General features: G+C 58.9%; 89 protein-coding genes, 2 tRNA genes, 2 pseudogenes and 1 CRISPR repeat array (1 of these 94 running past the window's edge). Of the genes and pseudogenes, 25 read left to right on the top strand and 68 right to left on the bottom strand.

Features of this window, described 5'->3' with window-relative positions:
• Positions 1-352, bottom strand: the beginning of a protein-coding gene (locus tag PLH32_06410) for a UDP-2,3-diacylglucosamine diphosphatase (GenBank protein HQJ64228.1). The gene continues 512 nt to the left of window position 1, outside the view; only the first 352 of its 864 coding nucleotides appear in the window; its start codon is at positions 350-352; the stop codon falls past the left edge of the window.
• A 113-nt stretch (positions 353-465) separates the two neighbouring features.
• Between PLH32_06410 and ispE the strand changes: the two genes are divergently transcribed.
• From ispE to PLH32_06360, 10 genes are all read left to right on the top strand, one after another.
• On the top strand, positions 466-1,335 hold the full coding sequence (gene ispE / locus PLH32_06405; GenBank protein ID HQJ64227.1) for a 4-(cytidine 5'-diphospho)-2-C-methyl-D-erythritol kinase: 870 nt from the start codon (positions 466-468) through the stop codon (positions 1,333-1,335).
• Between the two features lie 30 nt (positions 1,336-1,365).
• Positions 1,366-1,437 (top strand) — tRNA-Gln (locus PLH32_06400).
• Between the two features lie 94 nt (positions 1,438-1,531).
• Positions 1,532-2,494, top strand: coding sequence for a ribose-phosphate pyrophosphokinase (locus tag PLH32_06395; GenBank protein ID HQJ64226.1), 963 nt, complete (start codon positions 1,532-1,534; stop codon positions 2,492-2,494).
• 46 nt (positions 2,495-2,540) lie between these two features.
• Positions 2,541-3,179, top strand: a complete 639-nt coding sequence (locus PLH32_06390) for a 50S ribosomal protein L25 (protein ID HQJ64225.1) — start codon at positions 2,541-2,543, stop codon at positions 3,177-3,179.
• Positions 3,180-3,205: 26 nt separating this feature from the next.
• Positions 3,206-3,778 carry an aminoacyl-tRNA hydrolase gene (gene pth / locus PLH32_06385; protein HQJ64224.1) on the top strand — a complete coding sequence of 191 codons (573 nt, stop codon included), beginning with the start codon at positions 3,206-3,208 and terminating at the stop codon, positions 3,776-3,778.
• Positions 3,779-3,828: 50 nt separating this feature from the next.
• Entirely contained in the window at positions 3,829-4,290 is a 462-nt protein-coding gene (gene rpsF / locus PLH32_06380) for a 30S ribosomal protein S6 (protein ID HQJ64223.1), read from the top strand.
• A gap of 92 nt (positions 4,291-4,382) precedes the next feature.
• A complete protein-coding gene (gene ssb / locus PLH32_06375) occupies positions 4,383-4,889 on the top strand; it encodes a single-stranded DNA-binding protein (protein ID HQJ64222.1) in 507 nt (168 codons plus the stop codon).
• Between the two features lie 29 nt (positions 4,890-4,918).
• A complete protein-coding gene (gene rpsR, locus PLH32_06370; protein ID HQJ64221.1) occupies positions 4,919-5,140 on the top strand; it encodes a 30S ribosomal protein S18 in 222 nt (73 codons plus the stop codon).
• A 13-nt stretch (positions 5,141-5,153) separates the two neighbouring features.
• A complete protein-coding gene (gene rplI / locus PLH32_06365; GenBank protein ID HQJ64220.1) occupies positions 5,154-5,597 on the top strand; it encodes a 50S ribosomal protein L9 in 444 nt (147 codons plus the stop codon).
• 27 nt (positions 5,598-5,624) lie between these two features.
• A complete protein-coding gene (locus PLH32_06360) occupies positions 5,625-6,335 on the top strand; it encodes a DUF3307 domain-containing protein (protein ID HQJ64219.1) in 711 nt (236 codons plus the stop codon).
• 7 nt (positions 6,336-6,342) lie between these two features.
• On the opposite strand, the gene PLH32_06355 is transcribed toward PLH32_06360, so the two are convergent.
• The 30 genes from PLH32_06355 to amrB form a co-directional block, all read right to left on the bottom strand.
• Complete coding sequence (locus tag PLH32_06355) at positions 6,343-7,071, bottom strand: 16S rRNA (uracil(1498)-N(3))-methyltransferase (GenBank protein ID HQJ64218.1); 729 nt, start codon at positions 7,069-7,071, stop codon at positions 6,343-6,345.
• Positions 7,072-7,073: 2 nt separating this feature from the next.
• On the bottom strand, positions 7,074-8,354 hold the full coding sequence (locus tag PLH32_06350) for a BamA/TamA family outer membrane protein (GenBank protein ID HQJ64217.1): 1,281 nt from the start codon (positions 8,352-8,354) through the stop codon (positions 7,074-7,076).
• A complete protein-coding gene (locus tag PLH32_06345) occupies positions 8,341-8,778 on the bottom strand; it encodes an ATP-binding protein (GenBank protein HQJ64216.1) in 438 nt (145 codons plus the stop codon). The genes PLH32_06350 and PLH32_06345 overlap by 14 nt, the downstream gene beginning before the upstream one ends.
• Before the next feature lie 61 nt (positions 8,779-8,839).
• Positions 8,840-10,786, bottom strand: a complete 1,947-nt coding sequence (locus PLH32_06340) for a hypothetical protein (protein ID HQJ64215.1) — start codon at positions 10,784-10,786, stop codon at positions 8,840-8,842.
• Positions 10,761-11,081 carry a septum formation initiator family protein gene (locus PLH32_06335; protein HQJ64214.1) on the bottom strand — a complete coding sequence of 107 codons (321 nt, stop codon included), beginning with the start codon at positions 11,079-11,081 and terminating at the stop codon, positions 10,761-10,763. Before PLH32_06335 ends, PLH32_06340 begins: the two co-directional genes overlap by 26 nt.
• 62 nt (positions 11,082-11,143) lie before the next feature.
• Complete coding sequence (gene eno / locus PLH32_06330) at positions 11,144-12,430, bottom strand: phosphopyruvate hydratase (protein HQJ64213.1); 1,287 nt, start codon at positions 12,428-12,430, stop codon at positions 11,144-11,146.
• Positions 12,431-12,564: 134 nt separating this feature from the next.
• The gene (locus tag PLH32_06325; protein ID HQJ64212.1) at positions 12,565-14,040 is read right to left on the bottom strand and encodes a DUF92 domain-containing protein; all 1,476 of its coding nucleotides are present in this window, start codon (positions 14,038-14,040) and stop codon (positions 12,565-12,567) included.
• A gap of 567 nt (positions 14,041-14,607) precedes the next feature.
• Positions 14,608-15,582: a GDP-mannose 4,6-dehydratase gene (locus tag PLH32_06320; GenBank protein ID HQJ64211.1), complete on the bottom strand. Its 975-nt coding sequence runs from the start codon at positions 15,580-15,582 to the stop codon at positions 14,608-14,610.
• Positions 15,583-15,600: 18 nt separating this feature from the next.
• Positions 15,601-16,689: an MraY family glycosyltransferase gene (locus PLH32_06315; protein ID HQJ64210.1), complete on the bottom strand. Its 1,089-nt coding sequence runs from the start codon at positions 16,687-16,689 to the stop codon at positions 15,601-15,603.
• A gap of 133 nt (positions 16,690-16,822) precedes the next feature.
• Complete coding sequence (locus PLH32_06310; GenBank protein HQJ64209.1) at positions 16,823-22,375, bottom strand: C25 family cysteine peptidase; 5,553 nt, start codon at positions 22,373-22,375, stop codon at positions 16,823-16,825.
• A gap of 195 nt (positions 22,376-22,570) precedes the next feature.
• The gene (locus PLH32_06305; GenBank protein HQJ64208.1) at positions 22,571-23,545 is read right to left on the bottom strand and encodes an MraY family glycosyltransferase; all 975 of its coding nucleotides are present in this window, start codon (positions 23,543-23,545) and stop codon (positions 22,571-22,573) included.
• Positions 23,546-23,822: 277 nt separating this feature from the next.
• Positions 23,823-25,019: a glycosyltransferase gene (locus tag PLH32_06300; protein ID HQJ64207.1), complete on the bottom strand. Its 1,197-nt coding sequence runs from the start codon at positions 25,017-25,019 to the stop codon at positions 23,823-23,825.
• Positions 25,016-26,152: a glycosyltransferase family 1 protein gene (locus PLH32_06295; GenBank protein HQJ64206.1), complete on the bottom strand. Its 1,137-nt coding sequence runs from the start codon at positions 26,150-26,152 to the stop codon at positions 25,016-25,018. The genes PLH32_06300 and PLH32_06295 overlap by 4 nt, the downstream gene beginning before the upstream one ends.
• Entirely contained in the window at positions 26,149-27,066 is a 918-nt protein-coding gene (locus PLH32_06290; protein ID HQJ64205.1) for a glycosyltransferase family 2 protein, read from the bottom strand. The genes PLH32_06295 and PLH32_06290 overlap by 4 nt, the downstream gene beginning before the upstream one ends.
• A 2-nt stretch (positions 27,067-27,068) precedes the next feature.
• On the bottom strand, positions 27,069-28,241 hold the full coding sequence (locus PLH32_06285; protein ID HQJ64204.1) for a glycosyltransferase family 39 protein: 1,173 nt from the start codon (positions 28,239-28,241) through the stop codon (positions 27,069-27,071).
• A gap of 96 nt (positions 28,242-28,337) precedes the next feature.
• The gene (locus tag PLH32_06280) at positions 28,338-29,183 is read right to left on the bottom strand and encodes a class I SAM-dependent methyltransferase (GenBank protein ID HQJ64203.1); all 846 of its coding nucleotides are present in this window, start codon (positions 29,181-29,183) and stop codon (positions 28,338-28,340) included.
• An 84-nt stretch (positions 29,184-29,267) separates the two neighbouring features.
• Positions 29,268-29,900, bottom strand: coding sequence for a class I SAM-dependent methyltransferase (locus PLH32_06275; GenBank protein ID HQJ64202.1), 633 nt, complete (start codon positions 29,898-29,900; stop codon positions 29,268-29,270).
• Positions 29,897-31,432 (bottom strand): flippase, encoded by a 1,536-nt coding sequence (locus PLH32_06270; protein HQJ64201.1) that lies wholly within the window; start codon positions 31,430-31,432, stop codon positions 29,897-29,899. Before PLH32_06270 ends, PLH32_06275 begins: the two co-directional genes overlap by 4 nt.
• Positions 31,429-33,072, bottom strand: coding sequence for a capsule assembly Wzi family protein (locus PLH32_06265; GenBank protein ID HQJ64200.1), 1,644 nt, complete (start codon positions 33,070-33,072; stop codon positions 31,429-31,431). The genes PLH32_06270 and PLH32_06265 overlap by 4 nt, the downstream gene beginning before the upstream one ends.
• 34 nt (positions 33,073-33,106) lie before the next feature.
• On the bottom strand, positions 33,107-34,183 hold the full coding sequence (wecB, locus tag PLH32_06260; protein ID HQJ64199.1) for a UDP-N-acetylglucosamine 2-epimerase (non-hydrolyzing): 1,077 nt from the start codon (positions 34,181-34,183) through the stop codon (positions 33,107-33,109).
• 9 nt (positions 34,184-34,192) lie between these two features.
• Entirely contained in the window at positions 34,193-34,942 is a 750-nt protein-coding gene (locus PLH32_06255; GenBank protein ID HQJ64198.1) for a DapH/DapD/GlmU-related protein, read from the bottom strand.
• Between the two features lie 43 nt (positions 34,943-34,985).
• Positions 34,986-36,227 (bottom strand): Wzz/FepE/Etk N-terminal domain-containing protein, encoded by a 1,242-nt coding sequence (locus tag PLH32_06250; protein HQJ64197.1) that lies wholly within the window; start codon positions 36,225-36,227, stop codon positions 34,986-34,988.
• A gap of 3 nt (positions 36,228-36,230) precedes the next feature.
• Positions 36,231-38,222 (bottom strand): SLBB domain-containing protein, encoded by a 1,992-nt coding sequence (locus PLH32_06245; protein ID HQJ64196.1) that lies wholly within the window; start codon positions 38,220-38,222, stop codon positions 36,231-36,233.
• 265 nt (positions 38,223-38,487) lie between these two features.
• On the bottom strand, positions 38,488-42,294 hold the full coding sequence (locus tag PLH32_06240) for an Ig-like domain-containing protein (GenBank protein HQJ64195.1): 3,807 nt from the start codon (positions 42,292-42,294) through the stop codon (positions 38,488-38,490).
• A gap of 260 nt (positions 42,295-42,554) precedes the next feature.
• Positions 42,555-43,160: a FlgD immunoglobulin-like domain containing protein gene (locus PLH32_06235; protein ID HQJ64194.1), complete on the bottom strand. Its 606-nt coding sequence runs from the start codon at positions 43,158-43,160 to the stop codon at positions 42,555-42,557.
• An 87-nt stretch (positions 43,161-43,247) separates the two neighbouring features.
• Positions 43,248-44,324, bottom strand: a complete 1,077-nt coding sequence (locus PLH32_06230; GenBank protein ID HQJ64193.1) for a sigma-54 dependent transcriptional regulator — start codon at positions 44,322-44,324, stop codon at positions 43,248-43,250.
• A gap of 206 nt (positions 44,325-44,530) precedes the next feature.
• Entirely contained in the window at positions 44,531-45,406 is an 876-nt protein-coding gene (locus PLH32_06225; protein HQJ64192.1) for an ATP-binding cassette domain-containing protein, read from the bottom strand.
• The gene (gene dgt, locus PLH32_06220; protein HQJ64191.1) at positions 45,396-46,706 is read right to left on the bottom strand and encodes a dNTP triphosphohydrolase; all 1,311 of its coding nucleotides are present in this window, start codon (positions 46,704-46,706) and stop codon (positions 45,396-45,398) included. Before dgt ends, PLH32_06225 begins: the two co-directional genes overlap by 11 nt.
• 4 nt (positions 46,707-46,710) lie before the next feature.
• Positions 46,711-47,589 carry a DUF2520 domain-containing protein gene (locus PLH32_06215; protein HQJ64190.1) on the bottom strand — a complete coding sequence of 293 codons (879 nt, stop codon included), beginning with the start codon at positions 47,587-47,589 and terminating at the stop codon, positions 46,711-46,713.
• 36 nt (positions 47,590-47,625) lie between these two features.
• Positions 47,626-48,477 carry an AmmeMemoRadiSam system protein B gene (gene amrB, locus PLH32_06210; protein ID HQJ64189.1) on the bottom strand — a complete coding sequence of 284 codons (852 nt, stop codon included), beginning with the start codon at positions 48,475-48,477 and terminating at the stop codon, positions 47,626-47,628.
• Positions 48,478-48,788: 311 nt separating this feature from the next.
• On the opposite strand from amrB, the gene PLH32_06205 reads away from it, so the two are divergent.
• Positions 48,789-48,947: a hypothetical protein gene (locus tag PLH32_06205; protein ID HQJ64188.1), complete on the top strand. Its 159-nt coding sequence runs from the start codon at positions 48,789-48,791 to the stop codon at positions 48,945-48,947.
• Positions 48,948-49,053: 106 nt separating this feature from the next.
• Here the strand turns inward: PLH32_06205 and PLH32_06200 are convergent, their stop codons facing one another.
• From PLH32_06200 to PLH32_06190, 3 genes and pseudogenes are all read right to left on the bottom strand, one after another.
• Entirely contained in the window at positions 49,054-50,124 is a 1,071-nt protein-coding gene (locus PLH32_06200; protein HQJ64187.1) for a TerC family protein, read from the bottom strand.
• Positions 50,125-50,339: 215 nt separating this feature from the next.
• Positions 50,340-50,468, bottom strand: a pseudogene (locus PLH32_06195) ((2Fe-2S)-binding protein).
• A gap of 11 nt (positions 50,469-50,479) precedes the next feature.
• A complete protein-coding gene (locus PLH32_06190) occupies positions 50,480-52,567 on the bottom strand; it encodes a prolyl oligopeptidase family serine peptidase (protein ID HQJ64186.1) in 2,088 nt (695 codons plus the stop codon).
• A 199-nt stretch (positions 52,568-52,766) separates the two neighbouring features.
• Here PLH32_06190 and PLH32_06185 point away from each other — a divergent pair, with 199 nt between their 5' ends.
• Positions 52,767-52,910, top strand: a complete 144-nt coding sequence (locus PLH32_06185) for a hypothetical protein (GenBank protein ID HQJ64185.1) — start codon at positions 52,767-52,769, stop codon at positions 52,908-52,910.
• Here the strand turns inward: PLH32_06185 and PLH32_06180 are convergent.
• The 7 genes from PLH32_06180 to PLH32_06150 form a co-directional block, all read right to left on the bottom strand.
• The gene (locus PLH32_06180) at positions 52,876-54,099 is read right to left on the bottom strand and encodes a glycoside hydrolase family 5 protein (protein HQJ64184.1); all 1,224 of its coding nucleotides are present in this window, start codon (positions 54,097-54,099) and stop codon (positions 52,876-52,878) included. The genes PLH32_06185 and PLH32_06180 overlap by 35 nt on opposite strands.
• A 79-nt stretch (positions 54,100-54,178) precedes the next feature.
• Positions 54,179-58,228: a DUF4623 domain-containing protein gene (locus PLH32_06175; GenBank protein ID HQJ64183.1), complete on the bottom strand. Its 4,050-nt coding sequence runs from the start codon at positions 58,226-58,228 to the stop codon at positions 54,179-54,181.
• A gap of 142 nt (positions 58,229-58,370) precedes the next feature.
• The gene (locus tag PLH32_06170) at positions 58,371-58,595 is read right to left on the bottom strand and encodes a hypothetical protein (protein ID HQJ64182.1); all 225 of its coding nucleotides are present in this window, start codon (positions 58,593-58,595) and stop codon (positions 58,371-58,373) included.
• 239 nt (positions 58,596-58,834) lie between these two features.
• Positions 58,835-61,591 (bottom strand): pitrilysin family protein, encoded by a 2,757-nt coding sequence (locus PLH32_06165; GenBank protein ID HQJ64181.1) that lies wholly within the window; start codon positions 61,589-61,591, stop codon positions 58,835-58,837.
• 90 nt (positions 61,592-61,681) lie between these two features.
• The gene (locus PLH32_06160; protein HQJ64180.1) at positions 61,682-62,065 is read right to left on the bottom strand and encodes a hypothetical protein; all 384 of its coding nucleotides are present in this window, start codon (positions 62,063-62,065) and stop codon (positions 61,682-61,684) included.
• A gap of 42 nt (positions 62,066-62,107) precedes the next feature.
• Entirely contained in the window at positions 62,108-62,377 is a 270-nt protein-coding gene (locus PLH32_06155) for a hypothetical protein (GenBank protein HQJ64179.1), read from the bottom strand.
• 56 nt (positions 62,378-62,433) lie between these two features.
• A complete protein-coding gene (locus tag PLH32_06150) occupies positions 62,434-62,880 on the bottom strand; it encodes a hypothetical protein (GenBank protein ID HQJ64178.1) in 447 nt (148 codons plus the stop codon).
• 259 nt (positions 62,881-63,139) lie between these two features.
• Between PLH32_06150 and PLH32_06145 the strand changes: the two genes are divergently transcribed.
• Entirely contained in the window at positions 63,140-65,971 is a 2,832-nt protein-coding gene (locus tag PLH32_06145) for a T9SS type A sorting domain-containing protein (protein HQJ64177.1), read from the top strand.
• Between the two features lie 120 nt (positions 65,972-66,091).
• On the opposite strand, the gene PLH32_06140 is transcribed toward PLH32_06145, so the two are convergent.
• The 3 genes from PLH32_06140 to PLH32_06130 form a co-directional block, all read right to left on the bottom strand.
• The gene (locus tag PLH32_06140) at positions 66,092-67,921 is read right to left on the bottom strand and encodes a FlgD immunoglobulin-like domain containing protein (GenBank protein HQJ64176.1); all 1,830 of its coding nucleotides are present in this window, start codon (positions 67,919-67,921) and stop codon (positions 66,092-66,094) included.
• 69 nt (positions 67,922-67,990) lie between these two features.
• Positions 67,991-68,335, bottom strand: a complete 345-nt coding sequence (locus PLH32_06135; protein HQJ64175.1) for a TIGR04076 family protein — start codon at positions 68,333-68,335, stop codon at positions 67,991-67,993.
• Between the two features lie 48 nt (positions 68,336-68,383).
• Entirely contained in the window at positions 68,384-69,034 is a 651-nt protein-coding gene (locus PLH32_06130; protein HQJ64174.1) for a GNAT family N-acetyltransferase, read from the bottom strand.
• Positions 69,035-69,322: 288 nt separating this feature from the next.
• On the opposite strand from PLH32_06130, the gene PLH32_06125 reads away from it, so the two are divergent.
• Positions 69,323-71,266: a DUF4832 domain-containing protein gene (locus tag PLH32_06125; GenBank protein ID HQJ64173.1), complete on the top strand. Its 1,944-nt coding sequence runs from the start codon at positions 69,323-69,325 to the stop codon at positions 71,264-71,266.
• 123 nt (positions 71,267-71,389) lie between these two features.
• Positions 71,390-72,580 (top strand): glycosyl hydrolase family 18 protein, encoded by a 1,191-nt coding sequence (locus tag PLH32_06120; GenBank protein HQJ64172.1) that lies wholly within the window; start codon positions 71,390-71,392, stop codon positions 72,578-72,580.
• Positions 72,581-72,810: 230 nt separating this feature from the next.
• On the opposite strand, the gene PLH32_06115 is transcribed toward PLH32_06120, so the two are convergent.
• The 12 genes from PLH32_06115 to hisG form a co-directional block, all read right to left on the bottom strand.
• Positions 72,811-72,883 (bottom strand) — tRNA-Lys (locus PLH32_06115).
• Between the two features lie 125 nt (positions 72,884-73,008).
• Positions 73,009-75,189: a DPP IV N-terminal domain-containing protein gene (locus tag PLH32_06110; protein ID HQJ64171.1), complete on the bottom strand. Its 2,181-nt coding sequence runs from the start codon at positions 75,187-75,189 to the stop codon at positions 73,009-73,011.
• 23 nt (positions 75,190-75,212) lie between these two features.
• The gene (locus PLH32_06105) at positions 75,213-76,856 is read right to left on the bottom strand and encodes an amidase (protein ID HQJ64170.1); all 1,644 of its coding nucleotides are present in this window, start codon (positions 76,854-76,856) and stop codon (positions 75,213-75,215) included.
• Between the two features lie 8 nt (positions 76,857-76,864).
• Entirely contained in the window at positions 76,865-80,191 is a 3,327-nt protein-coding gene (locus tag PLH32_06100; GenBank protein HQJ64169.1) for a S41 family peptidase, read from the bottom strand.
• An 87-nt stretch (positions 80,192-80,278) separates the two neighbouring features.
• Entirely contained in the window at positions 80,279-80,878 is a 600-nt protein-coding gene (hisIE, locus tag PLH32_06095) for a bifunctional phosphoribosyl-AMP cyclohydrolase/phosphoribosyl-ATP diphosphatase HisIE (protein ID HQJ64168.1), read from the bottom strand.
• Positions 80,875-81,630 carry an imidazole glycerol phosphate synthase subunit HisF gene (gene hisF / locus PLH32_06090; GenBank protein ID HQJ64167.1) on the bottom strand — a complete coding sequence of 252 codons (756 nt, stop codon included), beginning with the start codon at positions 81,628-81,630 and terminating at the stop codon, positions 80,875-80,877. The genes hisIE and hisF overlap by 4 nt, the downstream gene beginning before the upstream one ends.
• A complete protein-coding gene (gene hisA / locus PLH32_06085) occupies positions 81,624-82,346 on the bottom strand; it encodes a 1-(5-phosphoribosyl)-5-[(5-phosphoribosylamino)methylideneamino]imidazole-4-carboxamide isomerase (protein HQJ64166.1) in 723 nt (240 codons plus the stop codon). Before hisA ends, hisF begins: the two co-directional genes overlap by 7 nt.
• Positions 82,343-82,924: an imidazole glycerol phosphate synthase subunit HisH gene (hisH, locus tag PLH32_06080; protein ID HQJ64165.1), complete on the bottom strand. Its 582-nt coding sequence runs from the start codon at positions 82,922-82,924 to the stop codon at positions 82,343-82,345. The genes hisA and hisH overlap by 4 nt, the downstream gene beginning before the upstream one ends.
• The gene (hisB, locus tag PLH32_06075; GenBank protein ID HQJ64164.1) at positions 82,921-84,012 is read right to left on the bottom strand and encodes a bifunctional histidinol-phosphatase/imidazoleglycerol-phosphate dehydratase HisB; all 1,092 of its coding nucleotides are present in this window, start codon (positions 84,010-84,012) and stop codon (positions 82,921-82,923) included. Before hisB ends, hisH begins: the two co-directional genes overlap by 4 nt.
• A 32-nt stretch (positions 84,013-84,044) precedes the next feature.
• Entirely contained in the window at positions 84,045-85,103 is a 1,059-nt protein-coding gene (hisC, locus tag PLH32_06070; protein ID HQJ64163.1) for a histidinol-phosphate transaminase, read from the bottom strand.
• On the bottom strand, positions 85,100-86,395 hold the full coding sequence (hisD, locus tag PLH32_06065) for a histidinol dehydrogenase (protein HQJ64162.1): 1,296 nt from the start codon (positions 86,393-86,395) through the stop codon (positions 85,100-85,102). The genes hisC and hisD overlap by 4 nt, the downstream gene beginning before the upstream one ends.
• Before the next feature lie 8 nt (positions 86,396-86,403).
• Positions 86,404-87,315, bottom strand: coding sequence for an ATP phosphoribosyltransferase (gene hisG, locus PLH32_06060; GenBank protein HQJ64161.1), 912 nt, complete (start codon positions 87,313-87,315; stop codon positions 86,404-86,406).
• Between the two features lie 153 nt (positions 87,316-87,468).
• Here hisG and PLH32_06055 point away from each other — a divergent pair, with 153 nt between their 5' ends.
• From PLH32_06055 to PLH32_06045, 3 genes are read left to right on the top strand one after another with little or no spacing between them, the layout of a single operon-like run.
• Complete coding sequence (locus tag PLH32_06055; GenBank protein HQJ64160.1) at positions 87,469-89,940, top strand: PIG-L family deacetylase; 2,472 nt, start codon at positions 87,469-87,471, stop codon at positions 89,938-89,940.
• A complete protein-coding gene (locus tag PLH32_06050) occupies positions 89,937-90,104 on the top strand; it encodes a hypothetical protein (GenBank protein HQJ64159.1) in 168 nt (55 codons plus the stop codon). The genes PLH32_06055 and PLH32_06050 overlap by 4 nt, the downstream gene beginning before the upstream one ends.
• Positions 90,104-91,879 (top strand): sodium:solute symporter, encoded by a 1,776-nt coding sequence (locus tag PLH32_06045; protein HQJ64158.1) that lies wholly within the window; start codon positions 90,104-90,106, stop codon positions 91,877-91,879. Before PLH32_06050 ends, PLH32_06045 begins: the two co-directional genes overlap by 1 nt.
• Here the strand turns inward: PLH32_06045 and PLH32_06040 are convergent.
• From PLH32_06040 to PLH32_05985, 12 genes and pseudogenes are all read right to left on the bottom strand, one after another.
• Positions 91,866-92,285 carry a secondary thiamine-phosphate synthase enzyme YjbQ gene (locus PLH32_06040; protein HQJ64157.1) on the bottom strand — a complete coding sequence of 140 codons (420 nt, stop codon included), beginning with the start codon at positions 92,283-92,285 and terminating at the stop codon, positions 91,866-91,868. The two genes, PLH32_06045 and PLH32_06040, sit on opposite strands and share 14 nt — an antisense overlap.
• Positions 92,286-92,325: 40 nt before the next feature.
• On the bottom strand, positions 92,326-93,558 hold the full coding sequence (locus tag PLH32_06035; protein HQJ64156.1) for an MFS transporter: 1,233 nt from the start codon (positions 93,556-93,558) through the stop codon (positions 92,326-92,328).
• Positions 93,555-95,237, bottom strand: a complete 1,683-nt coding sequence (ettA, locus tag PLH32_06030) for an energy-dependent translational throttle protein EttA (GenBank protein ID HQJ64155.1) — start codon at positions 95,235-95,237, stop codon at positions 93,555-93,557. Before ettA ends, PLH32_06035 begins: the two co-directional genes overlap by 4 nt.
• 357 nt (positions 95,238-95,594) lie before the next feature.
• Complete coding sequence (locus PLH32_06025; protein ID HQJ64154.1) at positions 95,595-95,855, bottom strand: hypothetical protein; 261 nt, start codon at positions 95,853-95,855, stop codon at positions 95,595-95,597.
• Between the two features lie 98 nt (positions 95,856-95,953).
• Positions 95,954-96,310: pseudogene (locus PLH32_06020) on the bottom strand (RbsD/FucU domain-containing protein).
• A gap of 204 nt (positions 96,311-96,514) precedes the next feature.
• The gene (locus tag PLH32_06015) at positions 96,515-96,925 is read right to left on the bottom strand and encodes a HEAT repeat domain-containing protein (protein ID HQJ64153.1); all 411 of its coding nucleotides are present in this window, start codon (positions 96,923-96,925) and stop codon (positions 96,515-96,517) included.
• Positions 96,926-97,266: 341 nt separating this feature from the next.
• Entirely contained in the window at positions 97,267-98,685 is a 1,419-nt protein-coding gene (locus PLH32_06010) for a sigma-54 dependent transcriptional regulator (GenBank protein ID HQJ64152.1), read from the bottom strand.
• A 23-nt stretch (positions 98,686-98,708) separates the two neighbouring features.
• On the bottom strand, positions 98,709-99,935 hold the full coding sequence (locus PLH32_06005) for an ATP-binding protein (protein HQJ64151.1): 1,227 nt from the start codon (positions 99,933-99,935) through the stop codon (positions 98,709-98,711).
• Positions 99,932-101,719, bottom strand: coding sequence for a hypothetical protein (locus PLH32_06000; protein HQJ64150.1), 1,788 nt, complete (start codon positions 101,717-101,719; stop codon positions 99,932-99,934). The genes PLH32_06005 and PLH32_06000 overlap by 4 nt, the downstream gene beginning before the upstream one ends.
• A gap of 8 nt (positions 101,720-101,727) precedes the next feature.
• On the bottom strand, positions 101,728-102,264 hold the full coding sequence (locus tag PLH32_05995; protein ID HQJ64149.1) for a flavin reductase family protein: 537 nt from the start codon (positions 102,262-102,264) through the stop codon (positions 101,728-101,730).
• Between the two features lie 87 nt (positions 102,265-102,351).
• Complete coding sequence (locus tag PLH32_05990) at positions 102,352-103,968, bottom strand: transglutaminase domain-containing protein (protein ID HQJ64148.1); 1,617 nt, start codon at positions 103,966-103,968, stop codon at positions 102,352-102,354.
• Positions 103,961-105,517 (bottom strand): sodium/proline symporter, encoded by a 1,557-nt coding sequence (locus PLH32_05985; GenBank protein ID HQJ64147.1) that lies wholly within the window; start codon positions 105,515-105,517, stop codon positions 103,961-103,963. The genes PLH32_05990 and PLH32_05985 overlap by 8 nt, the downstream gene beginning before the upstream one ends.
• Positions 105,518-106,854: 1,337 nt before the next feature.
• Between PLH32_05985 and cas3 the strand changes: the two genes are divergently transcribed.
• The 7 genes from cas3 to cas2 all read left to right on the top strand — a co-directional run bounded on the left by cas3 (position 106,855) and on the right by cas2 (position 114,886).
• Positions 106,855-109,233, top strand: a complete 2,379-nt coding sequence (cas3, locus tag PLH32_05980) for a CRISPR-associated helicase Cas3' (GenBank protein HQJ64146.1) — start codon at positions 106,855-106,857, stop codon at positions 109,231-109,233.
• Positions 109,234-109,331: 98 nt separating this feature from the next.
• Positions 109,332-110,093, top strand: a complete 762-nt coding sequence (cas5c, locus tag PLH32_05975; protein HQJ64145.1) for a type I-C CRISPR-associated protein Cas5c — start codon at positions 109,332-109,334, stop codon at positions 110,091-110,093.
• Entirely contained in the window at positions 110,090-111,820 is a 1,731-nt protein-coding gene (gene cas8c / locus PLH32_05970; protein ID HQJ64144.1) for a type I-C CRISPR-associated protein Cas8c/Csd1, read from the top strand. The genes cas5c and cas8c overlap by 4 nt, the downstream gene beginning before the upstream one ends.
• 47 nt (positions 111,821-111,867) lie before the next feature.
• Positions 111,868-112,791 (top strand): type I-C CRISPR-associated protein Cas7/Csd2, encoded by a 924-nt coding sequence (gene cas7c / locus PLH32_05965; GenBank protein HQJ64143.1) that lies wholly within the window; start codon positions 111,868-111,870, stop codon positions 112,789-112,791.
• Between the two features lie 93 nt (positions 112,792-112,884).
• Positions 112,885-113,556, top strand: a complete 672-nt coding sequence (gene cas4 / locus PLH32_05960) for a CRISPR-associated protein Cas4 (GenBank protein HQJ64142.1) — start codon at positions 112,885-112,887, stop codon at positions 113,554-113,556.
• Positions 113,553-114,578 (top strand): type I-C CRISPR-associated endonuclease Cas1c, encoded by a 1,026-nt coding sequence (cas1c, locus tag PLH32_05955; protein ID HQJ64141.1) that lies wholly within the window; start codon positions 113,553-113,555, stop codon positions 114,576-114,578. Before cas4 ends, cas1c begins: the two co-directional genes overlap by 4 nt.
• Positions 114,579-114,595: 17 nt before the next feature.
• On the top strand, positions 114,596-114,886 hold the full coding sequence (cas2, locus tag PLH32_05950; GenBank protein HQJ64140.1) for a CRISPR-associated endonuclease Cas2: 291 nt from the start codon (positions 114,596-114,598) through the stop codon (positions 114,884-114,886).
• 166 nt (positions 114,887-115,052) lie between these two features.
• Positions 115,053-115,343: a CRISPR direct-repeat array (repeat unit 28 nt; unit sequence GTCGCGCCCCGCGCGGGCGCGTGGATTG).

Raw genomic sequence — 115,343 nt, 5'->3', positions numbered from 1 at the left:
AATCATGGTTGCCGGCGAGATAATCGACCGGGACGCCCGAATCGATGAGGTCGGCAAGCCGCGCCAGGGTGCGGAAGTGGCTCCGGGCCACCACACGGCGGTATTCGAACCAGAAATCGAACAGGTCGCCGCAGAGGATGAGCTGGCTCTCCCTCTGGCCGCGCAGTGCGTCGATGAACGAGGTGAAGCGGCGCAATTTTTCCGCTTCGGCGCCGGGATTTTGGGCGCCCAGATGGGCATCGCCGAGCACATAGATCGTTTGGCATGCGGCGCGCGCCGGGGCAAGCGTCTCCAGAGTCAGCCTATCTCCTATAATAAAACAAAATTTAAGGATATGTGCGCATAAAAGCAAGCATGAACTTCCGCCCTCCGCGCAGGCGAAAAAAGTTGACATTGTGAAAAAAGTTATATAATATTAAAGTTTAATTTTACTGCGCACCTTTATAAAAATGGCGTGCCGATTCCATGCCCTTTCCCTTGCGTCATTATTCAGCTTATGCCAAGATCAACCTCGGCCTGCGCATACTCGGCCGGCGCGCCGATGGCTACCATGAGGTGGAGACGATCTATCAGCAGATCAGCGTCCGCGACGTCCTGTCCATCGCAGCGCAGCCGAGCGGCATCGTCGTCGGCTGCACCGATCCCACCTTGCCCGTGGACGGGGAAAATCTTGCCGGGCGTGCTGCGGCCCTGCTGCGCCAGCACGCCGGCGTGGCGCAGGGATGCAACATCCAGATCCAGAAGAACATTCCGGTCGGAGCGGGACTGGGCGGCGGCAGCAGCGATGCCGCGACCGCCCTGGTGGCCCTCAACCAGATCTGGGAGATCGGCTGGCCCCTGGAGCGGCTCGCCCCCCTGGCCGCTGAACTCGGCTCGGATGTCCCCTTTTTTCTCCGCGGCGGCTGCGCCCTCGGCCGAGGCCGCGGCGAAATCCTCGAACCCCTGCAGCTCCCGCAGGGATGGTGGGGCGTGCTGGTCTACCCCAACCTGGTGATTTCCACACATTGGGTCTATGAAAACGCTAATTTTAGCTTGACAAAATCGTTAAAAAACAGTAAATTTTACAGCTTGACCGGTTTTGCCGATCGACTTTCTGAGTGGGACCTCCACCTCGCTAACGACCTTGAACCTGTTGTTTTCAATAGATATCCACATCTAAAAGAACTGGTGGAAGGATTCAGGCGAGCGGGGGCATTTTATGCCCATATGTCGGGCAGCGGTTCGGCCATCTTCGGCCTGTTTCTCGACAAGAGCGACGCCTTGAGTGCCCTGGCGGGGACCACCCAAGGTTACACGACCTTCCTCTTTCATCCGATCGCCCCCCGGAAAGAGTAAGGCGCGCTGGAACGGACACCACCCTATGATTGGGGCGTCGTCAAGCGGTAAGACACGGGATTTTGGATCCCGCATGCGGAGGTTCGAATCCTCCCGCCCCAGCCCTTGAACAAGGGGACGGAAATGGCGAAAATCTGACCAGGTTTTCGTCCTTTTTTTATTTTCAGCCCCTGGCCGGCGCTCTGAAAGGAAGCCGATGGCGCAAGATCGCGAGATGAAAATATTCTCCGGCCGGGCGAATCCGCAACTCGCCCTTGAGATCGCCGGAGCCCTGAAAAAGAACCTCGGGCAGATCTCCCTGACCAACTTTTCGGACGGCGAGATCTGGGCCAAGTATGAGGAGAATATCCGCGGCACGGATGTCTTCCTCATCCAGCCCACCCCGGCACCGGCCGATAACCTGCTCGAGTTGCTGATTATGATCGACGCAGCCCGGCGCGCTTCGGCCAGACGCATCACCGCGGTGATCCCCTACTTCGGCTATGCCCGCCAGGACCGCAAGGACCAGCCGCGCGTCGCCATCTCGGCCAAACTGGTGGCCAACCTGATCACAACGGCCGGGGCCGACCGTATTTTGACGATGGACCTGCATGCACCCCAGATCCAGGGCTTTTTTGATATCCCCCTGGACCACCTGTATGCCGCCTCCGTCTTCATCGAGCACATCAAGAAAAAACGGCGGTCGCCCAATCTGGTCGTCGCCTCGCCGGATATCGGCGGCATTCACCTCGCCCGCGCCTACGCCCGCCGCCTCGGCACGGAACTGGTGCTGCTCGAAAAACGCCGCCCGCGGCATAACGTCGTCGAGGTCAGCCGCCTCATCGGCGATGTCAGCGGCAAAGATGTCCTCCTCGTCGACGACCTGGTCGATACCGCCGGCACCCTGGTCGCCGGCGTGGCCGTCCTCAAGAAACGCGGCGCACACCATATCTACGTCGCCTGCACCCACGGCATCCTCTCCGGAGAGGCCGTGCAAAGAATCGCGGATTCGGATATCGATACCTTTTTCGTCTCGGATTCGGTCGCCATCCCCGAGAACAAACGGATCGATAAAATAGTCATCCTCAGCGTCGCCGATCTCCTGGCCGACGCCATCCGCCGCATCCACGAGGACCGCTCCATCTCGGATCTCTTCCCGGAGAAGGGACCGATCGTATAGACAATTCGTTTGCTTCTGGTATAGCGTATTAGACTGGAGAATCCTGATGTCTGCTCAAGTTCTTGAATTGACCGTTCGCGAAAAGCACGGCACCCAGCAAGCCAAAAAGGTGCGGCGCGCCGGCGATGTGCCCGGCATATTTTACTTTCATGGCAAGGAATCGATCCCCTTCACGGTGAACGGCAAGTCCCTGCAGAGCACCCTCGCCAAAGAGGCCACCCTGCTCGATGTCCGTTTCAGCACCGGCGACCTCCGCAAATGCATCGTCCGCGACATCCAGTACCACCCCATCAACCACGCCATCATTCACATCGATCTGATGGGCATCAAACTGGATGAAAAGATCACCGTCTCCGTGCCCGTCCACTTCGTCGGCGTCTCCACCGGTGTCAAAAATGACGGCGGCATTCTGCAGCAGGTCCTGCGCGAGCTGGAAATCGAGTGTCTGCCGGCTGACATCCCCGAAGCGATTGAACTGGATGTCACCGCCCTCGCCATCGGCGATGCCCTGACCGTCAGCGATGTGGTGACCAAGAACTATGTCATCCTCGGCGAACCCGACCGCACCATCGTCACCGTCTCTGCCCCGCGCGCGGTTGAAGAAGCCCCCGTTGAGGTCGAGGAGGGCGCTGCCGAGCCTGAACTGGTCGGACGCAAGCCCGAGGGTGAGCCGGAAGAAAAGTAGAGCACCGCAGCGGATGGTCCCCGGAGATGCGCCGGAAATACCTCATCGCCGGACTGGGCAACCCCGGGGCCCGCTATGCCCGGACGCGGCATAACCTCGGCTTCATGACCGTTGATGCCCTCGCCGACGCCCTCGGCACCGGATTCCGTAAAAAGAACAGCGCCGCCCTGATCGCCGAAGCGGACTATGCCGGCTGCGACGTGATCATCGCCAAACCCCAGCTCTTCATGAACCGCAGCGGCGAATCAGTGGCACCGCTCGTCCGCTACCTCAACATCAGCCTGGAAGAGCTCCTGGTCGTGGTGGATGACGCCGACCTGCCGCTCGGCAAACTCCGGCTGCGCAAGCAGGGCAGTGCCGGCGGCCATAACGGCCTCAAATCGATCATCAGCCATCTGAATTCATCGGCCTTTCCCCGGCTGCGGCTGGGGATGGGAAGGCCCGACGCAACCGAGGGGATGATCGACCATGTGCTCTCCGATTTCAGCCGCGGCGAGCAGGAGATCATACAGACCAGCGTGCAGCGGGCGGTGGAGACGATCCGGGAGTATCTCGAATTCGGCATCGATCAGGCCATGAACCGCTGCAATGCCGATTGATTGTTAATTACCGTTAAATCATGCAGTTCTATGCCCAAAGGAGGACCGGTTTGCGTAAATACGAAACCATCATTGTCATCGATTCTCTGCTCAAACTCGAGGAGATCGAGGGCATCATCAATAAATACGAACGCTTCATCTCCGCCAACGGCGGCCGGGTGGAGACGATCGACCGCTGGGGCAAACGCCGGCTGGCCTACGAGATCAAGAAACGTCAGTACGGTTTTTATGTCCTGATCCGTTTCGACGCCCCCCCGGCGATGATCAAACAGCTCGATCGCGAATATCGCCTCAACGAGTTTCTGCTGCGCACCATGACTACCCTGATGGAAAAGCGCGCCCTGAAGGCCCTGGCTAAACAGTATGCCGCGGCCGCGGCTGCTGCGGTTCCACCCGCCCCCGCCGCCGAGCCGGTCCCAGCGGAAGCCCCTGCGGATACTGCCGCAGAACCCGCAGCCGAGACCGCTCCCTCCGCAGCGGAACCGGTTCAGGGTGAAGCCGCAGCCGAGTAAACACCGCGGATGTTTTGGGCCAGGGATCGATCCTCTGAGCCTGTGCGCCATCCACGTCAAACCCCTTCATCGCGGTTTGAGGAGTGTATGATATGCCCGATTTGAAGATGCCGGACATCAATAATGTCCTCATTGCCGGATATTTGACCAGCGACCCGGCCTTCCGCAAGACCTCGAATGGCACGCCGGTGATCAACTTTTACATCGCGTCCAATCGCAAGTACCGGGACAACTCAGGGATCTGGCGGGAGAATATCTGCTATGTCGGCGTCGTCGCGTGGCACCGCCTCGCAGAAGCCTGCGCCGAAATCCTGAAAAAGGGTTCCTCGATCCTCATCGACGGCGAGCTGCAGAGCCGCAATTGGCATAACGAGGACGGCACCGCCCGCAATGTCGTCGAACTCCGCGCCCGCCGCATCCAGTTCCTTGACCGTAAAAGCGGCAAGGATGTCGAGGAGATGGCTCAACAAAGCAGCGACGATACCCCCGGTAATCCTGAAGACGAACGCGTCAAGAGCAAACCTGCGCCGGAATCGCAGGAGTTCCAGAAAATTGAACCGACCGAATTCGATTTTGGATATCAGGATTTGGACCTGTAACCATGCTTTATCCCAATAAAGGAGTCGTTATGTTGAAAAAAAAGCGAATTTGCCGCTTTTGCGAAGAAAAAGTGGAGTATATCGATTACAAGGATGAAAAGCGGCTGATGCGGTTCACCACCGAACAGGGCAAAATCATCCCCCGCCGCACCTCGGGGACCTGCGCGAAACACCAGCGCCAGCTCGTCAATGCGATCAAAAAGGCCCGCGAGATCGCCTTAATTCCCTACATCTCTGAATTGACCAAATAATGCGGAAATCCTCATGAAGATTATTTTGAAGCAAGATATCGAGTCGCTGGGCGCCGCCGGTGAGACCGTCACCGTCAAGAATGGTTACGCCCGTAATTATCTGATCCCCCAGGGCTTGGCCGTTGCGGCCACTGCCGGCAACCTCCGCGCCTTCGAGGTGGAGAGCAAGGCGGCCGCCCTCCGGCTGCAGCGCGGCATGCGGGAAGCCCAGGAAGTCGCGACCCGGCTTGAAAAACTCTCTCTCACCGTCTCGGTTCAGGTGGGCGAAGAGGACAAACTCTTCGGATCGGTCACCAGTCAGAACATCGCCGATCTCCTGGCGGAGAATGGTTTTAAGATTGACAAGAAGAAGATCGTTCTCGACGACCCGATCAAGGCCCTGGGCGTCTATGAGGTGCCGGTCAAGCTGCATCCCGAGGTGACCGGCGTGGTAAAGGTGTGGGTGGTGCGCGAATAATCCGCTGTGACCGCTGCGGAGCTGGGGATGGATTATTTTCAACTGCTGCTGCTGGCCCATGTCATCGGTGATTTTGTCCTCCAGACTGACACCATCTTCAGGCTGAAGCAACAATCACCCTGGGGAGTCCCCCTGCACGTCCTGATCTGTTCCCTGGTCACGGCCGCGCTCCTCCACCCGCTGCTCGGCCGACCCGCTTTCTGGCTGGCCCTGCTCTTCATTGCCCTCGTCCACCTGGCACTCGACCGCACCAAACTCTTTCTGGCGGCCTTCCATGCCAAGGATGGGCTGGGCTATTTTTTTATCGACCAGGGACTGCATCTGCTTTCGCTGCTCGGCGCGGCTCGCTACCTGCAGTGGGCGCTGCCGCAGCAGGGTTTTTGGCTCGGTACCGGCCTGACGGTCACTCTCACCGCGTTGACGGCTGCTGGATTCGCCGTCCCCCCGATCCTCTTTTATATCCAGCGCGCGCTCTCCGTCCCGGGCGTACCGCGCTCCAACCCCGCTTTTCCTTCGTTCCGGCGACGCCTGCCCGGCATCCTCTCGCGCCTGCTTGCGACGCTCGGACTGCTCGTCGGCGGCTGGTATCTCCTGCTGACGCCGGTCTTGTTATCCGCCCTGGTCGAGCCGATGACCACGCCGGATCATAACAAACGGTATCTCACCGCCGAACTCATCACCAGCTCCACCTTCGTCCTCTTCTTCGCACTCCTGGCCTGGTACCTCCGAGCCGGCTGAGCCGCGCTCAGCCCAGATCCCCCGCCGCATCGAGCAGCCGCACGGCTGCGGTCAGAGCGGCCGTTTCACTGCGCAGCCGCCGGGTCCCCAGGCTGATGACGCGCGCGCCCGCCGCAACCGCAAGATCGACCTCGGCTTCCGTAAAGCCCGCCTCCGGCCCGATCAAGAGCGTCGCCGCGCGATGCCCCCACAGCGCCGCCGCCAGTTCCGTCCGGGTCACCTCCGCCTCTTCCCAGGCGATGAAGAGCGCCTGACCCCGGGCCGACGTGACCGCCGCAGCAAAGGGGCATATCGGCCGCACCTCGGGGGCAAGACTGCGGCCGCTCTGTTTCATCGCCGCCCGTGCCTTCTCGCCCCAGCGCGTCTCGCGGCCATGCGGCGCCGCCACCGTGCCGGCGGTGACCATCGGCTGAAACACCGAAATCCCGATCTCCGTCCCCTTCTCGATCACCCAATCGAAGAGGCCACCCCGGGGAACCCCCTGTGCCAGGGTCAGGCGTAGCCGCGGCTCGCCCGCTCCCTCCTCGATCCGTTCCACCCCCGCCCTCAGGCTCTTCGCGCCAATCGACAGGATCGGACCGCTATACCGGCGGCCAAGGCCGTCAACCGCGATGATCCGCTCCCCCACTTGCTTGCGCAACACCCGCACGGCATGCGCATACTCCGCCCCGTGCAGTTCGAACTCCTCCGGGCTGGCATCCTCCGGAGCCACGTAAAAGAAATGGATATGCGCCATGTTTAAAACCACACCTTCATATCAATGATATATTCACCACGGCCACCAAGATCCCAGGCGCGTTCGAACCGCATCAGCTCCACGTAGGGCAGCTGCACCGCCAAACCGACGCCAAAACCACCGCGCCGACGCTGCTCCGCCCGCTCCCAGCTCCGGCCGGCCATGATCCCGGCATCATAGAAGAGCGCCCCATGCAGCGCAAAGGGCAGATTGCGCAGGTATCCGAGCCGATCCTCGGGGACCAGATGGAAAAAGCGCTGCCGGAGGATCGGCCAGCGCAGTTCCGCACTGGCCAGAAGCCGTCCCCGCCCTTCGAGCACCTCCATGAAATGGCCGCGGATGCGCTCGGAGTAGCCGAGGTAGAGCAGATTGTGAACCGGAATCCGGCCGCGACTAACGTCAGCGCGCACGCGACCAGCCAGGAGCCCACCCCCGGGCAGGGGCTGATAACGCCGCACATCGCAGCCAACGAAACCATAATCGGAGGTGCCGGCCAGCAGCTTGAGGCTGAAGCCGGCATCCAGATACCAGCCCCGCTTTGGATAGGCGGAATAGTCGCGGTTATCCAGGTTGAAGCCGGCTGAAAAGTGGGTGATGCGGTCGACGCCGTCAGCAGCGCGGGTGAGCTTGAGCTCCGGCGGCAGCCGAACCTCCATATAGCCCATCCCGGCACTCACCCGGGTATAGTAACCGAAGCGCTTGCTCAAACCGCCTTGCAGGCCAGCGTGACGCTCGATGAAGCCGTTGTAGCGAGGGCTGAGATTCTCCGTCCGGCTCCAGGATGCTTGGGCCGTGAAGGCGAGACGGTGACGGCCATGGATCCAGGGATTGGTATAGGAGAGATTGACGCTGGGATTGTAACCCAGCCAGAAATTGCCGAGCAGGTAAATGTTGCGCCCGCGGAAATTCTCGTGCCGCAAGCCGGCGCCGTAAGAGAGCTTGCTCCAGTCGCGGTCGTGAATGAAAAGCAGCGGATAGGGAAAGAGGTACCAGCGTTCGCTGAGAAGATAAAGGACGATGACCCCGTTGGCGCTACGGAGGACCTGCAATTCGACGCGGGTGAAGAGGCGGAGGTTTTCGATGCGCTGGCGGTCGGCTTCGGCGATGCGCGGATCGAAGGGATCGCCAGCGCGCTGTTGCATCTCGCGGGTCAGGATCTCCTCGCGAGTGTGATCGTTGCCGACGAAAAGAATGGTTTCGATGAGGGAAGAATCGGCAGCCGGCGCGGGCCCAGACGGTAGCCATAGCGCCCCCGCGATGAGCAGCAGGTTAATCGCGGACATGATGCTGGCGGGTTTTGGTGAGGATGACCGTGGTACCACCGGGATCGAAGCGGTATTCGACGCTGTCCATCATCGAGCGGACGATGAAGATGCCGCGGCCATTGTCCTTGAGGAGATTCTCGGGCAGCAGGGGATCAGGGACCGCAGCGGGGTCAAAGCCATGCCCTTGATCGGTGATATGCACGGAAAGCCGGCCTGGCGAGAGATAGAAACGGATGTGCACTGTCTTCTTGGGATTGCTCTTGTTGCCATGATAGATCGCGTTGGCGACCATCTCGGTGACTGCAATGGCAAAGGTGTCCCGTTCATCCTCGCCAAAGCCCGCCAGACCGGCCAATTCCTCGCACTTTTGCTCGACGCGCTGGATCTGGTCCGGCAGACTCGGTATGATCATCTCATACAGTTGGTTGCTCTTTTCGCTCACTTCCGTTCCTTCCCTGCTTCAGGTCGCTCCCTTCTCACACCGACCGCCGGGCCGGTTATGGTCAGAAGAACCAGTCCAGGCGCAAATCCAGGGTGTTGATGGTGTAACGGCGCTGCTGCCAAGGGTAGACCCGGCGCCGCTGACCGTCCAGAACAAACCGGGCGCGGTGCGACGGGGTGTAATAAATGCTCAGAGCCGGTCCGTGGCTGCTGAACTTCTGCGAGGGCGTCACCAGCGCATTGCCGAGCGCGTCGATATCATGGCGCCACTCCCTGCGGCTGTAAAAGCCATATCCGGGTCCCAGCGACAGCGCGGGAGCCGCGGCAAAGAGCACTCGCAGCTGCAGCCAGTGGCTGGCGCGCGTCGTGAGCACACGCTCCTTCCAGTCCGCCCAGTAGAGCTGTCCGTTCTCCTCGAGCTGCAAACGGTAATCCAGTTTGAAGGTCGAGCGCCGGCTCGGCGCCCAGGAGAGCGAATCGTCCCAGGCGAACTTGCGAAAGACAAAACTTTTGGTCTGGACCGCCAGGTTGTCGAAATCATAGTCGACATAATTGGCCAGCACCTCAAAGGCGTTATGCCACTGCAGCCGCGACGAGGGGGTATAACCCAGAACCGGCCGCAACCGCAAGATCCGGTTCCAGTTGTTGTCGGCGCTGCGCTCGCCGAAAATATAGACCATATGATAGAGACTGGCGCTGGCCTGAACCTCGAAGTGCAGCGCCGGACTGAACTTCCGCCCGAAGGTGACCTGGGAATTGATGCGCAGCTCGTCCCGGTCATCAAAATTGTTGGTGTCGGGCGTATCATACTGAAAGCGGCTGATCGAGGCATAGAACGCCAGACTGTCACGCCGCCCGACCGGCGAATTGAATTCCGCCAGCAGTTGCAGCCGGTTGCTGTTGTTGTCCGGCGTGACAAAAGCCGTATACTGTGAAAAGGGCGACTGAACCGCGCCGGTAACCAGATCATAGCGCTGCTGCAGGGTATTGTAGTTCAGGGCGAGCCGTCCGTGCAGGCGCCGCCGCGCCATCACCACCTCCAGCGTGTGGTCGCCGAGCTGATCGTTGCGCTTGCGCTGCCGCTTCGCCGCCTCGGTGCCGAAGCTGAGCAGCTCGACATTGCGGAATTGCCAGGAGGTGCGCAGGAAGAGCTGCGCCCAGGGTCCCATGCCGTAGTTGAGGAGGTTTTCGAAGCCCTTGTTCGCCTCACGCAAACTCTCGACATCGCCGAGCAGGGAGGTATAGTTATCGCGCCGCCGGCTGGTTGTAAAGAGGCGCAGCGAGTCGCTACTGCCCGGGGTGAAGACCCGCGCGACCGCGTAGGCCAGGCTCGACTCGTGGTTCTTGCGCACCGCATAGCGATCGGTCTCGAGCATCCCCTGCAGATGGTGGGCATAACCGCCCCACTCCAGTCCTGAAAGCTCCTCCTCACCACTGAAAAAGAAGCCGCGGTCGTGAAATCGCATCCGGGAATCCCACTTCGGTCCAGCTGCTGCAGCCAACCGCACCCGCCGCGAGGGCGTGAAACGCAGGCCCAGGCCGGCGGCATGACTGCGGACATCGTTGTAAAGTCCGGTCTGGCGGTCGTAAAATGACAAAGAGCGCAGCAGGGTGTTCAGCTGCAGGGAGGGCCAGAGCTGGTACCCGAACCGGGTGAAGAAAGCATGCTCATCCTTCCATTTGTCCTCGTTACTGCTTAACCGCAGCATCGAGGTGCGGAACTGCTCGCTGAACTGCCCCTGGAGACGGGGCGTCAGAGCGAAGGTCCGGCCCGCATCGAGCTGCCAGAGATAGTTGTTCAACTCCTGGCGGTAGCGCAGGGTGGCGGGCCACTCGGTTCCGGAGCTCGGCGTGCTGCCGGAAAGCGGCTGACTCTTCAGGCCCATCGGCAGCAGCAGCCAGACCAAAACAAAAAATGCCATCGGCGCGGCGACACGATGGCATTTCAAGATCAACAAGGGGTAGGCGACTCCAGAAGCGGCATTACTGCACGTGAACGATGATTTCATCCGGTTCGCCGAGGCTGTGCTCTTTCTGCGCTTCGCGCTTGATGCGATTCCGGTCATTGGTCAGGCTGTCGGCCTCTTTTTTCATCCAGCTCTTTTTCTTCTGCTCCAGCTCGATCGCCTTTTGCAGCTGGCGGCCCTCCTGCCACAGGCGCATCTGGGCCAGAAATCCGGAGGAACCGGCAATATAGGCCAGGAAAAAGATCACAAAACCGATCAGATAAAACCGGCCCCGCGTCAGCTGGATCGCTCCCAGCCGACGCCGCAGCCTGTACAGCAAACCTCTTCGTGCATTCATCCTCAACCCCTCGGTCATACGCCCCTGCCGGCTGCGACGCCGGCAGGACATGGCTTCCGTGCTTACTTGCGTTTGATAACGCCGAGACCGGCATAGTGGCCCACTTCGCCGAGGTTTTCCTCGATGCGCAGGAGCTGGTTGTACTTGCAGATGCGGTCGGTACGGCAAGCGGAACCGGTCTTGATCTGGCCGGCGTTGGTGGCCACCACGACATCGGCGATGGTCGCATCCTCGGTCTCGCCCGAGCGGTGCGACACCACCGCAGTGTAGCTGGCGGTTTTAGCCATCTCGATGGCGTCCAGGGTCTCGGTCAGGGTGCCGATCTGATTGAGCTTGATCAGGATCGAGTTGCAGATGCCGAGTTCAATGCCACGCTGCAGGCGCTTGGTGTTGGTGACGAATAGATCGTCACCCATGATCTGGATCTTGGCGCCAAGCTTTTTGGTCATCAGCTTGAAACCATCCCAATCGTCTTCAGCCATACCGTCTTCGATCGAAACGATGGGGTACTTATTCACCAGATCGATATAATAGTCGACCATATCTTCGGAGCTCAGTTTCTTCTTTTCGGAGGCGAGGTTGTAGACCTTCTTGTCGGTAAGATAGAAGGAGCTGGCGGCCGGATCGAGCGCGATAAAGATCTCCTTACCCGCCTTGTAACCCGCCTTTTCGATCGCCTCCATGATCACTTGCAGGGCTTCTTCGTTGGACTTGAGATCGGGGGCGAAGCCGCCCTCGTCGCCGACTGCGGTATTGTAGCCCTTTTTCTTCAGCACCGACTTGAGGCTGTGAAAGGTCTCGACGCCCATGCGCAAGGCCTCACTAAAGGTCGGGGCGCCGGCCGGCATGATCATGAACTCCTGCAGGTCGACGTTGTTGTCGGCGTGCATGCCGCCGTTGAGAATGTTCATCATTGGCACCGGTAAGATCTTGGCATTGCTGCCGCCGATATATTGATAGAGGGGCAAGCCGAAGGCCTCGGCCGCGGCCTTGGCCGTGGCCAGGGAGACCGCCAGCGTGGCGTTGGCGCCCAGTTTGGCCTTGTTGGGGGTGCCGTCCAGCTCGATGAGGATCTTGTCGATGAGGGTCTGCTCGGTGGCGTCTTCGCCGATCACCTCGTCGGCGATGATATCGTTGACGTTCTTCACCGCCTGGAGCACGCCCTTGCCATTATAGCGGGCGGCATCGCCGTCACGCAGTTCGACCGCTTCATGTTCGCCGGTGGATGCGCCGGAGGGAACCGCAGCGCGTCCCAAGGCGCCGCCCTCGAGGGCCACATCCACTTCGATGGTGGGGTTGCCTCGGGAGTCGAGTATTTCACGTGCAAAGACATCGATAATGGTGGTCATGAATCCTCCTGAAGGGTGTATTCTCTATTGGTCAAAAACGAATTTCTCACGGGAGCATAGAGGAACAGAGATCAGGCTGTCCCCCCTCTTCTCTCTTTATGGCTTGGCGCCTCCGTGAGACCTGACTGTTTACCTCAATATAAAGCGTATACAACAAGAATTGCAAAAACCGCAGCGGCCATATTAACCCGGTCGTTATTCATCCAGCGCAAGCCGCCGGTGAAATCGGTTGCCTGGCCGCCGCAGTGGTGCCGTTTTTCAGTCTCCTTGTGACAGACCGGGCAGCGGAAACGCGCCTGCAGCGTCGCGCCGAGCAGGCTATCGAAGAGGCTGGCAGCGAGCCCGGCGCCGAAGAGGAGCAGAAACTCACGGCCGCCGAGGAGCGACGGCGAATGGTGCGGCGCGGCCAGCCAGCTCACACCTGCCAGCACCAGGCTACCCATCGCCGAACCCAACGTGCCGATCACCGAGATGCCGCCCGAGGTCCCGGCCGGAACCGGCTTGAAGCTGACGATCGAACGCGGATCGCGCTGCGAAAGGGTGCCGATCTCGGTGCCCCAGGTATCCGCGGTGGCCGCGGCCAGAGAGGCGGCAAAGAGGAGAAACCATACGGGATGGGGCCAGATGTAGCCGCAGACCAGCAGCAGGCCACCCAATCCACCGTTGGCAATCACCTGCCAGGCATCACGCGCCCCGCCCTTTTCGATCATCCCCGACAGGCGCTTCTTGCGCTCGCCCCCCAATTTGGAGAGCAGGCTGGAGAGGATGAAAAAGGTCAGGATCGGCACGGTGAAGGGCCAGCGGCCGATGCCGAAGACAACCGTGCCGAGCAGAAAGGTCGCCGTCGCACCGCTGGTCGAGAGGAACCGGAACCGGTACGAAAGCAGGGCCACGACCGCGGCCATGAAGACGCCGAGGGTAAAGACGGCGGCGTCGGCTTGGCTGTGGGTCAGCAGGTAATGCAACACCAGTGCGGATCCGAGGGGCACCGTCAGGTTATCCGAGCCCTGGTAGGAGAGGGCCTCGCAAACGGTGGCGATGGCTGCGGCCAGGAGACTGAACCAGGCCACTTCGCCGGCGGGGCGGCCGCCTAATGCGAGCGCCGCGGCGGTGATCGCCAGACTGGTGAAGAACATCGCCGCCGAACCCTCCAACGACTTCCTGTCGGGACCCACATGGTAGAGATGCGGATGGGAGAGGTTCTCCCCCACCAGGGCAGCGGCGGCATCACTGATGGAGAGGAGCAGCATGGCGGTGATCAGGATGAGGGTGTGGCTATGCCAGAGCAGCAGCGCCAGGACGACGAAGGAGAGGGGATAATAGACGGTTCCGTAGGTGCGGCGGTGTAGATCATGCATTCCCTTGAGCCAGCCCTTCTGCACCGAGATCCAGTTGATCACGGCGAAGACGAGGGCGACAGCGACAATGGGTCCGCGGTGGTTAAGAAAGAACGGGGAAAGGGCCACTAAAATTCCGGTGAGTATATGAATGAATTTGCGCGAAAACTCCTCGCTACCGTGGAATCTGCGACGCAGCAACTCGGAAGCGGCGAGGAGCAGTATCAGGCCACCTAGCAGAATGAGCAGATATATTAGATCCTGAGCGATCATATACTCCTGGATGAAAGGGTGCCGCAGCAGTACGGCCGTGGCCTGGCCTGATGCGAATATTTACAAAAATTACCGCAGAAAAGCAACGGTTATTTGCGGCACCGCCGCGAGGCGCGGTGGGGATAGGGGAGCGGCCTCAGGGGTATGCAGCCCGGCCGCCGCTTACTCACAAGTTATCCACATTCTTTTCACACCCCAGTTGTGTATAACCAGCCCGCCAAGGCCCTGAAATTCACGACCCCGGGGCGCTGAAATTATTTTACTTGCGACTTAGCTTGCTGCGGCCCCCTCCCCCGCGCCGGAGGATTGCTGAATCATATTCTATTATTTATATTATCTTTGAATCTAAGGCCGGGTGATCACGGGGAGCCGCCTCCGGCGCAGCGCCCGGGCTGCAGGCGCGGGTAACCAGCAGCAGCGAAGGGTCTAAAATTATTACAGTTTGGGTTTTGTCTAATTCATGGACATTTTGGCGCAAGTTATCCACATCTGTCCAGAAGAGGACCCACCCGGCGCGGTGGGAAAAAGCCGGAAACGCTTCCTCCGCCCGCACAGCGCCCTAATTCGTTATTCCTGGCTTTTATTGGCCAAAAAATGGTCAATTACGTGGCGCAAAGTCTCGTCCAACTGCACCCGGGGCTCATAACCGATGACGGATTTGATCTTGGTCAGGCTGGGCACGCGGATGCGCATGTCCTCAAATCCCTCTTCATAGGCCTTGGAGTACGGCACAAAGCTGATCTCCGATTTCGAACCGGTCATGGCAACGATCTTGCGGGCCAGTTCGACGATGCTGATCCCTTTGTCGTTGCCGACGTTAAAAACCTCGCCGACCGCGCGCGGCTCGTCCATCAGGTGCATAGCCGCCCAGACGACATCCGAGACATAGGTGAAACAGCGCACTTGCTCGCCGTCGCCATAGACCGTCAGCGGCTCGCCCGCCAGGGCCTGGCGCACCAGGCGCGGGATGACCATGCCATAGCGGCCGGTCTGGCGCGGCCCGACGGTATTGAAAAGCCGCATGATCACCGTCGGCACCCCCTTCTCCTTGTGATAGGCGAGGGCCAGAAACTCGTCGATCGCCTTGGAGCAGGAGTAGCTCCAGCGGCTCTTGGTGGTCGCGCCCAGCACCCGGTCGTCTTCTTCACTGAAGGGAATGCTCTCGCTCTTGCCATAGATCTCGGAGGTGGAAGTGATCAACACCTTGCGCAGGTAGCGCGCAGCGAGGCGCAGCACCACATGGGTGCCCAACACATTGCGCTCGATGGTCTCCACCGGGCTCTTGACGATCAGTTCGACACCCACAGCCGCGGCGAGATGAAAGATGACATCGCATTCACTCACGAGTCGGTCCATCACCGTCTCGTTGAGGATCGTCTCCACCGCGAGATGGAAGCGGGGATGTTGGCGCAAGTGCTCCACATTTTCCAGTTTGCCGGTGGAGAGGTCATCGATGACGCAAACCTCGTCACCGCGCGCCAGCAGTTGTTCAGCGAGATGGGATCCGATGAAGCCGGCGCCGCCGGTGATCAATGCTTTCATGATTACTCCTTGTTCTTCTTACGTTTTTCGTCCCGCCCGGATCAACAGGATCAGGATGACATAGACGAGGATGGTTTGCAGCAGCACCAAAACGCTGAGCTGCACGCTGATATAGGGCAGCAGCAGGGCGCTCATGCCGATGGCGACGGTGATCAGATGCACCAGGACCACCGCCTGATTACGGGTCAAGCCGAGCTTGAGCAGCCGGTGGGAGATATGGCATTGATCCCCTACATATACCGGACGATGCTCACGAATGCGGATGAGAATGACCGTGACCGCATCGAAGATGGGCACCCCGAGGACGAGGAGCGGGATGATCGCCGGGATCAGCGAGGCGCTGTCGGCGACCACATAGGAACTGGTCAGGCTGAGCGTCCCGAAGAGGTAGCCGATGAAAAGGCTGCCGGCATCGCCCATGAAGACCCGCGCCGGATGAAGGTTGTAGCGCAAGAAGCCCAGGCAGGCGCCGCAGAGAACCGCGAAGAGCAATGCGGAGAAGTATTGCCCCTGCTGGGCGGTGAGCCAGAAAAAGAGCGCCCCGCAGATCAGGGCGATGCCGGCTGAGAGGCCGTCCATGTTGTCGAGAAAGTTGAAGACATTGCTGATGGCGGCGATCCAGACCACCGAAAAGAGCGCATTCAACCAGGGGAAAGGGAGAAAGCTGCTGTGCGCCCCGCCGGCGACGGCGATGACGGCAGCGGCGATCTGCGCGGCAAATTTGATCGCAGGCGGAAAGGTGATCCCACGGATGTCATCGACCAGGCCGATCCCCACCAACAAAGTCGCCCCGGTCAGGATCAGCACCAGTTTATTCAGTACCGCCTCGAGCCGCGGTAGTTGACGGACGAGGAGCGGGAAATGGGTCGCCGCATAATCCGAATGACCGCTCCACCAGAGCAAGCCGAGGCCGAGCGCCAGCGCGGTGATGAAGGCGGCATAGATGCCTAATCCGCCCAGCAAGGGGGTGACGCGGGCATGGTCCTTGCGGCCGGAGGGATGATCCTGGATGTCCCAACGCACGGCCAAGGCCATGGCGAGCGGGACGAAGAGCAGGGCCAGCGTCAGCGCGCCGCCAAAGGCGGCGGCGAAAGTGAGCGTACGCAAATCCACCTCATGAATCGTAGCACCAGTGCCGGCTTCGGTCAGGCGGAGCGGGACACGCGCCTGCGCCGGCCGGCGGAATTATCATTAAATTTACGAAAAATTGATTAATTGTAAAAGAGAAACCTGCAGGGGCTCAGCGCATGACGATGCACTTCTCGATGACCTGGGTGCGGTCCTTGTCGCTGACGGCATCGATGCGGTATAGATAGACGCCGTTGGCGAGGGGGTCGCCGTCGTCGTCACGGCCGTCCCAGAAGAGCCGGTTGAAGCCGGCGCCGAGGCTGCCGCCCTCGAGGATGCGGATGAGGCGGCCGTTGACCGTGTAGATGCGGATGCGCACCTCGGCGGCCCGGGTCAGCTCGAAGGTGAAGTCAGTGCTCTCGCGCAGGGGATTGGGATAGTTCATCACCCGCTGCAGCTGGATGGAGGAGGCGACTCCGAACTCGGCGGAGGCGGAGGCGAGATTGCCGCTGCCGTCGGCGAAGAGGATCTCGAGGTGGTGCTCGCCCTCGCTCAGCTGCGGCGTGAATTTCAGCAGGGCGGCCGCCGTGGTATCGGGCGACGTCAGCAGCTGCAGGATCCGTCTGTCGCTGAAAGAGACGCGCTCGCCGTCGAGGAGGAGGTTGACCCGCAGGGTGTCGCCGGGAGTGAGCGGGCTGTCGTCGATCAGCCGCGCCAGGATGACCGGGCGCGCGCTGATCCAGTCCCCGGCGGCGATGGTCCGACCGTCGAAGGTGACCGCGATCTCGGGTTTGAGCGTATCGGCGACCACCTGGACGCGCGCGGTCAAGGTATTGTTAGATTCGGATAGTTCGTTGATGGCATTGTCGCCATCGACGCGGATGGTCAGCAGGCGGCTGCCCGGTTTGCCGCTGGGTGTATAGAGCTGATCGACGGTGACGTTCTGGTCGGCGGCTAGGGGTTTGGGCAGCATCACGTGGGAGAAGAGTTTTTCGCCGCTGCCCGGGGCGGTTTCGGTGAAGGTGAGGCTGACGCTGTCGGTGGTGGCGAGGCCGATATTGAAGACGCTGAATTTGATGACCACCGGCCGGCCGCTGAGCACCGAATCAGCCGAGAGGCTCAAAAAGGCCGGGCTGACCGCCAGGTCGGGGACCGGGTCGTGGAGCACCTGCCAGGCGCTGAGGCGCGGCGAGTGCTGCTGGTCGCGGCTGGAGAAACGGGCGGAGAGCTGGAGGTAGGGAAAGGCGTGGGCGCTGATCGCCGTGATATCATGGTCGTGGTTGGCGGCCAGGCCAGTGCGCAAGGTATCCCAGACGCTGCTGTTACGACGCTGCCCGAGCAGGCTCAGGGTGAGGTCGCCGGTCTGCGGCACCTCCGCCTCGGCCCGGACGGAGCGCCAGGCGGCGGCCGGACCGATGCGCGGCGAGGTCAGGGTGCCGGAAGGGGCAAGGCAGGAGAGGGTATCGCTGACCGCAGCCTCGCCGCCGCCCGAGGGACGCAGCAGTTCGCGGGCCGAACCGGGCTCCGCCCCCTTGACGCCGATCATCGCCCAGGAATCACGGAAGTGGACATTGCGGCACGCCAGGCTGCCAAGAGATTCAAAGGCGGCGATCAAGGCCGGGCTGCTAAAAGACCCCTCGTCTTTCACAGCAGTAAGCACATACATACCAGTTGGGACCGATGAAAGAAAAACGGCCATCTCTGCAACTGCTGCAGCATTGCCATACAGGTCGAATTTTCTGATGTCGCGGACGGTGATGGTCGCAGGATCCAGCACGACAACACTGTATCCGCGTCCGGGGGCAGCCACGATGTTTTCACCATTCAGATAGATGCCCGCAAAATTGCCATCATTGGCGCCTCCCGATGCGGCCAGCAGAAGGTATTGCAAGGTATCCAGAACAGCTTCCGGGATCAGATCAAGGTGCTGGCTGGTGGAACCCGAAAAGGCACGCACTTGCCGCCAGCCCCATTGGCTGGCGGGGTCGAGATAAAATTCTCCAAGGATGGGATGCTCGCTCTCGGTATCGGCCAGATCCCGGCAGCGCCAATGGTACACAAGCTGCGGAGTCAGGGGTTGAGGGCTCCATGATACAGCCATCTGATTCATAGTCAGACGGCCGGAAGTCTGAAGCATAGGGCTATGGAAAGCTTGGGAGGTATCGACGGCGAACTCGACGGATCGGGGTGCGGCATTCCGGTCCATCTCCCATACCTTGAATACGAGACGATCCCGGGGAATGAGCGCAAAAGGTGGCGGTGAATTCACCTGCAAGCGTCTCGAGGTCACGGTGATCGAGCGCTTCGCCAGGTTGTTCCCTTCGTCGCTTTCAGCAATTGCCGCCATAGGATCCACTTGTGCGATGAGTTCCACCGCGCCAGCCATATTGCGCAGCGGCCAGTTGCACGTGATGGAATCGATCCTGCCGATCGCCGGCCGTTTGGCCAAGGGCAGCAGAACCTGTTCACCTCCGTTGGATTGGCGTACCGTTAATCGCACCCCGATACTGTCGCGCGTAGCCAGGCCCCAGTTGTTAATACGCACGGTAATCTGCGCTGTGGAGTCAGCTTCGTTCGGGATTTCGGGCAGCACCTCGATGTCCCCTGGTTCGACGGCCAGATCAGGAGCAACGGGGAGGCCGAGCCGGAGCGCAGGATCACCCAGCAAATTGTACTGATAGATCATATTGGTGATCTGGGAGTTGTCGGCGCCTTCCTCCCATAGTTTTACCTTGGCCTTGTCGATGATCTCCGCGAGAGCGCGCAAGGTATCCGTAAGGGCAGCCGGAAAGAGCCTGGAAAGAAAAGTGTAATCTTCGTAGGAGTAGCCCCAGCCGGAAGTGCCCATAAAACCGATGGCGCCCTTATTCTCGACCATTAAAAAGTGTTCGCCGAAAGCCACCTGGTTCGGTTCGGCAAACCGGCCGGTATGGCAGGTCATCGAGGTGATGAAGGGATATTGCGGCCCGTTGCTCAGCGCCTCGATATCGGTATTATGAAACATCAAATCCCAGGTTTTGCTGCCGGCATGGCCGATAAAATTAACCCATACCACGCCGGCGTCGATGGTGTCGAGGATATCCTGGCGGTGCTCGCCCTCCTGCGTGCTGCTGGTGGTTTTATGGAGACTGGTTGCCAAGCCGCAGGTCGGGGCTGGCAGGATGAATGTCTTGATCAAGGCATCCGATTGCAGGCTGAACTGGTTTTGCTCGAGAAAGTCAAAACCACCGCTGATGAAGAGAAAGTTTTTCTTCCACTGGGCGGAGGGAGCGGCTTCATAGGCGATAATCTTGGAAATGCAAGCCTCGGCCTCCTCGGTTGTCTGGGCCGGGATGCGCCCGACACGCAGATCAGGCAGAATATCTCCCTTCCCGTCCAGGCAGGCCAGCCAGCTGTCACTGACCGGATTGCCATACGTAGGTACATATTCCGTGGGGTGCGCCAGGCCATAGAGGTTTTTGGGATCCCAGCTGGCATCACCCAGCAGCAGCACATAACCTGGCGCGGGTTTTCTCCAGTTCTCCCGCGCATGACGTAAAAACGTCCGAATAGCCTGGGGATCCGCCAGCCCATGATTGAATTCATCAAAAATCTGATCCACCAGCGCTACCCGTATGCGCCAGCTGTTGTGTGCTGCTCTGTAAGCCGCCAACCGCTCTGCTGCCACCTTGAATGCCGGGTGGGTGATGATGAGGTAATCGGCACCTTCACCGCCGCCGATGAGATCGGCTGAGCGATGCCAGGCGATCCGGCAAGGTGAGCGGACGCCGGTGTCGGTGAAAAACGCGATTTCATTGCCAGCGTCTGCAGGCAAGGCCAAGCGGGCACTGAAAGTGGCACTGCCGCTTCTGTAGGCCATGATCGTATCGATCACCGCCGGACCGCTGCCGCTCTTGCGCCAGACTTCCGAGACGGATCCGACGGGGGCTCCCTTGCGGCCGATGATCGCCCAGCAATCCCGGTAGCCGACACTGCGCGTTCGCGCGCTGCCGAGGCTCTCAAGGGCGAGATGAGCGCTCTCGGTCATATTGACACTGCCATCGTCGCTGATCGCTCCGGCAACCACGGCACCGGCCGGTAGGCGCTGAACCCAGGCGGCCATACTGTCCGCTTGTGTCCGGGAACCGTAGGTATCGAAATTTTTCTTCTCCAGCAACAGGCCCGTCTGGGGATCGATGCGCCAGAAATTATGACCGCGGGTGCCCGATGATACCTCCACCCCATCGCGGAGCAGCTTCGCCTGTTTGCCATCCACCATCCCGGCAGAACGAACAGTCAGATGTTCCTGCCAGGCCCGGCCGGGCTGTATCAGGTGATAACGGCGTTGCCGGCTGAGATCCCATGCGATCAGTGTAGAATCCACGAATCCGGTGGCGGTGACCGTTACCGCCTTGGCAGAGAGTGGTTTCAGAAGCAGCCGGTCTCCTGTCGCAACGGGCAGGCGCTGATACCCAATCTCGAACCAATCCACATAGATTTGCGAGCGCTCGGAGGGTGTATCCGCAAGGAGCCTGATCTTGAGGATATTAACGCCAGAATGGAAGCGCGTGGCCGCTACGCGGAAGGCAAGATGCAGTTCGGTACGGTCCTCAAACCAGGTTTCATGAATCATGGCATCATTAATCAGAAGCTGGATATGATGATCCGGGGAGTGCGCATCGAGCGTCGTGCCGCGCACCCGCATTCTTAACAGCAGGGAATCCTGGCTGCCCGCAGGATTGAAAAGTTCGAAGGGCAGGTCAGCGGAGCCGCCCTTGTTGAGCAGCACCCAGACCCAGCCTTCTCCAGGTACTTGTTCGCTGTTGTGGATGTCGTTATCCGAATCACCTGCGTAGTAATAGAGATCCTTTTCAAAATGCAGCGTATCGGGGAACGCCTCCAGCGCGCTTCCCGAGAGGGTTGCCGTTGTCTCATTAAAACGCGCTCCGCCAGCACCATCCCAGGTCAGCCAATACACATTGGTATCGGAATAAGCATCGAAGAATTCCTCCTCGCCATGGCGGAACCGGCCATAGAAAAGGATACGATCTGTTGGATCGAAGCGGCCGTCTTCACCGCCAGCGATCTGGATCGGCTGTTCTATCCCCTTATTGAAGAGCCGTAATTTTTCCGGATTCAGGCTGCCGGGCGAGATCCCGGCCGCTTCGAGGGCTGATGCTGTAATCTGATACGGCCCCTCATCGACCAGAAAGATTTTCAGGCATGAGGCGGGGAGCGATTCCGGTGCAGCTGCGGGGCGCAATAAAACCGGCTGTGGTTGCAGGATATTCACCCGGAGGCGGGCATACTGCAGCAGACGCAGAGCCTGCTGGTGTGGCTTGTACTGCACTGGAAAGAGTGAAATTCTTAGAATCCGCCGATCGCGCGCCTGGCCGATCGTGTTTTCGCAAAGCATAGCGGGTATATCACCGGGAAGGAATTGCGGTGGCGGGAATGCGTAGATCCAGCCGCCGGTTGCCGGATCGAGCGCAGGCGCGGGACAGAGCGGCTGCGTCAGGGTTCTGAAGGTGAAGAGGGTGTCCACCAGGCTGATTTCAGCCGTCTGGCCCGGCAGGAGATCGAGAGCAAGGACAGCCATTGGCAGCAGGGGTTCTCCGGGAACCGACCTGAGCAGGCCAGCCGAGGAATCAGGCCGCAGGCAAGTCCGGCCATCAATGACCACCGTCTGCCAGTTCCAAGCGGGCGCTTGCCACTCATAGATCCGTTCGTTGGCGGAGCTGCTCACGAGGGATATCCCCGATGCGGCCGAGGCTGATCCCGGACGGGCGAAAAAAGAAATGGCCAGCAGCAAGGCAGCCAGCTGTATCGGATTATATCGGAAGCGATGCGGGCGCATAGGCATAGGGTGAAGAGGCCATCCTCTGTTCAGCCGGTCAAATGCCGGCACAAGATAACAGTTTCCGGCCAATAATGCAAGAGATTAGGGAAGCAGCTGCCCCAGAAACCGGAAATCTGTATGCATGCCCTGGGCAAGGAGAAAAGCCAGGATGCCAAAAATCAGGCTTAGTCCCACCATGGACAGGGCAGCGCCGGGCTGGCTCAGTCCGAGGCGGACCAGCCGGTGATGGATGTGTTCGCGATCGGCATGGAAGGGATGAATCCCGCGACGAACCCGGCGGATGATGGCGAGCGTGGTATCGGTCAGTGGCAGACAAAGAAGCAGAAGCGGCACCAGAACAGCAACTCGTCCCGGCGAAATGGTGGCAGCACGCAAACTCAGCAAAGCGAGCAGGAAACCCAGAGGCAGGCTGCCGGAATCCCCCATGAAAATGGAGGCCGGATTGATGTTGTAGCGGAGGAAACCAAGCAGGGCACCCGCAAGCAGGGGTGCGAAGAGTATCACCACGGGATTATTGAAAAGAGCCGCGATACCCGATGAGACGGCAACCACCACCAGGGCGATACCGCTCGCCAGGCCGTCCAGTCCGTCTACCATATTGACGGCATTGATGACCCCGACTATCCATAGCATGGTAAAAGGGTAGGAAAAAAAACCCAGCTTGATTTCGGCAAATCCAGGAAGGATCAGCACTTCGAAGCGCCAGCCTGCCAGGGCAACAGCGAGAGCGACGGCGAGTTCAACACTCAGTTTGAGATTGCAATTGAGGTCGAATTTGTCATCGAAAGATCCAAGAAGGAATAGAACCAAACAGCCGGCGACGAGGCTGATGGCAAGTCCCATCTCCCCGACGAAGAGCTTCGGGGAAGCCAGATACAGGACGGCTGCGCTGATCACGAACGAGAGCATGATCGAGCCGCCGCCCCATTTAGGTACTGCACCCTCGTGGACGGTGCGATGGTTGGGATAGGCGTAAATATCGAGACGCTTTGCCAGGGTTCTGACGCCTGGCGTGATGAGAATAGCGACTAAGAAGCTGAATAAAAATGAGAGCATAAGGTGCATGATTGTCTTGGCCTGTGCTTGGTTGTCTTGCTGTGCTGCCGTTCGTTAAGAAATGCCCACTTTCCGCCATCCTGATCTGTTTCACGCCAGCCAAAGTGTCTCATTTTGACGCAACATCAGAAGAAATAACAACATCAAATACGAACAATGAAAAACCGCCGGATATTTCTGTGCCTATTGCAATAACCTTGCCAAATTTCAATTTCGTGGGCTAAGGTGCGGATATCAAACGGGGAGAGTGAGGCAAGGCGTCGAAGACAGTGGCCGATCAGTGTGGAAGAGCATTCTGCTGCAGATGCCGGGTCTTATTGAAGTAGAGCCGGGAATAGAGCTGATCGATCTCCCGTACCAGATGATGATATTCATATTTTGCATAGATCTCTTCCTCTGCAGCCTTCTTCAGATCGCCAAGGCTTTCCGGGGCTTGCGTAACCCGGGTGATATACCGGACCATCGCTTCGACATCATCGGAAGGCACCGTGAAACCGGTGCGCTCATTCTGAATGAGGTCTGGCACACCGCCGACAGCCGTGGCGATGACCGGGACCCGGCTGGCCATTGCCTCGATGACCGCAATAGGCGTGCCTTCATTGCGGGAGGTCAATATCAAAATGTCAATGCCGGAGAGAATATAGGCGATGCGCTCCACCCATCCCAGAAAGTGTACATGTTCGGTGAGCCCCTTCTCCTCACTGTACTGTTGCCACTGCGCCTTTTCCGGGCCGTCCCCGGCGATACAGAGATGGTAAGCTTGGTTTTCCAGAAGCAGCCGCTCCAGAACGTGCAAAGCCATGCCCAGATTCTTGATCGGGACCAGTCTGCCGATAAAGCCCATCAAAATGGACCCCTCCGGAAGATCCAGAGATCTGCGGAGCACATCGGAGTGTGGCAAATTCCGCAGAGGTTCCAAATCGAGTCCCAGCCGAATCATCGACACCTTTCCCGGAGAGGCGATCCGGTAGGTCGCGGTGATGTCGCGGTATTGCTCCGGGCTGATGGTGATCACCTGGTCTGAAATCATGGCCAGCGCTCGTTCAATTAAAATAAAAATCCGGGTCTTGATCTTGCCGAAATAGTTATTGAAGACATGTCCATGAAAGGTATGAACAATAACCGGGACGCGGGCGAGAAAAGCGGCAACCCGTCCAATGGCGCCCGCTTTTGCCGTGTGGGTACAAACGATATCCGGACGTTCCTGCCGCAGGATGCGGTAGAACTGGAGGAGTGATTTAAGATCGGACCAGATGCCGACTTCGCGTTTCATGCGGTCGAGCACGATGATCTGGATGTTTTTTTCGCGGAAATCTCCCGACTTGTCCCTTTCATGTTCCTCGACCATACCTCCCACTAGAATGGTCTCGTATTTATCCACAGGCAGGAACCGCGCCAGCATTTCCATATGGATGGCAGGCCCGCCGATACAGATGCGGGATTGGAGGCGGATAATTTTTAATCGTTTGGTCATGCAATAATCCGGTGATAGAGATCCAGGGTACTGCGGCAGCAGTGACTCCAGCTGAACCGTTTGAGATTCTCGCGCCCCTTGAGCACCAGTGCCTTGCGGAGTTCCTCGTCATCCACAAGCACCTGCATGACACGGGCCATCTCTTCCGGATCAAGGGGGTTGAATCCCAATCCGGCGGGACCGGCGATCTCCGGCAAGGAGGTCGCTGCAGCATAGGCCACCGGTACATCGGCAGCCATCGCTTCCAGGGGTGTGAAACCGAATCCTTCATAGAGGGATGCCGTGATAAAAAAGAGCGATCGCTGATAGATTGCCGGCAGATCCCCGGCCGCGACAAAATGGGTGAAGAAAACCCGGCCGGTCAATCCCAGCGACGCTACGAGATTATATATCGGCTGGAAATGCCAGTTCTCCTGGCCCACGATCACCAGAGGCGGCACCCCGGCCTGTCCAGCCCGGAGCAGGGCATAAGCCTTGAGCAGATTGATATAATTTTTACGCGGCTCAAGGTGGCCGACCGACAGAATATAACGCGCTGGCAGTTGGTAACGGGAGCGGATGACCTGCCACTGCTCTTCACCAATACGCCGCCGGAAGCGCGACTCATCAATCCCCTCGTGAATAACCGAGACCCGATCGGCTGAGATATCAAATAATTCCAGCAGATCATCCCTGGTGAATCCGGAAATGGCAATGATATGACGGGCCCGCCGGACTGAAGCCCGGATCCGCTGGTTGAGAAACCGGCGTCTTGCTATACCATAACTCTCCCGCATATGAAAGCTGCGCAAATCATGGACGGTCAGCAGCGCAGGAACGGGGATAACAAAGGGGAAATAGGACATGGGGGAATGAAAGAGATCAAAGTGTTCACGACGCAAAATTCCCGGCCATATCATCGTCTCTTTGAAAATCCGGATGGGGGCGTTTTGTGAAGGAATCGGCAAATTCACGAGGCGTCCCTGCTCGTCTTGGGAAGGCAGCATCCCTGCAGCGTCCTTCTTGTTGACAAAAATGCGCAGATCCAGACCGGCCGCATCCTGAAGGAAATGCTGGATGAGTTGCTGCAGATAGATACCCAATCCCCCGCTCCGGGGATTCAGGATCAAGGCATTCAGGGCAATTTTCTTCATGGCGCTTCTTGAAAAATAGCGTCGAGATCGCCGAGACAAGCCAGCGCGCGGCGGAGGCCCTGCCAGTAGGCACCGGTCAGGCCGGGCTTGCGGAAAAGCGAGATCGGGATGCGCAAGGCCATCCCGAGCAGATGGACGATGAACGCGGCTTTGGCGTGCCGCGGCCCTTCCTGTATGTAAATAAAGCGACTGACGTTGCTGGCGCTTTCAATCAGCATCCGGGCGAAATGCTGGCGCGAGCTGGCCGCGTGATGGTGCACCACCTCAATTTCCGGCAGTACGACGATCGTATACCCTGCAGCGCGGATCCTGGCGCACCACTCCATGTCTTCGGCATACATGAAATAGGATTCATTGAGCTTTCCAACCTGGTCAATGACCGTCTTGCGGACCGCCAGGAATGCGCCATCCACATAATCGGCCTGCAGCGGTCGGGTGCCGGGATCCTTTCGCGGCCTTAAGGTTGCGGCACTGAAAAGCAACTGCTGCTGGATACACTTTTTCAGAGTCAGAAAATCACGACCTACGGATTGAATCCGTCCATCAGGGAAAAGCAGCTTGGCGCCTATGACCGCTGTTTCCGGGCATTCATTAAAGCAGCGGCTCAGCCGCAGTAATGGTTCTGGGGTTTTCAGGACGGCATCGCTGTTTAGGAGGAGAAGCATCTCACCTTGTGCTGCAGCGATCGCCTGATTATTCGCCCGGGCGAATCCTGTATTGGTGGCGTTGCAAAAGAAACGCACCTGAGGAAACTGCTGCTGCAGCCAGGGTATGCTGCCGTCGCTCGAGGCATTATCCACTACGATGATCTCGAAAGAGGTCAGGCTGTTCTTTTCGTAGACGGAGGTAATGCATTTTGCCGTCAACTGGCGTGTATTCCAGTTGACGATGATGATGGAAAATAGCGGCGACATGGTTATAACCTGATCCTGAATTTTCTTAAATACATCAGCGCAAAGGGGAAGAGCAGGATGATATAGTTGAGCTTGTGACGAACGGCTGTACCAAAATTGGAATCGACGATGGCATTGGCAAGCAGGCCGGCAAGTGCAAATCCCAAAACCAGGTATTGCAGCCAAACGGAGTGCTCTTTTTTAATTTCCAGTAAGTAAAGTAGTGCGGCGGCGATCACAACCAGAAAGAACATCCCTTCGACCGAGGTCAGCCACTGCACCGGGCCATGAGCTTGCCAGAAAAAAGGCCCAAAACAAAAAAAGATGAAGCGGATCGGCAGATATCGGGCCACATCCCAAAAATTACGGTATTCAATATCCACCAGGTAGGCTGAACCCCCTTCCGCCCGCAGTGGCTGGGCGCGAAAAAAATAGGTTGCAACGCTGATAAAGGATTCGGACTGGTATATATAATAGGCAACGGGCACTGCAACCAAGCAGAGAATGATCGCCAGCTTGGCTTTCCAATCGATCGAAGAGTAAAGAGCCCGTGCAAGGAGGAAGAACAGGAAAAAGCCGGCGTAAAGGAAGAGATTTTGTATTCTCAAGAGGGCATTAAGGATAAATGCAAAGACCAGCAGTGCGGTATAGTGCGGTATGGCGTGCCGTTTGCTGATCTTGATGATGGCATAGAGGATGATGAGGCTGAGCAGGATAAGAAGGGTATCGCGCAAGATATAGGAACTAAAAACGATGAAAGAAGGCAGAAAGGCCAGCAGAAGACTCGACTGCAAGGCGATCCGCCGCTCCTCCAGAATCTCTACGATGATGTGATAAAAGTAATATACACAAAGAAGGCTTATCAAAGCATTGAACAGTCGCCCCAGCAGGGGCATAAAACCGAAGGGCAAATAGAGCACGGCTAACAGGTAAGAGAAGGGTGAAGTCCCTTTGGCGAACTCCTCCGTCTGGATCGGATACATGCCTGAACTCCAGCTTTGCAGGATCTCCAGTGCCTGGTTGTTATACATGACCTGGTCCGGTTGATCGGGCAAGAATCCGATAAAATGATCCGCATAGATGAGTACAGTCCGGAGTATCAAACCTGCCAAAAGCACCATGGCAAGCTGCCGGTCCCTGGCATAGATCAGGCTGATGGCCAGCAGGGCTATCGACAGCAGGATGCACCCGGCCATATACTCAACCGGCACGAGGATACCCACGGCGCTGAGAAGCCCTAGACACCAGAAAAGGCCGGTTCGTGATGGTATGCGATTTTCCAAAAGCATAGCTTATCGAAGTACCGCTAAGATTTTGTTCCTTGCCAGCAATTTGGCATTCTGATAATAAAGCAAACCCGCCAAACGGATCAGAGGATTATGCAGCGTCATGAGATCGAGATAGTACTCCGGCTTCCGCGTAAATTCTGTCACTTGCTTATATTTATCAATTTGCAATCCGGATTTTTCAACAACGATTTTAAATGCTGTTTTGCTCCAAAGCTGCAAGTGCGCGCCATTTACGGTTCCGAGACATAATTTGTGATACAACCTTTTTGAGAACAGGCGCAGCAAAGGATAAATCCAGAAGATACGAGGTGTATCAATAAAAATGCGGCCGTTTTCCTTGAGCTTCGATTTCAATAATGTCAATACACCCAATGGATCAGCTACATGTTCCAACACATCGTTTAAAAATACAATATCGAATAATTGCTTATGTTCCGCAAAATCAGCATGCGCGATCTGTTGATTGAATGCAGCATATTGCGGCAGCAAGGCATCATCATCAATGTCCGTGGTATAGATAGACGCATGAGGCAGCATGGATTTGCAGACCAATGCAAATTGACCGCCGCCACCCCCGTAATCAAGAATATCCACATAACCCGGACTGTCGTTACCGGACAGCGCAAATTGTATCATGGCACTGAAATTCCAGTGGTTATTCCAGGCGGAGGCTTCGTACCATTTCTCCCATCGCGCGATCCGTTCTTGCCGGGGTGTAGCAAATGGTTCAAGCTCTTCTTTTGCTGGATAGGGAAAATAGGCCAGGACCCCGCACCTGCCGCACCGGGCGGTATGCTTGAAAAGGTGGAGATCCCGCGCACCACAAATCTTGCACGCATCATGGTTCATCTTCAACCCCTTTGTTCCGGCTGGCATCCATTCAAATGAAGATGGCCTTCTTGCTCATTGGCAAAGCAGAAATTGTCTTTGATCTCATACTTTGTGTGCAAGAATATAGAATTGTCTGGTGCAGAAATCAGCCAGGAGGCCCAGGGTAATTTTATTAACCAAGTTCGATTTGCCGACGATCTTGCGCGAAAACACCTCGACCCGCAATCCGCTGCAGCTGATGAGATCCCGAACTGTCTTGCGGCTGAAAAACCGCAAATGGGTTTTATCGAACAGACCCTGGTCGCAATAGATCCAGCGTCCCGACAAAACCGCCCAAACACCCCGCCAGTGCTGAATGTTGGGAATGCTGAATAAAGCCAGGCCGCCTGGTTTCAGCCATCCGGAAATCCGGTGCATGGCAAGCCAGGGATCAACCAGGTGCTCCAGCACATCCGCAGCCAGAACGAGGTCAAATTCATGCGCTTGGAAAGGGAGCTCATCCGCTTCGACTGAAAGGGAGAACACCTCGCTCAGGTGGTTACGTGCCTGCCGGGCAACCTCCGCCATCAATTCGATTCCAGTCACCCAATCCGCGCGCTGTTCCTGTAAAAGAGCGGCACCCGATTTCCCTTCACCGCAGCCGATATCAAGGACCTTGGTAAAATGCCGGTCGGGCGGCAACAGGGCGATCAGATCCCGCCGGTCTTGGCTGTAATACTCATAGGATGGGCTCATGAATGGGGTTCCACCTTACGGATTCTGCGCCTGAGAGCACGCCACCGCTGCAAACCCGCTGCGATGCGTTGCCGCTCTTCCTTATCGAGAAACCACCGCCAACATATCCAGAGGTACCCTGCTCCGCTGACAAGGAGCAGAGGGATACTGGCTGCTGCGGAAAAGCGGGGCAGCGAGAGAGCGAGCAAAAGAGCACTGCCTGCGGTCATGAAAACCATAAAAAACCGGTTATTGCGCGCAGGAATCCTGAGCAGCTTGCCGGCAAACCAGAAGAGCACAATGGCGTCGATCGCAACCCGCAAGGCCCAGGCCAATGCCGCACCGCCAAGACCAAATCCATGCATGGCGAAATAGAGCATGCCCAGATAGACCGGCACTTGCACCAGATGCCATTTTGCCGTAAAATCGGGACGGCCCGCCGCCTGGATCAGAATAAAAGCAATTTGTGCCGGCCCGTTGATGAAAATTCCTACGGCCAGCAGCTGCATCACGATGGTGCCTTGCCGCGCGAATTCTTCTCCCAGCCACCAGTGGAGACCGCAATACCCCGCCATCACAAAGGCATAAGCGACCGGGAAAAGAAGAAGAGCCAGCATCTTTCGCGCCCGCAGATAAATGGCTGCCGCTTCAGCGCAATCGATTGCATACTGCCCGGCAAAAGCCGGGAAAAGCACGCTGATCAAAGCTGTGGTCAGAACATTGGATTTTGTCACAATCTCATACGGTGTAACATAATATGCGACGGCTGCGAGCGAGATCCATGCACCGACCAGGAACCGGTCAAAGTAGACCAGCAAAGGTCCCACCAGGTTACTTACAGTCAGCCATCCGCCAAATCCTAAAAGGCTGCGGGCATGCCGCAGATCGATCGCGATGATGCGCAGCACAGGCAGAATCCGCAGATCAATCACAAAGCAGAGGACGCCGTATAAAATACGCCCGATGAGCAGAACCAGGCAGATCAGATCGACACGTGTGGTGAGCAGGGCTGCTGCTGCGGAGCCGCCAAAGGTCAAAAAGCCGTTGATGATACGCAACAAGCCGACCAGCCTGAAATTTTGCTGTCCCTCCACCACGCCTTGCAGCCCCGCCGTGAACACCACGAAGGGTATGCCCAGAATCAGGATCCGAAAAGTCCGGGCCGCCTCCATGGACAATTCCGGGGGGATTTGTTTGATGGCTGCAACAAGAGATCCGGATAGAGGGTATAAAACCGCCGCCGCACACCAGCCAAGGCCGGATATGAGCAACAAACTGGTCCAGTAGAGTACCGGGAGCTCCTGTACTTGATTCTTTGCCAGTTTCTCACCGATGACCTTGACCAGAGTCCGGCCGAGTCCGAGATCAAAAAGACTGAAATACCCGAGAACCATCCACCCGATGGTGAGCAAACCGAAGCGGAGCGTCCCCAAATGGGTGATGATCAGGGGTATGGTGGCGAAGGCCAGCAAAAGCGGCGTCACAAATCCCAGCAGACTGTAGAGTGTATTCTCTGCCAGGGAGATACGTTTTTGCTCTGCACGTAGCGTCAAGGATTTATTCTTAATGAAAACGTGACTTCGTTGCGCGTGGCATCCGCGATGTGGTCCAAATAATGCGAATAAGAGAGTATGAAAAAGTAGTTCCGGAGCGGTTCATAGTCCAGCTTTAAGGTCAAATATCCTGTTTTTTTCAGTTCACCTTCGAGCAAATCGATATTGAGGGGCGACCCGTGGTCTCCCCAGGGTTCCAGGATGTTCCCGCCAATATTGGCACCCGGTGGATTGTCGCCATGCCGCAATCTGCCGCAGGTCAAACGGACCGAGAGTGGCTGGGAAAAGCGGTAGGATGCCCCGAGGGCGATGAGTTCGCTATTGGGCCCGATCCAGTGCCCCAGATTGGTCGTGAAATGGCGGTAATCAATATCCCGTTCATGGCTATAGGTGAAAGGTCGAATCCGCGTATACTCCAGGGCAATATCAAAGTTGGAGAGTCCAAAGAGATCCGCTTGATCCATGCCGAGCATATAGGCATAGCGGTTGGCATAAAAGCCGCTGCCCAGCTTGCGAGTGGAGATATCATCGATAAAACATTCCCCGTAGATACGGCTGCGCAGGGGAAGGCGGGCAGAAAAATCCGCGCCCATTCCGGCGTTGTCCCGATCCCCGAGATAGTGATCCGCGCTGCGGAAGAACATGACCGGATTCAGATAGGACCACTCCACGCTTTTGCCCGCATGGATCATCGTCTCAAAAAACGAGAAGGAAAAACCCGACCACGGAGCGATCTCGAGGCGGTGACTGGCCAGGATCTTGCTCTTACGGGCCCCATAAAAATAGGTGTAATCGGTGTAGTGCTGCAGCTGCGCCAGCAAGAAAATAAAACGGATTCGGCTGGTGGAATATTGCAGCTTGATCTGATCGTAGGAGGTGGGCCGCGTCGACATCGCCAGTTGACCGAAACGGCCAGGTCCCCACTGGTTCTTGTCCTTGCCGAATTGGAGGACGAGATGGTTCCAATTAGCGACGAGATAGGCGACCGTTTCATCATGCTCGAGATAATCAGGTCCACCCTGGGCAAATCCTAAACCCTCCCGGCTGAAATTGACCGTGCCGGGATAATGCCGTGTTCCCCACTCACGCGAATCCCGGATGTTGCTGACAAAACCCAGATGCGCGCCGATACTCCCCCAGATCACCAGGCCGTTGCTGTTTTCAAAAACCCTCTCTTCTTTCTGAAGCGTATCTGCCGAGGCATACAGACGGGTGCGGCAAAGGATGGGATCTATGTAAAGCTGCACCGGTCCGCTTGCCAGTGGAAGAAAATTGCGTCCATTGGCATAAAATTCATCCGGCAACCAGCGCAGTGCGCGGCTCTGTGTAAGCTTGCTGATAGCACCAGGCGCTGGGGCTTTATACCCGGGATCCTTCTGCAGCTCTTCCTGAAACTCGGCTTTCAGATAATTCAATTGCTGTTGTTCAACGGAATTCAGCCGTTGCTCCGGAATCTGCAAAAGGTATTCAGCAATTTCCAGCCGGGTCATGGGGATGGTCCGGATCAGTGGATGAGCGATCAACCCCCTTTGATCCATCCGGTTCAGGAAGGCATACAACCAATGGCCAGCATCGATATAGACTGTTTGGGAGAAAGCGCAGCTGACAAGGAGGAGAATCAGAAAGGGTGTTTTTTTCATGGCGAGACCTGGCCGTCCATTCATCCGGTGCATATCAGCCCGTTGCGTCGAGGAGCCGGACGATGGCCTCACTGGCGTGGCCGTCGCCATAGTGCGCCTGCTGCCCGGCCGGCGGCGTAAAGGTCTGGATGGCCGCAAGAATGCGCTCCGCATTCGCACCCGTCAGCCGGTTCCAGCCGTCGGCCACCGTCTCAACCCACTCGGTCTCCTCGCGCAGCGTCACACACGGCACATGAAAGAAAAAAGCCTCTTTCTGAACCCCGCCTGAATCGGTGACTACCAGGCGTGCATGCTGCTCCAGCTGGATCATGTCCAGATAACCCACCGGGTCGATCAGGGTGATGCGCTCGCAGCTCTTGAGGCGATCCATCAGACCGTCCCGCTGCAGAAATCCCCGGGTACGCGGATGGACCGGAAAGATTACCCGTTCCTGGCTCGCGACGAGCGCGCTGACGATCGCTGAAAGGGCGGCAGGATGGTCGGTATTTTGCGGACGGTGGCAGGTCACCAAAAGATACGCCCCGGCCGCGACATCAAGACGCTTCAGAATGGTGCTCTGCACCTCCGCCAGACTGGCGAAATGAAGAGCGGCATCGAACATAACATCGCCGGTGAGGTGCACTCCCGCGGTGATGCCCTCGCGCCGGAGATGAGCCACCGCCGCAGCCGTTGGACAAAAGAGCAGCGCCGAGATGCGGTCGGTAAGGATGCGGTTGATCTCTTCGGGCATGGTCATGTTAAAACTGCGCAAGCCCGCCTCGATATGGTCGACCGGGATATTGAGCTTGGCGGCGGCCAGTGCCCCTGCCAGGGTCGAATTGGTATCGCCGTAAACCAGCACCCGGTCGGGTTTCTGCTCCTGCAGCACCCGTTCGATCCCCACCAGCATCTGTGCGGTTTGTTCTCCATGCGCGCCGGAGCCTATCTCGAGATTGAGGTCGGGCTCGGGGATCTGCAGCTCTTCGAAAAAGAGCTGCGACATATTGCGGTCGTAATGCTGGCCGGTGTGGAGCAGATATTCCTGATGCTCCCGGCGCAGGGCGCGGGAGACGGGCGCGGCTTTGATGAACTGCGGGCGCGCGCCGACGATAGTAACTATTTTAAGGGACATGACCGGGCGTTACTCCCAGCCCTGTTGGTCAAGCAACTGCTCCTCGGGCACATCCCGCAGCGGCCGAGCCGGATTACCGACCACAATCTTACGCGGCGGCACATCCCTGCTGACCACCGCGCCGGCCGCGACCACGGCATCCTCACCAATCACCTTGCCGGGGAGAATAACGGCATGGCCGCCGATGCGGCCGCCGCGCTTGACCGTCACCCCCTTGAAATGCTTGAAGCGCTCTTCGGTGCGGCCGAGGTAATTGTCGTTGGTGGTACAGACCCCCGGGGCGATGAAGCAGTAATCGCCAACCTCGGAATAGGCGGTGATGTAGCAATTGGTCTCGAGCTTGCACTTTTTGCCGATTTTGCAGAAATTTTCGACCGTGGCGTTGCGGCCGACGATCGTGTAATCGCCGATGGCGACGTTCTCACGCACCGCTGCACCATCGGCCACCAGGACGTGCACCCCAAGCTCACATCCGGCATAGATCACCACCTGGGCGCCGAACATGCACTCCGCGCCGATCCGCACCGGGGGCAGTCCCTTTTCGTCCTTGAAGATGCTGCGTTTGGAACGCATCGGCTGCTTGCCGATCACCGAACAGGCATCGACGCGCACATTGTCACCGAGGATGGATCCGGAATGAATGACCACATTATGACCAATGCGGCAGTTTTTGCCGATGACGACCTCATCCTCGATGACGGTGAAATGGCCGATCTCCGTCCCTTCGCCGATCGTCGCGGTTGGTGCTATGACGTGCATATTCAGCTCCATGTAATTGTCCAGCAATGAATGATCCGGGTCATCAACGCCGGCGCCGGCGCAGCCAGTGCCTGACTGTCTCGCCATCCTCGTGCCAAGCCGCAAAAAACTCCTGCCACCTGGCCTTTTCCGCAGGACGGCGGTCGAGCTGGCCAGCATATTCCAGGATGAACGCGTAGAAAATGGTGCCTAGGCCGGCCAGGATACCCAGGACAGCCGCCAGCACTTTCTTGCGGGGCGAACTCGGCCAGCGCGGCGGGACCGCCCGATCGAGGACCTGGACCGTGGGGGTATCACGAGCCTCCTCGATCCGGGCCTGATAGTACTGCGAATTGAGCAACTCCCAGACGGTCTCCTGGATCTTGACCTCGCGCACCAGTTCCGCCAGCTGCACGCCGAGTTCCGGCACCGCGGCGGTGGGCATGAAAAGGTCGTTCGGCGGCTCGCCGCGTGCGCCCACCTGCAGGTCGTTATATTTCCGCTTCAGCCCTTCCAGCTCTTGCCGGGCACGCACCACAAGGGGATTTTCCGGCTTCATGCTCTGGAGCATGACATTGAGTCCAATCTCCTTGGCGATGATCTGTCCTTTCACCTCGCCGCTCTGGGTGATGGCCGCCTTGACCTGCTCCTCCAGGGAAATGGCACGGCGGCCGCGCTGATACTCGGCGAGCTGGCGAGTGATCGCCGCCAGGTGCTGCTGGGTCTCACGAAGCTGATTCTCGATGTAGAGACGCGAGTTTTTGGCGCGCGAGACACTCTTCTCGCGGTTGACCCGATCCAGTTCCTCGACATAGGCATTGGCGACATCAGCCGCCAGCGCGGGATTCCCCATCTCCACGCTGATCGTCATCACCGATTTTTTGGAGAGGACAAAGACCGCTCGCTTGCTCATCTTTTGCAGACCGGATTCGATGTTCCTGGCGCCAAGAATCCTGAGGAGCGGCAGGCTGTCTCCTTTGACGGCAAACCGGCGCTGCAGCACTCTTTCGCCGACTGAACGGCTGCGCAGCATTTCGAGAAAAATATCGGAGGTGGTCGACTGTTCCGGCAGGGCGATCCCGGGCACCTTGATATCCGATAGCAAGCCCGCCATCGCGCTGCTCTGCTGTTCCGGCGGCGGCAGCAGCGTGGTCACGGCCACATAACGGCGCGGCAGTAAAAAGGCAAGCAGGAGAGCGCCGGCAGCAACCAGAACCGTGTTGCGAACGATCCGCCAGCGCCAGCGGGTGATGACCAGAAGGTAATCGAGGAGATGGATTTCGACAATTTGATCTTTATCGGCCATGGCTCACTTCGTCGCATTCTGAATGACAAGATAGATTGTCGCGATCTGGCCGGCCACCAGAATGGTGTCGCGGAAGATCTGCCAGTAATTCCGGTCCGGTTTGCGCGGCACCCAGATCCGGTCGCCGGGGCCGAACTCCTTGACCGCTTCGTCGTCGAGAATATCTCCGGCGGCCTTGATCACCTTGGCGCGCCGGCCGTCGGCATCCCAGCTCAATCCGCCCGCCTGGGTGAGGTAGTACTTGAAATTGGCCCCCGGTTTGAAGAGCACGCCTCCGGGCCGTGCGACACGGCCAGAGACCTGAACCACCCGCGGCGTCTTGGGGACCTCAATCACATCGCCGTCGCGCAGGGCGACATCCTGACTGCGGTCGTTGAGCAGCAGCAGGCGGCGGAAATCGACCACGATCCGGCGGGCGTCGCTGCTGTTCTGTCTCATCACCAGATACTCATACTCGCGGTCGCTCATCTGATCGCGGGGCATCGCCATCAGGCGCTCATACTCCTTGTCCTCGGGTACCGGCTGCAGCCGCCGGGTGAGCTTGGCATCGCTGACCAGCGCATCGGCGGTAAAACCGCCCGCCATTTTCATCACCGTACTGAGCAGGGTGGAATCATCGACGATGGGATAATAGCCGGGAAAGGTGACCTCGCCGCGCACTTCGACCATGGGTCCGACCTTCCAGTCCGGAATGCGGCGGATGAATACCTGGTCGTCCGCGCCGAGGAGCAGGTCGAGCGAGTCGGCCCCGCTCGTCATCGCTTTTTCGAGATTGATTTCGCGGATGACCGGCGGCCGGTTGGGATCCACACCCGCCACCTCTGCCCTGAGCATCCAGGCGCTGCGTGTCAAGCTGCCAGCCTTGAGGATGAGGTCACTGAGATGCATCCCCGCCTCCCACTCATAAGCGCCGGGGCGGTTGACCTCGCCCTGAATCGTCACGGTCTGGTGCGGGATCTGGTCCTTTAATGAATAGACGTTGATACGGTCCGCATTGGCCAGCACCGGGCCGGCAGAATCCGCGGAGGTGAGATCGAAATACTGAATGCGACGCGAGCCGTCCGGCAGCACCTGGCTGAGCTCGACCTTGCTGCGGAGGGCCATATCGGTGAAACCACCGGCCAGGGTGATAAGGCCGGCGAGATTCTCCAACTTTCCGGGAGCCAGCTCATAAATAGCCGGCCGGTAGACCTCACCGGTGATCTCGGCGTGCAGACGTGCCGGAGGGACGAATATCTTGTCCCCGCTCTGCAGCAGAACATCGGCGGACTGACCGGGTTTGAGGAGGTGGGTGTAGAGATCGACGCTCGCCACCAGATTCTCGCCGCGGTAAACCTGAATATCGCGTAGCGAACCACGCTCGGTCGGGCCTTGGGCGCTGGAGACGGCATCGAGCACACTGTTGAGGGCGGAAAGGGTATAGTTTCCCGGCTGGCGGACATCGCCGGTTACCGCCACCCGCACCATCTTGGGGGCGAGTAACACCAGATCGAGGGTGTAGTTGCTGTAAAAGCGGCGCAGGCGGAGGTCGAGCATCTGCCGCGCCTCGGCGAGCGTCATTCCCTGTACTGGCAGGACTCCGATCGTCGGTAGATAGATTTTGCCGTCAGCGGTGACCGTCGTTTCAAAATTTTCGAGCGCTTTGCCGCCGAGGTGGATGGCGAGATGGTCGCCGCCTCCAAGGGTGTAGCTATCGTCGGCCTTACCGGCGCTGATGGCCGATTGGGTGGGAAAGGAGAAAAACTGTTGGCCAAAGAGGGAAAGAGATGTGGACGATTCAGAACCGGCAGTGACCGTTTGACCGGCTGGACTGCCCGCGGGTTGGCCCTGAGCCGCCGGTACAGCGGGACCCCGATTCTGGCTGGACGCGCTCTGCCCCGCGGGAGCGACGGTATTGTTTTGTGCCGATGCCGATTGACTTGCCGCACGCCCCGCGGCCAGCGCCAACAACGCGAGGCCGAGTACCAATCCCCAACAGGCTGGATGTCTGTTCACCAGGTTGCACCCCATTCTTTCAGTCTGTTCATCCCATCCCCGCGCGACATGCCCGAGATCCGCGCTGATGTAAGATTTTTGTACATCGCAAAGTAAAATATAGTCAAAATAACCCGACAAGTCAACAAATATCACTACCTTCAAGGTACACACCCCGCGTACGATTTCGTGTGACGCTGCGCGCTTTTTTCATATAAAAAAAGGCGCCGCGGTGCTCCCTCCCGATGCACCCGGCGCCTGCACGCTGGAAAACAGGGACTGCTGTCTACTTCAAATAGGTCATCTTGCGCGTCAAGGTGTAATACTTGTCGCGATAGGTGACCCCGTTGCGCTGCGCATTCTCCCAGACTTCCAGACGATAGATATAGACCCCCGCCGCCACCGGGATTTGGTCATCGTTAAGACCATCCCAAATGAGGGCGTGGACGCCGGCGGATGCAGTCGACTCATAGAGCGTGCGCACCTCGCGGCCGAGGATGTCATACACCACCAACCGCACCTCCTTGTCGTACGGCAGCTCGAAACGGATCGAGGTGCGCGGATTGAAGGGATTGGGGTAGTTGGGCAGCAGCGCCACGCTGGTCGGCCGCTGTGCGCTCTTTTTCTTCAACCCCTCCAGTTCGCCATTGCTGAGGGTGCGGGCGAAAGCCGGCTCCTGGAGCAGCACGACATACATGCACTTGGCGCCGCGGGCGCCGGCGGCGTTGTTACCACCGAGGGTGACCTCGCCGGCAGCGAAATAGGCCGCCCATAGGTCCAGCTTGCCGCTACTCTCCGAGACGCCCAGGGTGTGACCGGTTTTAGTGAACCGCGTCATCAGCCAGGCCGGCACGGCTGCGGCGTTGGCATCGTAGGCCACATAGACCACTGTGGCCTGGCTGACGGTGATCCTCATAAAGCTGGTTGCGGCAGCCCCCTTGTCGCCATTGGCGGTCATGATCATCTTGGCATGAATAAGGTCCTCCGGCGCCGAGGTGATCACATAGTTGCGGTCGACGTAATAGGGCGCGCCCACCGCGACGAAGGAGAGATTGGTCTCAGCGGCCCCGGCGAGGGTGACCTGCAGGGAGGGGACGAAGGTATAGGCCAGCACCGCGCCGCTGATGGCGGTGCCGCTCTCCACACCAGCCACGCCGGAGACGGTCAGGGTGTAGGCCCGCCCCGCCTGATGGCGCGAGGTGGTGAGGGTGACCTTATTGAGATCAGCATCCATTTCGGCGTCGAGAACCGCCATGTCATCGGAGATGTGGTAATTGCGGCGGTTCTCGGCGCTGTAGCGCTCGACCGCCTGATTGAACCAAACCTCAACCAGCATCTCGCCGGCCGCGGTGACGCGCTGCACCCCCGGCGCAGCGGCCGCAGAGTTCGGCACCATATAAAATCCGGGGGTGTTGGCCTCGATCACCAGATCCGAGCGGCCTTCACGGGCGATACCGCTCAGGAGCAGCACATAAATACGGTTGAGGGCATGCGTGGAGGTGGTAAGCCAGACCCGGGTTCCGTTGGCGTCGAGCTTGGCCGCAGTGACCTTGATGCCCTGGATCTGATAGTTGGCCGTATTCTCGGCCGTGCTCTTGTCAAGACGCATGGTGAAGGTGATATAGAGCTGGGTCTCACTGACTGCGGTCACGCCGCTCACCGCCGGCAGCGGCTCGGCGGCGATCTTTCCGAAGCTGAAGGCATAGGAGCTGTTGGCGGCGATGGTGTTACCCGCCGCATCGCGCACCCCGTTGACCATGAGGAGGAGGATGACCCCGCTCGGCAGGGGCTCGACCTCGAGGAGATACTGATGCGCGGCGCTGCCCGGCGTCACCTTGAGCACGCGGCCGCTGCTCAGGGCATAACCGGAGAGCGTCCCCGCTGTGACCGCATCGACCGCCTCGCTAAAGCTGACCTCGAGATGCCGCTGGTCGATGATCCGCACCAGGGCGATGGTCGGCGGCAGGGCGTCCGCCGGCTCGTAGAGATAGGAGTAGCTGCTGTTGGCGGCGATGGGATTGGCAGCCTCGCTGGCATCCTTTACATTGCTGATCCGCAGCACATAGAGCTTGCGCGGTTCATGCGCCGTGGTCTTGAGATGGACGATGCGCTGCGAGCCGTCGAGCTGTGCGGCAAGCACGGTGATGCTGCCGCTGATCTGATAATTGGCGAGGCGCTCCGCCTCTTCCCTGCTCACCTGCTCGTTGAACATCACATCGAGCGCCGCCGGATCGTTGACCCGCACCAGCGAGATCACCGGTCCGAGCGTATCCGTGCCTTCATAAAGATAGCTGTAGGCGCTGTTGACCGGAACCGACCGATGGTAGACGGTGGCGTCGCAAACCTCGTTGATCGTAAGGATGTACACCTTGCCTGCTTCATGGGGCGAGGTCGTCAACGTGACGCTGCACCCGTCTTCGCCGAGTTTGGCGGCAGTGACCGCCGCGCCGCGGTTGAGCTGATAGTTGCCGCTCTTTTCGGCGCTCGCCTTCTCCAGGCTTTTGCTGAACTCGACTTTCAGTTCAGTGGCGCTGCTGACGGTGACCCGGACAATGGTCGGCCCGGCAGTGAGTTCGCCGCTACCATAGACGTAGGCATAGGAACTGTTCGGCAGAATCTCGTTGCCGACGGTGGTGGCGTCCAGAACCTGATTGACCACCAGCACATAGACGCGGCCGGCGGTGTGGGCGGTTGTCTCGAGGGTGACCGTCTTGCCTTCGATATCCAAAGCGGCGCCGGTCACGACCACCCCGTCACTGATCTGATAATGGGCGAGGGCTTCGGCACTGTTGCGGTCGAGGGTTTCGTTAAAGCGTACTTGAAGGTGCGTCGCATCGCTGGCGGTGACGCCGCTGATCATCGGGCCGATGTGGTCGACCGGCTCGAAGACATAGCCGAAGGCCGTGCCGCCGGCAACGGGATTCTTTTGTGCGCTGGCATCGCGGACATTGCTGACATTGAGGACGTAGAGGCGGCCGGTCTGGTGCGCACTGGTCCGCAGGCGGACGATCTGACCGGAGGGATCGAGTTCGGCACCCAGCACCAGGACGTCGCCCTGGATGGTATAATTGGCAGTGGTCTCGGCGCTGCCTTCGTCGAGAGGTTCATTGAAGAGGATCTCGACCTGGTCCGCATCGGTGGCATGGACCAGGGTGATGGTCGGGCCGATCAGGTCCTCCGGATCGTAGGCATAAGAGTAATAGCTGTTCGGCAGGAGCGGATTCTTTTGCGTCGAGCGGTCGCAAACGTTGTTGACGGTGAGGATGTAATTCTGCCCGGCGGCATGGGCCGAGGTGGTCAGCTGCACCACATTGCCCGCCGAGCCGAGGGTGGCCGAGAGGACACTGACCGAGCTGCTGATATGATAGTGGTCGAGCGCCGTGGCCGAGGCGGGATCGAGCGGTTCGCTGAAATAGACCGAGAGGGTGGTCGGCGAAGTGAGTCGGGCCAGGGTGATGGTGGGAGGATCGGTGTCACTATCAGCCGTACCACCGGGGGCCGTGTAGGCCAGGGTGCTGCCGGCTGCCAGCACATTACGCGGGATCCCGAGGTCCTTCACGCCCTTGACCGCCAACAGGTAGGCTGTCCCGGCAGTGTGGCTGGTGGTTGTCAGGACCACGCTTTTGCCATCGCTCTGAAGGCGGGCGCTCTGAACGGCCACCGCCGGGGAGATGGTGTAATTGGCGGCCTTCTCGGCGCTGGTCTTCTCGAGGGCCTCGCTGAAGGCGACGCGCAGTTCGGTAGGGCTGAGAGCCGCGGCGGCCATCAGGGTCGGTGCCTGGGTGTCCCCTGCCATACCGCTGATGGCATCGGTGAGGGCACTGGTATTGTTTGCCTTGTCATAAGCGGCCAGCGCGAAATAGTACAGCTGCCCGGTTTCGAGACCGGTGACGGTGCAGGCGGTTACATTTCCGGCATCGAAGGCCTGCGTCAGAGCGTTGGCGGCGGTGCCGTAGTGGATGCGGTACCCCGCCAGATCCCCGTCGCTGTTGGCCTGCCATTTCAGCCGGGCGTCAGCCGCCCAGATTATTGTATGGATTAGAGTTAGCAGCATCACCAGGATGCCCGTCCGCAAATTCACAACACGCTTCATTCCGGTCCTCTCCATGGTTGCGGATTCAAGATGGTCGGTCTATTCACCGGAGACCTATTCAAAGCGCATGCCAGAAAAGAGGACGGAAATGGATCGTTGTTTTTATTTCCGTTATCTATGACTTATGGTGCCGCCGGAAATCCGAATATTTCGAGAATGAATGTGAGGATTACAGGCTGGGAATCAGCGGCGCGAAAATGAAACGCCCCGGAGCGAGGCGTCCGGGGCGGCAATCAGGAAAGCGATGCGTGAGACGGAATTCAGCGGATGATGGTTACCGGCGTGGTCAGAATTTTGATCCCGGTCTGAAAACGGATATAATAAACGCCTGCAGCGAGCAAGGCACCGGCATCGTCGCGGCTATCCCAGCGCTGGGTGTGAAAGCCGGCGGCAGCGGCGGTACGGGCGATGGTGCGGACCCTCTGACCGAGAGCATTGAACACCATCAGCGTGACCTGCTCGCGCGCCTCCGGCAGGGCAAAGCGGAGCCAGGCCGTCTCCCCGGCGCGCACCGGATTGGGCCAAGCGCTTTCGAGGCGGTAATTCCAGGGCGTCGAGGGGGTCTCGCCGCCACCTGGAGCAGCCGCCACTTCCGCAGAATAGGCGCTCTCGTTCCCCCAGACGTCGAGGGCGGTCAAAGCGAAGTAGTAGGTGGAGTCGGCGTGGAGGTCCGGCACCGTATAGCTGGTGACATTGCCCACATCGAGGGACACACTGTAGGCGCCGGAGCGGGTGCCATAATGCACGCGATAACCGAGGAGATCGGGTTCCGTGTTGCTCGACCAGGCGAGCGCGATCGAAGCGGCCTGGGCTGCGGTGCCGGAAATCAGGAAGGTGAAGATAAGAATAAAGCGATTTAATTTCATAATTTCAATACACTTAATACAGAGTTGGCGGGTGCAGGCCTCAACAGCCCGGAGGATTGTTATGCTGCAGCAGTGCGGCTGGCCAGATTATTTCTCCGAATTCTTGCGCCAGCTGGCATGCGAGATCTTGTGCTGCGCGATCTTGTAATTCAACGCGCGCGGCGAGATGCCCAGCAGAACCGCAGCCTCCTTCTGTACCCATTTGCTGCGCTGCAGAGCGATGGTGATGGCCGTCTTTTCCAGTTCCTCAAGATTGAGGGTGTGCAGGCTGGGACCACGGCGTTCGTCGCGCCGGCGGTCGCGCCCGCCGGCGGCAAAATAATCCTTGCCGGTCAGGGCCAGGTCTTTGGCGGTGATCATATGTGCGGGATTGACGACCAGCACCGCGCGCTCGACCAGGTTACGCAGCTCGCGGATATTGCCCGGCCAGGAGTGGTTGGCCAGCAGCAGCCGCGTCTCGTCGTCAAAATCCCCCACCGACTTTTTGATCTCGGCTGCGAATTTACGCCGGAAGTAATCGGCGAGGATGAGAATATCCTCGCTCCGCTCGCGCAGGGGCGGCACGTGCATGGTCACGACATTGAGACGGTAATAGAGATCAGTGCGGAAGCGCCCTGACTCCATCTCCTCCCAGAGATCCTTGTTGGTGGCGGCGATGATGCGCACATCGACGTGGATCGTACGCTCTCCCCCCACCCGGATGAAGGCCTGCTCCTGCAAAACCCGCAGGATCTTCGCCTGAGTCGAGGGATGCATGTCGCCGATTTCGTCGAGAAAAAGGGTGCCGCCGTCGGCCTGCTCGAACTTGCCGGCATGGCTCGACACGGCGCCGGTAAAGGCCCCGCGTTCATGACCGAAGAGCTCGCTCTCGAGCAAGTGCTCCGGCAAGGCGGCGCAGTTCACCGTTACGTAGGGCTCGCGGCTGCGCAGGCTCTGCGCCTGGATCGCGCCCGCTATCAGCTCCTTGCCGGTACCCGTCTCGCCCTGGATCAGCACCGTAGCATTGCTACGGGCGATCTTGTCGATGAGGCTGTAAATCTTCTGAATCTCCGGACAGCGGCTGAGCTTGGGGTAGTAGGTCTCAAAGTAGGAAAGATCGGGTCTGAGATGCTGCTCTACGTCCTGGTGCAATTCCGCCAGCTGAAGCTCGTCCACATACTTCATGATGCTACCTCCCGGCACAATTCTCCCCAATCCTGCCCAGTGCCTGCAAATACTTTGCCATGACCTCCCCATAGCGGTTGACCCAAGTCACATCAGGAGCATAAGGATATATTTTATAATTACTTTTCACTCAACAAGTTATAGCAGCAGCACGCGGTCTTCTTACACCACTCCGGGTGGAGCCAGCGCCTCGGGGGGCTTCGATATCACTTCAGGTGTCCGGAATCAATCCGGCTGTCTCTTTTTCGAACAATCGCGCGCAGGGCGCGCAGGCTCCCGGCTGCGCGGAGGGCTGGCGGCCAGGTCGCGGCCCTCTTCTCCTTCTCTTGCAGGAAGCGTGGCATCTCGAGACTCGCGGCTTGCAGCAGCGCGGCATCGGCGAAGAGGCGGCCGGGCGGCCCGTCGAAGACAATACGGCCGGCCATCATCACCAGCACGCGGCCGGCGATGTTGTTGACGAAATCCATGTTGTGGGTGACCACCACCACTGTGGTCCCCGCCTCCAGCAGGCGTTCGATCATCGCCTCGACACCGCGGACGCCGCGCGGATCGAGACCCGCTGTCGGCTCATCCAAAACGATCATTTCGGGCTCCATGGCGAGCACGCCGGCAATGGCTGCGCGCCGCTTTTCCCCTTCGCTGAGCTGAAAGGGTGAGCGGTTGCGGAAACAGTCTGGATCGAGGTCGACTTGGTGCATCGCCCTCGCCACAGCAGCCTCGATCCGCGCCTCCGGCCAGCCGAGATTGTGCGGTCCGAAGGCGATGTCCAGGGCAACGCTCTCCTCAAACAGCTGCGCCTCGGGAAACTGGAAGACCAGGCCGATACGCTGCCGCAGCCGGGTCTGGTCGAAGCCCTTGCTCCAGATCTCTTCTCCGTCGACGCGGACGCTCCCCGAAGAGGGGCGCAGCAGTCCGGTGAAATGCTGGATCAGGGTGGTTTTACCCGAGCCGCTTGGGCCGACGAGTGCCGTGCAGCCGTTGCCGCCGATTTCAAGGTCGATGTCGCTCAGGACCATCCGGTCCGAGGCGCCGATGCCGGTATAGCGGTAACTGACTCTATCAAGCTGCAGACTAACGGTCATGGCGCGCCTCGCCGATGCGCCGGTATTCAAGCTCGGCATAATTGTCGGTCATGCCAGCGATGTGGTCGCAGATGGCGCGCAGAAAGCGGTCGTCCGCCTGCAGCTGGCGCTCAGAGATAGAACGGGCGAGAAAGCCGCCGCCCTCGGCGCGCCATTCGTCGAGTTCGACGCCGGAGTAGGCCGGACCGGTCAGGACCGGCGCGAGGCGATAATCGGGCAGCAGGCCGGGATTGAGATAAAAGCTCCTGAATAGTGTGCGGATGACCTCCCGGGCGTGGTTGTCGCTGCGCTCCTCCGAGGCGATCTGGATGATTTCGCTGGCGATGAAGCGGTCGAGTTCCTCCTGGAGGGGATCGACACGCTCGCTGAACCAGACCAGCAGGGTATCGAAATAGTCGGTGCGTCCGGTCAGCCGGATGAAATCGTCGATACGCTCCAGTGTGGCCTCCATCACATCGGTGACCAGAAAGTTGACGAGGCTGCGGATGAGAATGTTGCGATAGATAAAGTTATCGGTCAGCACGAGCCCGGCGCGGCGGTCGATCTCCCCGATGATCGGCAGCCGGCGCACCCGGTCGAGGCTCACGAAACCGGCGCGTATCCCGTCCTCGAGATCATGGGTGCGCTGGGCGATTTCGTCGCAAACCGCGACGATCTGGCCTTCGATGGTCGTGGCATGATCGAGCGGGTAGTACAGACCCTGCAAATTGAAATCGGGAAAGTGGAGGACATCGCGGCGCAGCCGGGTGTGTTTAAGAATGCCCTCGCGCACCGCCGCCGTCAGGTTGAGGCCTTCCCAGCGATACTTCTTTTCGAGGATATCGACCACCCGCAGGCTCTGGTAGTTATGCTTATAGCCGCCGGCGTCCTGCGGCGCCAGAGTGCCCTCGAGGGAATCCTCCCCGCTCATGATGCCGTGCAGCACCACCTCGCCGATATGGCCGAAGGGAGTATGGCCGAGATCGTGGCCGAGGGCGATGGCCTCAGCCAGATCTTCGTTGACGCCAAGGCCGCGCGCCATGGTGCGCGCCAGCTGCGACACCTCGAGGGTGTGGGTGATGCGGGTGCGGTAATGATCGCCCGATTCGGTCAGGAAAACCTGGCGTTTGTGCTTGAGGCGGCGGAAGGCCCGCGAATGGATGATGCGGTCGCGGTCGCGTTGAAACGCGGTGCGGTAGGGATGCTCGGGCTCGAGCCGCAGCCGTGTCGCCGCGGCCTGATTGCTCTGGACGGCATAAGGTGCCAGAATGGTTTGTTCGATCCTTTCGAGATCGCTGCGAAGTCTCAGTGCTGAATTCATGGCCTCATTCAGGGGTTTGTGTAAGCAACCGGATCAATTCGTCCTTCTGTAACAGCGTCAGCCGGCCCGCTTGTTCCGCCAGGCGGACGAGATAGAGACTGAGGGCGCGGTAGAGATCGAGGAGCTCCGGAGCCTGGGTGTTCAGGGCGCGAAGGTGGCCTGCGATCGTCCCGGCATCCGCGCGGGAGACCGGACCCGTGAGCGCAGCGGCCGGGCCGGCAGCGAGCACATTCGCGAGGGTGGTCTGCAGCAGCGGCACCGTCATCGCCGGTTTCTCCGCTGCGGGCCAAGGGAGGCCCTCCAGCAGCTGCAGGGCCGCATCGCAGAGCGCCACCAAGCCGCTGGAGAGCAGGGTGGCCGCCGCGTGATAGAGCGGTTTCTGCGCGGCGGTGATTCTCAGGGGATAACTTTTAAGCCGGCTGATGAGGGCTTCGAGTCGCTCCAGGGCCCCCGCCTCGCCCTCCAACGTAATGGGGATGCCGCTCCAGCTCCGCCACGCTTCCGGCCGGTCTGAAAAGCTTTGCAGTGGATGCATGGAGGCGAGAGCGGCGAAATCCTTCAAGGGCGCAAGGACCGCCGTCGGCAGGGCGCCGGAGCAATGACAGACCAGGGCTGCAGCGGGCCACCGCGAAAGGGTTGCCAGCTGCGCCGCCAGAGGAGCAATGGCGTCATCGGAGACGGTTAGGAAGAGGAGCGACCAATCCCCCGCCCCCAGCGCCTGGATCTCCGTGCCGGCTTGCGCCCCGCAGACCGCAGCAGCCCGTTCAGCCGATGCCGGATCAGCATCAAAGACCGCGGTTACGGTGTATCCGGCCCGCGTTAGGGCGGCTGCCAGGCTGGCACCGGCACGGCCAGCACCAATCAGGGCGAGGCGCTCAGTCATGACATCTGGCCTGCGAAGCACGGTGCCATCGTACCTTCATGCGGCCGGCCACTCTACGGCAGCGGCGGCATAACCGACTACATAGCCGCTGTGCTCGCCGGTAACCTCTTCCGAGTTGGTCTGCGCCAACAGCCGCACTCCGGTGGCGCCAAGGCGCCGGCCGGTGTGCAGGAGCGCGGCGATGGGACCAGCGCCGCAAGCTTGGGCGGCGCCGGTTTCATGGGCGCGGCAAAAAGCCTCGCCATCCCCTTGCTGCAGGAGATCGAGGGTTCGAGCATCCGCGCGCCGGCAAGCCAGATACGATTCGCCATGGTAAAGGTCCGAGCTGGCGATGATCAGCATCCCCGGGCGATACACTGCAGCGAGGGCTTCACCCAGGGCCCGGCAAACCTCCCAGCTGTAATCGTGAAAAAGGGCGGCCACCAGTTTAAACTTGCCCGGCAGAGCCGACTGCAAAAAGGGGAGCTGGACCTCTAGGCTGTGCTCGGGGCGGCCGCCGGTGAGGGAGTGACCCTCCTCTGAGAGATGGAGATGATCCGGTGCAGCGGCAGCCAGTTCCTGCGTCAGCTCGCCATCGATCTCGATCTCGCCCAGAGGCGTGGCATAGGCCTCGCCGGGGTAGAGCGCGACGTCGCGGATGTATTGGCCGTGGCTGGGCGCCACCACGACTGCGGTATCAACGGCCTGGGCGGCGGCCAGGCGGTATCCGGCGGCAGCCGTGGCGCCGGAATAGAGGTAGCCCGCGTGTGGGACGACCACGCCGAGCAAGCGCCGGCCTACATCCTGCAGCGGAGCGCCGGCAAGCAGGGTATCGATCAAGGCCCGTAAGGCATCGGGTTGAGCGGGATAGAACTGCCCCGCCCAGGCTGGTTTGCGAATGCTTTTCATGGACTCTCCTTCCCCTGACATAAAATATCTATTGTTTGCCTGCGAAGCAAATTCTTTTTTACGGGGCCGTAGCGGCAGGCAGGCAGCGGAGCGGAGCGCCTGGCGGTGGGTGGGCACGAGAACTGAGGGTACCGGCGGTAGCGGCAGGCAAGCACCAGGGCGGAGCGCCTGGCGGATGAATACTTTATTTTGACACAAATCGTTGAGGATCTCGTATTAAAGGATACATCCCAAACGGAGGCTGGCATGAAAGCCTGCCGTCTCCCTCGGGCGCCCGGATTCCTCTGCGCCGCCGCCTGCGCCTGATCCGCATGGAGGCCGAGCTGCGCGCCGCGCACGACATGCAGATGGCCATCATGCCGCACGAGACACCGCAAGTGCCGGGTTTTGAAATCTCCGGGATCTACATCCCGACCAATCAAGTTGGGGGGGTCTTCGATTATGCCTGGGTCGGCAGTGACCATAAGTAGTTCGGTATGGTGATCGGGGATGTCTCCGGTAAGGCGATGCGGACGGCGAGGTCCATCATTACGACGACTTGACTGTCATCGTCGCGAAGGTCCTGCCCTGATCCGTTCAGGTTGCAGCGCGCGCATCGCGCCGGTTGGCCAGCAGCGAAAGTACCACCCCGCCGATCAGGATAAGCAGGATCACGCCGAGGAGGATAAAATTGAACTGCTCTCCCAAGAGCTGCTTAAGCCACGACGCCGTCAGCATCTTGACTCCCACCAGCATCAGCACAACCGCCAGCGCGGTCTTGAGATAACGGAACCTGTCGAGCATGCCCGCCAGGGCGAAATAAAGCGAACGCAGGCCGAGGATGGCGAATACATTGCTGGTGAAGACCAGGAAAGGATCGGCGGTGATGGCAAAAATGGCCGGGATCGAATCGACCGCGAAGATGAGATCCGTGGTCTCGACAATGATCAGGGCGATGGCCAGCGGGGTAAGCAGGATCGCCCCTTTCCTGGCAGTGGCAACCACCGCATCATCGATCTCGGCATCCCCGGGCAGCTCGCCTTCATGGGAGGCGGCGCTCCCGGCGCGCACGATAAAGTGCTCGCCATGGAAACGCTCGGTGACGGGAAAAAAGCGCCGCACCAGCCGCACAACCGGATTGCGGTTCGGATCCTCGGCCCGGGAATGCATGAAGAACATCTTGGCCCCGGTGACAATAAGAAAAGCCCCGAAGAGGTAGAGGATCCAGTGGAACCGGGCGATGAGCGCTGCACCGATCCCGATCATGGCCCCGCGCATGATCAGGGCGCCGAGAATGCCCCAGAACAGCACGCGGTGTTGGTAGAGGGCGGGCACGGCGAAAAAGCCAAAGATCATCGCAATGACAAAGATATTATCGATGCTCAGCGATTTTTCGACGACATAACCGGTCAAGTACTTGATCGCCGCGGTCCTGCCGCTGTTGATCAGGCCGTCGACGGCATCGGGCTGCGTTCCCAGGCCGAACCAGTGGCCCTGATAGGCGTAATAAATAAAAACCGCGAAGAAGAGTCCCAGCGAGATCCAGACCCCCGACCAACTCAGCGCCTCCTTGAGGTGAACTACATGGGCCTTGCGATGAAAGACCCCAAGATCGAGCGCCAGCATCAGCAACACGAAACCGATGAAACCCAGCCATAATCCGATCATTTTAATATCCTGTTTCCGTTTGTACTATAAAAAACGCGCGGCCGGAGTCGCGCGTTGTGTTCACTGCAACAAAAAAATGATGGGGATCTATTCCCCGGCACCCTTGAGGGAAGTCCTGGAGATGGGCAGCCGGAACAGACAAAGCGCCGCAACGGCGGAGTACGCCCGACATCGCCTCATTGATCTCAGCGTCCGCCGGATCCGGCCTCTTTTCCAGCAGCGCCGCAGCCGTACGTGGTCCCCGTCAAACCGAGAGTCTCGCGCAGCACCCACAGCAGCGGGGTATCCGGATTGACCTCGAGGGCATGGCGTTTGCCGTTGACGATCAGAACGATGGAGGTCATAAAGGCTCCGGTTATTTCAGCATTTTCAGCAAGTAGACCTGTTCGAGGGCCAACATCCGTGCCCGTTGTTCATTGGTCACCCCCGAGCCATGTCCGCCTTCGGTGTTTTCAAAGTAATAAAAAGGATAACCCATCGCCTCCATTTTGGCGGCCATCTTGCGCGCATGGCCGGGATGGACGCGGTCGTCGCGCGTGGTCGTAGTGAAAAAGACCCTAGGATATTTCTTGCCGGCCGAGAGATTCTGGTATGGAGAGTACTTGCTGATGTAGGCCCACTCCTCCGGCAGATCGGGATTGCCGTACTCGCCCATCCAGCTCGCTCCAGCGAGCAGCTTATTGTAACGCTGCATATCGAGCAGAGGGACGGAGCAGAGGACCGCGTTGTAGAGTTCTGGGTGCTGGGTGAAAGCGACGCCGACCAGCAGGCCGCCGTTGCTGCCACCCTCGATGCCGAGGTGACGCGGTGAGGTGATCTTGCGCCAGATCAGATCCTCGGCAACCGCCGTGAAATCATCATAGGCGCGCTGCCGGTTCTCCTTCAGCGCAGCCTGGTGCCATTGCGGTCCGAACTCCCCGCCGCCGCGGATGTTGGCGAGCACATAGACCCCACCCTTCTCCAGCCAGGCCACGCCGCGCACCGGCGAATAGCCGGGCTGCATGGCCGCTTCAAAACCGCCGTAGCCATAGAGCAGGGTCGGATTGGCGCCGTTCATTTTAGCCTTTTTCGAACGGACGACAAAGTAGGGGATTTTGGTTCCGTCCCTGGAGGCCACTTCGAACTGCTCCACAAGCAGGCCGGAGCTGTTGAAAAAGTGGGGCAGGCTCTTGACATTCTCTATCTTTTTGCCGTTGGCCGGGACGTAATACAAGGTCGTTGGCGCCAGAAAATTGGTATATGTGAAGAAATAATGGTCGGAGAGGTCGTCGGTGGCCGCCAGGCCGATAGTGCCATATTCAGGGGCGGCAACTTTTTCGCCCATCCACTGGCCATCCTGTAAGGTGTACCTGAACAATTCGCTGACCACATTGGTCAATTTATGCAGGAGCAGAGCATTCCTGGTCGTGGTCATTCCAGCCAGGTTTGAGCGCTCACTCGGCGCGAAAACGATCGAAAAGGCCCGGTCACCCATCAGAAACCGGTCATAATCTATGCTGATGAGGGTGCCCGGCTTGAAGGAATTCGTTCCCGTTGTCCAGTCCGATTTCAATTCAACCAGCATCTGGTTTTTGAAAAATCCATTGAATTGGGCATCATCAGGAAGGTCGAGTTTGATCAGCTTGTCACCCTCCATGACAAAACTGTTGGACGTAAAAAAGGTGATATTTCGGGAGACCACGATATACTGGCGTTCCGGCGTGTTGACGGCCCCGGCCCAGACGCCCATATCGCTCTCCTGGCCAGCAAAGAGGGTGCGGGCGCCGCTCAGAGAAGTGCCGCGGTACCAGATTTTAGCAATCCGGGGATAACCGGAAGTCGTAAGAGTGCCGGGACCGAAATCGGTACCAACCAGCAAGGTGTTCCGGTCGATCCAGGAGACGCTGCTCTTGGCTTTCGGCAGAAAAAAGCCACCGGGGACGAAGGCTTTCTTGACCAGATCGAATTCACGGATTTCGACCGCATCGCTTCCACCACGGGAAAGGCTGACCATGCACAGATCGTAGCCCGGATAGAGCCAGGTCGCCCCCTTGAAGGCCCACTGCTCCCCCTCCTTCTGGCTGAGCGCATCAAGATCGAGCACAGTCTCCCATTCGGGAGCAGGCTTGAAATAATCCGCCAGGAGGGTGCGGCGCCAGAGGCCGCGCGGATTTTTCTCATCCTGCCAGAAATTATAGACATACTCTCCGATCAGGGAGGGAAAAGCAATCCGCTCATTGGAATTGAGCACGGCCAGGATCTTGCTGTAAAGGGCATGGTATTGGGGCTCCTTCTCCAGCTCGGCGACGGTCGCCGTGTTTTTGGCCTTGACCCATTCGAGGGCCCGCTGGCCTTCGACCTCCTCGAGCCAGATGAAGGGATCAGCCGCTTCCTGAGCGAGGAGAGCCGGTACCCAGGCGAAAAGCAGCAAAGCTGGTAGGGTGTTGAGAATGGATATCCTCATTTTTGGCCTCCAATTTGGTTCGCACCTGCCTGCCTGCGCCGGGTTGGAACCAGAAGGCGGGGTTCACCTCAGTTCTCGGTCCCACCCAGCCTTGCTCTCGCTCTCGGTCCCACCCTGGCGACGCCGCTCAAATACAATCCGGGCGAGCGCTTCAGCTATCTGACCTTCTCGAGCCATCGGCCATGGTGGGCAGTTCATTGTGATTGTGCCCGAGCTGGAGATGATCATCGTTACCGCCAGCCGGCCGCCTTACGGCGATAATCTCTGGGAGCGGGCCAACGCGCAGGAGGCGGCGGTGCTGCAGGTGATCAGCGATGATGTGGTGGGGGCTGTAGCGCCTTGATATAGCCCGGGTTCGGGGTGCAGCGGTCAAACGGAATGTTCTCCAGCAACCCGGCCAGCGCCCTCTGCACGACCTCCGGTGCCGGGCGCGCCTTGCGGATCTCCTCAAAAGTCCGGCGCGGCCCTTCCGCGTAGGCCATAATCGCCTCCCATTCAGCCGGACGCGCGAACGAAACAATGCCCCGGCTCGAGTCCATCTTTTTATACGGCCAGAAACTCCAGCCGATGTTGTGCTGCTCCAGCAGCACCCGGAAACCGGTGATCCACTCGTCGGTGTTCTCCCCAGATTCCCCCAGCCAGATCGGCACATGGTATTTGTCGCGGAAATCCAGATAGGCCTGGATCTCCTTCTGCTCGATCGGCATCCAGTACTTGTGGAAGGAGTAGGCAAGATTAGCGGCGAAGGGCGGCCCGAAAACCGCGAAGTTGGTGTCCCATTGCGCGCCGCCGAGGAAGATGATATGATTCGGATCAACCTCGCGGATGGCCTGAACCAGACGTTTGTAGAGGGGCTCGAGGTTGGCGTTGAGCATCTCCTTGTCGGGGAAAAAGTGGGCAATCGGTTCATTGAGCAGGTCGTATCCCAGCACCGTGGCGCGCCCGGCATAGCGCTCCGCGATCTTGTGCCACAACCGGATGGTCGTCCGCTGCGCCGTCGAATCGGTGAGCAGCCAGGGATAGCCCCAGCTGTCGTCGATGTTGTCGCCGGTCTGCCCGCCCGGAGCGGCGTGCAGGTCGAGGATGACATACATTCCCTCCGCCTCGCACCAGCCGATCACGTCATCCAGACGGCGGAATCCCTCCTCCAGCCAGATCTCCGGATGATCCTCGACTATAAATAACCTGTAGTTGAAGGGGACGCGAACGTGGTTGAAGCCCAGCCCCTTGAGATAGTGGATATCGGCGCGGGTGACATAACGGTCGCGAAAGCTCAGCCAGAAGGCATTCACCGCGTCGGCGCCGGCCAGTTCCTTCAACACCTGATCGATGAGCCGGAAGGAATTGACGTTTTTAAAGTGGAACATATAGCCCTCGGGATTGAGCCAGTTGCCGAGGTTGGTGCCGCGCAGCAGGATCTCCTGGCCGTCCCCGCCGCGAATGCTTCGGCCCTCTATATAGGCGTAGCGGGGCGGCTGCGCCAGGAGCAGCGATGCCCAGATCAGTACCAGCAACCCGATTCTTCTCCGCATGGTCTCTCTCCCTCTCTGTATAAAAAGACGCCACCCTGCAGAGGGCGGCGTCTTTTTGTTCAATGCCAATGGTGGGACATCACTTGATCAAAGTCATCTTTTTCAGTTCGGTATAACCGCCGGCCTCGACGCGATAGAAATAAACGCCGCTGGAGAGGCGGCTGCCGTCGAAACTGAACGTGTGGAATCCGGCCTCGAGGCGGCCTTCGAAGACAGTCGCCACCTCCTTGCCGAGGAGATCGTAGACCTTGAGCCGGACCTCGCCCGCTGCCGGTGATTCAAACTCGATCGTCGTGACGGGATTGAAGGGATTCGGGTAGTTCTGCCGCAGGGCATAGCTAGCGGGCAGTTCCTCCCTGCTGCGGGCCACGCCGGTCATCAGCGTCAGATCGGCAAGCGAGCGCGGCCGGATCTCATATTTGTCTCGGGGCGGAACGCTGGTGGTGTATTGGTCGACCACGCCACTGATGGCCCAGTAGCCCTGGGGAGCCGGCGAGCCGTCGATGTCCGTCTCCTTGTCAATGAAGACCAGCACCGTATCCACGGCGCGGACGAATTTGAGCGTCGCGTTCTTCCCCGCGGCCGGCCATAGCGCCGGCGTTGCCAGGTAATAGCCGGTCAGGCGCACCAGCGTGGCTTCGGTGCGCTCATTCATCTCCGCGCTGCTACTCAGCTCCTGCAGAGCCGGCAGCACGCCCTTTCCGAGCAACCGGACGGCCGCGGTATCGGTCGCTGTGATCTCGGTCAGACCGTTATAGAATTCGATCTTGCCGGTTATCTGCACCTGGTCGCCCGGTTCCAGTTTGTAATTGATCTTGCTCGAGTAGAAATTGATGCCCCAGCCCTGGTTGTCCTGGAGATAATAGCTGGACGAATTGCCGGTGTTGAAATTGAGGGTCGTAACCGTCCCCTGGATCGTCAGGATCTCCCCAAGGCGGTCCGGCTTGAAATCGCCGTTGACATCTGCTCTGGCCGCGGCGATCGGCGTCAAGATGAGCCAGGAGCGGGGATCCGGCACCACCTGGATGAATGAATAGGCGCTCAGGCCGTTATTGGTCACCAGCTCGACCAGCGTGTTCTTCACCCGGTCATAGGCAGCCTGCGCGGTGGCAGAGAGATTGGGCGCCGAGGCGTAGGCGGGAGTGGCGACGGGCAGCAGATGATAGCGGCTGCAGAGGCTGTCGCCCGGGGTGCCCATGAGCTCGGCAATGCGTGTGCCGGGAGCGAAACCCGTACTGACGGAGATAAAGCGGCGGATGGCGCCGGAAGTGGTCTCGACCGTAAAATAGCTGCAGCTGGTGCCGCCGAACTCGGCCTGATCAAACTCGTGAAGCACCGCGCCAGTCCGGTTGAGATAACGGACCGGAACGCCGATGCCGCCGACAAAGAAGCGGTCGTCATCGGTCGGGTTGATGGCATTGCCGGCTGCGCCCGGCTCCGGCAGGAGGATGTCCTCGCCGCGGTTGAACGTCACGCCGTCGCGGGTCGCGAAGGTATAGATCCTCTCGTTGTCCCATCCCGAAGCATAGGCGACCACATCCTTGCCAGTGCCCGAGATTCCCAGGGCGTCGCCGGCGCGGCCGGGCAGCGGCGCGTCGAAGAGCTTCACCGGCGCGGCGGTTTCATCCGCCCAGTAATAGAGCGCAAGGTTGCTCCCCGCCGGCGCCTGGGTGCAAGCGAAGATCTGGCCGTCGGCGCTGACGGCGGCCCTATGAAGCGGCACCGCTGCGCCCGCCATGCCGGCGGCCGTGAGCGTCCGGATCACCCGACCATCCCCGGGATCGAGGATTTTGATCTGATTGCCGTCGCTGCGGCTGACGCAAAGGAGATGCCCCGAAGCCTGGTTATAAACCAGAGAGGTGGTCTCATCCGCATGGCCCAGCCAGGCCGTGCTGTCCGGCGTCTGGCGCCAAACCAGAGGCCACAGTTCCTCGACCAGCGCATAGACCTGCACCTCGTAGGTCCCCTTGTTGGTCACCAGGGTGAGGGCATCATCGAGGTCGCCCGCACCATCAGCCGCCAGGGTGACCGCTACGGTGATGGAATCATTCACATCGATGCTAACCGGCGCCGCCAGATCGCTGCTGAACGACTCGCCGTCAAAAGCCGCCGTGTAAATCTCGAAGGGGATCTTGCCCCGATTGACGATCGAAAAATGCTGCTCCGGAGTCGTGCCGGCGTAAACTCGACCGAAATCGAGATAGTCCCGTGAGAAGACCGGATCCGGTTCGAGCCGCCCGGCGTTGGGCATGATATTGGCGAAAGAGTAGGCGCTCAGGCCGTTGTTGGTGGCCAGTTCGATCAACGTGTTGCTGTAGACATCGTAGACCACTTGGGAGGCGGCCGTGGGATTGTCCGTGCGGCTGTAGAGCGGAGTCGCCGCCCACCATTTTTCCCAATAGGCGCAAAGGTTTTCCCCATCCTCGCCAAAGAGCTCGAGCGCCTGCACGCCCGGCGCAAAGCCTCGGGTCAAAAGCAGGAACTTGCGTGTACTGCCGTCCAGGGCGGGGATTTCGCTAAAGCCAACCGCCGCGCCACTCACCTCGGAAGGATCAAAGGCGAAGACCACGGTGCCGTCTTTGCGTATATAGCGGACCGGCTGGGTCGGAGCCGAGACGAAAAGATAGTCACTGTTCACCGGGGCAATGCCCAGGCCGGCGGCATTGGCCTCCGGCAGGGGGATATCCATGCCCCGGGCAAACAGGGTTTCGCCGATCGGCATAAAAGTGCTGATCCGATCGTTGTCCATCCCAGATGCGAAAACCGTCACCCGGTCGCCGCTGCCGGTGCATGCCAGGACGTCTCCGGTGCGAGCAGCGACGCTACCCTGCCAGACCAGAACCGGGGTGGCGTTCTCCTTTTCATAGCGGTATAACTTGAAGACCTCGCCGGGCAGGGCGAGATTGGCGGCGAAGATCTGCCCGTCCTCCGATGCCGCGACCATGTTGAGAGGATAGGTGCCGCCCTCCATGCCGGCGGTGTTCAGGTCGCGGATCAGCGCGCCGGTGGCCGGATCGAAGACCTTGATCCAAGCGCCACCCGTCCGTGTGGCAGCGTAGAGATGTCTGGTCTTGAGGCTATACGCCAGCGAACGCGCCATGCTGCTGGTCCCCTGCCAGGTGGCGGTATCAGCGCGCGAGCGCCAGACCAGCGGAAAAGAGGCGTAGCCGCCGAAGGGATAGAGGGCAAGGGCATTGTTGGTGGTCAGGATCCAGACGCGGTCGCTGTCGGGCTGCACGACAACTGCGCCGGCGCCAGAGGTATTGGCATTGGCGCCCATCCCCTTCCAGACGACATTGACCCGGGAATCGGCAAGGTTATCTTCGAGCTGCACAAGACGGCCGGCAGCCGGAACCAGGTTGCCGCCCGTGCTGGCCAGATACCAGTACCCGGCATAGCCAAAATGAGCTAGGGCGGAGGCGCCCAGAGGAATAACGCTGGTGGGAAGGGTGCCGGTGATCTCGCCATTGCCATCCAACCGGGTGGCATTGAGCCCGGTGCCGTCGATCCAGAGGGTGTTGGTGTCCTCAGGGAAAATGTCCATGCATTGGCCGTTTTTCGGCAGGACCTTTTCCACATGAAACTTGAGCCCGTCCCGGGTACCGAGGAGGGTAATTTTTGCCGCAGCGTTGTTGCCGGAGATGAAAATCTTGGTATTCACGCCCTGGCCCATCACGGCGAAGGCGTCGCCATAGCGGGTGACGCCGGTAATGGTCGTATCCGCCGCCACCGTCGGGACCGCGCTTTCATTCGCCCAGCGGTAGATCCTGAATCCATTGGCGGTGTTCAGGTTGCAGCCGTAGATGACGCCGTCATCGGTGACCCCCACTTTATTGAGGGCATAGGTGCCACCGCTGACTCCGGTCATGTTGAGCTGCCCGAGACTGTCGCCACGCGCCGCATCGAGCACCACGACCCGGGTGCCCGCGGTTCGGGTAGCCACCATGAGATGATTGGTCACCTTGTTCAGGGCAATACTGCGCACGGTGAGATCTTTTTTCAACCAGGATTGCCCGGCATCATCGACGCTTACTTTCCAGACCGGAGTGGACGTACTGTCCACTATCATGGCAGCCATGCCGGAAGAGAACAGAGCCAGAATGGAAAGCAGGAACACCAGTTTCTTCATCGCTTCCTCCAACGGTTGATAGGACAACGGCTGCGTTTGGCTGCTGCAACCGATTTCTGCAGTGAACACCTGTCTTTAAACATACCTGCACCAGGGGGAGAATGGAGAATATTTCAGGCCCCGGCGGGCCAATTGAGGAAAATTATTTGAGCAGGATCATTTTTTGTACCACGGTGCGGCCCTCCGCCTCGAGACGGCAATAGTAGAGGCCGGAGGCCAGCAGCGTGCCATCGACCGCGATCCGGTGCTCATCGGCGGTGTAGTCGCCGTCGGTACCGGGATCAGGCGCGGAGACCACCGAAACCGTCACCTGAGCGAAAGAACAGACGGATAGGAGCAGTAAAAGGAGCAGTGAATTGGCGGACATTGCGGACCTCCTGATCATCGTATCTCGACTTGAACCACCCGCCGGGATCGGCTTCCGTTTCGATACTGCTCCCGTCTGTCCCGCGAGCTTGCGGAACGCCCTCCTTAATAGTATAGTCTGCGCGCAGGCGATATGCAAGCACTATTTGGCACAGCGAGTTAAAACGGAGGTAAATAAAAGCGCCCGGTCCGGAGTGACCCGGAGCGGGCGCCAGTTTCAGCTGAAAAGAGAAGTCAAATTCATTGCAGCGGTTTGCCGTCGGTATCGATCACCTGGAGCGGGCCCCAGCCCAGCTCCTTGAGGCCGGGTTCGATCTTGGCGCGATCGCCCACCACGATCCATACCACTTGATCGGGATGCAGGGTCTTGGCCGCGGCGGCCTTGATGTCAGCCAGTTTGAGGTTGCGCACCTTGTCCGGGTAGCTCTTGTAATAGGTGTCGGGCAATCCATAGGTCACGATGTCAGCCAGGGAGTTGCCGACCGCTCCGATCGTCTCCCAGGATCCAGGCAGGCCGAGGATTTCGTTTTTCTGGATCTTGTCGAGTTCCTCCTGGGTGGCTGGACGCGTGCCGGTGATATCCTTCAACTCCTTGTAGATCTCCTGCACCGTCTCCTTGGTCTTGTCACCCTGGACCGGGGCATAGGCGATGAAGGGGCGCTGGCCGCGCGCATCCAGCAGCAGACTGTGGGCGCCATATGACCAGTGCTTCTCTTCGCGAATATTCATATTGATACGCGAGGTGAAGGTGCCGCCGAGAATGTTGTTCATCATGTTGATGGCAATATCGTCGGGATCGGACTTGGGCGATGCAACATGGCCGGCGAGGATCAGGGACTGCGGCGCCTGGGGCTTGTCGATCAGGTAGACCGTCGATTTTTGCTTCTGCGCCACCATAGTGACATTCTTTTTCGGGACGCTGCCCGATTTCCAGGCTGCGAAGGTTTTCTCGAGTTTGGGTGTGATTTCGGCCAGACGGGCATCACCGACGATAACCAGCGTGGCGTTGTTGGGCTTGAACCAGGTCTGATGGAATTTGACCAGATCCGTCACCGTCATCTTGCCAACCGACTCCTCGGTCCCGGATCCGGTGAGAGGAATCGCATAGGCGTGTCCCTCGCCATAGAGAAATCGCGGGAAGAGGCGGATCGCCATGGTTATCGGCGAGGCCTTTTCCTGCTGGATCCGGGCCAGAGTCTGCTTCTTCAGCCGGGCCAGTTCCTTCTCGGGGAAGGAGGGATTGAGGATGACATCGGCATAAATCGCCAGAGCGGGATCGAGATTCGACTTGAGGGTGGAAAGAGTCACCGTGGAGGCATCGAGGCCGGAGCCGGTTCCCAGACGCGCCCCCAAGAGCGCCAGCTGCTCACTGATCTCGAGGGCATTACGGCTTTTGGTCCCTTCATCCATCATATCCAGGGCCATGCCGGCCGTGCCCAAAAGAGCGCCCTGGTCGGCGGCATAGCCGGCATCCACGATCAGGTTCATGTTGACGAGCGGAACATTGTGGCGTTCGGCGAGCACGACCTTCAAGCCATTGGAGAGCGTCGCCCGCTGCAGGGCCGGAAAGGCGACAGCGGGCGGAGCGCCCGGCTCCGGTACCTTGGTGCGGTCAACCGTGCTGGTTCCGACGGAATACTCGGGATAGGGATGGACCTCGAGGATGTATACGCCGTCGCTGAGCCAGTCGTTGGCGCTCTTTTTAAGGCCGGCCGCAGTAGCCTCGTTGATATGCTTCAGGGTGGTTTTGTAATAATCCGGGCTGCCGCCGAAGACCTCGTTGCGGATCAAAATGTCGGACTTGCCGCCGAAGCCGCCGATGCGTTCGCTGCCGCGGACAAAATTAGAAAGGTACTGCGCCTTGACCCGCTGCAGCTCGACCTCCGTGGGTCCTTCGGCGAGGAATTTCGCCAATTCCTCATCGAGGGCCTTCTCGACCTTTTTCAGATCCTCGCCCGGCTTTGCAGTGGCGTAGATAGTAAAGAGCCCGGCGATCTCACGGGCGTCGACATAGGCCGCGACATCCGTCGCAATCTGGTCATCATAGACCAGACGCTTGTACAGGCGTGAGGTTTTGCCCGACGCGAGGATATCACTGATCAGGTCCAGATTATCGGCACAAATGGTGCCCCAGGCCGGCATGTTCCAGACCTTGTAGATGCGCGCCTGCGGCACACGATCCTGGGCGACCTGGCGGGCCGTACCGCTCCGCTTGGCCGTGAAAGCCTCATATTTGGTGATGGGCGGACCGGCGGGGATGTCGCCGAAATAGCTTTTCACCTTCTCAAGGGCGGACTGGGTGTTGATGTCGCCGGCGATGGCGATGACGGCGTTGTTCGGGCCGTAATAGGACTTGAACCATTCATGGACATCCTCGAGTTTGGCGGCATCGAGATCCGCTAGCGAACCGATGACGGTCCAGGAATAGGGATGGCCGGCGGGGAAGCAGTTCTTCGCCACCAACTCCTCGACCAGGCTATAGGGCTCGTTGTCGTACTGGCGCTTCTCGTTCTGGACCACACCACGCTGTTCATCGAGCTTGCCCTGGTCGATGGCGCCGAGCAGATGGCCCATGCGGTCGGACTCCATCCAGAGGGCGACGTCGAAGGCCGAGACCGGCACGTTTTCGAAGTAATTGGTGCGGTCTTCATTGGTGGTGCCATTGAGATCGGTAGCGCCAACTTTTTCCATCGGCTTGAAATAGTCGTCGTTGAAATGCTCACTGCCGTTGAACATCAGATGCTCGAACAGATGGGCGAAACCGGTCTTGCCGGGTTTTTCATTCTTCGAGCCGACGTGGTACCAGACGTTAAAGGCGACGATGGGGGCTTTGTGATCCTCGTGGATGATCACGGTCAGACCGTTATCGAGAACATACTTCTGGTAGGGGATCTCAATCTCCTGAGCGTGGGCCAGCGCCACGATGCCCGCCGCGAAGAGCAGCAGGGCCATCAGAAGAGGCAGCACAGTAGAGGGATGGATGAATTTAGGGTGCATGGTACCTCCTGTGAAGAATGTGAATGATAAGGCAGGCTTTCAGAACGATCAATTATAATACGCAGAAAAAGGGGATTTGTTTTATTTATTTCAGTGTGGGCCACTGAATTGATCCGCGATCTGCAGATTTACCGTTATCAGCGTGTCGCGTGCAATCTGAATGGCGCCCTTGGACTTGCTCCGGATGGTTCCGCTGCCGAGTTCTTTTCTGGCCCTCTCCAAAATCTCCCCCAGCTTTTCGGCGTGGTGGGCCCAAACATCAAGAGCATAGCTCCTTCCGGGTGCAAGAACGCCGGGTGCGGTCAGGCTAAAATGAACCTGATCAGTGATGGCGTCGTCTGCGACCGCTTCTTCCGCAAAAGGGGATCCCTGTCCACCACGGATCTGGCGAGGCGCTGATTCTTCAATCTTCTTTTCCGCCTCGCCAAGCCGGGAGGCCATCTGCTGTGTCGACTGCGCGAGCTCGCGCAGCATTCTATGCAGGTTTTCCAGCTCTCTCTCTTCTCGCGTGGGCTCTTACCCACTTATGGCCTCCCCCTCCTCTTCCTTGCCCGTATACCAGAATAACAGTGCCGCCAGAAGTAAAAAGAGGGCCTCACCGACCAGCAGGTAGCCGATGACGGCGGATGATACAAAGCCCTGGCCTTCCAGCCATGCCCGTGGCAGAAAACCATTCAGGCTCAAGCCGAGTTGGCGTAAACCGAAAGCTAATGCAAGGCAAGCGGCAACGACACAGGCTGCGACTTTCACCTTGTACCAGTATTTGCCGATGACCGTTCGCGCCATGAATCTCTCGAACCGTTTGTAAAAAAGGCTGTTCCGGTAACGCCGCAAGGTTCTGTTCAGCTTTTACCTGAATGAATATCCTCCGAGGCGGTCGATCTGGTCGGTGACGTTACCGCGCCACGGTTGATCCAGGCGGCAACCGAGTCGATCCTGGCTTGAGCGAGTTTGTCGGCCGGGGGCATTATGCTGGTGCCAATGCTGTTGAGTTTGCAAATCAAAAGACTGTCGGCACAGTCGAACGACTTGACCCGCTTCAGCGTGTGGGACTCGAAACTGACCACATCGACAAGATTGGCATAGGTGTGGTCCGCGGTCAGCAGCCGATTGGCCTGGGTCGATGTCGTGCCATGGCACCCGGAGCGCGCACAGGTCGGGCTGAAAAGAGAAGTCTTAAGAAGGGAAAAGGTTACCAGGTCGGACTTGGCCGGAGTTGGTTCTGTCGACTTCTGGCCGCCGCACCTGGCTGCAAGCAGTAGCCCGGCCAGCACTAAAACCCGTTGCATGCGTATTTGCATACGGCCTCCACGGTTGGCTATCCAAATAATGTTACTCGAAATCCCGTCGCCACAAGGGAATATCAACCGATTTCTTTTCGGCGCTGTAAATTCCGGCATTGGCAGGATTATAGGTCTGGAGTCATGCCAAACCTATGGACTGCAGACTTGTGAACAATGCTTGCATTTCGGTGTCCGAATCCCTACTTTTACATTAGAGACCATGATGCATGCATGCTACCATAACCGTACTCCAACGGAGCAAAACATGTCTGTTAATGCCTCGTTTTTTCCCTTCATGTTGGTATCCTCGCTGCTTCTCCGGCCCTTGCCGCCGCTGCTGGTAGAGGCCGGCGAGATGCCGCAGCAAGCCTGGCGGATCATTTCCGCCTCATCACAGTCCCAGGGTGAAGCGGCCGGCTCGTATACAGCCAGCGACAAAGCCGGCAACTGCTATGTGACCGGCTATGGCACGACCACCCCCTATGGCAGCGCCCTGCTCCTGCAGAAATACACACCCTCTGGCCAGCTGCTCTGGAGCCGCACTCATCCGGGCTTCCCCGGGGATTTCCTGCCGCGTGGACTCGCGGTGACCCCGCAGCAACATATTCTCCTTGCCGCTTATTCAAATGCGCCCGAACCTGCTTTGCACCTCTTCCGGTATGATACTGAAGGAGCGCTCTTGCACGAGACGCTGATTGCCGGACCATCCGCTCCGGAATCCGGCATGCTCTTCATGGCCGTTGACAGCTCCGGCAGGTGTTATCTCGCCACCCTTTTGAGCCATGGGGGCCTGACCTTTTTCGCCTATTCTGCAGCAGGGGAACTTATATGGCAGCACGAGGAAGGCCAGGCGGCAAGCGCGAATCGGAATCTGCACGCCATCGCGGCGGACAACCACGGCGGTCTCTATGTCACCGGGACCCAGTATGGAGAGGAGGATTATACCTGCTTCCTCTGGAGATACGATGCCGATGGCCATCCGCAATGGCGCGTCAGCTACGATCAGCCGGGTCGTCATTCGCCGCTGGACCTGATCACGGGGCTGGATGGCCGCTGTTATCTCGCTGCCGAGAGCACACCACCGCAGGGTTCGTCTTACGATCTCCTGGTCCAGTGCTTTACGATGGAGGGCACCCAGGTCTGGAGCAAGCGCCACGCAACCGGCATCGGCAACCAATCCGGCGACGGGCAGCTGGCCCTCGGCGACAGCGCGCATCTCTTTGTCGCCGGGCTGGAATTCAGTGAGGAACAAGCCAACGCGATGGTATTGCGCTGCTACAGCTCCGTCGGGGATGAACTCTGGCAGACCACCTGCCCGCCGGAGTACCGCCCCGCGCTGGGCTCACTGCGGGGGATGACAATGAGCAGCACGGGCGATCTCTTGCTCCTCATCGACGCCAAAGACAGATCGAATCCCGTCCTGCTGCTCTGCTATGATCAGCGGGGTGAACAGCGGTGGGCGTCCTGGCTGCCGGGAGGGGAGAGTGACGAGGAGATTGCTGCGCCGGTCCTCGCCGCAGCCGGGCAAGGCCGCTGCATCATCACCGGACAGCTGCGCGATCCAGCCGACGGCACCTCCCAATTGCTCGCGTGGGTCCTGGACAGCCAGGGCCGCACTCTCTGGAAGCAGTGCAGCGCCGGGCAAAGGACCTCCAACGATTACGTGGCCGAGTGCCGGGTGGATGCTAGCGGACGGCTCTATCTGCTCGGCAAATCCGGATCCACACCTTTTCTCGCCGCCTGGAGTCCCGCCGGCCTGGAACTGTGGCGCACACCCCTGGCCATGCCCGGCGAGGCCGTGCCCACCCTGCGCTGCCTGAACATCGACCGGGGCGGCTCGGCCTTCATCGGGGGCAGCGTTTCAGATGCCGGCGGCCGCGATCTCTTTCTCACCATTCGCGTCAGCGCCGAGGGAAAAGAGCTGTGGCGGCACCAGGTCGCCGCCAGAGACCAGCAATCGTGCAGCCTATGTACCCAGGAGCTCGACCAGCAGGGCAATCTGTTGGTGACCGGAGCGGTCTTTCCGCGGACCGGTCCGGGCTGCAATGCCTTCACCTTCAAGCGCGATCCCGCGGGACGAATGCTCTGGCACGCCGAATATCGCAGCGGGGATGCTTCCTGGGTCCATCCGGCCGCCCTGGCGGTGGACGCCGAGGGGAATGCCTTTATCGCCCTGGTCGGCTCCGGCGAGCATCGCGCGCTGCTCAAGTACGACCCCTGGGGCAAGTTTTGTTGGCGCGCCGGCCTCAGCCGCAGCGCCACCTCTTCCGATTGGCCGCAGTATGTCGCCGTCGATCCGCACCAGAATATTCTCGTCTGGGGCTACACGACGGACCTCGCGCACGGCGTGCGCCAGCAGGGCATTCTCAGCAAATTCAGCCCGGCGGGCGAGCGGCTCTGGCAGAGGAGTGAAGGTCATCCGGACGGCTTCCTCCGTCCGGTCTATCTGGGGATGGATGCGCGCGGGGAGGCAACTCTGGCAGGCTTTTATCAGGAAACTTGGGAGGAACACCACTTTTTCGTTAGCCATTTCGACGCCGGGGGCGAACAGAGCTGGTACACGAGGGTGCAGCCGGATCTCCTCCAGGATGTTCTCCTGGACAACACCGGGCGCTGTTTATTGCTCGAGGAAAGCGGTACCGGCGCGCGTGAGGTTTGCGAAATAGACGATCAGGGCCGTGTGATCGCGGGTTGGCCGCTTGGGGATCTCCCCGCCGCGCGGATGTTGTGCGACAGCCAGGATAATCTGTACTTTACCGGCAGCCGCAACGGCTATGGCTGGAGCTTCTTCGAGCTGGCCAGGTACACCCGCACGCCGGAGACCGCGCATCAGCTGCCGCAGCAGCTTTCCCTGCACAATTACCCGAATCCCTTCAATGCCAGCACGACCATCCGCTATGCCCTGCCGACACCGGGCTGGGCGCGCATCACCATCTACGACCGGCTCGGCCGCGAAGTAACCGGGCTGATCGACGCCCCGCATACCGCTGGCTGGCACGAAGCCGTGTGGAGCGGGGCCCGCGCCAGCGGACTCTATTTCATTCAGCTGGAAACCGATGCTGGTTTTGTGCATCACAAGATGATGCTGATAAAATAGGCGGGTCCTGGTTTTGAGCTGAGCTCCCCATATCGGCAGGGATGATCGATAGAAAAACCCCAGCGATCGGTTGATCGCCGGGGCTTTTTGCTCAACACAAGGATGATCAGATCCGCGAGATTATCTCATCAGAATGATCTTCCGGGTTTGGGTGACAAGGGCATCGGACTCCAGTTTGACCAGAAACAGACCGCTCGGCAGCTTGACGCCCTGCGCATTGGTTCCGTCCCAGCGCACGGCATGCGGACCCGCTTGCAGTTGCCCGTTCACCAGTATCGTCACCCTCCTGCCGGAGAGATCGTAAACCGCTACCTGGATGTGCGCTTCCGCGGGCAGATCGAAGGGGATCACCGTTCCTGAATTAAACGGATTGGGATAATTCTGTAGGAGCTGGAACGTGGCAGGATGCATACGCTGATCGCGCGCTGAAATACCGGTCACGAACATATAGCCCGCATATTCGCGGGCTTTCCGGGTGAAAAACTTCATCGCCTCCACGCTGGCGATCCGGTTCGCACCTGTGGCTGCGGTCATGACCATGACGACCTCCTGGGTATCGCCTCGGGCCATGCTGAAATAAGCGCTGCTGCAGGTGATCTCCCTGCCGCCGCCGTTTTCATCCAACCAACCCGTGCCGTAGACCGGATCACCGGTCAAGGAGAATCGCACGGGTACCCCTGTGGCCGGAATCCGGAATGGGGCTGGCGGGCTGACCGGGCGCGGACGGAAGCCGCACAAGACGTTATAATATTGCAAGGTTCCATCGTACTTGCCGGTGGAGGGTTGCGAATCGGTATCGCCGGAACGGTCCACCCAGCTGGAGGTCAGCGGCAGATTGCGGAACCCCCGGCGCGCGCGGAAATCGCGCACCGCATAGCCGCCGGCATCCGAAGCGGCGACGACGGGGCCATACAGCAGCGAATAGCCGAACGCAGGCGGCGCGATGCCGTACTTGCTCTGATAGACCGTATCCAGCGCTGCAGCATTGTATCCATAGATCATCTGCAGACTGGTGTCGGTTCCGGCGAGGTCATCATTCCAGCTGCCGATGTCGATGTCGCTGTATAATCCGATCGCCATGCTGTCGATGACAGCGGTGGGCGGGGTTGTCTGCGTACCTTTATAGATCACCCGGGTCCGGCGATAGAGGCTGTTGGCCAAGTCGGCGTTCTGACGATAGCCCCAAAAGGTTACCTGCATTTCCAGACCGATGGGCGGCGAGCCGTACAAGGCGAGCGTGCGTACGGGATCGAGATCGTTGGCGACAAACCAGACCACCTGATCCGCCTCCAGCAGACCCGGTTCTTCCCCCTCCTCCATCAGGCCATTGTGGTTCGTGTCGTAGAACGGGGCCCCCTTCTGCCAGGGCCATTCCTGCCGGTCCTTTTCATAAGCCGCGCGCAGGGAATCGGCCGCGGCCTGCAATTCATCCGGACTGAACTGGAATTGACGGGAGGCCGCATCGGCCCGCGAAGCCAAGAGCGCAAAAGCTTCGGAGGTGAGATCGGCGGTTGACCAGTCGGGGCGGTAGCGCCAGATGCGGTTGACCGCTGCCGCGGCGGGATCCTCGGCCAGGCCGGGCGCGATGATCGCGCCCGGCTGCAAGCCGGTCAGCCACGTGCTTCCGCCAACCCGCAACACCGGTGTCTGGCCGTCCCGAACCATACCCCCCCAGACGATGCCATCAACGTAGACCAGACCGGCCGGAACGCCGTCCGGATAGAGCAGCCCCCAGGGAATTTGTGTTCCGGCAGGTCGGGTGAAAGGATTAAAAGCTGTCTTGCCATCGGACTGTACCCAGAGAGCCAGGTTATTGATATGGACCTGAGCGGCTGCAGGAGTGTCCCCTTGTGGGGATCCGGTGGGGTACGTCTGACTGGCGGGCAGGGGGGTGATGCAAATCAACAGCATGAACAGCATCGAGCGTAGAAGATGGTTTTTACCATGCATGGCATGGACCTCCTTCCAATATGCGCGTTCGCCGGCAAGGCAGCTGCGGCGAGAATCGCCCCTTAGCGATCACGGTAAAACAGCGGACGTGCGGCCATCGTCGAATATCTCCACCTTGAAGATCACCGGACGAATGCCGTCGGTGCAGCAGGTGATCATACTCTTCGTTTCCTTCATCCAGTCCTGAAACATGCCGTCGGAAAAATTGCCCCCCCGCGCCAGGGCGATCACGACCTTGTAGATATCATTCCAGGCCCAATCGCAAAACCCCTGCGGCCGCTCCATCATCGGGGTGAAGACGAATTCCTGGCCCTCGGCAAAGGCTTCACACGGCGTTACCGCCATGGCGATATGTTCATCGGCGAGATCCGCATGCAGTGTCCGTTTCAGGACGGTTATCTTGCACTTTTTCATGAACTCACTCCTTGGGTGGTGGGAAAATGCTGCGGTTTCGGCCCGCCTTCACCGTTCCATTTCTTTCAGCATCGTCCAGGATCCACTGGATTCGCCCACCGTTCTGAATCCCAGCTCTTTATAGAAGTCAGCCGCATAATTTCTGGAATCGACGCTCAGGCTCAGGCGCTCGATGCCCCTCGCCCTGGCGTCTGATATTAGCTGCTGCATCAGCGCTCTGCCAATCCCCTGGCTCCGCCAGGTTTTCACAATGGCAATCCCGAGTTCCGGAGTCTCGGCATCTACGAATCCGAAGCTGTGGTGGTCGGTGCTCCAGAAACGGTACCAGGCGGCGCCAATTGGCCGATTCTGCGCATCGACGGCGATCACCGCATGATCCCCCTCCCGGTTCGGCCAATCTTCCAGAATCCGGGTGATTTCAGGGATGTTCAGCAATTCTTCAAGGGAGATCGTCTGCTGTTCTGGAGACCACAATGCCGCCTGATATAGCATCCCTTTGAGGAAGTCTAGATCTTCGGGAGTACCGGTTCTGAAGGAATATTCAAGATTGTATGTTTTTTCCACAATTGGGTTCCCCGATTGATGCTCGAATATGGTAAAAATTCTGCACTTTTCAAATAGAATTATCCCCCGATAAGCTTTTTCTGGCTGCAGGGGTCTGCCGGAAGGGGCGCTTTGCAGGCCGGTTTCCTGAACCAAGAGCCGGCCGCCGGAGGACCTCACCGGTAGCCGATTCTCCAGACTAGTGCTTACCATGCTTTGCTGAGATAGTGCTTGATTATCAGATCCTAGTTGGCTATACTATCAGGAAAAGGGGAGCATAAAGTGTGTCCGCTATGGCCCAAGGGCCCGAAAAAACGGTACGGTTATGCGCACGGAGGGAAGGGACATTCTCGCAGAGACGAATTCCTCACTTTCCACAGAATCATCAAACTTTTGTGGACGAACCTGTTTTATACAAATAGACTACTAATTGGAGGCCGGGCCGTGAAAAATAGGCTTGGAGTGCACGGAATCGTGTCCATTATTGGCCTGGTTTGGACAGGCTTGTTGTTTGCTGCATGTCCGGAAACAGCACCCGGCAACGACCTTGAATCAAGAGGAGCGGATGATCGAGAAGAAGCCCCACTTGTGCTGCAGGCGCTTGACTATACGGAGAATCCAATTGATATTCCGAATCCGGACAGGGGCGCCTATAGAGGCCGATGGCAGAATATATCTCCGAAATCGGTGAATGAGACTAATTCGCCATTTGGTATTACGCCTGAAGTAGACCACCGGGTTCCGGTTGATGAAAATTCTGTGCTCTTCCATGGAAGACAGGTGCCGCCTGTGGAAGGGGATGATATCGAGGAGACTCAATTTTATAACGGAATTAATCAAAACACCAATCCCTACATTGGCGGTACCGGGGTTTCTGCCCTTCCTGCCGTATCATTTATGTGTTTTGACCTGTGCAACTTTTCGTCGAACGCGTTCCTCGCGGCGAAAGATGCCTTTGGGTACAAGGACGATGGATTGTTTGCAGACCCGGGCACGGGTGCCACCAGAACAGGAAAAACTCAACCCTTGACACCGTTTGCGCTTGATTATATCAGAGGCCTGCTTCAGAAGGTGCGGGATGGCAACGGCGTTGCTTTTGTGAAATTTTCTTATGACGGCAACGGATTTAATTATATTGAACCCCACAAGTATCCCCATCTGAATCTCACCGAAGGACTCATTCATGGACCGGAGCCAGCTTACGTAACGCCTAATAATCCATCGGCCATGTGTGATGTACCTGGTCATACGGACAAAGACTGGATTGAATATCATCTTTGGCAGCTTAAGCCAATTTTCCATGAATTCGAAGACATCATCATGTGCGTGAAAACGGGGATGTTTGGCCCATGGGGCGAACAGCACTCATCCCCCATGGCGCTGAGTGCGGAAGCTGGAAAGAAGCTGCTGGATGCCTATCTGGAGGTTGTTCCCGCTTCGCGTATTCTTTTAACAAATCAGCGCTTGTTTTTGGCATGGTATAACCTTACGTATGGGACCACCTATACCGCTGCCAATATAGACTCCATGCCGGTCCCGGCACAGGGCTCACCGGAGGCGCGTTTTGGTTTTTTCGACGATAGTTATGCCGCTAATTATGAAAACAATGGCAGATTTCATAACCCGCATGACCGGTTCAGATTTCTCACCTGGCTTTATAAGCGCAACACGATCTTTCAAGCAGAAGGGGGGATCGGCGATAATGCTTTTGGACGTATGCCAGGCGCTATCATTGAAGCCCGTGAATTCCGGACAACGGTTTTGAATATGAGACATGGGAATTATTCCCGATGGAGTAATTTTATCTATAACGAAGCCAACGTCACTCAACCGGTCACTTTCCCGGCATCAAGCAGCGAAACAATTCCCCCTTTCACTGGACCGACAAAGACCGCCGTTTTTGACCCGGTCTATGACGGCAAGAACGGAATGGAATACATGCGTGACAGACTGGGCTACCGATTGGTGTTGCGCGAGGCTAAAGCAAGCCAATGGGTAGCGCAGGATGGAACCCTGAGGTTCGAGGGGAAGATCCAAAATGTCGGCTTTGGCAATGTGGTCAACAGGAAAAATGTATCGATCATTCTCAAAGCCAAAGCGGGCTCTGAAACTTTCACGGCACTTACAAACCTTGACGCGAGGGATTGGCTGACTGATTTGAACAGCAGGGCAGACCATACTGCGGCATGGCGTGATTTGAACTTTTCAGTAAAAATGTCCGCATTGGGCAGCGTTCCTGCCGGCGACTATGATATTTACCTGAAGATCAATGATCCCAAAGAACGAAGCGCCAACAAGCGCTGCATTCGGTTTGCGAATAAGGGAAACATCTGGAATGCACTCCTTGGCGCTAACTTGATCGGCTCCACTTACATCAAGGACAAGTGATCAAGAGAAGAGAATTTTTAAAACCGGCATGCTCGCGGCTGCCGCAATAGGAGCCGCACCGTCTCTGCCAGCCCGGGATCCCTGCTCTCTGGCGCCCGCGGCCAAGTGTGAAAGTGAGGAAAAATGAAAATGATTAAATTCAGGAATTGGGCCGTTGTCCTGCTCATCACTTTGGCATCGGGGCAGGTAATGGGGCAAAAGAAAGCGGTGATCGGGTATTATCAATCCTGGCAGTGGCAAAAGTCGCCGGCTCTTCTCAGTCCACGCCATATTCCGTATGACAAACTAACGGTGATCAACTACTCATTTTTTTATCCGCTTGAGAGCGGCGAAATTGTCGGAATGGATCCGGTTGCCGATCGCTATCTGCTGACAGGGAAAAAGGAGGCGCCATCGCCGGTCATCGATACGGGCGGTTCGCTCATCGCACTAGCCAAACGCCACGGCACCAGGGTGGTGCTCTCCATCGGAGGCTGGGACAATTCCAGCAATTTCCCGCAAGTCGCTGCCGATCCCCTGAAACGCGCTAACTTTGCGCACTGGTGTGTGAAACACATCCGGCAGTATGGCTTCGACGGGATTGACGTGGACTGGGAATTTCCGGGCTATGTGCGGCATAAAGGCACATCGCAAGATCGCGAAAATTTCACTTTGTTGCTCCAGACCGTGCGGGACAGCCTGCAAACACTTGGCAAGAGAACCGGTGAACATTATCTGCTTTCTATCTCCTTGCCTGCGGCCGCCAGCCACCTGGTAGACCTGGAAGTGCAGAAAATCAGCGCCATTTCCGACTATATAAATATTATGACCTGGGACTTGTTCGGCCCGGGGGGAAAGACCAGCAACCATAACTCGGCGTTATACGGCCCATCGCAGGGTGATTCCGCCCGCTGTCTGGATGGCGCGTTCAAGCTCTATCATGTTGCGCACGGCGTGCCGGCGGATAAAATTAATCTGGGTGCTGCTTTTTACGGCCATTCTTACATGCAGTGCAACAAAATCTATGGCGAACATCAGGGCGCCGATACCAGCCTTTTTCGGGAACAGGATGGCATCCCCTATGCACAAATCGCCGAAAAGCTGGATCTGTTCGAACGGTTCTGGGATCCCAAAGCACAGGCGCCATATCTGGTCAGCGATTCACTGAAAATGCTCATCTCTCTGGATGATGAAGAATCCGTTGCGTTAAAAGCAGACTATGTTATTCAAAACAAGGCCGGCGGGCTGATTGTTTGGCCGCTGTTGGGGGATCGGCTGCCAGACGGCAAGACGCCGCTGCTCGATGCGATCTATACTCGTTTGTCCCGGAGGTGAAAGTGCTTGGTAAGTCAGCGCTTTGTGAGTTGATTATTTCTTGGAACGAACATCTGGCCGATCCTTGAAATGGGCAACCGGGCAGGATGGATCCATCACTAATCTATTCGGATATTACCAAATAACTTATCACCTGGTTCTCCAGTTGATTCCATGAATAATAACCAATCATGGATTGTAAGTCAAACAAAGAAAAAGCCCCTGATTCTGTTCGAATCAAGGGCTTTTTGTGAAGGTGGCGGGAATCGAACCCACGACCCACGGCTTAAAAGGCCGCTGCTCTACCGGCTGAGCTACACCTTCGCCTGGTGTTTTTAAAAACGGCCATTAATATATATATTTTTCGATAAATACGCAATAAAAATATCGGCATTTGTCCTTCTTAGTCCGCGCCAGCCCAGGTGGGCGCGAGAGTGTGGGGGCGGCCCTCAGGGAACCAGGCCGAAACCCTTCATCAGGAATTCATACCCCAACCGGGTGACGTGCTTGCGCTTGGGCCCTCCAATCCCATGGCGCTGGTTGGGATAGACCATCAGCGCAAAATCCTTGTCCAGGTCCTGCAGCTTGTCGATGAGCTGGAGAATATTCTGCATGTGCACATTGTCATCCATGGTCCCATGGGTGATCAGCAGCTTGCCCTTGAGCTTGTCCGCATACGTCATCACCGCACCCGCGGTATAACCGTCGGGATTTTCCTCCGGGGTGTCCATGTAGCGCTCGGTATAGATACTGTCATAGAGGCGATAGTCGGTCACCGAGTACTCCGCCAAACCGAGGGTGAAATAGTCCGCCCCGGCGGTCATGGCCATGAGGGTGGCATAGCCGCCATAGCTCCCGCCGGTGATGCCGATCCGCGTCGAGTCAACGAAGGACTGCTGCCGCAACCATTTCACCGCGGCGATGTAATCGTGGACCTCCCACTTGCCGAGATTGCGGTGCATGGCGTCCATCCCCGTTCTGCCGTTGTAACCCGAACCGCGATTATCGATGTAAAAGACGATGACGCCCTTTTGCGCCAGAAAGAGATCGTTGAGCATGGGGAAGCCGTAGCGCACGATCGGGGCACCGGGGCCGCCGTACACTTCGAAGAGGACGGGATACCTTTTGCTTTTATCGAGGCCGGGCGGCAGAATCCAGCGCGCCGGCAGATCATAGCCGTCACCGGACGGGATGGAAAAGATCGCGCTGGTGCCGAGGGCATAGTCATCCATAGCGGGCAGCTTCTGATCGCCGAGGAGCCTTACCTCCTTGCCTGCTTTATCGCATAAGAAGAGCCGCGCCGGGCGCTCCAGCGTGGCCAGATTGTCGGTGAACCAGCCGCCGCCGGGGGCGACACTGCAGGTGTGCGCTCCGGTCGCGCCGGTTAGTTTTTTCAAGCCGCCGCCGTTCAATCCTACCTTATAAAGATGCTTCTGCACCCGGTCGCCGTCGGTGCCGTGGAACCAGACGGTTTTGGACTTTTCATCGACCAGGAGGATCTCCTTCACCTGGATGGGCTCGCGGGTGACCTGCTGGATCAGGCGGCCGTCCATGGCATAATGCCAGATCTCGTCCCACTCCTTCTCCTCGCTCACCAGCAGAAAGCCGCTGTTATCCTTAAAGAAATAGATGGATTCGAAAAACTCGACCCAGGTGGGATGGCGTTTTTCATATACGAGCTTCTTCACCCCGCTTTGCGGATCTGCGCTGTAGAGAATGAGATGGTCCTGACCGCGGTTCATCCACTGGAAGAAGAGCTGGTGGCTGTCGGGCGTCCACATCGGCCAGGCGGCATAGCGGTCGCCGAAGGGATCGGTATCGATCCAGGTGGTCTGGCCGCTGGCGAGATGGACGACGCCGATGCGCACCTCGGGATTGGGATCGCCGGCCTTGGGATAACGCTGCCTCTCGACCTCGCCGTGCGGCCCATCGGCCTTGACCAGGGTGAACTCGGGCACGCGAGCATCGTCGAAACGCATGAAGGCGATCATCCTGCTGTCGGGGGACCACCAGAAGGCACGGTATTGCAGGCCCCGGCCGAGGATCTCCTCCATGTAGACCCAGGAGGCCCAGCCATTGTAGACGGTCTCCGAGCCATCGAAGGTGAGGCGCTGTTCGGCCCCGCTGGCGAGATCGATCACGTAGAGGTCATGGTCGCGGGTGAAGGCCACCTTTTTGCCATCCGGCGAAAGAATCGGGGTTTTCTCCTCCGCCTTGTCGCTGGTCAGCTGCTTCAGGCTCTTCGTCGCGGCATTGAAATACCAGAGATCGTTGTCCTTGCGGAGGATGAAATGCTGGTAATCCTCGCTGTGTTCGGTGCGAAGATCGAGTGCAAGGCCTTGGGGTAGATCCTTGCCCAGTTCCTTGAAATCGAGCCAGAGGGACGCGGCGCCGGTTTTGGCGTCCACCTTGTAGAGCGCGGCCCCGGTGCGGCCGGGCTCGGTGCGCGACTCGAGCCAACTCCCGCTGTCGAGCCATTTCTCGATGCGCGGCAGCATGGTGGTCAGACGCGGCTCGGCGCGGTTGTAAGCCTGATCGTAGGTGAGCAGTTTCTGTCCCTGTGCCGCCAGCAGCAGCGGCAGGGTCAGCAGAAAGAGAGCGAAGAAGAGCAAATAAGGACGGCGTTGCATCAAGGACCTCCTTGTTATTCGGATCAGAGCGGTGGGCGCTGGAGATGGTGGTGGGTGGCCCGCTGCCAGGCATGGGCGACGGCGATGATGCTCCCCTCATCGAAGAGCCGGCCGGTGACGGTGATGCTGGTCGGGGTGCCATCTTCGGAAAAACCGTCCGGCACCGTGATCGAGGGGTGACCGGTAAGGTTGGTCAGCAGCAGATTATCGCCCTCGTCGGAGGGGGCGAGATAGCAGTCCACGTTTTCCATGACTTTCGCCATGGCCTGGATGAGTTTATGACGGATGCGGTTGGCGTTGATATACTCGACCGCGGGGATGAAGCGCGACTGGCGGAAATCGTTCGGCCAAGCGTTTTTGATCTGGCGCACCATCAGGGAATCCCGGTTGCTGCGGGTCAGTTCGTCAAAGGCCGCGGCGGCCTCGGCGCTGAGGATGATCGCGAGGGCATTCACCGGCAGCCGGGGCAGCTCGATCGGGATGAGCCGGGCGCCGAGGGCGCTCAGCTGCGCCAGGGCGAGCGAATCGTTGCGATGAAAGGGATAGGCCCCGGCGAAATCCTTCTGCAGATAGCCGATGCGCAGCGCGGAGAGGGGTGTGCCGGAGTCATAGCAAAAGGGCACATCGTAGAGGGTCTGATCGCGGCCGTCGGGGCCGGAGATGGCGGCAAGGACGATGGCGGCGTCCTCCGCGGTACGGCAGAGGCAGCCGATTTTGTCCATGGACCAGCTCAAGGCCATCGCTCCGCTCCGGCTGACGCGTCCATAGGTCGGCCGCAGTCCGGTGACGCCGCATACCGTGGCGGGTGAGACGATCGAGCCCCAGGTCTCGGTGCCGATGGCGAAGGGCAGCAGGCCGGCCGAGACTGCGGCGCCCGAGCCGGCCGAGGAGCCGCTCGAACCCTGCTGTGGATTCCAGGGATTGCGGGTTTTGCCGCCGAACCAGACGTCACCCCAGGCGAGCTCGCCCATGGTCAGCTTGGCGGTCAGCACGGCGCCGGCCGCCTCGAGCTTGCGGATAACCGTCGCATCCTCGGGAACCCACTGTTCCCTGAAGGGCACGCTGCCCCAGGTGGTTTTATACTCGGCGGTGCTGAGCAGATCCTTCACCCCATAGGGAATGCCGTGGAGCATGCCGCGGTAGCGGCCGGCGGCGATCTCGGCATCGGCCCGGGCCGCCTCGCGCAGCGCCCGGTCGGTGGTCAGGGTGATGACGCAGTGCAGCACTGGATCATAGTACTTGAGCCGCTCGAGGTAAAAGAGCGTCAGTTCCGTGGAAGTAACCTGGCGGGTGCGCAGCAGCTCGGCCAGTTGGGGGATCGAGAGGTAGGCGAGGTCGGCCGGATCCGCCGGCTTTTTCACGGCCTTAGGGCGGGGGATCCGGCAATATGCCTTGCCGGACGGCATGATGAAGCCCTCTGGCAGCGGATTGAAGAGCAGGGCCGGCGTCACGCTGTTGGCCAGGGGAAAGGCGCGGATCTGTTCCAGGCTTTCCAGCTGCCCTTTGAGGCCGTCGAGCATCGAATCGCGCTCGGCCGGGGTGAAGGAGAGGCCCTGGAGCCGCTCCGCCGCGGCCACCATACCGGCGGTGATGGAATCCGGCGCGGCCGGCTGTGCGAAGGCGCAGCCGGCCAGCAGGAGCAGTACTGCAGCATAAACAGCTTTCATCGCCTGTCTCATTTCTTCGGATAGGCCGGGCGGGCCGGGAAGGTCCACGGCTTCTCCGCGATCTGCTTCTGCAGCACGGAGATGGCGGTCTCGAGCTGCTTGTCATGGCCGGCCATGGCCGAGGCGGGATCGTTCTCGACCAGGATATCGGGATCGGCGCCATGGTTCTCGACCAGCCATTTGCCGCTTTCGCCCCAGAAAGCGTTATTGGACTGGTTGACCGAGCCATTATCGATGGTCTTCTGGGCATTGATGATGCCTACTAATCCGCCCCAGCTCGGGACGCCGATGACCGTGCCGAGCTTGCGCGCTTTGAAATCCTCGATAAAGGCTTCGCCGTCCGATCCGTTAGCTTCGTTGGTCAGCACGGCGAGATGGGCGGTGGAGGCGCTGTTGGGATAGCGGTAGGCCTCCATGTTCTGCATGACGTTGTAAGCGGTCTGTCTGCGTTCGAGCTTGTCGATCAAAAAGTACTCGGTCCAGCCGCCACCGTTGCCGCGTACATCGATGATCAGACCCTTCTTGAACTTGAAGGCGCGCCAGTAGCGGTCGAACTGCCCGAGGTTGCCCACCCCCATGGCGGTGATGTGCATGTAGCCGATGTCGCCGTTGCTCGCCTTGAGGACCTGCTGCATATTGTCCCAGACCCAGCGCTGGTAGCGCAGGGCGTACTCGGAGCGGACCGGTTCGGTTTTGAAACTCTTTGCGCCGGCCAGACCCGGTTTGTCGTTGACGGTGAGCTGTACCTTCTGGTCTCTGGCGACCTGGAGGTATTTGTAGGGGTTCTCGGGGGCCTTGATCTCGCGGCCATCGATGGCGATCAGGTAATCGCCTTCCTTCAGGCTCACATCCGGGCGCACCAGCGGACCGGAGAGGTCGCGGTTGAGGTCGGTCGGGCCGTAGATCTTGACGAATTTGTAATAACCGCCATCGCCCGGGGCGAGATCGGCGCCCAGCAGTCCGGTGAAGGTGGTCTGTTCGGGCCGTTGCGCCGGACCGCGGTCGCCGCCGCCGACATAGGTATGCGAGACGCAGAGCTCACCGACCATCTGTGAGAGCACCCAGTTGAGATCTTCGCGCGAATTGAGCTGGGGAATGTAGGCGCGGTAGGCCTCGCCCATCTTTTTCCAGTCGCGGCCGTGCATGTTGGCATCATAGAAAAAGTCGCGGTACCAGCGCCAGGTGTCGCTGAAGATCTGGTTCCACTCCGCCTGACTCTGTACGGTATAGACCATCTTGTCGAGATCGAGCTTGTCACCGAGGTTCTTGCCGTTGAGCTTGTCGAGCGCGCCGGTATAATAGTCGTTGCGCTTTTTGATGAGGATGGTCTCGCCGTTACCCGAGATGCGCCAGTCGGAGATCTTGCTCTCGAGGACGATTTCCTGCTTGTCCTTCATGTCGTAAATGTGCAGTTCAAACTTGTCGCGGCCACCGGGATTATAGATCTCCTCGTACTCGTCCTCGCCAAAGGCATCAACCGCGGCGAAGGTGATCTTGCCTTTGCCCGCCTTGGCGTAGAAATAGTTGCCGCCCTTGACCGGGACAGTGAAGGTGCGTTCCTGGATACCGGCGAGGTCGATACGGAAGGGCTCAGCCGGCCCCTCCTTCTTCTCCTCCCGCGACCGCGAACCCTTGTCCAGCGGCGGCCGGCCACCCACATCAGGAGGCAGGCCACCGGGGCTGCGTCCGCCCATGCCCGGACGCTCCGTATCCTCAAAGGGCGGTGCCTGACCCGCTTTGAGCTGGACCACCATCACCTGTACCGGCGCGGGAATGATGTGGTTGTCCTCGAAGACGTCCATCTGGACGTCGTTGAAATTGCGATAGCTGAGATAGTAGAGATACTCGCCGTTGGCGTCAAAGGTGGGATAAAGATTGTCATAAAAATCGCCGGTGATGGCAAAGCTTTTAGCCTGTTCAAGGCTGTAGAGGTAGATCACCGAATTGCGGTTCTCCTGAACGAAGCTGTAGGCGATCCACTTGCTGTCGGGGGCCCAGGTGTAATCACTCACCTCCCAGGTGAACTCATCATTCTTGAGGCGGTTGGAAGAATCCACCTTGATCAGCTTTTTGGTGGCAATATCGAGGTACCAGAGGGTGAAGGATTTATCGCTGAAGAGGATCTTTTTGCTGTCAGGCGACCACTCGAGGTGGTAAACGGTGGTCTTGAGGTCGTCGGTGAGTCTGAGCCATTCGCCGCGGGGATTTTCCACGCTCATCATGTAGAGGGCGTATTCGCCGCTCTTGTCAGAGAAAAAGGCCACCCACTGGCCGTCCGGCGAGATCTGGGCGTAGCGCTCGCGCGAACCGGCCGTACGGGTGAGATTGATGGTCTCCTTCTTCTCGTCGGTGGGGACGATGAAGGCATCGCCGCGGGCCTCGAAAGCGACGCTCTTGCCGTCGCCAGCGATGGCCATGCTGTGGATGTACTCTTTGGGATTGATGGTGCGGTCGGCCAGCTGCCAGCGGTCGCTTGGAATCTGGATGTCGACCTTGCGGCTGGTGTTGGTCTTGCTGTCGAGCACATAGAGCCAGCCCGAGCGCATGTAGACGATCTGCTGGCCGTCGCTTGCGGCCATCTGCACATCAAAATCGTTGAAAAAGGTGACCTGGGTGACGACCTTGGTGGCGAAATCGTAGGTAAAGAGGTTGGAGATGCCGTTGTCGCCGCGGTCGGAGACGAAGTAGAGTTTGCTGCCGATCCACATGGGATAGGCGCTTTTGCCGACATAGTCGGTGAGGTCGGTGTACTCTTTGGTGGTAAAATCATAGAGCCAGAGGTCGACATACTGGCCGCCCTTGTAGCGTTTCCAGTAATACTCCTCGCGGCCCTTGGGACAGTAGGCCATTTTTTTGCCGTCGGGGGAAAAGCTGGCGAGGACGCCCTGTGGCACGGGGAGTTGCTCGGGCCACTCGCCCTCCATCGAGACGGCATAGAGTTTGGTGATCGGCCTGTAGGTATTTTCGAAGGCGGAGCGGAAAACGATCCTTTTGCCATCGGGGGTCCAGGTCAGGGCCTGGGCGCTCTGCTGCCAGGTAAGGCGTTTGGGGACCCCGCCGTCGCCGGGGATACAGTAGAGGTTGCGGGCGCCGTCATAATCGCCGGTGAAGGCGATCCAGGCACCGTCGGGCGAGATCCGCGGCGCGGTCTCGTCGCCGGGGTGGACGGTCAGACGCGTAGCCAGTCCGCCCTGGGCGCTGACCCGCCAGAGGTCGCCCTCGAAGGAGAAGACGATGAGATCGTTGCGGATATCGGGGTTGGTCATAAAGCGGCCGGGGAGGGCTGCAAATAGCAGGGCCGGCAGGAGGAAGAGCAGCAGGGCGACTCTTTTCATCATAGGGCTCCTTGGCTTGTAATGGGACTCCCCCACGAATATCATAGTATAGACGTATGGGAGGGAAAAAAGTTGCGCAGGTGACGCTCACCTGCCGGCATGACGTTTTTCCAGCACCTCGAGCACGTCATCCAGGCGCACGCCGCGTGCGGCCATAAGGACGAGGAGATGATACAGCAGGTCCGCCGTCTCCTCCTTGAGGCGAGGGAGATCCCCGGTGACGCCCTCGATGACGACCTCGGTCGCCTCCTCCCCGACCTTCTGGGCGATCTTGGGGAGGCCTCGGGCCAGGAGGCGGCAGGTATAGGAACCCTCTTGCGGCTTGCGCTGGCGTTCTCGGATGATCTCTTCCAGTTGGTGGAGAAACTCCCCATCCGCAATATTGCTCTCCGCAAAGCAGGTGTCGGCGCCGGTATGGCAGACCGGCCCGTCCGGCCGCGCTTTGATGAGCACAGTATCCTGGTCGCAGTCGGTACGAATCTCCTCGACGTGGAGGAAGTGGCCGCTGCTTTCCCCCTTGGTCCAGAGCCGGTTTTTACTGCGGCTGAAAAAAGTGACCAGACCGCTCTCGCGGGTCTTCTCAAAGGCTTCGGGATCCATAAAGCCGACCATCAGCACGCGACCGGTGCGGCTGTCCTGGATAACAGCGGGGATAAGGCCCCCGCTCTTGGCGAAATTGAGGTTCATAGTCTTACCGCGATATGGTGTTGAGCCAGATAGTGCTTGAGTTCGGGGATTGGAATCTCCCCGAAATGAAAGACCGAGGCGGCGAGGGCGGCATCGGCCTTGCCCTCCGTAAAAACCTCGAGAAAATGCTCACAGGTGCCGGCGCCGCCCGAGGCGATCACCGGAATGGGCAGGCTTTCGGAAAGAGCACGGGTGATATCTAGGGCAAAGCCGTTTTTGGTGCCGTCATGGTTCATCGAGGTCAGCAGGATCTCGCCCGCGCCGCGGCCGGCCGCCTCCCGCGCCCATGCAGCCGTATCGATCCCCGTGGGGGTTCGGCCGCCGTCGATATGGACGCTCCAGTGCCCTTTTTCGAACCGGGTATCGATGGCCAGCACCACACACTGGCTGCCGAAGCGGCTGGCGAGGCGGTCGATCAGACCCGGATTGCGCACCGCTGCCGAATTGATGGTGATCTTGTCCGCTCCGGCATCGAGGAGCAGCTCGACATCCGCTTCGCTGCGGATGCCTCCGCCGACGGTGAAGGGAATATTGACGTTGAGGGCGATGCTGCGCACCAACTCCGCGAAGGTGCCGCGTTTTTCGATGGTGGCGGTGATGTCGAGGAAAACCAGCTCGTCGGCGCCCTGCTGCGCATAGGCCGCCCCGAGGGCGACCGGGTCGCCCGCCGCACGGATATCGACGAAGCGGACCCCCTTGACGGTCTGGCCGTTGGCGACATCCAGGCAGGGAATGATGCGTTTGGTCAGCATAGCCAGGGCTCCAGTTCTGCGAAGGTCACGCGCCCTTCATAGAGCGCCTTGCCGATGATGACGCCCGCGACGCCGGCCGCCTCCAGCCGGGCGATGTCCTCGATGGCGGCGACACCGCCGCTGGCGATCAGCTGCAGATCCGGAAAGCGCTCCTTGAGCCGCACATAGGCTTCAAGTGCCGGTCCCTGCAGCATGCCGTCGCGCTCGATGTCGGTGCAGACGGCCTGGCGCACACCGCGGTCGTAAAAAAAGGCGATGAACTCTTCCAGGTTCTGCTGCGTCTTCTCCTGCCAGCCCGAAACTGCGATTCGGCCGGCGCTGAAATCAGCGCCAAGGAGGATCCGCTCTGCGCCGAAGCGCTCCAGCCACCCCAACACCGTGCCGGGGTCGCGGACGGCGATGCTCCCGGCGGTGATCATCTGCGCGCCGCAGGCGAAGGCCAGCCCGGCATCCGCCGCGGTGCGCACCCCGCCGCCGAAATCAATGGTCAGCGCGGTCGCCGTGGCGATCCGCCGCAGCACTTCGCCGTTGACAATGTGCCCGGCGCGCGCCCCGTCGAGATCCACTACATGCAGTCGCTTGACGCCGTGACGCTCGAAATCGATAGCGGTCGCCACCGGATCACTGCTGCAGAGTTGCGCGGTCGCATACTCCCCCCGGGTCAGCCGCACACACTGCCCGTCGATGAGATCGATGGCCGGAATGATGGTGATCATAGGGCGAGGAAATTCCTCAGGATGTGTTCTCCCGCCGCGCCGCTTTTTTCGGGGTGGAACTGCACGGCGTGATAATTATCCCGCTCCAGGGCGGCGCTGAAGGGGAGGATATAGTCGCAGGTTGCTGCCGTCTCGGGCGCGATTTCGGCGTAGTAGGAGTGAACGAAATAGAGACAGCTCCCCTCAGCCAGCCCGGCGAAGAGGGGACCGCGCAGGCGGGTGATGGTATTCCAGCCCATATGCGGCACCTTGCCCTGCGGAGGAAATCGCTTCACCGCCAGATCGAAGAGGCCAAGGCATGGGGTGGCGTTCTCCTCGGAGTGACGGCACATCAGCTGCAGCCCCAGGCAGATGCCCAGGAAGGGCTGGCTCAAGGCGCGAAGGACCTCATCAAGTCCGCGCTGTCGTAAAAAGGCCATCGCCGAGCCGGCCTCGCCCACGCCGGGGAATATCACTTTGTCCGCGCGGCGGATCGATTCGGGATTGTCGCTCACCTCCGGATCCAGCCCGAGGCGGTTGAGCGCCAGGCGGACCGAATGGATGTTGCCGGCGTTATATTGGACGATCACCAGCTTCACAGCACACCCTTGCTGCTCGGGATCGACCTGTCTCCGGGATCACGGCGGACGGCCTGCCGTACGGCCCGCGCCACAGCCTTGAAAATCGCCTCGATCTTGTGGTGCTCATTCTCCCCGGTTGCGGCGATGTGGAGGTTCGCCCCGGCTGCGTCGCAGAAGGATTTCCAGAAATGTTCGAAAAGCTCGGTCGGCATCTCGCCGACGCGTTCGCGGCGAAACTCGGCCTCCCATACCAGCTGCGGCCGGCCCGAAAAATCGAGCGCGACGCGGGCGAGGGACTCGTCCATCGGCAGCAGAAAGCCGTAGCGCTCCATGCCGCGCTTGTCGCCCATGGCCCGGCGCAACGTCTCGCCGAGGGTCAAGGCGACATCCTCGACCGTGTGGTGCTCATCGACCCGCAAGTCGCCGCGGGTCTGGAGTTCCATATCGCAGCCGGCGTGTTTGGCGAAAAGCTCGAGCATGTGGTCGAAAAAGCCGATCCCGGTCTGAATATGCGCCTCGCCGCGGCCGTCGAGATCGATACGGAGCGTTATCTCGGTTTCGCGGGTGCGGCGCACCCCCTCCGCCCGCCGCGGGATGCCTCTGAGATAGCGATAGACTACATCCCAGTCCGTGGTGACCAGATCGGCCGCTATCTCCAGCCCCTCTCGCATCAGGATCGCCTTGCAGCCGAGATTGCGCGCCAGCAGGACGTCGCTGATGCGGTCACCGATGACAAAAGAAGCGGCCAGATCGTAATGGCCATCCATATAACCCAACAGCATGGCGGTGCCGGGCTTGCGCGTCGGCGCCTTTTCATGTGGAAAGGTATGATCGATATGCACTGCGGCAAAGTGAATTCCCTCGCCGGCCAACGTCTTGAGGATGAAATCCTGAACCGGCCAGAAATTCTCTTCGGGAAAAGCGGCGGTGCCGAGGCCGTCCTGGTTGGTGACCATCACCAGTTCGAAATCACACTCCCTGGCGATCTTTCCAAGGGCGGTGATGGCCCCGGGGATGAACTCGAGCTTGGCAAAGGAGTCGATCTGTTCATCCGCCGGCTCGCGGATGAGCGTGCCATCGCGATCTATGAAAAGTACTTTTTTCATGCTGTTCCTTATGGTTGTGCTGCCGGTGCCATTCAGGCTGCCCCCAGCGAGCGCAGCGTCTCCACGAGCACGCGGTTTTCTTCCGGCGCGCCGACGGTGATCCGCAAACACTCCTCGCAGTGGAGCTGACTGCTGCGGTCGCGAACGATGATGCCGTGACGCATGAGCGCCGCGAAGGTTTTACGCGCGGCACGGAAACGAACCAGGAGAAAGTTGGCGTCGGAGGGAAACACCCGGATCACATCCGGGAGCTGGGCCAAAGCGGCGGCCAGCATCTCCCGCTCTGTCTTTAGCAGCGCGGCCATCTCGTTTTTGCGTCCCTCGTGCTCGAGAGCCTCCAGGGCATACCGCTGAGTATAAGCGTCGACGTTATAGGGCGGCTTGGTGTGATTCAGTAATCCGATGATGAAGGGGTGGGCGAAAAGCATCCCGAGCCGCAATCCGGCCATGCCCCAGGCTTTCGAAAAGGTCTGCAGGATCACCAGGTTAGGGTGGCGCGCTAGTGCGCCCAGCCAGGAGGCCTCCGGACAGAAATCGATATAGGCTTCATCGATGACCACCATCCCGGGGAACCCGTCGAGCACCGCCTGCACCCGTTCCGCCGCCATGAGATTGGCGCTGGGATTGTTGGGCGAGCAGAAGAAGAGCAGTTTGACCACGGCGCCGGCAGCCGCCAGCAGCGCCGACGGGTCGGGCTGAAAGTCGCGGCTCAGGGGCACCTTAAGAACGCGCACGTCATTGATCGCCGCGCTCACCGCATACATGCCGTAGGTGGGGGGCTGGACGACGGCCGCATCCTCTCCCGGGCGGCAAAAAAGGCGGAAGAGCAGGTCGATCGCCTCGTCGCTGCCATTGCCCAAAAAGATCTGCTCCGGCCGCACCCCCTTGATCCGCGCCACTTTCTCCTTGACAGCCGCCGCCAGGGGGTCGGGATAGCGATTGAAGGACGGCGCAACCACGGAACCCAGCGAGTTTTCATTGGCGTCGAGAAAAAGGTCCGCCTCTCCCTTGAACTCATCGCGGGCGCACGCGTATGGTTCGAGGCTGAGGATGTTGGGGCGGACGAGCGATTTCACCTCATCCAGCGTCATGAGGGAGTGCTCCCGGCCCGCACCCGGCGGATCGCCACAGCGTGACGATGCGCCTGCAGCCCCTCCGCCGCGGCCATGATCTCGATCGCCGGTCCGATCTCCTCGAGTCCAGCCGGCGTGATCTCCTGAAAAGTGACCTGCTTCATGAAACTCTCCAATGAGACGCCGCTCCAGGCGCGGGCATGGGCATCGGTCGGCAGGGTATGATTGGTGCCGGAGGCGTAATCCCCTGCCGATTCGGGCGTATAGGCGCCGATGAAAACCGAACCGGCGTTTTTTACCTGTCCGGCCAGCTCACCCGCCCGGGCACTTTGGAGGATCAGGTGCTCGGGCGCATAGAGGTTGGCCAGGGCCATGGCCTCTTCGAGCGATTCCACCACCACGGCCTTGCTGTGCTCGAGGGCGCGGGCGGCCAGTTCCCGCCGCGGCAGCCGGGCGAGCTGCTCATCGATCTCCACCATCACCCTCTGCAGCATGATTTCCGAGACGACCGCCAGCAAGACCTGGCTGTCGGCGCCGTGCTCGGCCTGCGAGAGCAGGTCCGCAGCAATGAAGGCGGGGTCGGCCTCCTCATCGGCGACCACGGCCACCTCCGAGGGGCCGGCCGGCATATCGATCGCCGTCCCCTCCAGGCTGACCCGCTGTTTGGCGGCGGTCACGAACTGGTTGCCGGGGCCGAAGATCTTATAGACCCTGGGGATGCTCTCGGTGCCGTAGGCCATGGCGGCGATCGCCTGCGCGCCGCCCACCTTGAAGAGCCGGCTCAGGCCGATCCGCCGCGCAGTATGCAAAATGGCGGGATGGAGCCCGCCCCGGCGATCCGGCGGACTGCAGAGAACAATCTCCTCACAGCCGGCAAGGACCGCGGGGATACCGAGCATCAGCAGGGTCGAGAAGAGCGGGGCTGTCCCTCCGGGGATATATAGGCCGACCTTCTCGATCGGCACCGGCTTGCGCCAGCACAGCACGCCGGGCCGGGTCGCGATCTTGTCGACCGGACGCTTCTGGGCAGCGTGAAAGCGGGTGATGGTTTCGGCTGCCAAAGCGATCGCTTCTTTGAGTTCCTCGGGAACCGACTGTTCCGCTGCCGTGAACTCGGCGGGCGTCACCGCGAGCGTTTCCAGCTTGATGCCATCGTATTTTTCCGTCAGCGCGAGCAGAGCCTGATCGCCGTGCGCGCGTACCGCCGCCAGCACCGGCTCGATCACCGGCTGCATGCCCTGCCAGTCCAGCACCGGACGGCGGACGATTTCGTCCCATATCGCCCGCTCGGGCCGCACATAAACCTTCATCTCGTCCTCTAGTCGATCATTTTTTCTATGGCGATCACGAGGATACCCTCGGCGCCATGCTGCTTGAGTTGTTCGATGATCTCCCAGAAGAGATCCTCGCGGATCACCGAATGGAGTGAACTCCACCCCGGAAGCGCCAGAGGCATGACGGTGGGGCTCTTCATCCCCGGCAGCAAGGCGGTGATTTCGGCGATCTTGTCATCCGGAGCGTTGAGCAGGATGTACTTGTATTGTCCGGCCTTGCGCACGGCGCGCATGCGGAAGAGCAGCTGATCGATGATACGCTGTTTGGCCGGATCGGGCCCCGGGGCGGTGATCACCACCGCTTCGGAGGTCATCACCTGCTCCACCTCGCGCAGCCCGTTGCTCATCAGGGTGCTGCCGGTGCTGACGATGTCGAAAATGGCCTCCGCTAGACCGATACCAGGCGCGATCTCGACCGAGCCGTTGATCTCGTGGATGACCGCTGCAACCCCATGACGTTTCAAGAACGCTCCAAGAATGTTGGGATAGGAGGTCGCAATCTTTTTGCCCTGGAGATCGGCCGGGCCGGCGTAGGGCATCCCCTTGGGCAGGGCGAGACTCAGGCGGCAGCGGCCAAAACCGAGCCGCTCGATGATCTCCACTTCTCGCTGGGTCTCGGCGACGACGTTCTCGCCGACCAGCCCGATATCGGCGATACGGTCGGCGACGCACTCGGGGATGTCATCGTCGCGGAGAAAGAGCAGTTGTAGGGGGAAATTGGCGGCTGCGGCGATGAGCTTCTCCTTGCCGCTGTTTTCGAACGCCACGCCGCATTCCTGCAGCAGGGCAAGCGATTTTTCCGCCAGCCGACCGCTTTTTTGTACCGCCAGGGTGATCAAAAGCCCTCCTCGAAAATAAAAAACCCGGTTCACCGTGAACCGGGGATCCAATGGCATCGAACCGATAGAAAATATAGTGTTTGGGGGGCTAAAAATCAAGGCAAAAGTAGCGGCCGCCGTGCCTCTCGCACCTGCGGATAAAGTGCTTGATTCTCAGCGAGAAAATGGCCAATTTATCCGCGAACAGCCATCCCTACGACGAGGTAACCGGTGAAATCACTCCGTCTTCTTCTCCTGATCCTTCTGGCGTGCCAGGCGCTGCTCTTCAGCCAGCCGGTCAGCCAGCCCAACAGCGCTGAACTGCAGCTGGCCCTGGCCCGGCTCAACGTTCTCGGCCGCGTCCTCTATATCGGCGCCCATCCCGACGACGAGAATACCGCGCTTCTGGCCTACCTGGGCCGGGAGCGGCTTGTCGACGCCGCCTACCTCTCCCTCACCCGCGGCGACGGCGGCCAGAATCTCCTCGGCAGTGAAAAGGGCGAGCGGATGGGGGTCATCCGCACCCAGGAACTGCTGGCAGCGCGGCGCATTGACGGGGCGCGCCAGTTCTTCACCCGCGCCATTGATTTCGGCTATTCCAAATCCAGCGACGAGAGCCTGGAAATCTGGGGCCATGAGGCTGTCCTCGCGGACATGGTCTGGATCATCCGCTGCTATCAGCCCGACATCCTCATCACCCGCTTCCTCGAGGGCGACAACGGTGGCCATGGCCATCATGCCGCCTCGGCCCTGCTGGCGCGCGAGGCCTTTGCCGCCGCAGCCGATAGCAGCCGCTTCTCCGAACAACTTGCGCTGGTCAAACCCTGGCGGGCCAAACGTCTGCTCTGGAACGGCTGGCGCCTCGATCCGGCCCGGGAGGATTCGCTGCTCCTGGTCGACACCGGCCTCTATAATCCGCTGCTCGGCCGCTCCTACACCGAGATCGCCGCACAGAGCCGCAGTATGCACAAGAGCCAGGGATTCGGCTCGGCCGAGCGTCGCGGCAGCCGGATCGAGTATTTCCGCCATCTTGGCGGCAGCTATGCAGCCCGCGATCTCTTCGACGGCATCGACCTGAGCTGGCGCCGGGTCTCCCCCGCCGCGGATTCGCTCACCGCCCTGTTCACGGAGGCCCTGCGCCGCTTCGTCGCGGCCGAACCGTCGCGCTCCCTGCCACCGTTACTGCGCGCCTGGCCCCTGGTGCAACAACTGCCGGAGAGCCCCTACAAGGCGCAGAAACGCAGTGAGCTGATCACCGCGATCCTAGCCTGCAGCGGACTCTGGCTCGAAGCCACCGTCGACCGGCCGGTTGCGGCGGCGGGCGACTCGCTGCACCTCGCTCTCCAGGTGGTCAACCGCAGCCCGGTTCCCTGGGTCCTGGACCAGATCACCTTCTCCTGGGGGCATGGCGACACCCTGCTCCAGGCCGCCCTGGCCGGCAACCAGCCCTTTGAAAAAAACACTACCCTTGTGCTGCCCGCCGGCCTGCCCGTCACCCAGCCCTACTGGCTGCAGCAACCGGCCAGCCGCGGCCTCTATGCGGTCACGGAGCAGGAGCTGATTGGCGAGCCCGAATCCCCGCCGGCCGGCACCGTCACCTTTCACCTGCGCTGCGGCGGCCAGGTCGTTCCGATGACCATCCCGCTGCTCTACCGCTGGACCGATCCGGTCGAGGGAGATCTCTACCGTCCCTTCACGGTCGGGCCGCCGGTGGTTCTTCACACCAAGGAGGAGCTGATCCTATTCGCCGATCAAGCCGTCAGGCCGCTACGTCTCCAGTTGCGCAATCTCACAGGCGCAGTTGAGGGCCAGGTGACGCTCGCCCTGCCCGACGGCTGGGTCTGCACGCCTGAAAGCATTCCGTTCAAGCTGGCGGTCAGGGAAGAAATCCGCGACCTCGAATTCCGGATCCGTCCCGGCGCCGGCGCCCGGGATGGCATCCTCACTACCCATGCCGCGGTGCGCGGTCGGACCTGGGACCTGGATCTGGTCACCATCAGCTATCCCCATATTCCGATCCAGACCCTCTTTCCGCCAGCGCAGGTCAAGCTGCTGCGCCTCGCCCTGCCAGCCGCCAAACCGCGAATCGGCTATATAATGGGCGCCGGAGATGAGATCCCCGCCTGCCTCGAAACGGCGGGCTATTCTCTGCGGCTGCTCAGCGATGAGGACCTGGAGAAAGGGAATCTCGCTGGTCTGGAAGTGATCATCGCCGGTGTGCGCGCCTACAATACCCGTCCCGTCCTGTCTGCCGCCCAGCCGCGGCTGCTCGAATTCGTCCGGGCGGGAGGCACTCTGATCGTGCAGTACAACACCCCCTTCCGCCTGGTGACCAGCCAGCTCGGGCCGTGGCCGCTGCGCCTCTCGCGCGGCCGCGTTAGCGATGAGGAGGCGCCGGTGACCCTGCTGCAGCCGGACCATCCCCTGCTCACCCGTCCCAACCGAATCACCTTGGCCGATTTTACCGGCTGGGTGCAGGAGCGCGGCCTCAATTTTCCCGACCAGTGGGATGCCCGCTACCAGACCCTCCTCGCCTCTCACGATCCGGGCGAAAAGGCGTTGAACAGCGGCACGCTCTATACCCGCTACGGCAAGGGGAGCTACATCCATACCTGCTACGCCTGGTTCCGGCAGCTGCCGGCCGGCGTGCCGGGCGCCTGGCGGCTCTTCATCAACATGATCCATGCGGGAACCACCCGATGAGTGCCCTACTTAAGGAGACGCCGCACGGGAACGTTCAGCCGGATCCCGCCGGCGCCGAAAAGCCACTCCTGTTCAAACGGTGGCGGAGCTGGTACCTGCTGGAGCTTCTAGCACTCGCGGCCGTCATCCTCCTTCTGGCCTGGGTCACACGGACCTTCCGCTGATGCGCTCGCTCGACTGGATCATCCTCATCGCCTTCCTCGCCTTCATCGCCCTCTACGGGCTGTGGCGGGGACGGCGCGCCCGAACGGCGGAGAGCTACCTGCTCGCAGGCCGCAGTCTGCGCTGGTACACCGTGCTCTTTTCGATCATGGCCACCCAGGCCAGCGCCATCACCTTCCTCTCGACCCCGGGGCAGGCTTATGCCGACGGCATGCGCTTCATCCAGTTCTATTTCGGTCTGCCGCTGGCGATGGTGGTGCTTTCGATCACCGTCGTGCCCCTTTTCCACCGCCTCAAGGTCTATACCGCCTACGAGTACCTAGAGCAGCGCTTCGACGGCCGTGTCCGCACCCTCACCGCGGCGCTTTTTCTCGTCCAGCGTGGGCTTGCCGCCGGGCTGACCATCTATGCCCCGGCCCTCATCTTCGCCACCATCCTCGGCTGGGATATTTTCTGGATGAATCTGGTCTTCGGCAGCGTGGTTGTGCTTTACACCGCCAGCGGCGGCACCCGCGCGGTCAGCCACACCCAAACGGTCCAGGTGCTGATCATCTTTACCGGGATGGTGGTGGCCTGCACCATGCTGATCCGCCTCCTGCCCGCTCAGGTCAGTCTTCTGGACGCGACGCGGCTCGCCGGCAAACTCGGTAAGCTGGAGAGTATCGATCCCTCTTTCAACCTGCACAGCCGCTACACCCTCTGGTCGGGGCTTATCGGCGGTTTTTTCCTGCAGCTCTCCTACTTCGGCACCGACCAGTCCCAGGTGCAGCGTTACCTCACCGGCAAGTCTGTGACTCAAAGCCGCATGGGGCTGCTCTTCAATGGCCTGCTCAAGATCCCGATGCAGATCTCGATTCTCTTTCTCGGCGTGCTGGTCTTTGTCTTTTACCAGTTCACCGCCCCGCCGCTTTTTTTCAACGCCGGACCGGTGACGGCCATCCGTCATACCCCCCAGGCGGCCGTGTATGCGGATCTCGAGCAGCAGTATGCCGCGCTGCATGCGGAGAAACAGGCGGCGATCGGAGGATTGCTGACGGCCATGCACCGCGAAGATGCCGTCGAGGAGGCCCGCTATGCGGCTGGTCTGAAGCAAACCAATGGTGAGATGCAGGCGGTGCGTGAATCGGCCATTGATCTCCTCGCGGCTCGGCACCCTGGCATGGACCGCAAGGATACCAATTTTGTCTTTCTCACCTTTCTGGTCCATTACTTGCCGGTCGGCTTGCTCGGTCTTGTGATTGCAGCTATCGTCGCGGCGGCCATGGGATCGACAGCCGCCGAGCTCAACGCCCTCGCCTCGACCACGACGGTGGATTTTTATCGCCGGTTCCGGCGCCAGCCGCAAGCCACTACGGCAGCCGATGCCAGCGGCGAGGAGGCCGGCAAGCTCGATCCCGCCGCGGCTCAGGCCGTTAATCAAGCCGCAGCAGAGCGCCGCACCGTCCGCTTTTCCCGCGGGGCCACCCTCTTCTGGGGATTTTTCGCAGTCGCCTTCGCCGATTATGCCAGCCGCCTGGGGTCGCTGATCGAGGCGGTCAACATCCTCGGTTCGCTCTTTTACGGCACCATCCTCGGTATCTTTCTGACCGCCTTTTACATGCCCCGCGTCGGTGGCCGCGCGGTCTTTCGTGCCGCCCTCGCCGCTGAAACTGTGGTCGTCGCCTGCTTCCTCTGGAGCGGTATTTCCTTCCTCTGGTATAACCTCATCGGCTGCCTGGCGGTGATGGGGCTCTCCTGGCTGCCATCACTCTCCCGCGGCCGGCTCACTCGCCGATGATCTTCACCAGTACCCGCTTGCGGCGCCGGCCATCGAATTCCCCGTAAAAAATCTGCTCCCATGGGCCAAAATCCAGCCTCCCGGCGGTGACGGCAACAACGACTTCCCGCCCCATCACCTGGCGCTTGAGATGGGCATCGGCATTATCCTCGCCGGTATCATTATGCCGGTACTGGCCGACCGGCTCGTGCGGCGCCAGTTTTTCCAGCCACTTCTCATAGTCCTGATGCAATCCGCTCTCATTGTCGTTGATAAAAACGGATGCTGTGATGTGCATGGCATTGACGAGGAGGAGTCCCTCCCTGATACCGCTCTCGGCGAGGCACTGCTCGACCTGGGGAGTGATATGGATGAAAGCGCGGCGGGAGGGAACATTGAACCAGAGTTCTTTGCGATAGCTTTTCATGGGTTCTCCTGTAGATCATCGTGGATAAAAGGGATTCTGATTACTCCGCCAGGCGGGCGCGCGACCTTTCGGCCAGGGCATTCAGGCCGAGAAGTGTCACGAAAAGGACGACCAGGCAGATCGGAAAGATCTCCAGTGAAATGCGGCGGGCGAGGACGCCGACGAGGGCCGGTGTGAAGGCGCAACCCAATGAACCTGCCGCCATCTGCATGCCAATGGTGTTTGCGGTGTGGCGCAGGCCCACCCGATGACGGGTCCCGGTGGTCAGGGCCGGGAAAATGGGAGCAAGGGCGAATCCGATCACGATCACCGCCACGAGGTTCGCAGCAGGCAGGGGATTCCACCACCAAACCAGGGCGCCGGCGAGGGCGGCGAGCAGGCTGCCGCGCACCAGGCGGTCGACACCCGCCCGGCCGGCATAGAGACCAGCAGCCATCCGTCCCGCCGTAAAGGTCGCCCAGAAACTGCCCGCCCACAGGCCGGCCGTCTCCGGCCGGATACCGCGCGACTCGGTGAGCAGCGAATAGCTCCAGGTTCCCAGCGAGAATTCAGCGCCGGTATAGAGAAAGAAGAGCAGCATGCTCAGCCAGGCGCCGCGCGAGCGCAAGGTCACAGACAACGGGGTCCGGCGGGAATCCGGCGCTCCGGGTGCCGTGGAGGCCACGGCTTCTCCTGTCCGGTTCCATACCGGGAGGGTGAACGCGAAGCAGACCGCCAGGGCCAGTTGAAATCCTCCGATGACTACATAACCCGCCCGCCAGGAGTGCAGGCTGGCCAGCGCGGCGGTCATGGTGACGGGGCCGAGGGCAGCCCCCACCCCGTAGCTGGCATGCAGCCATTGCATCAGTCCGGCACTGAAATGGGTTGCGGCGTAGGTGTTAAGGCCGGCATCGATCGCGCCGGCTCCCAGACCGGCTGCGATCCCCAGCAGCACCATCATCCACCAGGCAGGGACCAGAGTATAACCGATTAAGCCGGCTCCGGTGAGGGCACAGCTCGCCGCCAACAGCAGGCCGATCTCCAGACGTGCGACCAGCAGCCCGCTGGCGAAGCTGGCGGTCAGGTACCCGGCGGTGGAGGCTGCGATGAGCAGTCCGACGGCATCAAGGGGAAGGCCGAACCCGGACCGGACCGAGGGCCAGGCCACACCCAGCACGCCATCCGGCATCCCCAACGCGATGAACGCGGCAAAGGCGAGCAGCACCAGGCCGGGATGGGGATGCTCACTGACTGCGGAGAGGGGGATGGAGGCGTCCGCACTCCTCCGGGTCATCGCGTCATTCTTTTATATTTGACCCGATGGGGCACATCCGCCGCCTTGCCCAGACGCTGGCGGCGGTTTTCCTGATAGTCGCTGAAATTGCCCTCAAACCAGACCACGCCGCTGTCGCCCTCGAAGGAGATGATGTGGGTGCAGATCCGGTCCAAAAACCAGCGGTCATGGCTGATCACCACCGCGCAGCCGGCGAAGCTTAGCAATCCCTCCTCGAGCGCGCGCATGGTATTGACATCGAGATCGTTGGTGGGCTCGTCGAGCAGGATTACATTGGCGCCTTGCTTGAGGGCCAGGGCCAGGTGCACCCGGTTGCGCTCGCCGCCGGAGAGCAGGCCGACCTTTTTCTGCTGATCGCTGCCGAGGAAATTGAACTGGCCCACATAAGCGCGCGAATTCATCTCCCGGCCGCCCAGCTGGATTCGCTCCTGACCGCCGCTGATCATCTCCCACACGGTCTTTTGCGGATCGAGCGCGGCCCGGCTTTGATCGACATAGGCGAGCCGGACGGTCTCGCCGATGCGGATAACACCGCGGTCCGGCTGCTCATCCTGAACGATCAGCCGGAAGAGGGTGGTCTTGCCGGCGCCGTTGGGCCCGATCACGCCGATGATGCCGCCGGGCGGCAGATTGAAGGAAAACTCTTCGAACAGGATCCGGTCGCCGTAACTCTTGCTGATCTGCTCCGCCTGGATAACGATCTTGCCCAGCCGTGGTCCGGAGGGGATATAGAGCTCCAGATCCTTTTGCCGTGCGGTACTCTCCTCCTCGAGCAGGCGCTCGTAGGCGCTGATACGCGCTTTGGATTTGGCCTGGCGCGCTCGCGGCGTCATGCGGATCCATTCCAGCTCGCGCCGCAGGGTCTTTTGCCGCTCGGTCTCCTTTTTCTCCTCCAGCAGCAGCCGCGCCTCTTTCTGCTCCAGCCAGGAGGAGTAATTGCCCTTCCAGGGAATGCCCTCGCCTCGGTCCAGTTCGAGAATCCAGCCGGCGACATTGTCGAGGAAATAGCGGTCATGGGTGACCGCGATGACCGTGCCTGGGTAGCGGTTCAGCTCGGCCTCGAGCCACAGCACCGTCTCGGCATCGAGATGGTTGGTCGGTTCGTCGAGCAGAAGGATGTCGGGCTGCTGCAGCAGCAGCCGGCACAGGGCCACCCGCCGGCGCTCGCCGCCCGAAAGCACCCGGACCGGCGTCTCGCCGGGAGGGCAATTGAGGGCATCCATCGCCAGCTCCAGCCGCGAATCCAGATCCCACGCATTAAGGTGATCGAGCTTCTCCTGCACCGCTCCCTGGCGTTCGATCAGCTTGTCCATTTCCGCGTCGCTCATCGGCTCGGCGAAGCGGCTGTTGATGACCTCATATTCGGCGAGAAGGTCGACAACCTCCTGCACCCCCTGCTGCACGATCTCCCTGACGCTCTTGCTCTCGTCCAGCACCGGCTCCTGCTCCAGCAAACCGACCGTATAGCCCGGCGAGAGCACGGTCTCTCCAGTAAAGTCCTTCTCGATGCCGGCGAGAATCCGCAGCAGGGTGCTCTTGCCTGAGCCGTTGAGTCCAAGGACGCCGATCTTGGCGCCGTAGAAATAGGAGAGCGAGATATTCTTCAGAACGGCTTTCTGCTGGTAGACCTTGCTGACGCCGATCATGGAATAGATGATCTTGTTGGGTTCGTTGGCCATCGGGACAGACATTCCAGTTAGGGTTCATTTTTGCGGCAATTTAGCCATCAAGGTACAGAGATACAAGATAATTCTGCGATCGGTCCTTCCGGCCGCTGCTTCACCAGACCAGCCGCACCCGTATCGGATGGGCGTCATGAACTCCGCATTGGCCCTCTCAACAGTCGTCCTGACGGGTGCTGTTTTATCGCGCTTTCAGCGTGCCTTCCAGTGAGCGCGACTCATTTTTTGCCACGTAAACCCGTAAAGCGCTACGCAGGCGAAGCAGAATCGACATGAAGAAAAAACTGACGAAAACCGCGGCGACCGAGATCCAGCCGAGCCGGAGAACGATCACGATGCAGATCAGCACATTGATCAGCGCATAAACGCCGAGGGCCCGATGCGGGCTGCGGCGTAGTCTTTCGGGCCGAGCATGGTGGTGTAGGGATTGGCCACGGTTTCCAGAATGGTCAGGCCCATCGTGATCAGGCAGACTCCGAGCAAAAAACTCCAGAAGGTTGCAATCCGGGTCGCGGCAATGAACCAGAACCCGCCAACGGAGACCAGCAGGAGCCCCGAGATGATGCCGCCCTTGTAGCCGAGCTTGCGTGCCAGCCAGCTTGCGGGCAAGGCCATGAGGAAGTAACCCCGGTAATGGGAGAACTACACCCAGGCCGATTGCGATTTGGTAAGATGCAGCAGATCCTGAAAATGTTTGTCCATGACATCAATTAGGCTTTTTTTGCGCGTTCATAGAATGCGAACCGTTCCATAAAGTCGAACTCGGTGAAGGGCTCGCCGCTCTCTCGCAACAGGCGCCGGTACTGCTCCTAGATTACGGGACAAACCGGGTCGCCCGGAACGACCGCCATGAGGGCCGCAGGCCTCTCGACATACGGGTCGAGGGGAAAGAAGCGGAGGATGGCCTTCAAGAGTTCGGGCACGCCATGCCCGTCCAGCCGGACGAGCCGGCGGGCGACTGCAGCGGCGGGGAAATTGCCGTCGGCGATGACGAGTTCATCGCCATGTCCCATCTCCATGAGAATCTTGAGCAGGTCCGGGCTGAGAATGGCGGGTATGTGTTTGAGCATGGTGAGCGTTCCTCCCGGTTTCATCCTTGAGCGTGGGGGCAAGCGCAACGAAAACCAGCATGCGGTTAACCAATTGTTATTATGGTCAATATAGATATTATGTCCGTGGAATGCAAGCTAAATGAAGCGGCTGAACGGCACACCCATAAAAAAAGCCCCACCTCCACAAGGGGAGATGGGGCTTGCGATCTGCGCACGGTGCGGTTATTTTGCTTCATCCGGACTCGCCGTCATTTCGGCGATGAGCTGCGAGTAAAAGACCGCCGGAGTCCGGGGATCCTCGACCTTGATCTTGGTCATCAGCGAATCGCTGTTGAGATAGCTGAGGATCAGGTTGGCGTGGATCCGTACCACCGGATCGTCGTCCTTGCGGCTGAGCTTGCTCAGTTTGCTTTTAACCTCGGAGACGTTCAGTTTGGGGTACTGAGATTTGATCAGCGCCAGCATATAGAGGGCGCTGGAGCGGACGCCGGGATTTTCCGATTTGAGGGCCAGCGTATAGTCCTCGACAGCCTTCACCAGTTTGGCGGTGCTGAGGCTTGCGGTGTTGTCTGCACCATAGCTGAAACCGGCCAACAGGCCGGCCAGGGCCAGGGTGAACATTCCTTTTTTCATATAGACCTCCTTGAAAACAGACGGGTTCAGATTGCTTCGTCAAGAACGGTGGCCTGCCGTTCTTCGCGGCGGGCTCATGCAAAGGGCCTGCCAAACCTTAAAATTTTTTATAAATATTTTAATATCATTCAGTAAGATTCTGATGCGCAGTTGATGCAGGATGCAAAGGGGTGCCACATTCCGGGCGGAATGGCGGACCATTGCAAGCAATTATATTGTTTTTATTGATTTTTTGTATAGGTCACGATGACGGGGGGCGGCAGAAATGTGGCAGGGGTGGAGATGGGGAGACGGGGAAGCTGCCGACGGAAGCGCGCCGGGTGGGAGCGAGACGGTGGGGGCTATTTTTCCCGCTGCAGCCGGTTGTTGAGAGCGCGGCGCGTCAACCCGAGCATCCCCGCGGCGATCCCCTGATTGTTCTCCGCCCGCCGCAACGCCTCCGCAATCAGCGCCTTCTCCGCTTGGCGCAGCGTCGGCAGGATTTCGCCGAAAGCGATCGCCCCCTCCCCTGCCGGTTCTTCCACCACACTTCCGCTCTCTTCCCCCTCCTGCCAGCCGGGGTCGACTGCCCGCCGGAAGGGTTCCAGCGAAAGCACACCCCCCTGGTGGCGGCTGACGGCATCGTCAATCATCCCCTCGAGCTCGCGGATATTGCCGGGGAAGGGATAATTCGCCAGCAGGGCATAGAGTTCCTTCGGCGGGGTGATCCGGCGCTTCCCCAGCTTATCCGCCGCCTTCAGGAGAAAATGATCGACCAGCAGGTGGATATCCTCGCGGCGTTGGCGCAGGGGCGGCAGGGCGATGTGATGGGATTTGAGGCGGTAATAGAGGTCCTTGCGAAAGCGATCGCTCTTTTGCAGATACTCGATGCCACGGAGGGTGGCCACGACCACGCGCGCATCGGAGGTTTTCGTCGTATCGGCGCCGAGGGGGTAATACTCCGCCTCCTGCAGCAGCCGCAGCAGCTTGACCTGCGACTCGAGGCTGAGATCGCCGATCTCGTCGAGAAAGAGTGTGCCGCCCGCCGCCTGTTCGATCAATCCCTTGCGCTCGCGATCGGCGCCGGTGAAGGCGCCGCGTGTATGACCGAAGAGGGTATCGGAGAAGAAATGGTCGTCCACGCCCGCCACGTTGAGAGCGACAAACTCGCCGCTGCGGCCGCTGACGTCATGCAGGGCTCGGGCAATCAGCTCCTTGCCGGTTCCGGTCTCGCCGGTGATCAGCACCGGCAGGGGTGTCCGCGCGATGGCCTCGATATACTGAAAAATGCCGCGCATCGCCTGGCTTTCGGTGATGATGGCCGCGAATTTCTCCGGGTGCTCCAGCCGGGCCGAGAGCAGATACTGTTTGAGCAGGATATTCTCGTCGCGCACTTCGCGCAGCTGCAGGGCCCGCACCACCACCGTTACCAGGCGCGCATCATCGACCGGTTTGACCAGGTAATCAAAGGCCCCGGCCTTGATGGTTTTGACCACCCACTCCACCTCGTTGATCGCCGTGATGATAACCACTGGCACCTCCGGATAATCGCGGACGATCTGCTTGAGCAGCTCCTCCCCCGAAAGATGCGGCATCATCATATCGAGGACGACCAGGGCATAGCTCTGCCGCGCCAGCCGTTCCATGACCTGTCGGCTCTCCTGGCAGGTCTCGACGTTGGTGATCCCCTCAGAGATCAGGGTGTAGCTGGCACTGCGCAGGAACTGCTCCTCGTCGTCGACCAGGAGCACCGGATGGTCCGGATAGATTACATCGCTCATGCAAATCCTCTTTCTGGCGCGGATCAGGGCAAGGGGAGGACCACGCGAAAGGTAGTCCCCTGGCCCGATTTGGAGGTGAACTGGAGTTCGCCGCCGTGCCGCTTGACAATGTTGTACGAGATCGCCAGCCCCAGTCCGGTGCCGCCGATGTCGCGCCGCGTGGTATAGAAGGGGTCGAAGATGTAGCGCGCCTGTTCGGGATCGATACCGATGCCCGTATCAGCGACTTCAATCACCGCGGTATGGCGCGCGCGGTCGTGGCGGGTGCGCAGCGCGATCTCCTGCTCGCGACCTGCAAGGGCCTGGCAGGCGTTGGTGAGCAGATTGATCACCACCTGCTCCAGCTGCTGGAAATTGCCTCGGAGCGCCGGAATTTCAGCACCGAGGTCGACGCTGAAATGGTCGGTTGATTTGCGCACCAGGTTGGCGACGATCATCATCGCCGCCTCCACCACTGCATTGACCGGGATCATCTGATCCAGTTCCCCCGGGTCACTGCGTGCAAAATCCTTGAGATTCTGGACGATCTTCTGGATGCGCATGGTACCGTCGACGATCGCCTGGGTGAGCGCCGGGATCTCGGTGACCGCCTTGGAATAGGGCATGCCGGCGATCCGGAAATCGCCCTCGTGCTCGAAATAATGCTGCAGCGCCGGCAAAAGATCCTTCCAGGCCTTGGCGATCAGCTTGGCGTTGAGCAAGATGTAATTGTTGGGATTGTTGATTTCGTGGGCCACGCCCGAAACCAGCGTGCCCAGGGTCGCCATCTTGTCGGCTTGGATCAGCTGCGCCTGCTGGCGGATGGTCAGCTCCTCCGCCTGCTTGCGCGCCGTGATGTCATTGATCAGCCCGTCGTACTCGCTCACTTCGTCATCGGTCTTGCGATGGGCGACGACGACGCTCTTGACCCAGCGGATCGTGCCGTCAGCGTGAACGATGCGGTGTTCGATCGGCAACGTAGTTTCACCGCGCAGCGCGGCCTCCGCCTGGGCCTGCACCGCCGGACGGTCCTCTTCGGGGACCATGCGGATCCACAAGGAGGGATCGTTGAGATACTCTTCCGGTTTGTAGCCGGTTACGAGCACACAGCCGGGGCCGTGCAGGGTCTCGACGGCCCGGCCGTTTTCGACGCGCACGGTATAGATATAATCGACCGCGGCCTGAAGCAGACGGCGCACGCGCTGTTCGTCCCGGCTCAAGGCTGCCTCGGCATCCGTCAGGCGGCGGGATTTGGGATCGTCGGCGCTCATGTCGGCGGGTGCAGCCTCTTCTGAAACCAGGGACGCAACTTGCGCATCTGTTCGAGCTGGGCGGCCGGTGCGCGCCGCCTGCAGCTTTTAAGCTCGGCGCTTCCCGCCGGGGCGCCCCAGCGGATCTCGACGCCGTCATTGGGGTTGTAGCCCATTTCAAAGGCCTCGCGGCGACGAATGATCTCGGCGAGGCTCAGCGTCTGCTGCGCGCCGTCGGAGCGGGTGTAGCGGATCGTCAACTCGGCCGTTTTTTGAGCGATCAGCGTCTCCAGTTCCTGCTTCACCTTTTCGGCGCTCCTCCATCGGGACAGCCGGTAGTCACCGGGCGACCGGACGATGCGTGCTGGGAAGTCGAGCACGGCATCGATGGCGATGAGCACCCGCAGATCGCGGTTGGGCGTGGAATAATCCTCCCAGAGTCCGCCCGCCTGAAAGAGCCCGGCGGTGTTCATGGGCATCGCAATGACCGTGCCGGGATGGGCCTGCATGTAGGCCTCGCCGTTGCCCACCGATTCGACGCGGACGAGCAGCTGCTCCTGCAGCGCGGAGATCAGGTCGAGGAGCGCCGTCTCCGGATCGAGCGGCTGCGGATTGATCAATCGCGCCATGGCATCATAAAAGGTTTCACTCGCCATTCCCTTTTGCGCGAGTGAAACGCCACCGTATCCGGGACAGACCGCGATCTCCTTATTGGTCAGCAGCTGCAGCCCGTTTTGGGCGGCAACAATCGGCCGGAAGGCTTTGAAGCCGGGTTCGCCGATCACGCCGCTGGTGGCGAAGAGAAAGTTGCCCTTCCAGAAGCGCTTGATCTGCACCGTCCCGTCGGGTTGGGCATCGACGGCAAGAAGTGCGCCCGGTTTGCCGCCGGACTGCGCCACCCAGCGGACCAGGACGAAGGTGTGACCGTAGGGGTCGGCAAAGACCGAGCCCGGGCGCAGGGCCTCGCGCGTCAGGGCGAGGGGATAGTAATCGGAGGAGTCATCCTCGAGCCGGGTGCGGGCGGTGCCCGAATGGATGGTATTCATCACCTCGCGCAGAAAGGCATTGAAGGCGCGCACGGGATGCGGTGCGCCCGCAGGGCGGCTGTTGGTGAACCAGGTTCCGGTGTGCGGCGCCGCCTTGAGGGTGCCGCGCCCTGCTTCGTGATACCCGAAGGGGAGGCCGAGTTTCCAGCTGAAATAGGCGCGCAGGAAGAAGGGATTATCGGCGCAGTCGGGCTCCATGATCACGTGGAGGCTGCTCGCCGGATCGTCCTCGCCAAAACCAAGGTGGTTATAAAGAAGGTTGGCCTCTGCGCGCTGAGTCACCGCATGGAGGCTGTTCCAGGAGGCGCCTTCCGCCGCATCCTGGAAGAGGGCATGGATCCAGGCGGCGTAGAGCAGTTCGGTCTCGCGGCCCCAGGCGCGGCGGTTCTCCCAGACCCCACCGGACTTGGGCAGGGGCACTGGTTTGGTGGTGAGGGATACCGTCCTGCTGGTGATTTCGCGGCGGCCCGCCCGCAAGGTGATGCGATAGCTTCCGGCCGGGCCGGCCTGGAATTCAGCGCTCCGCCACAAGGGCGGGCCGTCACCGCTGCGTTCGGCGTGGGGCTCAAGCTCGCCCTCAGGCCCGGCGGCGACAAAGCGCGTATCCCCGATTCCCGATTCCGCGACCGCAATGACCCGGAAGCGCGTACCGGCTGCGGGGTGCTCGGGGGAAACCAGGAGGATGGGTTCCGCTGCGGCGGCCGCAGCGGCCCGGAAGAGGAACCCTGCAGCGAGCAGCAGACCGAGTCCATTATTCATCCAGGCTCTCACTTCAGGCCGGTCCCGCTGCTGTGTTCCCAGCGCTCATCGAGCCAGATCGCCAGCGGCTCGCCCCAGAAAATGCGGTGATAATCCTTGCGGGGGTAATTGCCCTCGATCCCGGACTGCAAAAAGTGCTCCGGCTGGAAATCCTGCCAGGCCATGATGCGGCATTCGAAGGAAAGGGCGACCCCGGCGACGCGCGGCACCGCGACCGCTGTGCTCTCGAGGGGCTGCAATCCTGCCTTTTCCCACTTGTTCTCATTTCGGCCGCTGTGGGAGCCGCAATAATTCAGGGCGCTGTGGTACTTTGCCGGCATAAAGTTCAGTGTGAACTCGGGGTGGCTGTTGAGCAGATCGAAGGTATAGCGCGTGGGGCGGATATAGATGGTGACCATCGGCTGATTCCAGAGAGTGCCAAAACCGCCCCAGGAGACGGTCATGGGGTTGGGCTGGTCGGTTCCGGCGACGACCAGGGCCCAGCTCTTGTCGAGGAGGTCAAAGGGAGAGACGACGAGGTCGCCGGGAGTGATTTGCTTCAGCATCAGTATTTTTCCTTTCAATGAGATTTTTGGCTCCCACCTGTCGTCTTCTGGCTCCCACCCGCCGCCAGGCGGTCTTGCCGGGATCCGTCACAACGGCCGAAAAAGTTTTTTTACGCCGCGCGGCGACCAGAGGCCATAGCTCTCCTCCGCGATGCGGCATTTGCCTTCCGAGCTCCAGGAAAAGCCGTAATTGTAGCCGAACCAGAGGTATTGGTCGCCGCCGCCGTTCTCGGTGGTGATGATATAGCGGTTGGCGATATTGCCGATGCCGAGAACCTTGCCACCTGGTGTGTCAGCGTCGCCCTTGTTGGCGTCGAAGGGAATCCAGCCGTACGGCGGCAGCCAGACCTCGGTCCAGCGGTGAAAGACATCATCGACGCTGGCATCATCGCCGCGCAGACTCACCGCTCCGGCGTAGCGCACCGGCACGCCGAGGGCGCGGCACAGGGCGATCATGGAATAGGTGTACTCGGAGCAGGAGGCGGTACCGCGCCGCAGCACCGTGGGCGCCGGGTTCCATCCTCCCACCGGTTTTAGATTGTAACTGAGATTTTCGGTCAGATATTCAAAGACCCGGCGGGCGATCCAGTAGGGATTCTGTTCCTCTCCGGCGATTTTACGGGCCAAGGCCTGTATGAAGGGGTCCTGGATCTGGTACTTATCGCCGTCCGTAAGGTATTTTTCCCGGATCTCGGCCGGAACGGCGCTTAGCGGACCGACACGATCGGGGTAGATGAAATATTCGACGCTGAAGACCTCGGCCGGAACGCGCCAGGCGGGCTTGACCACGGCGCCGCTCTTGAGGTTCTCATAACGGAAATGGGCGAGCTTTTGCCCCCAGCGGTCGCTGATGATTTCGTCCACCCCGGGTTCGAAAGCGGGCGGCTGCAGCAGCCTCTGGTTGTCGCGGCTCTCCGGGATGGGCAGATAGATATCGAGGCGGGTCACGGTGCCGGGACCGTAATTGCGGAACTCCTTGACGAAGGTGAGGTTCAGCTCCTTCTTGTCCCAACGGGTCATGATCTCGTCGCAGAGCACCTCGATCTGATAGAGTTCACGGTTCTCGTAATCGACGCACCAGAGGGTTCCCTCGGCCCAGGCGAGACCGTAAGGGAAGGGGCCGGGTGCACGCAGCGAGGAGAGGCAGAGGCCATCGGCGGGGTTGACAAGGTAAATGCGGTCGGTGCCGCGGTCGGCGATCCAGAGATAACGGCCGTCATAGGTGATGCCGGTCGGTTCGGCGGCGGGCGAGGGGAAGGTCTGGATCATCATACCATCGACGGGCGAGACCCGGAGCACCGCGTCGCTCTTGTGGTCGATCATCCAGAGATCCCGGCCGTCCCATGCAATACCCCGGGGATTGGGGCTGTTGGATTCGAGGATGTTCCCGGCGCGGCCGTTGGCCGGGTCGATGCGATAGAGATATTTTTCGCCGGCATCGACATGCCAGAGCCGGCTGTCATCCCAGGCGAGGCCCTCGGGATGGTAGCCGGGCGCGTCCATGCTGCCCAGGACCTGGCCGGTGCGGGGATCGATCCGGTAGAGCTTGTCGGTGAAGGCATCGGCGACCCAGAGGGCCTTGCCGTCGCAAGCGAGTCCGGTCGGCATCGGCCCGGGGCAGGGAATGGTCTTGAGGACATCACCGACGCGCGCGGAGGCGCTCAAGGCGGAGAGCAACGCCAGCAGGAGGACTCGTTTATGCATGATTCACCTCATCAAAAAGCGTTGTGATGGATGCTGCAGGGGCTCGCGACAGCCAGGAGACAACGGCAATGGCGCCGCAGGAAAACAGAAAGGCCGGGAGCAGCTCGTAAATGCCGAAGACGCCGCCGGCCGGCCGCACGACCAGTTTCCAGAAAAAGACCATTGTCCCGCCCGCAACTATCCCTGCCAGGGCGCCGCTGCGGGTCGTCCGTTTCCAAAAGAGGGAGAAAAGCATGACCGGGCCGAAGGTGGCACCGAATCCGGCCCAGGCAAAGGAGACCAGATTGAAAATGATGCTCTTTTCATCCAGGGCGAGGAAAATGCCGATGAGGGTGATCGCCAGCAGGGAAGCCCGGGTGACCAGCATCACCTCCCGGTCCGACGCTGCTTTTCTCAGAATGCGCTGGTAGATATTCTTGGCAAAGGCGGAGGTCGCGATCAGCAAGTAGGAATCCGATGAGCTGATGGTCGCAGCGAGGATGCCGGACATGATGATGCCCGCGAGCAGGGGCGGGAAGAGGTTTCGGCTCATCGTGATAAAGATATTCTCCGCGCCGCTTTGGGTCAGAAAAAGGGCCGGATAGAGCGCCCGGCCGGTCAGACCGATGACGACCGCCGCTGTGAGGGAGATCAGGCACCAGCTGATGGCAATCCGCCGCGATTGATCCAGTTCACCCGGATTGCGAATCGCCATAAAACGGATGAGGACGTGGGGCATCCCGAAATAGCCCAGCCCCCAGGAGAGGGTGGAGAGAATGGTCAACAAACCGTATGGGCCGACTCCGCCAAAAAGCGGCTCTCCCGCGGCGCCGGTCCCCTGGATCCCGTCGCGGACCACGGGTTGGGCGATGCCGAAGAGTTCAAAAAAGCCGGGGATGCGGCGGATGTTCTCCATCACCTGGGTGAATCCGCCTGCAGCCTGAATTCCTGACAGGGTGATCACCCCCAGGGCGCAGATCATCACGATTGCCTGGATGAGATCGGAGACGGTTTCGGCAAGAAAGCCTCCGATGGCCACGTAGGTGAGGACAAAGAGGGCGCCGAGCATCATCATATAGGGATAGGGGAGGCCGAAGAGGGCGGTGAAGAGCTTTCCCACGGTTACAAAGCAGCTGGCGGCATAGACGGTAAAAAAAACCAGGATAAACAAGGCGGCGGTGCTCATCAGCACCTGGCGTTGTTCCTGGAAGCGGTTGCTTAAAAAGTCAGGAATGGTGATGGCGTCGCCGGCGAGGGAGGAGTAATGGCGCAGCCGTTTGGCCACCAGCAGCCAGTTGAGGTAGGTGCCGATGGCGAGACCGGCCGCGGTCCAGAAGGCCTCGCTGAGGCCGAGCCAGTAGGCGACTCCGGGTAGCCCCATCAGCAGCCAGCCGCTCATATCGGAGGCTTCGGCGCTGAAGGCGGTGATCCAGGGTCCGATGGTTCTGCCGCCGATAAAAAAGTCCTTGCTGCTGGCGTTGGCGCGCCGGGCGTAATAGAGGCCGATAGCAATGACCAGGGCCATATAGGCGGCCATGGCAAGGAGGGTCTGCAGGTGCTCTTCGGTCATGGTGCCTCTTTCCGGGAAAAGGGGATGGTTCCGACTCGTGCCCTGACGGTGAAATAAAGATATCAAGAATGAGCCAGAAAAGCAAGCGCCAATAGCAAAGAGGCTACCCCATGACGTCCGGCTTCCACCCGGTTCCGCCTCCAGCCCTTCCCGAGTTTCTGGCTCCTACTTGACACCTCCTGGCGCCTAACCGGCTCTGGCTTTTAATATCTGGCGCTATTGCTGATTTTTTCTGCAATACAGCCATTTTGTAGCTATTTATTGAAAAGAGAATCTCTGATGAGGGGGACGATCATGGAGAGGTAGAGAAGGCGCACTTATCAGCGAAAGCGGCAGGAAAGTGCTTTTTGGGGGCCGGACAAGATATTACAACTTGCCAGCATTCAATCATGCAACAACCCGCCTAACAGTACCGGATAACTGATTCTTTCAGCCATCGTATTTTTTAGATATACAAGCATAAATTTATCAACCGGTTGAAAACGCTTGGGCTTTTGAATTCATTCAGGAATTGAGTCGGCGGAAAGTAAATTATTCTTTGGGGCTAGCGGTGAGTCTGCAAGACTGAACCTGCCGAGCAATTCATTCAAAACAAACCGGCTTTATATTTTGCCGGAACAAAAATGAACTTTTGAGATCAATTCAATCAGTTTTCAGTGGTCTATTCAACCTGTGTATTCGATACTCTACTGGCAACTCAGAATTTCAGTTCCTGAAGCGAAATCATAGCCTTGTTAGGGCAAAAGAGAGATCGCCAACGCGACCGGTTTTTTCCAATCCCGACCAAAGAGCAACTGGGAGTTTTGCCGACGCACAGATTTAAAAGCATGAACTCCCGGTGACAGAGTCCAAACCACACAAATCAAATACGGGACTCTACTGGATTTTGGATACCTTTCTGTATTACTGGTTCCGGTTGTCTTCTCCTCCCGCAGGTCTAAAGGATCAGGGCAGATTGACATGCTCCCCCAAAAGATTTATAGGGACTAGCCGGTTAACTAGAGCGACGCCTGTGAGCAAGTTTGCATAAAGTAGATCCGGGATGTGATGCAGACTTGTTTCCATTCATGCGGATAGGGCGCTGATGGAGTAAAACAGAAAGGATTGTTCTGGCCGCGGTCAATAAAGCAGGCAACCGTAGTCTTATTGCTGAAGTCAAGTCCAGCAACAACCTGGTTGAAACCAGCCGGTACGATGACTCTACGGAAATCGAAACCGGTGGCTCAGGGTGCCCCGACAGCCGGGAGCAGGATGTTCAATTCAGCGCCGCGGGGTGTACTGAAGCCACGCAGCGCCGGCCCAGGGTGGAGAGAATGGCAGGGGCAGGAGAGGAAAGAATGAAGACCAATCATAGCTATCCAGTGTTAGATATACAAGCTGAGTATAAGAATATTGCCAGGGCTACACAAGACCATAACGGTCGCTGGCTGCAGCAGTTACTGATAGATCATCTCGAGGGAACTGCAAGACGGGCTGGGGAATTCTCTGCGGCCTTTGGGAACAGGGATTGGGGAGAGCTGCTGGGCTGGTGGCATGATCTCGGCAAATTTGATCCAAAATGGCAGAGCTATATCAGACGCAAGACAGGATATGATCCAGAGGCGCATATTGAAACCGAGAAGGGTAGGCCCAATCACAGCACTGCCGGCGCCATCCAGGCATTGCGATGTGGTGGTCAAAATCCGCCTGCACGCATCCTGGCCTATCTATTGGCTGGTCATCATGCCGGGCTTCCGGATTGGGATCCCGTAAAAACCGGTGGCGATTTGAATGGACGGCTTTTTGAGACCGATAGCCGGCTGCGAGAGGCTGATTTTGCAGGCATAAAAGACATTCCGGAAGCCAAATCGCTCCTGGCTAAAAGGATTCCTCAATCCCCTCCACTTGGCATCAAATCCGATAAGGAATTCCAAGCCGCTTTACCACATTTCCATTTATGGTTGCGCATGCTTTTCTCATGTCTCGTGGATGCTGATTTTCTTGATACAGAATCCTTCATGAATCAAGCGAATGCAGTCAATAGGGGGGCCTACAAATCTCTTGGCGAATTGGAGCAGCAGTTTGAAAAATATATCCAACACAAGGAAGAAAAGGCGCCTAATACAGCCCTGAATCATGCCCGAAAAAAAATCCGCGAACAGTGCTTGGAAAAAGCCACTCTCGCCCCTGGTTTCTTCTCCCTGACAGTCCCTACTGGTGGCGGCAAGACGCTCTCCTCTATGGCTTTTGCCCTTCGGCATGCCCTTGTTCACCAGAAACGGCGTATCATTTACGCCATTCCCTATACCAGCATCATCGAGCAGACAGCCAGAATCTTTAAATATGGGTCTGATAATGACACAGAAATAGAGATACGACGCAAGCATGGAGAAGTGCTCTTCGGTGAGGACCAGGTTGTCGAACATCATAGCAGCATAGATCCGGACCGGGAGACCAGCAGAAACCGCCTGGCTGCAGAAAACTGGGACGCTCCCATTATCGTTACGACCAATGTCCAGCTTTTCGAATCGCTCTTTGCAGCCCGTACTTCATCCTGTCGCAAGCTGCATAATATCGCCAACAGTGTCATCATTCTCGATGAAGTGCAGATGCTGCCACCGGAATATTTAAAGCCCATTCTTGCAGTGATGCGCGGTCTGGTAGCCTATTTCAACGTGAGTATTGTCCTGATGACAGCCACACAACCGGCTCTGGAAGGGCGCATTGGCAGCGGTCGTGCCATGATGGACGGACTTGATAACGTCCAGCGAATCATTGAAGATCCGGAGTCCCTGGCTCACGAGCTCGACCGTGTGGAGATTTCATATCCATCTGACTTCCAGACGCCCTCCTCGTGGGAAATCATACGCGATAAGTTGATCCACCATAAACAAGTACTCTGCATCGTCAATACCCGCAAGGATTGCCGCGAACTTCATGCCATGATGCCCGAGGGAACGATACATCTCTCCGCACTAATGTGTGCTGAAGAAAGAAGCAACATCATTTCCCAAATCAAGGAAAAACTGCAAAAAGGTGTTACTGTACGAGTCATCAGTACACAGCTGGTGGAAGCAGGCGTAGACATTGATTTTCCTGCGGTCTATCGCGCCTTGGCCGGCTTAGACTCCATCGCCCAGGCCGCCGGGCGTTGCAACCGGGAAAATAGAATGGCAGAAAAGGGGAAAAAAGGCAAGGTAGTGGTCTTTATTCCCCCTGAGCCGGCGCCACCGGGTCTTTTGCGCAAGGGAGAGCAAGCCTGCAAGGAAGTACTCCGGAGTGAAAAAGTGGAGGGACTGTCTCCAAAGCTCTTCAACAAGTACTTTCAACATTTTTATGGATCCCTCGATGAAGTGGACAAGCCAGGATTCTTTACGGATTTGGTGAGAGACGCACAGGAATTTAAATTCCAGTTTCGCACCCTGGCGCAGAAATTTCACCTGATCGACGAACATTTCTATCAGGCAATCATTGTGCGCTACAATAGTCCGAATAAGGAAGATGAGAGCGGCCAACTAATCGGCGCGCTTCAGAAACCAGGGAACAAACGATGGGTGTTGCAGAAATTGCAGCGTTATATAGTCAACGTCCCTATTCACGACTTTGAAGTTATGAGAACTCATAATCTCATCGAGTCAGTCGGCGGCTATTGGGTGCAGCGAGATAATGGTCTTTATCAACCAGGCATTGGGCTACAGCTTGATAGAGACTTTTTACAACAAACACTGATTAGCTGATTTAAGCAAACAGCAGTGATCTGATCGGGATAAGCTCCGCGCTTCACAAAAGACTTCATATTCTACAGCAAAATATTAAAAGAATGAGGAGGAAATTCATGCCTGAAACCTCTTATAAGCCTTTCTGCATCGAAGTCTGGTCAGACTATGCTTGTTTCACACGTCCTGAACTTAAAGTGGAACGGCTCAGTTACGATGTCCCCACTCCCTCTGCCGTACGTGCAGTGTTTGAAGCCATTTTCTGGAAACCGGCGATACGTTGGCAGGTAAACAAAATCGAAGTTCTCAATCCTATCAAATGGATTTCTCTGCGTCGTAATGAAATCGGCGCACTGATGAGCCCGCAGAGCGAAGGACTCTATATTAATGACCTCCGCCAGCAGCGGGGCGGCAGGTTCCTCCATGATGTCCGATATCGGTTCTACGCCACACTGGATTATATCCCGGAAACTCAACGCCAGGTGGGGCGGTCCAGTGCTGTGCTCGGATCATTATGGCAAGATGATGAGAGCACTCTTGGGCGGGAAGAAATCAAGCTAAATCAAAACAAAGCGGAACATTATCGGCCTGAGGAAAGCCCGGGCAAATATCTGGCTATGTTCGAGCGCCGTGCTCGCAAGGGACAATGCTTCAATCAGCCCTACCTCGGATGTCGAGAGTTCAGCTGCAATTTCCACTTTGTAGATCAGCCCGAAGAGGAAGCAGCCTCACCGATCAAGGAAACGCGGGATCTTGGCATCATGCTGTACGATATGGATTTCACCGATGCAGGCAATCCCCAGCCGCTCTTCTTCAGAGCTAGGATTGAACATGGCGTAGTTCATATTCCTCCACGGGAAAGCAAGGAGGTGCTGCGATGATCCTGCATGCATTGTATGATTACTATCAGCGCAAGGCAGCCGATTCCGAAAGCACAATCGCACCGGAGGGCTTACAATGGCAGGAGATCAAATTCATCATTGTGATCGACAAAGATGGTTGCTTTGTGGATTTGGATGACACTAGGGGTGATGATAATAAAGGCAAGCGGTTTCTGGTGCCTAAAAGCCAAAAAAGGCCTGGCCTAAAATCATGGCAAACGGCATTTCTACTCTGGGACCATTATGGTTATGTACTTGGGCATGCAAAAGACAATACTGAAAAAGCGCATACCATGGCACAATTGCAGTATGAAAGCTTTGTTAAGCAGCTCAAAGCTCTGCCAACGTTGCTTAAGAAAGACGCCGGGGTTGCTGCAGTTCTGTCTTTTTACGAAAATGGGCAGGCAGAACGAGTAAAACAGCATGCCAGGTGGAACGAATGCACTAAAATACCAGGTTGCAATCTTACCTTCAGGCTTCTTGGCGAGAGGGATGTAATCCCAGAGAGGAAAGCGGTAAAAGAGTATATCACATCACAAGTAAATGCAGTTGCTGCTCCCGATGCCGTCACCGGCCGGTGCCTGATCACTGGTGAGATCAGTCCAATTTCCAGACTTCACACAGCGACTCCAATTTGGGGGTCCAAGAGCAATGCCACCTTGGTGGCCTTCCAAAGGAAGTCGGGATATGATTCCTACGGCAAGGAGCAGGCTTTTAATGCACCCATTTCAAGGAGCGCTGAATCGGCTTATACAACGGCGCTGAAAGAGCTACTCTCCTCACAAGAAAACAGGATTGTCATCGGCGAAACCACCTTTGTATTCTGGGCGCAAAAAAAATCCAACAAGAATAATGGATTTAATCTGGAAAGCAATTTCACCTGGTATTTCAGCGATTCCAAAGATGATCCGGATCGTAACATCAAGGCGGTAAAAGGTCTCTATCAGTCGATCTTTTCCGGCCACCTATCCAATAGCTCGGACCGTTTTTATGTACTGGCACTGGCACCAAATGCCGCGCGTATCACCGTTCGTCTTTTCCTGGAAGGGACCTGCCAGGACTTTGCCGAAAAGATCAAACAGCATTTTGACGATCTTGAAATCATCCGGTCGCCGTTTGATCCCGAATACCTTTCGCTTTATCGGCTCCTGGCATCAACAGCCCTGGAAGACAAGCTGGACCGGGTGCCGCCAAATTTGATCGCCTCTGTTGCTGAAAGCATTCTGGACGGCTCCCCCTATCCTGCGGTGCTAATGCAGCAGTGCATTCGACGCATCCGCGCTGAACGTCAGGTTACCCGCACTCGTGCTGCGATCATGAAAGCATATCTCAATAGAATCAAGCGATGCACAAGGACTAATGAAAAGGAGATCACAATGGGACTCGATCCAGACAACACCAACCCAGGTTATCTGCTTGGACGGCTATTTGCGGTTCTGGAAAAAATCCAGGAGGAAGCCAACCCAGGCATAAACGCCACTATTCGCGACCGGTATTTTGGAGCAGCTTCAACGAGCCCGGTAGCAGTCTTCTCGCAGCTCCTCAAGCTGAAAAACCACCACCTATCCAAGTTGGACAATCCTGGTCGCAGGGTCAATTTTGAAAAAGCAATCGGTGAAATCATCGAAAAACTGAATGATTTTCCCGCTCATTTGGCAATGACAGAGCAGGGTTATTTTTCCATTGGCTATTATCATCAGCGTCAAGATTTCTTTTCGAGCAAATAGCCGTCAACCCTCAATAATTAAAAAAATAGCAAAGAAAGGAATTGCATATGGCAGCCATTGACAAACGCTATGATTTCGTCCTCTATTTTGACGTAATGGACGGCAATCCGAACGGCGATCCGGATGCGGGTAATTTGCCCAGAATTGATGCCGAAACCGGGATGGGTCTAGTAACAGATGTGTGTTTGAAAAGAAAGGTGAGAAATTATGTTGAAATGGTATACCCGCAGCTTGAGAGTGATTCCCCAAAAGCACCTTACTCCATTTTTGTGAGAGATAAAGCGGTACTCAACCGAGCCATTGTAGCTGCTTGGAACGAGGCCAACGATGGAATAGCCATAAAAACACCAGAAGACAAACGCAAGGCTGAACAGAGCACCCAAAAATGGATGTGTAAAAAATTCTATGATATCCGATCGTTCGGTGCAGTTTTAGCGACAAGTGATAAGGAAAAATCTGACGATTCTGATGAAGACAAAAAACTGCGCAAGACCGGCGGACAGGTACGAGGCCCTATTCAGTTAACATTTGCCAGATCTTTGGAACCGGTGATTACCTTAGAACATAGCATTACCCGAATGGCAGTAACAAATGAGAAAGATTTTGAAAAAGAGAGGACCATGGGACGCAAGTTCACAATTCCTTATGGGATTTACCGTACCCATGGTTTTATCTCACCCTTTCTTGCCGCCCAAACAGGTTTCTCTCCAGAGGATCTCGAGCTGTTTTGGAGAGCTCTAACTGAAATGTTTGAACACGACCGTTCTGCAGCACGAGGCATGATGAGCACCCGTCATTTGATCATTTTTAAACATCGAACAGCGCTTGGTAACAAGCCGGCTCATGAACTCTTCAGCCGGGTTACGCATCGCCGTACAACGACAAGTCCCGCAAGGGCATTTTCCGACTATGAAATCCTGCTTGATGGGAAACCGCTCAAAGAGATACGAACAGTCGTTGATGTGATCTGATTTCGATGAATCCGGAATTGAGCCGGCCCTGCTGGAGCCGGCTCAGATTAACAATGGCAGTTACTTACAAATCGCTACCAATGAACATTAAAAATGGATGATGAAGAGTATTTAACTATCTCCGGCTTGCAGCATTTACTCTTTTGTCCCCGTCAATTTGCCTTGATATATATCGAGCGTGAATGGATGGAGAATGTGCTCACTGCGCGTGGTCGCATCGAGCATGAACGTGTTGACCAGGGGTATAAAGAATGCCGCAAGGGGAGAAGACAGTTCAGCGGTCTCTTGATCCGTTCTGAGCAGTTGCGATTGCAGGGTAAACTGGATGTCCTGGAGTTGGACCTCATTGATGCAAGTGCCCCCGACAATCTGCAGCAGCTTGGGCTTAGAGGGGAATGGCGTGTTTACCCGGTTGAGTTCAAGCATGGCGAACCTAAAGTGAATGATTGTGATCGTGTGCAGCTTTGCGCACAAGTGCTCTGCCTTGAGGAGATGTTTTCACTTTCAATTGGAACTGCTTTTCTATTCTATCAGCGCGTTAAGCATCGTGAAGAGGTACGGCTCGATCAAGCACTGCGAGCCAAAACCATCCAGGCAGCAGAAGCTCTTCATAGGCTTTTTATCGCTGCGAAAACTCCGCCTCCGCACTATTCGGCGAAATGCCGATCCTGTTCCATGATCGACGTCTGCATGCCAAAAAAACTATCGGCAACGACGAATAACTACCGCCAGATTCTCTTCAATCCACAGGCACCAGCTGTATGAGACACATGCTTAATACTTTATACGTCACCCAGCCGGAGAGTCGCCTTTCCAAGGAGGGTGAGACTGTTGTGGTGACAAAGGATGATGAAAAACTAATACAGATTCCCATCCACACAATCGGTCAGATCGTTTGTTTCGGATATACTATTTATGTTACACCGCCTTTGATGGCCTTTTGCGCAGAAAACTGCATCAGTATTGTGTGGCTTTCCGAGAGCGGCAAATACCTAGGAAGGGTTGAAGGAGTCATAAAAGGTAATGTTTTACTACGGCGAGAACAATATCGCTTGGCTGATTTGCCGAGTAAAGCTTTGGAGGTAGCGCGAAGTATCGTAGCTGCCAAGGTCAATAACAGTCGCATCAATCTGCAAAGATGGCAGCGTAACCACGCCTCTGAGGATGAATCGGTCGACTATCAGATATGTAAACTGGCGGATATCCTGGGCCGTATTGCAGACTGCTCAGATATCGCGATATTGCGCGGATTGGAAGGAGAAGCTGCAAATGGCTATTTCAGTGTGTTTGACAAATTGATCCTACAACAGAAGCAATATTTCCGGTTTTCTGGCCGCAACCGTCGGCCACCACAGGATCCTGTCAATGCTCTACTTTCGTTCATTTACACTCTCCTGGTCTCTGACATCCGCTCGGCACTGGAAACAGTGGGACTGGATCCCTATGTTGGATATCTCCATGTTGATCGGCCCGGCCGGCCGAGTTTGGCCCTTGATATCATGGAAGAATTTCGCGCTGCATTTGCGGACCGTTTGGTACTCAATCTGATCAACCTCAAACAAATCAAACCTAACGATTTCGAATCAGGCAGCACGGAAATCCGAATGAATGTGGAAGGGCGGAAAAAAGTCATCATGGCTTATCAGAACAGGAAAAAGGAGATGCTTGAACATCCCTTTCTCAATGAAAAAATGGAAATAGGTCTGGTTTTTCTTTGTCAGGCCCGGCTCCTCTCACGTTTTATCCGGGGCGATATGGATCTTTATCCTGCGATGATCTGGCGTTAGGGAAAGGAGGTTATGCGATGATGGTTCTGGTGTGTTATGACGTTGAGACCGTTAAGCGCGAAGGGCAAAGACGTCTGGCGAAGATTGCTAAAACTTGCAAGAATTATGGTCAGCGGGTGCAGAACTCGGTTTTCGAGTGCCGGGTTGCCCCTGATCAGTGGGAACAACTGAAAACTCGTTTGATGAAAATTTATAAGCCAGAGGTCGATAGTTTGCGTTTCTATTACCTGGGAGCAAATTGGCAGCGCCGGGTGGAGCATCATGGTGCAAAAGCAACTTATGATCCAGAAGGTGCTCTACTAGTATAATCGCTAACCTTGTGCGCCATAGCAATATGCACAAGAGTAGCGCTTCAATATTATCAATCGGTTAAAAAAAATAAGCGGATTATTGTTCTAATTTATAATATCTATCTAATACATTGGCGAACTTGACAATTTAAGTTGTATAATATCAATAGCATAAAATCGATAGAGTCGCGCCCCGCGCGGGCGCGTGGATTGAAACGATGAGCTGATGCTCTCCTATGGCATCAATATCGTCGCGCCCCGCGCGGGCGCGTGGATTGAAACAGCTCCGGGATCAGGCGGCTGAGAGACGACAACAGTCGCGCCCCGCGCGGGCGCGTGGATTGAAACGGTTTGCGACCTGGACGGGCTTTGATGCTCTCAGTCGCGCCCCGCGCGGGCGCGTGGATTGAAACAATCCGACCACGACCAACACCCTCAACGCCACCGGTCACGCCCCGCGCGGGCGCGTGGATTG

The sequence above is a fragment of the bacterium genome, from assembly GCA_035419245.1.
In the GTDB taxonomy this organism is placed as follows: Bacteria; Zhuqueibacterota; Zhuqueibacteria; order Residuimicrobiales; family Residuimicrobiaceae; genus JAKPUX01.
Note: the sequence above shows the minus strand (reverse complement) of the source record. Positions and strands in the feature narration are given on the sequence as shown.

Excerpts from the sequence above, each read along its gene's own strand:
- ispE (HQJ64227.1), top strand. The coding sequence starts at position 466 with ATGCCCTTTCCCTTGCGTCATTATTCAGCTTATGCCAAGATCAACCTC.
- PLH32_06395 (HQJ64226.1), top strand. The coding sequence starts at position 1,532 with ATGGCGCAAGATCGCGAGATGAAAATATTCTCCGGCCGGGCGAATCCG.
- PLH32_06390 (HQJ64225.1), top strand. The coding sequence starts at position 2,541 with ATGTCTGCTCAAGTTCTTGAATTGACCGTTCGCGAAAAGCACGGCACC.
- pth (HQJ64224.1), top strand. The coding sequence starts at position 3,206 with ATGCGCCGGAAATACCTCATCGCCGGACTGGGCAACCCCGGGGCCCGC.
- ssb (HQJ64222.1), top strand. The coding sequence starts at position 4,383 with ATGCCCGATTTGAAGATGCCGGACATCAATAATGTCCTCATTGCCGGA.
- rpsR (HQJ64221.1), top strand. The coding sequence starts at position 4,919 with ATGTTGAAAAAAAAGCGAATTTGCCGCTTTTGCGAAGAAAAAGTGGAG.
- rplI (HQJ64220.1), top strand. The coding sequence starts at position 5,154 with ATGAAGATTATTTTGAAGCAAGATATCGAGTCGCTGGGCGCCGCCGGT.
- PLH32_06360 (HQJ64219.1), top strand. The coding sequence starts at position 5,625 with ATGGATTATTTTCAACTGCTGCTGCTGGCCCATGTCATCGGTGATTTT.
- PLH32_06355 (HQJ64218.1), bottom strand. The coding sequence starts at position 7,071 with ATGGCGCATATCCATTTCTTTTACGTGGCTCCGGAGGATGCCAGCCCG.
- PLH32_06350 (HQJ64217.1), bottom strand. The coding sequence starts at position 8,354 with ATGTCCGCGATTAACCTGCTGCTCATCGCGGGGGCGCTATGGCTACCG.
- PLH32_06340 (HQJ64215.1), bottom strand. The coding sequence starts at position 10,786 with ATGAAATCATCGTTCACGTGCAGTAATGCCGCTTCTGGAGTCGCCTAC.
- PLH32_06335 (HQJ64214.1), bottom strand. The coding sequence starts at position 11,081 with ATGAATGCACGAAGAGGTTTGCTGTACAGGCTGCGGCGTCGGCTGGGA.
- eno (HQJ64213.1), bottom strand. The coding sequence starts at position 12,430 with ATGACCACCATTATCGATGTCTTTGCACGTGAAATACTCGACTCCCGA.
- PLH32_06325 (HQJ64212.1), bottom strand. The coding sequence starts at position 14,040 with ATGATCGCTCAGGATCTAATATATCTGCTCATTCTGCTAGGTGGCCTG.
- PLH32_06320 (HQJ64211.1), bottom strand. The coding sequence starts at position 15,582 with ATGAAAGCATTGATCACCGGCGGCGCCGGCTTCATCGGATCCCATCTC.
- PLH32_06305 (HQJ64208.1), bottom strand. The coding sequence starts at position 23,545 with ATGCTCTCATTTTTATTCAGCTTCTTAGTCGCTATTCTCATCACGCCA.
- PLH32_06300 (HQJ64207.1), bottom strand. The coding sequence starts at position 25,019 with ATGACCAAACGATTAAAAATTATCCGCCTCCAATCCCGCATCTGTATC.
- PLH32_06295 (HQJ64206.1), bottom strand. The coding sequence starts at position 26,152 with ATGAAGAAAATTGCCCTGAATGCCTTGATCCTGAATCCCCGGAGCGGG.
- PLH32_06290 (HQJ64205.1), bottom strand. The coding sequence starts at position 27,066 with ATGTCGCCGCTATTTTCCATCATCATCGTCAACTGGAATACACGCCAG.
- PLH32_06285 (HQJ64204.1), bottom strand. The coding sequence starts at position 28,241 with ATGGCCGGGTGCATCCTGCTGTCGATAGCCCTGCTGGCCATCAGCCTG.
- PLH32_06280 (HQJ64203.1), bottom strand. The coding sequence starts at position 29,183 with ATGAACCATGATGCGTGCAAGATTTGTGGTGCGCGGGATCTCCACCTT.
- PLH32_06275 (HQJ64202.1), bottom strand. The coding sequence starts at position 29,900 with ATGAGCCCATCCTATGAGTATTACAGCCAAGACCGGCGGGATCTGATC.
- PLH32_06265 (HQJ64200.1), bottom strand. The coding sequence starts at position 33,072 with ATGAAAAAAACACCCTTTCTGATTCTCCTCCTTGTCAGCTGCGCTTTC.
- wecB (HQJ64199.1), bottom strand. The coding sequence starts at position 34,183 with ATGTCCCTTAAAATAGTTACTATCGTCGGCGCGCGCCCGCAGTTCATC.
- PLH32_06255 (HQJ64198.1), bottom strand. The coding sequence starts at position 34,942 with ATGCACGTCATAGCACCAACCGCGACGATCGGCGAAGGGACGGAGATC.
- PLH32_06250 (HQJ64197.1), bottom strand. The coding sequence starts at position 36,227 with ATGGCCGATAAAGATCAAATTGTCGAAATCCATCTCCTCGATTACCTT.
- PLH32_06240 (HQJ64195.1), bottom strand. The coding sequence starts at position 42,294 with ATGAAGCGTGTTGTGAATTTGCGGACGGGCATCCTGGTGATGCTGCTA.
- PLH32_06235 (HQJ64194.1), bottom strand. The coding sequence starts at position 43,160 with ATGAAATTAAATCGCTTTATTCTTATCTTCACCTTCCTGATTTCCGGC.
- PLH32_06230 (HQJ64193.1), bottom strand. The coding sequence starts at position 44,324 with ATGAAGTATGTGGACGAGCTTCAGCTGGCGGAATTGCACCAGGACGTA.
- PLH32_06225 (HQJ64192.1), bottom strand. The coding sequence starts at position 45,406 with ATGACCGTTAGTCTGCAGCTTGATAGAGTCAGTTACCGCTATACCGGC.
- dgt (HQJ64191.1), bottom strand. The coding sequence starts at position 46,706 with ATGAATTCAGCACTGAGACTTCGCAGCGATCTCGAAAGGATCGAACAA.
- PLH32_06215 (HQJ64190.1), bottom strand. The coding sequence starts at position 47,589 with ATGACTGAGCGCCTCGCCCTGATTGGTGCTGGCCGTGCCGGTGCCAGC.
- amrB (HQJ64189.1), bottom strand. The coding sequence starts at position 48,477 with ATGAAAAGCATTCGCAAACCAGCCTGGGCGGGGCAGTTCTATCCCGCT.
- PLH32_06205 (HQJ64188.1), top strand. The coding sequence starts at position 48,789 with ATGGAGGCCGAGCTGCGCGCCGCGCACGACATGCAGATGGCCATCATG.
- PLH32_06200 (HQJ64187.1), bottom strand. The coding sequence starts at position 50,124 with ATGATCGGATTATGGCTGGGTTTCATCGGTTTCGTGTTGCTGATGCTG.
- PLH32_06190 (HQJ64186.1), bottom strand. The coding sequence starts at position 52,567 with ATGAGGATATCCATTCTCAACACCCTACCAGCTTTGCTGCTTTTCGCC.
- PLH32_06180 (HQJ64184.1), bottom strand. The coding sequence starts at position 54,099 with ATGCGGAGAAGAATCGGGTTGCTGGTACTGATCTGGGCATCGCTGCTC.
- PLH32_06175 (HQJ64183.1), bottom strand. The coding sequence starts at position 58,228 with ATGAAGAAACTGGTGTTCCTGCTTTCCATTCTGGCTCTGTTCTCTTCC.
- PLH32_06170 (HQJ64182.1), bottom strand. The coding sequence starts at position 58,595 with ATGTCCGCCAATTCACTGCTCCTTTTACTGCTCCTATCCGTCTGTTCT.
- PLH32_06165 (HQJ64181.1), bottom strand. The coding sequence starts at position 61,591 with ATGCACCCTAAATTCATCCATCCCTCTACTGTGCTGCCTCTTCTGATG.
- PLH32_06160 (HQJ64180.1), bottom strand. The coding sequence starts at position 62,065 with ATGCTGCGCGAGCTCGCGCAGTCGACACAGCAGATGGCCTCCCGGCTT.
- PLH32_06155 (HQJ64179.1), bottom strand. The coding sequence starts at position 62,377 with ATGGCGCGAACGGTCATCGGCAAATACTGGTACAAGGTGAAAGTCGCA.
- PLH32_06150 (HQJ64178.1), bottom strand. The coding sequence starts at position 62,880 with ATGCAACGGGTTTTAGTGCTGGCCGGGCTACTGCTTGCAGCCAGGTGC.
- PLH32_06145 (HQJ64177.1), top strand. The coding sequence starts at position 63,140 with ATGTCTGTTAATGCCTCGTTTTTTCCCTTCATGTTGGTATCCTCGCTG.
- PLH32_06140 (HQJ64176.1), bottom strand. The coding sequence starts at position 67,921 with ATGCATGGTAAAAACCATCTTCTACGCTCGATGCTGTTCATGCTGTTG.
- PLH32_06135 (HQJ64175.1), bottom strand. The coding sequence starts at position 68,335 with ATGAAAAAGTGCAAGATAACCGTCCTGAAACGGACACTGCATGCGGAT.
- PLH32_06120 (HQJ64172.1), top strand. The coding sequence starts at position 71,390 with ATGAAAATGATTAAATTCAGGAATTGGGCCGTTGTCCTGCTCATCACT.
- PLH32_06110 (HQJ64171.1), bottom strand. The coding sequence starts at position 75,189 with ATGCAACGCCGTCCTTATTTGCTCTTCTTCGCTCTCTTTCTGCTGACC.
- PLH32_06105 (HQJ64170.1), bottom strand. The coding sequence starts at position 76,856 with ATGAAAGCTGTTTATGCTGCAGTACTGCTCCTGCTGGCCGGCTGCGCC.
- PLH32_06100 (HQJ64169.1), bottom strand. The coding sequence starts at position 80,191 with ATGAAAAGAGTCGCCCTGCTGCTCTTCCTCCTGCCGGCCCTGCTATTT.
- hisIE (HQJ64168.1), bottom strand. The coding sequence starts at position 80,878 with ATGAACCTCAATTTCGCCAAGAGCGGGGGCCTTATCCCCGCTGTTATC.
- hisF (HQJ64167.1), bottom strand. The coding sequence starts at position 81,630 with ATGCTGACCAAACGCATCATTCCCTGCCTGGATGTCGCCAACGGCCAG.
- hisA (HQJ64166.1), bottom strand. The coding sequence starts at position 82,346 with ATGATCACCATCATTCCGGCCATCGATCTCATCGACGGGCAGTGTGTG.
- hisB (HQJ64164.1), bottom strand. The coding sequence starts at position 84,012 with ATGAAAAAAGTACTTTTCATAGATCGCGATGGCACGCTCATCCGCGAG.
- hisC (HQJ64163.1), bottom strand. The coding sequence starts at position 85,103 with ATGACGCTGGATGAGGTGAAATCGCTCGTCCGCCCCAACATCCTCAGC.
- hisD (HQJ64162.1), bottom strand. The coding sequence starts at position 86,395 with ATGAAGGTTTATGTGCGGCCCGAGCGGGCGATATGGGACGAAATCGTC.
- hisG (HQJ64161.1), bottom strand. The coding sequence starts at position 87,315 with ATGCCATTGGATCCCCGGTTCACGGTGAACCGGGTTTTTTATTTTCGA.
- PLH32_06050 (HQJ64159.1), top strand. The coding sequence starts at position 89,937 with ATGAGTGCCCTACTTAAGGAGACGCCGCACGGGAACGTTCAGCCGGAT.
- PLH32_06045 (HQJ64158.1), top strand. The coding sequence starts at position 90,104 with ATGCGCTCGCTCGACTGGATCATCCTCATCGCCTTCCTCGCCTTCATC.
- PLH32_06040 (HQJ64157.1), bottom strand. The coding sequence starts at position 92,285 with ATGAAAAGCTATCGCAAAGAACTCTGGTTCAATGTTCCCTCCCGCCGC.
- PLH32_06035 (HQJ64156.1), bottom strand. The coding sequence starts at position 93,558 with ATGACCCGGAGGAGTGCGGACGCCTCCATCCCCCTCTCCGCAGTCAGT.
- ettA (HQJ64155.1), bottom strand. The coding sequence starts at position 95,237 with ATGGCCAACGAACCCAACAAGATCATCTATTCCATGATCGGCGTCAGC.
- PLH32_06025 (HQJ64154.1), bottom strand. The coding sequence starts at position 95,855 with ATGGCCTTGCCCGCAAGCTGGCTGGCACGCAAGCTCGGCTACAAGGGC.
- PLH32_06015 (HQJ64153.1), bottom strand. The coding sequence starts at position 96,925 with ATGAAAAAAGGAATGTTCACCCTGGCCCTGGCCGGCCTGTTGGCCGGT.
- PLH32_06010 (HQJ64152.1), bottom strand. The coding sequence starts at position 98,685 with ATGAGCGATGTAATCTATCCGGACCATCCGGTGCTCCTGGTCGACGAC.
- PLH32_06005 (HQJ64151.1), bottom strand. The coding sequence starts at position 99,935 with ATGAGCGCCGACGATCCCAAATCCCGCCGCCTGACGGATGCCGAGGCA.
- PLH32_06000 (HQJ64150.1), bottom strand. The coding sequence starts at position 101,719 with ATGAATAATGGACTCGGTCTGCTGCTCGCTGCAGGGTTCCTCTTCCGG.
- PLH32_05995 (HQJ64149.1), bottom strand. The coding sequence starts at position 102,264 with ATGCTGAAGCAAATCACTCCCGGCGACCTCGTCGTCTCTCCCTTTGAC.
- PLH32_05990 (HQJ64148.1), bottom strand. The coding sequence starts at position 103,968 with ATGCATAAACGAGTCCTCCTGCTGGCGTTGCTCTCCGCCTTGAGCGCC.
- PLH32_05985 (HQJ64147.1), bottom strand. The coding sequence starts at position 105,517 with ATGACCGAAGAGCACCTGCAGACCCTCCTTGCCATGGCCGCCTATATG.
- cas3 (HQJ64146.1), top strand. The coding sequence starts at position 106,855 with ATGAAGACCAATCATAGCTATCCAGTGTTAGATATACAAGCTGAGTAT.
- cas5c (HQJ64145.1), top strand. The coding sequence starts at position 109,332 with ATGCCTGAAACCTCTTATAAGCCTTTCTGCATCGAAGTCTGGTCAGAC.
- cas8c (HQJ64144.1), top strand. The coding sequence starts at position 110,090 with ATGATCCTGCATGCATTGTATGATTACTATCAGCGCAAGGCAGCCGAT.
- cas7c (HQJ64143.1), top strand. The coding sequence starts at position 111,868 with ATGGCAGCCATTGACAAACGCTATGATTTCGTCCTCTATTTTGACGTA.
- cas4 (HQJ64142.1), top strand. The coding sequence starts at position 112,885 with ATGGATGATGAAGAGTATTTAACTATCTCCGGCTTGCAGCATTTACTC.
- cas1c (HQJ64141.1), top strand. The coding sequence starts at position 113,553 with ATGAGACACATGCTTAATACTTTATACGTCACCCAGCCGGAGAGTCGC.
- cas2 (HQJ64140.1), top strand. The coding sequence starts at position 114,596 with ATGATGGTTCTGGTGTGTTATGACGTTGAGACCGTTAAGCGCGAAGGG.